The sequence below is a fragment of the Paenibacillus sp. Y916 genome, assembly GCF_056786435.1.
The window spans coordinates 1-102754 of record NZ_JBXCJA010000016.1; the positions used below are offsets into that span (position 1 = coordinate 1).

Genomic DNA, 102754 nt, shown 5'->3' on the forward strand with positions numbered 1-102754 from the left:
TCATACGAAGGAAGTATTTGGCTATCGCCAACCGAAATTCATCTCCCACCTACTCATTGAGCTTCGCCCTTCACATTCATTGAGGTGGAAGTCTTCTTTCGGAAAATGATAAATATTAGGAGGGATTTCCGTGCATACGATCTGGAAAGGTGCGATCAGTATATTCGGCTACTGAAGAAAAGGTCGTGAACGAAAACGAGGCCGAGTTCCCCTTTATCCTGTTCCCCGTTTTCGTCAAGGCATTAAGCCTTGACTGGCTGGATAGGCGCAGCGGCCTGAATTACGAGCAATTCTGTACTTGCACCTTCACTTTATAGGAAAAAGGTGAAGATGCTACTAATTACGGTATCCTGCATATATCAATGATTGTTGCGGATTATTTCTGTTTTCATAGATTATAGAGCTTTAATGCTTCCAGCCTTGTTGCTCGCTCAAACGCTTTATGTAAAAATTCTTTAGCCGATAAATCCTCATAATCCCAATTCATGGCCTCTATTGCAGTCGCGCCTGAATAATCCGTTTCCACAATTTTTTTCATGGTTGTAGACCAATCAATCGTACCGTCAAAGGGTAACCCGTGTTCGCCATGACTTCCGTTATTATCATGTAAATGTACTGCCATCAACCGAGAACCGTACTTGGATAATAAATCATTGCCTGGATAGTGGCGGTAGTGATGTCCACAGTCATAACAGAATCCGATACGCTGGGAATCCACTTGCTCCAGCACATATGCCAAATTGGTAAGGTTCCATAAATTCTCCAGTGCAACATTGACACCAAGCTGTTCAGCTTTTTCAGTGATTCTCTTGATTCTATCCAGTCCCAATGTGTTATATGGATTGTTTTCGTTGGGCAAGTGCACCACCATTGTCGGGATCTCAAATTCGGCGCAATCTGCAACACATTGCAAATAGCAATCAGTTACGGTTTCACCGTCCAGATTGTCAAGCCAAAGGTCGTTTTCGTTTTGGACTGGTGTGTGGATATTTTCTATAAAAAGACCCGCTTCTCGCGCAATTTGCGGCCCGTTGCGGTAATCGTTCCGACCCAAGCAGTCACGACCAAAGCCATCACTCCACCATAATAAAACGCCATCAAATCCAGCTTCTTTTATTAACTGATAACGTTCTTTAATCGGCAATTCATAGCCAAACCAATCATAAATAGTAAGCATAAGCCTCTTCCTTTCTGAATTTTCCCGTTATAGCTTTTGTATAATTCATAGACTTCACCCTAGAAAAGTCTACTAATAACATTTTATACTTATATTGCGGATAAAATCAATTAGATTTCTTAAGCAATCATGCTTACAGGCCGAGGAGCTTCCCCCTCACTACAACCGGCTCTACTTTCTACGTATATTACATAGGCGGTAACATTCTAGCTAGCATAATACCATGCTGAAGTTTTATTTACCGATTTGATAGGTATCAAAGTCTCATCGCTTTGTCCCCCTTACATGTTTATACAGTACACTATTTTAAAAGGTCACAATCACTTTTCCCTGGGAGTGACCCGTCGAGACCTTAACTAACGCCTTATTAATGTCATCCCATGTATACGTTGAATCTATAGAGGGCTTAATATTTTCCTTTTCAATAAGTTTAGTGATTTCCTGTAATTGACTTCCATTGGCTTGCACGAATAAAAAACGATATTCATTTAGATTCTTACGTGCTAATGAATCTAAGCGAGCACCCACTAAACCAAACAATGCTTTTTTCCACATCGGAAAATGATTGTCAACCGCAAAGCGATAATTAGGTCCAGCTTTCAATGACACCAATTTCCCTTGTGGTGTTAAAATACCCAGTTCAGCTTTAATCTCTTTGGTACCTAAGGTGTCGATCACATAATCGATATCGGATAGTATGTCGGCATAGTTCTCTGTCTTATAATTAATGAATTGATCAGCCCCGATGGACAGTGTACGTGATCTGCCTCTTTCACTGCCACTTGTAATTACATATAACCCCATTGATTTGGCAATGGGGATTGCCATAGCACCGAAACCGCCGGTTCCTCCGGGAATGAATAGTTTTTTATTCGGCTGGGCATCGAGTACGACGTGTAACGCTTGATAAGCAGTCAAGGCAGTAAGGGGCACCGCAGCAGCTTCAATGAAAGTTAAATTTTCAGGAATGATAGATAAGGCATCTTCATTCACGGCCGCATATTCAGCAAAAGCACCGATTTTAGCAAGTGGTAACCTCGTATATACAGGGTCACCAACCTTAAAATTCAAAACATCATCACCAACAGCTTCAATAACACCACATAGTTCATTTCCTAAAGTTAATGGCAACTCATAGTCGGCAATCAATCGAACGCTGCCATTCAAATTAAGTATATCGAGTGGATTTACACCGGCAGCTTTTACTTTTACAAGGACTTCGTGGCTATTAATCTCTGGTATTTTAACATCATTCAGTTCCACTTGGATTTTTTTTGAATACTTCTGTATTTGTGCTGCTCTCATGTTTCATCCTCTTTCTTTGTTAATTTTGGGGCTTTTAAAACATTGAGTATTTGTAGATAAAGCATGGCGCACAACTTTTCCGTTGTACGCCATGATTTAGTGTCTCTATTACTACCTTATTGGGATTCTAATTCTACCATTGTGGGATAATCCGTATAACCTTTACTTCCCAGATCATAGATTGTTGTGGGATCTGCTTCATTCAATGGCGCACCTTTTTGAAGTCGTTCCACTAAATCTGGATTAGCTAATGACCATACACCAACAGGCACCAGATCAGCAAGGCCATTATCAATATCCACGCTGAGATCCTCCAGAGATCGCCCAGCACGATTGACTAACAAAGGATTCGTCCAGATTGAGCGAATGTCTTGGAGCAGTTCTTCGTTTCCAAGATGCATGATATGGAGGTAAGCTAAATCCAATTTAGCTAATTCTTTTACAAGATAACGATAAAGTTCAGGACCTTGTTCACCATCTTGTATCCCACCAAGTGGTGTCCCTGGCGAGATCCGGAAACCTGTTCTTTCTGCTCCAATTTCTTCGACGATGGCTTTCGTTACTTCAATCGCGAAGCGAGTACGATTTTCTATAGATCCCCCATATTCGTCCGTCCGTGTATTCGAATTTTCTCCGATAAATTGATTAATCAGATAACCATTTGCTCCGTGAATTTCAACGCCATCCGCACCTGCTTTAATAGCCGCAGCTGCTGCTTTTCGGAAGTCGGCAATGGTCGTCTGAATATCCTCTTTACTTAACTCACGCGGAACGGGGATGGCCTGCTTACCTTTAGCGGTAAACATTTCTTCACCTGGCGCGATTGCAGATGGTGCAACAGGTTGACGATGATGTGGTGTATTGTCTGGGTGCGACATGCGACCGGCATGCATTAATTGGATATACATATATCCACCTGCTTCATGCACTGCATTGGTAACCTTTTTCCATTCTTCAATATGCTTATCCGTATATATTCCAGGTGACAATAAGTACCCTTGACCATCATCAGAAGGTTGTGTACCTTCTGTAATAATGAGTCCCATTGACGCTCGTTGAGCATAGTAAAGGGCTGTTAATTCTCCCGGTGTACCATCTTCATTCGATCTACTACGTGTCATTGGTGCCATTGCTAAACGATGAGGTAATTCCAAATTCCCAATTTTTGTTTTGCTCCATAATTTATCCATTTTTAACACTCCTCTTTAAAATTCGTTAACATTTTGTATTAGGACATATGTGGATATATCGCAGATACTCCACCGGCAAGAATACTTTGGATATGTCTACTCGTGTCATCCGCAACAATTTCAAAGCTGTCGGATTCTATACCGTCAATAGCAATTTTTGCGATGTCCGCAGGGTTGGACTTGGGAACTTCTAAGCCAGACATCATGTCTGTTTCCATAAAGCCCACGTGTAATCCAGACACTCGCACATTTTGAGGATACAGATTTATTCGCAGGTCGTTCGTCAATGCCCACTCCGCTGCCTTTGCAGCCGTATAAGCGCCGGCAGTTCCTGAACTAACCCAAGATAATGCAGAAAGAATATTCAGAATCGTGCCACCGTTGTTATTTGCTAGAATCGGTGCAAAAGTTCGAACCATTAAAAGTGTGCCAAAGAAATGCGTATTAAACTCCAACTGTATTTGGTCAAGATCACCGTCAAGCAAAGAAGCGCCTGTAGACGATCCTGCATTGTTGATTAAAAGTGTAATATCCTTAGCAACCTTAGAGGCTGCAGCTACCTCTTGAGGGTTCGTAATATCAAGCTTTACAGGTATTACACCGGGAATATCAATGGACTCTGGATTTCTTGCTCCGGCATAAACCTTAGCCCCTCTGGATAGAAGTTCAAGCGTCAGAGCTCGGCCAAAGCCTCTGTTCGCACCGGTGACAAATGCGATTTGTTTAGAAATTTCCATTTTTAGGTATCTCCTTTTGTTATTTGGTATGGGTACAACAAATTCCTTAAAGTATTGGGCGGAGGGAAATCCAAGCATATGGGAATGATCATTCTAGAATGGTCATAAGAATGATCCCTTCATGAAGAGGAATTTGTTGTCTCACTATTCTAGAACGATCGTTCTAGAAACCACACAAGGAATATTATCCTTTTAGGAGTAGGCTTCACATCAGAGCTTATACTTACACCTATAAGAACAATCATTCTAAAGATATTCAACTATTTAGTTAAAAGTTTGATGGATATGTTGGCTGTACGGTGTAGTTTTTCTTTGGCAATGGAGGTTCTTGTCATTACCCTCAATCCAACACATACGGCATGCATATGCTCTGCCAGCTCTGCGGCATCGTAAGCTGAGGTGAATTCTCCATTCCGCTGCCCCCACAGAATAATATCCATAAACATTTGCTCTGATAGTGTAAACGATTCAGTGGATCTGGAATCTACTTCGGCATCGCGCATTGCCAATTCCACCGCCGAATTCACCATTAAACAACCAGAAGGTGAGTCTTCTTCACCATATATCATGGAATTAATAATCAACTGAAGAGCTTCCTCGGCAGTCTCGGAGCTTTTAATTACTCCTGTAAGTTCCGTATTGATTTTAGCACGAAAACGATCCATTGCTTTAAGAAAGAGCATATGTTTGTCGCCAAACGTGTCATACAAGCTTCTACGATGGATCCCCATATGCTCCACCAGATCAGTCAAGGATGTCTTCTCATAACCTTGTTCCCAAAAGAGCTTCATCGCCTTATCCAGTACGATGCTCTCATCGAATTCTTTGCTTCTTGCCATTCCAATTCCCTCCTGCCATTGTCAATATAACATATTGAGAACGATCAGTAAAGAATAAATAAATCATAATGCTCATTCAAATATTCTCCCGGTAAATATACATTGTTTGAATCCATGATAAGCTAGATTCAAGGTAGACTTCTGACTCTTCCCTCGTGAAACAACTTTTTTTATACAAAAGTTTACTTGGAGTTCTCCCCCAAGCTGTGAAAATCTTCTATATACTCAACCTCTGTTGAAGTATAACTGCTAGATCTTCAGCCGTTTCCCAAACAATTGAACGGATATCTTTTATTTGTACAAAAAGCTTATCGGCATCTCTACTGTTCACAGTCCATATCACCGGGATGTTCATTCCGAGAGCATATCCCGCTGTAAAATATACTTCAGGGGATTGTCCAGTTAAATCTGCGATAATCAGTTTACTGTCGGCAATAAGCTCTAAGGAATACTTTTCGCGATTATGAGTATTACTATGTGTAAGTAAGCGCGGTTGATAACCGCATTGCTCGATTTTAGGCAATAGCTTGTCCAGCCAGACTGTGCGCAAATCCTCCTCATCTGAGATGAGAACGAAGCATGGCTTCAATTTTTTTCTTCCGGTGCTTGCGGCGGCTTCACGCCATCCCTTTTCCGTTAGTTTAAAGGTCATACCTTCCCTGATGAGCAGTTGCTCGTTACTCAGTTTATCAATGATATATACCAGCTCTTGCAGATTGAGAGAATACGTCAGGTTATAACTTCTGGAGAGTGGTTTAATAACAACCGGTTCCCCAGAGCCTTCGGAATGTCTGTACAAATATTGCAGTAGACGATTTCCCTTATCTTCAATGGTCATAGGAATGTTCGGAGAATTTGTAATAGATTCCAAATCGTCAGCCGATATGGTGACCTTTTCATCACAATCTGTCAGCTCCCGAATATAAGCCGATACTAAATGAAACATGTTACGTTTCTTTTGGTGCGGGAACGAATGAATAGGTTCGTAGCTGTCTCTCAGTAGGCAATAGAACCCTTCGGGTGAACAGGAACAGCCTATATATCTATCGTAATCGCCTTCCGATTGAATGGAGACAATCTCATCGCAGAACAAACAAGCTTTCTTAATCATGACAACTCATCACCTCTTAATCAATTGATATCCACTACCTTAACAATATTTTTTTGAAAAGTAGACAAGAAGATATTTCCTTAAGTAAGGAACATATGTCATTCCAGACGAGGGAATTGATTTTTTCGTTACCTAACGACCATCATAAAATTTATGCAGATAACATATAGAATTTGCAATACCGTTGATTAGTTAAACGGAATATTTTGCGATGCTGTTACATTTCGTTTGCTTAGAGACCATATAACGATTGGAATAAGTAACAGTGCAAGTCCACCCCCAGCAAGTGAAAGGGTTGCATAACTTGAATATGATACAACCATACCGGACAGTGCTCCACCTGAGGCCCCCGCAAGTGCAATTAACACATCGATGGTACCTTGAGTTTTTGCACGAGTTGTTGGATCAGTTGCATCTACAATGATTGCGGTACCGCTGATTAAGCCGAAATTCCAACCGATTCCCAGTAAAGAAAGAGCGACGATGAGTACCAGCATCGAATCTGGAGGAGCAATTGCCGCCACAATACCTGCAAGTAATAGAACTACCCCAGAAGTAATTGACATGGCAGTACGACCAAACTTATCTACTAAAACACCAGTTATAAGTGAGGGTAAATACATCGAACCTATATGGATGCCGATAACTAGTCCGATGTCTCCTAGGCTGTGACCATGATGTTTCATATGTATCGGCGTCATTGTCATAATCGCGACCATGACGATTTGAGTCAATACCATTACTGCTGCCCCTACAACCAGTCCACTGTTGTTATTAATAGGCGTTTTCTTATTGTCGACTGTCGGTGTACGATGTACGTTATCTTTGGCTAGCTCTCTGGCGACAAGCAATGGATCGGGACGGAGAAAGAATAATAAAACTAACCCCGCCAAGATGAAAGCTAAGGCAGCTAAAAGAAACGGGCCAGTAAGTGCTGGAAAACCAATTGATGTGGCAAATCGGCCAGTAACTTCAACTGTATTTGGACCCGCAACGGCGCCGAATGTAGTCGAAACCATCGCAATACTAATTGCTTTGGCGCGTTGGTTCGGCATTGCCAAGTCTGTTCCTGCATATCGCGATTGCAAGTTCGCTGCCGTCCCTGCTCCATAGATAAGCAACGATACGAACAAAAGCGCTACACTATTCACTTGTGCGGCCGCTATGACGCCGATCGCTCCAAGTCCTCCGGTTATGAAACCTCCGGCAAGTCCCAACCGGCGCCCATGTCGTTGTGACAGTCGTCCTATCAGCAAAGAAGCTACAGCAGAACCAAGAGTAAGCAATGCGGTAGGAATACCTGCATAGCTTTCTGAGCCTAACATATCCTGCGCAAGCAGCGCTCCTACCGTAACCCCGGCTGCAAGTCCTGCACCTCCAAACATTTGTGAAAGGACAATGATGAGTAAGGATCTTTTATATAGCTTCCGTTGCATATCTGTAGAATCGACGTAAGTACGATTACTATTGTTTGTTGTACTTTGGGGTTCATGCGTCATCACTTAGAACCACCTTTCTAGTTATTGTTAATATCTTACTATGTACGTTATTAGATCATTATAACAGCTTATCTACATGGGGGAAGAATTACAAAAGTGAAATACTTTCCGCTGAAGTTTCGGAGAATGGATCTTAGTTGAATAAAACACAAAGCTGCCTCTTAGATGCTGATGAGGCAGCATTGTTATTAAGCCTTCTGCCATTTTACAGATTCAATCGAATCTTACGGTTATAAGCTACGTTAACCATTTCAGAAGATACCAACATAATACTAAAAAGGATGAGCAGAATAATAGGAACCATAAACATTCCAAATTGGCTTGCAATAATCCCCATACATAATGGAATTAGTGTTGAACCCGTATAAGCGCTTGCCATCTCAAGCCCAATGACACTTGAGGAAGCTTTTTCGCCAAAACGTTCCGGAGTGGAATGAACAATACTTGGATAGATGGGTGCTCCGCCCAAACCCACAATTAATAGGGCTCCCGCAGAAACCCAGTACGGAACTGGCAAAACAAGAATCAAAAGTCCAAAACAGCCAACGATTCCACCGTACCTTATTAGGTTTTTACTAGATACGTTAGTTGAAAGAAATCCTGAGATCATTCGTCCAATGATGATTCCAATAAAGAATAAGGAAGATAAAGCTGCTGCTGTCCCAGGAGAAACCCCTTTATTTCCTATAAAAAAGGAAGCCATCCATAGACCAGCGGCTGTTTCCGAACCATTGTAACAGAGCATGGTCACCATGGACATTTTTACACCTGGGATTTGTAAAGCCTCCCTGTTGCTGATCAGTTTCTTTTCGTCGCTTCCTTCTTGCATTCTCCCCTTCTCGAAGATCTTCCATAAAGACAACGACGCCAATAATATCACTGCTATAGTAAGCATAAGTAAACCTACAGTAACGTATCCTGCACGCCAGTTGTTATCTTGGTTCAGCCTAAATGACATTACCATTGGCCCTGTAACTGCTCCCACTCCCCAAAAACAATGCAACCAACTCATATGCTTGGCTTTGAAATGCAGAGCTACATAGTTGCTCAATGCAGCATCCACGGAACCTGCACCTACGCCCAAAGGAATAGCTAGCAGAATTAAAAATATGAAATCTTCTGAAATAGAGAATCCAAACAAAGCAATCGTCGTAGAGAGTATACTGAACAATGTTACCTTTCCCGTGCCGTATCTGTGCAATAATCTGCTAGCAAATAAACTCGATATCACCGTACAGAATGAGACGATTAACGATATGTAACCTGCCATTTCTGCTGTGGCACCAATATCATGTTGCATAATGGGCCAAGCGCTTCCTAGCAAAGCGTCTGGCAATCCTAGACCTACAAATGCGAGATAAATAATTAGTAGTAGTAACGTAACCATCTTGCTTCTCTCCTCAATTTATGTAACTTTATTACATTATTTATGTCATCTATTGGAATTTACTTCTGATTCCAACTTAGAATTGAAACACAAATATAATAATATTGATATTTTATTGTAGAATCTTGCTATATTTTGATTGAATACTACACTATTATGATATTCTTGATTAAATAAAGTATGGGGTCTTGGGCGAGGATAGATTGCTACTTTCATTCTTTGATGAAATGGATCGGTACCGGTAAACTTGAGATACGATCATGAGGCTGCAGCGACTAACTAGCTGCAGCCAATGGTTGTCTACTCACGAGAATATGTTCCAATATCTCGTTCCTCATATTCAAAGGGTTCTTCACATGAGTAAATTTCATGAAAAAATCCCATATACGGAATATCGTCTTCAAAACATTTTATGCGATATGACAGCTCCTCATCGCACTCTAGCGCTTCATCATTGTTCCGCATAACCTCGAATGCGTCTACTATATTTTCTAGGAGAGTTACTTGGATAAATAATGGTAATTTATCCAACATTGAATTTTCGATCCTGGTCTCGGAACTGTATCCCTCGACTACTGTTTTGAAATAATCATCCATAAACTTTTTACGTTTACCGGCGTCTTGTTCAAATTGTATCCAGCCCACTCCATGTGTCCAGAGATTTGCCAGGTCATACATATACCAACAGAAACATGAATTATCGAAATCAAAAACAGTTATTTGTCCTGTATCAAAATCTATCATATAATTCCCATCGCTATAATCAAAATGGACCATACCGAAAGACTCACGATTCCCGCCCAATCCTTCTACAGTTTTAAGGAGCTCTACCATCTTCTCCTTCAGCAGAGATAACGAGTCGGGTATCAATTTGTCGATATATTCGGCATTGTATTTATCAAAAAAACTATACCTACAATGAACAGGAGTATATCCCTTCGATATTTGGTGCATTTTCCCCAGAACTTTACCACAGTTATAATAGTATTCAGTAATAGGAACGCCTTCCCGATACCGATAATGATTATCCACGAGCATTTTTCCCTTGGCCTTTTCAAATAGGCAGACAAAAAAGGTGTGATCATGATGAGTTATTTCTTCCAGCAGATTCCCCTTCTGGGAGTTGACCACATTCGAAACACTGCCGCCATGCTCGAATAAATACCTGATATATTCAACTTCGCCCAGGAAATCTTCCCGGCTCCTGTCTTTTAAGAAGGCAATTCTGATTATTTTTGCACCGATGCCCTCCTTCTCACAGGTATAAGCGACATTCCGCCCTCCATCATGTGCCTTGATAAGCTTGATTTCATAGCCTTCCAACTCGTACAACTCCGATATTAATGGAAGTAAATGTGCCTCACCGATTTTAACAACCTCGTTATAAAACATAGCATCTCTCCTTTAGCTCTACTGTATTTATAATAACATTTGTTCCATACTGGATGGATTTAACCCTTACCCCAAGTGGCTGAGACATCAAGAATGAAAATATATGTATAGTTTACCAGCTTCTACTGATAAAAATCGATGGTGAAAATAATTATAATTGAACTATCCTAATTTTAGAGATGGCCGTTATTGTTTACGTAAGCACAGTCAGCGGTTTATTAACTTGTATTTATTTGATGATAGTCTTTCGTTGGATTTCATTAAAAAAAACGCTGCTAGCAGCGTTCCAAGATGAATCTTGTTGTCTGGTTGTAGAAATTGAATCGGTACTAAAACATTGTTTATCATGGATTACTTTGAACTGTAGATAATGAAACGAGGACCGGACCGGCAAAATCCGAAGCTTCCTCGCCTTTTGGATTGTGCAGACGGAACAGGAAAGCGTCACCCGTTTCTGACTTCCACACGATATAATCGTTAATCCCTTCACCACTTGAGACTTGAAGATAGATCTCGGCAGAACCCAGGGGATGCTCGACAAGCTCACCACTAAAATCGGATACTTCGCCGAACCTTTCCAATTCCTCTTTTCCTGCAGTTTCAAGCTGCGCTAGATCATAATTTGCAGGAAGCGATTCGATTTAGACATCGAATTCCGGATTACCGCTAAGAAACAGACGTCCTTTGTCAGCGTCGAAAGCAAACTTTTCAAATACGTATAACGAGAAGCCTTGACCTTGATGCAATGTAGCCCTATGTGATTGGTTACCCTCACCCGTCATCAAATCAAAACTTTCGACCTGGAGACGCGTCACTTCGGGAGCTTTCTCGTTCTCAGATGCAGGAGCAGTGACCGCTTCATTAACAGGTGTTGAAGTTTCAGGGCTGGTGGAAGGTTCAGTTGCTCCTGAACATGCGGTAAGCGATAGAATCATTACGAAAATTGAGATTTTTATGATAGCAGAATACTTTTGATACACGTTTGAACACGCCTTTCTATTGTTAGTCAATATATAAATATGATTTTTCTAATTTATGATTGTATTTATCAAAAAATTGATTCTTTTGAAGTTAATAAGCAAGGGATTTCGCAAAAAGATTGTTGCCGTTACCTTGTTGAAATAATAGTTATTATTACGCGATGCAAGTTATGGAATCTGCGAGTTAAGCAGAGAAAAATGGGTCAGCACCTTAGTGGGATCGAACCGCTGACCCATGCCGCTTACTTCCATACATTTTAGACACACGGTTATATTAACAATTATCGAGGCGATGAAGCAGGTGTTTCAATTGTTGTATGCCTTCGCATTGGGTAGTTATGATGGCTTCGAGAATAGGTTTTAGCCCTGGACAAATATTGAACTGAAGTGCGTTATTTGACATTCGTACCGCACCCTCATGATGAGGAATCATCTCTCGTACAAAATTAGGATTCACCCCATTAGTTACAGGAGCTGATCCCATTCCAAAAAACATCGTTTGCGCTATTTTCTCGAATCTTCTCATATATTTACATAGCTCGTAATCTTGATTCGTCAGCATTCTGCATTTAGACTGGATGGCTTGCATATTAGAGATACTTTTAGTTTGGGCTGAAATAATATTTGTAGCGATACACTGAACTTCAAGATTTGTTGTGTACTTTAGTATATTCTTAGACATCTCAATGGCTGCTAAATGATGAGGGATCATCTGCTGAATAAAGTTATCTGAGATACTATGCGTAAGCTGTACACTAGTCATCCTTCTAATCATAGTGTTGAGGATGTTGCAGTAGGTATTCAGATAAGCTTGCGTCACATTACTTAGTTTGCAGTTTCTATCCATAAGGTTTTTAGCTCCTTTTTGGATAGTATATGTGAGATGTTATGGGTATGACCCTAAGACTATTTGAGCTTTCGTTCACCTTCTTGCATGTTTAACCACCATCGTATTAAATGAGGTAATATCACTTGTCGCGAAGCAATCCTTTAACACCTTACGTATTTTCGTTTGAAACCAAGTTGCCCTTTATCTACTGCCTTTTGAATATTTTCAGAAGTAAGTAGAAACTTACTTTTTGTCTTGTCCTGTTGGACTTCTACTGGACCTACTGCATTGGCGGTCTCGATAGCCTTATCATGGAGAGGCAAATAGGATACTCCCACGGTGTAAAGAAAATTATTCATAGCGTATTTTGTTCGTTCTGGAGAATCGTGAATCGTATTTTGTACAATCTCAAGCATATTGGCAAGTTTGCTTTCGGAAAATTCACCGTCCGGTCGATTACCCAAAAGCCAGCAGTAACAACTCCAGCCCGCTGACATCTTCAGCTCTTCGCCGCTTGCAATCCATTGATCGGCAACTTCTTGTGCAATATCTGTTTCTGCCAAAGTTACCGCCACGACATAATCGGAAAGCATATAAAAATAAGCTGTATCTATCCATCGCTCAAAATCAGCTTCAGTCATTGCTTTTGGGTCTGCAATTACGCCAGCAAAGTACATGGCGTCATAATTCCCCGTGCTGTAAAGTTGCTCAGCCAGAGATTGGTCTTTTTTAATTTTCTTGGCAATGGGCTTCATTTGACCTGTAGCCACACCAAAAAGCGGTTCGTGCGCGCCATTGGATACGTATATTTTCTTTGTTCGTTCCTTGCTAAGAGCCTCAAGCTCCTGCATAACTATTTCAAAATTCATTGTTAACACTTCCTTATTGGTTGAAGGTTCTCATCCATCTTATCATAACCACATACTGGAGAGCGATCGTATACACGAATCACAATATCCTGATCATGATTACCGAATCCAGCTCCAAAGAGCGTCAATCCACCAACGTTTACGGAATTCTCATTAACCGCGAAACGAAGCGTCCAGAATTTTCCCCTTAGCTTGATATCCTCAAGGGTCACGTCCGACATGTATTCTCCATCCATAAATGTCCCTAAGGCATCAATACGGATCGTTTTCAACAATCCGTATTGATTCACATTTCGATGCCACCATTCCGGCGTATATTTACCTCGTGCCGCTCTTCCGAAGTCTGCTGGGCTTGTCCAGTTTCCAAGCGAAACACCGTTTAATGTGAATTGGATATCTGAAGGCCAATGATCTCTCAATCCTGGCGCTTCAGAAGCAAGTTCCATCGAAATTTCGATCGCCTCTGGAATTTGATCAGGAAACAGATAGTTAGGAGTTTTGTACTCTACATAGCCCTTTCCAAACCACAAAATGGCGGCGTGAACCCGCTCGGGATCGAGAAAATAGCGAGGATCGTCCCAAATCCCGATTTCTTTTTCTCGAGTGCCTAGTCCGCATGTAGGATGGACTTCAAAAGCGGTATAATGACCGACAGAAATCGTCTGCTCTCTTATCCTTGTGGTTAGGCTGTTGGATGGTAATTCGATCTCAATGTTCTTTTGTTTAAGGAAGCACATTTTATGAGTTCCTCCATTTAGACGTACCCTGCGACTCCCAATTAACTCAGCTTGTTCGAGTTTTCGTATGTGCATGGTGACGATGGAGGGGCTAAGTTCTAGCATTGCCGCAATATCCTTCACATTCATTTCGTTATCGGCAATGAGGTTCATAATTCTCCATCTAACATCGCTTGCCAGAGCTTCATATAAAGCCATGAATTTCGGTTCCCCGTTCGCTTTTAACATAAACATAATCTCCTAACTCATAGTTATTGAATTCATATATATATTATTTTAAACCCGTAGCGATTAAAGTATTCAATGGTTGTCTCCGCAAGCACAATCTCATCATCCACAATTAAACAATCATAGTCCATACAAGCTCTCCGGTAGGAAACAGAATGAGAAGCAATTCTCCATTAATCAATGAATACCAATGAATACCGTTTAGTTTATTAACATAATAAATTTCGACACCTTGACCCCATATCCTTCCGTGAGCACTTCAAGAAGTGAAGTTTCATTTAGTTGTGTTGGACCCATATTATAGAAATATATTTGCTAGGCTATATAATAATTACTGTACAATCTATAGTTCTTCTAGTGAAACATTTATTTACTAAACCATATAATTAAACTTGGGAGGAACAATATTCCAATTAAAGTGTAAGCGCTTCAATAGCCTTTAAACATTTAGGGAGGTTCAATGAATGAAAAGAAGGTCAAGACAGATTATAGTTGCTATTCTGGCAACGGCACTGCTCATACCACAAATATGGACAGCACCATCAGCTCAGGCGTCTGTTGGGAATGCAGTAATCACCAACAATTTTGACACAGGTATGGATGATTGGTTTAAGAGGGGCGACGGGTCAACTACTCATACAACCGAAGATGCTCATAGCAGCCCTGGGAGTCTAATCACAACCGGCAGAACTGATTTTTGGCATGGACCGGGCACTTATGTAAACGCTCTCACAAAAGAAGCGACATATGAATTCTCAGTTTTCGTGAAACTGTTAGCAACAGAACCAGCACCGGCTACAATTCAGCTAACGGTAAACCAAGAAGGCTTAGTTGGTGATAATAATCCACTGTCATATGTAAGCGTTGACTCTAAGGAAGTATCAAACACAAGTTGGGTCGAACTTAAAGGGAACTTCACTTTAGACAAGAATGCCACAGGCTACCAGGTGTATGTTCAATCCACTGACAGCAAAACGGTATCTTATTACGTTGATACCTTTACGGCTAAACCGGTTACTGAAGATGTAACTCCTTTTGTACCTACTGAAATCAAATTATTTGATTTCGAGGATGGGACTGTCCAAGATTGGGGGACAAGAGGAGCAGGGAGCCCATCTGTAACTAATATAACTTATGAAGGAACAGGCGCCCTCCTGTACACAGGTCGCACTGATACATGGAATGGACCCGTAAGAAACATGAGCGGGGTTATGGAAAAAGGCGCGAAATACGAAGTGTCTGCCTGGGTGAAATTGGTGTCTGGCGAACTGGAAAGCCAATTGAAAATCTCTGGATTAGAGACAGTTGCAGATAAAGAAGGATACCCGGGCATCTCAGATCCTGTGGCGGTAACTGACTCCACTTGGGTTCAGTTGAAGGGGAACTATATTCCAACTGAAACAGCAACAGCTTACTCAATCTATATCGAAAGCACAGATAGTGTAGATGTTGAATTTATCGTTGATAATGTACGTATCTTCATGCTTGAACCGGCTCCAGAAATTGTAGAAGAACCAAGCAATCTTGACCAAACGGGCGTAGAAGTAGACTTCGAAGACGGTCTTGAAGGCTTTGTTGCTCGAGACGGTAATGGAACAGTCAGTTTATCTACGGCTGATAACCATACTGACGGTGGTTATCAAAGCTTAATAATGACCGCTCCTTCTCAATATAACGGTGCATTATTAGATGTCCTTGGGAAGATGCACAAAAACCATCAATATGAATTATCTGCTTGGGTCAAGATGGCTCCAGGACAAGCTGCAACCACACTACGAATCAGTGTGCAATCAGGTGCTAGTACATTTGCCAACGTCTCGCCTAATGTATCTGTAACTGATGGTGAGTGGTTTGAGCTTAAAGGCACCTACACAGCAACGAACACTCCTACCGTTCTAAACGCATATGTTGAACTTGCTGATGTTAATGGCGAACCAAGAACCTTCTATGTAGATGACTTTAAGTTGTCTCATTTGGGTTCAGTCGCTGGTCCATCACCTGCTGATTTGGACCTAGTTCAGCTTAAAGAGGTTTATAAACGCTACTTTGAAATTGGAGCAGCCGTAGAACCATCACAATTCGAAGGTGAGAACAAGAACCTTTTACTTCACCATTACAATTCCATCGTAGCTGAAAACTCTATGAAGCCAGATTCGATCAGCAAAAATAATGATCCTAGCACATGGACTTTCGAAAGTGCCGATGAGATTGTCAATTTCGCAAGCGAAAATGATCTGACACTTCGTTTCCATACTCTCTTGTGGCATTCACAAGGCGCAGATTGGATATTGAAGGATGCACAAGGTAATTGGTTAGCAGCTAATGAGACGAACAAGGCGCTTGTCTTGCAACGTCTAAAAGATTATCTCGAGATTGTTGTACCTAAGTATGCAGGTGTTGCCAATGCTTATGACGTCGTAAATGAGGTTATCGATGAAGGTCGTCCGGACGGCATGCGTGATAGCCAGTGGTATATTATTACTGGTGATGAATTTATCCGTACCGCATTCACCCACACTCGTCATATCCTAGATAATTTAACAACCTACGATATAGGTGCTACACAAGCTGAAGTTGATAATGCAAAGAATGCAAAACTCTACATTAACGACTACAGCACACACAATCCTAAGAAGCGTGACTTCTTGTTTGAGTTGGTAACTAAACTAAAAGCTGCTGAAGTTCCGATTGACGGTGTTGGTCATCAAACCCACATCAATATTACCGGTCCTTCGATTGAACAAATCTCGGACTCGATCCGTATGTTCGGCGAAGCCGGTTTTGACAACCAGCTCACTGAGCTTGACGTATCCATATACACAAACAACACGGATTCATATGCAAGCAGTGAAGCTATTCCTGCTGAGGTTCTTAACAAACAAGGCTGGCGTTATAACGAACTATTCGAAGCTCTGAAGGCTTTGGATAATGAAGGTCGATCTGATGCGAATCCAGAGGGATGGATTAGTAACGTAACAGTGTGGGGTCTTGCCGATAACCATACATGGTTGGATAATCGTCCGATCACAAGAAAAGACGCGCCGTTCCCGTTTGATAACAAGCTTCAAGCCAAACCAGCATACTGGGGAATGGTAGATTCCACTCAATTGCAGATTTCACCTAAAGAAGGCTCAGCGTATCAAGGTGCTGCATCAGAGTCTGCTTGGAAAATAGTCCCTTCCACAACTGCTGCAATCGGCACATTAAGCGCTGATTTCAAGACATTGTGGGATACTACCAATTTATACGTAAGAGTCGCTATAAAGGATAGCTCCATCGCAATCGATGATAAGGTTGAACTATTCGTAGTTGAAGGTGGCGTAAGTAAAAAATACCAAGTTGTTCGTAATAGTGCTCATAATGTTAAAGAGGTAAGTGACGGCTATATTGTTGACGTTACTATTCCACTTAGTGAAGCTAACAGCTTGGGACGCCAGTTACTGTTCGACCTCCGCGTATCCGATAGCGGAGTGAACGATGGTTCTGAGCAAGGTGCTAACGGAATAATCGCATCTTGGAGTGATCCTAGGAACGCTCAAGAAACAGATGCGCTTGGATACGGCACACTTGAATTTGTTGAGGCTCCTAAATCCGCGACATCACAGTATGGTAAGCCTGTTCTTGACGGTGAATTAGACAATGTCTGGAGCACTGCTACTGAGCTTGAAACGGGTATAGCAACGGAAGGAACAAACGGCTCTTCCGCTAAATTCCGCACCTTGTGGGATGAAGAAAATCTATATATTTATGGAGTTGTCACCGACAGATTGCTGAGTGATCAAAGTCCAGATGCTTATCAACAAGATTCTGTTGAGATCTTCGTTGATCAGAACAATGGAAAAACAGCTACTTATCAGAACGATGATGGCCAATATCGCATCAACTTCAATAACGTTCGTTCTGTCGGAGGACATGCTGATGAGAGTAACTTCACATCCGTAACAAAAACTGTTTATGACAGTGGGAACAACCCTACTGGATATGTTGTAGAAGTAGCAATTGCACTTGATACTATTGATCCAATCAACGGACATCTTCTCGGTTTCGAATTCCAAGTAAACAATGACGAAGATGGTATCGGAGGCCGTGACACTGTTAAGAACTGGGCAGATGCTTCTGGGCAATCCTATCAAAACACTTCTAAGCTTGGAGTGCTTGAGTTGATTGGTAAACCTACAGCTCCATCTAACCCGTCTAACCCACCTAGCAACCCTGGTCCTGGTCCTGCTCCTGGCCCTACTCCTACACCGGAGCAAAAGCCTGTGATCGCGGTAAATGCAGATGGTACAGTTACAATCAATCTTCCAGTTAAAAATGAAAATGGTCGTACAACAGTCACAATTACTAATGCTGCAGCTGTAGAAGCTCTTGGCAAAGCAAAAGCAAACGCAAGCGGCAAAAAAACAATCATAATCGAAATTCCAGCTCAGGTAGGCTCAACTTCATACGATCTGCAGTTACCTACTGAGATCCTACAGAGTAAAGAATCATATGTCATTGTAATGAAGACAGGTAATGCAACAATTCAGATTCCAAGCAACATGTTGTCCAATATGAAGGGGAATGCTGAGCAAGTATCTATCCGTGTAGCCAAGGCTTCTACAGATAACTTGGATACAGCTACTCGCGAACGAATCGGTAACCGTCCGGTACTGGATTTGAACGTGATAGTTGGTGACAAAGTCATCGCTTGGAACAACCCGAATGCACCTGTAACGATCTCTGTTCCTTATACACCGACAGCGGATGAGCTTAGTAATCCGGATTCAATCGTGGTTTGGTACATCGATGGCAATGGCAAAGTGACATCGATCCCGAACGGCCGTTATAATGCAGCAGCCAGATCGGTTGTATTCAAAACGAAACACTTCAGTATGTATGCTGTAGCCTCCGTCGTCAAAACCTTCGGAGACCTGGAGAACGCGCTATGGGCTAAACAAGCAATTGACGCAATGGCAGCACGCGATGTCATCCAAGGAACATCCACTGACAACTACTCTCCTCAAGCTTCCATCAAGAGAGCAGACTTCATCGCTCTCCTTGTAAGAGCGCTTGAATTGCAAGGGACAGACAATAATGACGCCATGTTCAGTGATGTCAGTCAAACCGCTTATTATTATAATGAGCTGGTCATCGCGAAGGAACTGGAAATCGCCTCTGGCTTTAGCGACAACACGTTTAAGCCAGACAGCAACATTTCTCGTCAAGATATGATGGTGCTGACGACACGCGCGCTTGCAGCAGCCGACAAGCAGCTCGAAGCTAGCGGAACTTTAGACGCTTTTCCTGACGCGAAGAGCATTTCCGATTATGCGAAAGACAGCGTTGCTCGTTTGGTAAACTACGGGGTTGTGAATGGCAAGAACGGCAAGATTGCGCCGAACGATTCACTCACCCGCGCTGAAGCGGCAGTCATCCTGTACCAAATCTGGAAGCTGTAATCACAGCTAAGAAATTCTATGTTTAGATAGAACAAAAACTATTCCTAGCAGATTTCAGCTAGGAATAGTTTTTGTTCTTATGTCGTAGACCACATTTAATCTTCCACAGTATCTGAATGACCCAAGCCTACAACTTTTGCCTACTCAATCGTTCTCCCATTTAAGAAATCACTCATTAACTCATTTGAAATTTGTAAGGCTTCCGTCCTATCTGTTGCAGGCGCGGCAATCAAAACTCCTTTTCCTCCTGACCAAGCACTACGCCTTGGGTCATTTGCGCAACCGCAGGAAGGTCAATGGTCAGATGGCAGATATCGATGTGATTCGCCTCCAAAGTAGCGCGTCCGAATCCAATTTGTAGTCGATGGTAAACTCACCCGGTGAGATTGCGAACTCCTGCTCTTTCACCGAATGTGCCGTCAGGCTGTTAAAGCTTGTACCGGTCACAGCCACAGGTCCTTCAGCCGTTCCTTTTAGGGTTGCTGTGATTCTGACCGACCGGGCGGACAGATCCGGATCAAGTCGAATACTGCTCAAATACGATTCGCCGTAAAACTGAAGCTCGATTCGGCCGGTAATACCGTTCCAGTTAGTCTGGGTATCCGGAGAAGTTAAATGACCGCCTTTGGTCGGATAATCGGTATTGTCGACCCGGACGGTGATCGTCTGAATACCTGCCCTTCAAACAGGTATTCATCCGTCAGGGCGCTGACTAGAATATTCTCGTTCTTCGGTCCCTTACGGGCATGCGATGTCGTGCCCGGCAATGTAATGACATCCGAAAAAGGCAACTGCCTTCCCTGTTTCCCCGTTAACTTCTCTCTAAGCATATCAGTTTCCTGCTCAATCTGGTCTTTCTTTTCGGCATTCTATTCACCCCGTCACTTTAACCTTTTAGGATAATAATCGCAAAAAAAGGCGATCTTCTCTTCACAATTCGAAGAATAAGTCGCCTTTTCTACTTACTAATATTTTTGATATTACTGAACGTCTTTGCCTGTGAAGAGCGATACTCTTGCTTTTACTAATTCGGTATATTCACTTTCCATTTTTTCTGCTCCAGCTTTGTTCAACTCATCAATAAAAGCATCATAAATTCCATCAAAATCAGCTGGTTTGGACATTATTGCTTCTGGAATCCGTTTGCGGATAATATCTTGTGTTTTCTGAAAAATAACTTGATAGTCTCCCTCTGTTGGAACCTGCATATTGTATAATGCTCCCCACTCTTTGACAGGAAATTCATCTTCGCTAGGAAACAAGTCTTTCCAGGTTGTCGCATCATAAGCTGCTAAAGTTTCTTTCTCGACATCAGAGTAACTGGCTATAATTTGTTCTGGGAAGTTGGTTGTATAATAGTTATCCGTAGAATCTTTAACGCCATCTCCATAGTGGGCTCCAAAGATGGAGTATAGACCGATACCGGTTTCCTTCGTGAAATTCGATGCATCGTTTACTTTTTGATTAAGAATATCGTCAGGTATTACACGATTCCCATTCTCAACATGATATTGTTTGCCTTCAATTCCCCAGTTGCTCAGCACTTGGCCTTCTTCAGAGGCTAACCAGTCAAGGAACTTGATCGCACGGATTGGATCTTTAGCAGCGGTTGTAATGCTGATGCCATACCCGTCTACGCCGACAGACTGCAAAGAGTGATCTTTATACTGTTCATTTAATGTCACTGGGAAGTGGCCGTAAGTATACTCGTCTTTGCCTTCTGCTTTCAAGGCATTTTCAGCGTCCTGATATTCCCATTCCACAGAGGAGAGACCCAGTACACGTCCACTAGCAATTTTAGATTTATACTGATCTTCTTTTTGGACAAAAGAATCTTTGTCAAGCAGTCCTGTATTAAACATGTGATTTAACCAGCGGAAGTAATCTTTTTCTTCCGGACGTTTTAAGTGAAGCATAGCTTCATAAGTATCCGGGTTTACATAGTACTCTCCGTCATTTGTCCCGCCCGTTGTCACATCAGCCTGATTGGTTACGGTAATCATGATCTTCCAATCATCCGCGTTTATTAAAAATGGAATGGTAGGTAGCCCGTTCGTTGTCGGATGTTTGCTCACATATTCTTTGAGTACGTTTTCAAAATCTTGCACCGTTCTAATTTCTGGATACCCCAACTCTTTTAATACCCGAAGCTGGACCTCAAAACCGTTGGTAACATCAAAGTTCTGTTGATCTACACCAATGTTGGTCGGAATAGAGTAGATTGCTTGATCATCCAAGCTATATTTCATTCGATTCATATTATTACTCATCACTTTTTTAATATTGGGAGCGTGTTGTTCGATAAGATCTGTCAGATCAAGTATCGCTTCGGCATCAACTAGTTTGTTTAGCTCGCCTTTGCCATATACCATATCTGGGTAATCGCCGCTAGCCGCCATCAAAGCGATTTTGGTTTGTCCACCACCGCTGCCTACATCATATTCCGCATTTATAGTAACACCTGTTTTTGCAGTAATTTCTTTACCAACATCATCCTGCATATTGTTCCAGCTAGGACTGGCATCTGCACCAAAAAAAGAAAACGTAATCGGACTTAAATCTTCTGCGCTGCTTTTAGGTACGTTACTCGCAGAATTATTTCCCACATTGCTACAACCTGCCGAAATAAGGAACGCACTCGTTAAAAAGAGCATCCCAATTTTTTTGGATAAGCTTTTCTTCATCTCATCTTTTCCCCCTAATAATAACTAGAATATGACTTGCGTACTAAACAACGAAGAACATCACAATCATTTATCGTTTCCCTGATTCCCTTTCATTTTATCTATTAATTTGGTAGATAACCTTGATTTTCAGGTCATTAAATAGCATGATATAGACATAGTATAACGTTTTGGAAGGTGGGAATCGATTGAGTAATGTATATTTGAACTGGTTTACGAGGGATGAGGATTTCCCCTTTTTCATTCAATATGGAGGGCATGAGGAGGACATTTCTTTTCATACACATGTAGACTTTTCTGAACTGGTCATTGTGCTTAATGGACATGCAACCCATATCGTCAATAACGAAGAATCATTTATTAAAAAAGGGAATGTTTTTGTCATTAATGGCGGAACTCCACATGCTTATAAGTCCCCATATGAATTCAAAATTTGCAATATTATGTACAAACCTGAAATGCTCAATTCTGCTGGTTCAGATCTACGGACGTTGAATGGTTTTCAGGCTCTTTTTATTTTGGAACCGTTTTATCGCAGTATTAACCCTTATAAAAGTAAACTTAACATGTCGATCATAAGCCTAGAGTATGTCTCATCCCTCATTTCATATATGATTAAAGAATACGAAGAGAAAATTCACGGTTATAAAACGATGCTAGCTTCCCGGTTTATGGAGCTTATCGTTTATTTATCAAGACAATATGACTATCAGGAGAAAGGGGCAGATAGCAGTCTGATGCACCTAGCAAATGCGATTTCTTTCATTGAGGATCACTATCTTGATCAAGTAACACTGGATGAAATCGCGGCCAAATCAGATATATCCGTTAGACATTTGAACCGAATATTCCGAGCATACTATCTGACAACGCCGATAGCTTATCTTCAACGTCTTCGTTTAGAACGTGCCTGCACGTTGTTAAATCAAAGTAATCTTTCAATTACGGAAATCTCATATGAGTGCGGATTTAACGACAGCAATTATTTCACTCGCCAATTCAAAAAAACGTATGACATGTCTCCTAAATCATATAGATCTAAAAAGTAAATACGTTAATCTCCTACTCCTCATAAAAAAAGCAGCTGGCTCTAATGAGCCGCTGCAGCAATCGCTTTAAATATGTTGTTATTTCTCCATTAATTCTAGTGGCTCATAATCGAACCAATCAAAACAAGCAGGGGTGGATTGTCCCGTTTCAGTGGTTGCATACATGGCGACAAATACCCCTGTAAAACCTCCTGCCATTTCTGTACTAAGAAAATGAGTTTCTCCCCACCCCATTTCGATCGGTTCGATTTCTGGAGTGCGGATAGAAGCTATAATCTTATCGGGGAGAGCTTGAATTTGAAGTACAATAGGTCCCTCCGGACAATCACGGATTTCTTCTACTTTTAGAGAACCAACAGTTCGCCGAAAGACTATCATTTTACGTCCTTGTATAGACCTAACCGCAAGGTCATAATGGTGTTTTTGGTTCATAAATACGGTTAATCCTGCTTCTTCCCCATCATTCAGCGGTTCAAATTCCATCTTTGCTTCCATTTTGCATGTGAAGTGACTAAGACGTCTGCCCACAAAAGCGGGAGAACCGGTTTCATTTAAAGACGTTTGTTGTCCATGAAGTACTAGGTATCCTGGTCGTTCCTGCAATGACCAGCTGCTCTGAACCGGGTTTCTTAAAAAAGTCCAATCCAAGCCTAGCTTTGAATCGTCAAAGTTGTCTCTTATCGGCTTCACAGGCCACTGCACTTCGGGTAGATTCGGTGCCTCCATGACTGTATTGATATGCGTATTATTGCCGATTACCGGCCAACCATCAGATGTCCAGCTTACAGGAGCAAGATATACCTCTCTACCCAAATGATGAGCCATAGGATATGAGACCGGTCTAATTCCCAAGCAAACAGCCCACCAGCTCCCGTCCTGAGTCTCGATCAAATCTGCATGACCTGTTGCATGTATGCTACTTTCCATGCTTCTGTTCGAGAGAATAGGATTATTTGCATAAGATTCATAGGGTCCAAATGGATGTTTGCTTCTTGCGATGGTTTCCATATGTCCATATTCTGTGCCACCTTCAGCGATCATCAAATAGTAGTAACCGTTTGTTTTGTACACGTGAGGGGCTTCAGGATAAGCGCCGCCACTTCCTTTCCATAACAGACGGCTCTCCGTCAACATGGTGCCGGTTTCAATATCGATTTCACACTGATAAATACCATGACCCTGATCGCCGTTGCTTGAAGACTGAAAGTATACGCGTCCGTCATCATCAAATGTAAGCGATGGATCTATTCCGTCCTGTGCAACAAGGATCGGATTTGACCATGTTTCTGCTGGATTTTTCGTTTTAACAAAGAAATTCCCGACTCCGCTTACGTTCGTTGTCGCCATATAAAACCAGCCGTTATGATAACGGATTGTCGGTGCGAAAATCCCTCCTGAGCTCCATGAGTTAGCTAATGGTAACTGCTCCTCTGTTGTAAGACAATGACCGATCTGACGCCAGTTGACAAGATCTTTGCTATGGAAAATGGGAACTCCCGGAAAATATTCAAATGAACTTGTGACCAAATAATAATCGTCCCCAGCTCGGCAAATACTTGGGTCCGGATGAAAGCCCGATATTACGGGATTAGTATACTGCATTTAACTGCACTCCTGTCTATTTTAGCGTTCGACTACAAAAACATTAAATACACTCATGTTTAAAACCACATTCATTGTAATTCAAACCAAAATAGTAAACCTTCATTTTCAAGTCTCAAAAGTAGCATTATTTAGACATAGGATATCTTGAGGCGGTTGTCTGTTAAGAGTGCTTTGTGTCGGTTATGATTTATTCCTTAATGTATACACGAATTTTAATATCCTGATCATGATTACCGAATCCAGCTCCATAGAGCGTCAATGCGAATTGTCTTCAATAATCCGTATTGATTCACATTTCGATGCCACCATTCCGGCGTATATTTGCCGCGCGCCGCTCTTCCGAAGTCTGCTGGGCTTGTCCAGGTTCCAAGCGAAACACCGTTAAACGTGAAACTAATATCTGAAGGCCAGTAATCTCGGAGGCCTGGCGGTTGGGAGCTCGATTTCGACAGTTTTATGTTTAAGGAAACACATTTTGTGCGTCCCTCCATTTTTGCGTACCCTGCGGCTTCCTTATCATAGAATTATCTCCTGCCCCATATATATTGAATTCACATATATATTAATTTAATAAATATAAAGAAAACCTTCAACCCTGTTTCATTGAAAGTTTCTGCTCAATAGTGTTTAATTTTCTTAGGATGTAATCACAATGAATTCTTATTTATATAAATTTAAAGAAGAGGTGGACAAATGAACTACAATAACCCAGTCATTAAAGGCTTTTACCCCGACCCAAGCGTTTGCAAAGTGGACGACACCTATTATCTGGTCTGCAGTTCCTTTCAGTATTTCCCCGGCGTTCCGATTTTTGAAAGCAAAGATCTGATAAATTGGACTCAAATCGGTCATTGTCTAACCCGAAAGAGCCAGATTCAGTTGGAAACCGTGAACAGTTCAGGTGGTGTATTTGCTCCCACCTTGCGTCATAACAATGGCCGGTTTTACATGACTACCACAAATGACACTACTCACCAAAACTTCTATGTCTGGACTGACGATATTTACGGCGAATGGTCTGAACCGATCTACGTCGATCAAGGCGGAATCGATCCAGATTTATATTTTGAAGATGGAATAACATATTTCATGAGCAATGGGACTGACGATTACGGAGTTGGCGGTATCATCCAATGCGAAATTGAAATTGAATCTGGCCGCAAGTTAACGCCAAGTCGTTCTGTCTGGCAAGGCTCAGGGGGACGTTATTTGGAAAGTCCTCATCTTTACAAAATGAATGGGCGCTATTATCTGATGGTATCTGAAGGCGGAACGGAATATGGCCATATGGTCACTTATGCGCGTGGAAACTCACCTTCCGGTCCGTTCGAAGCCTATAACAACAATCCTGTATTGACCAATCGTAATTTAGGTGGTTACGAGCTGCAAGGAGTCGGCCACGGTGATCTGGTTCAAGACCAGGAAGGGAATTGGTGGATCTTCCATCTCGGATTCCGGCAGACCGGTCAGTATCTTACGTTTCATCACTTAGGACGCGAAGTTTTTCTAACTCCGATTACTTTTGATGAAGACGGCTGGTTTACGGCAGGTCATAAAGGCACCACTCTTATGAGTTTCGAGACTGACCGTATCTCTAGCACAATCATTCAACAAGAGAAAAAGGCCTTCACGTTCGAGAACACGGATTGGAATCTAGACTGGTGTTATCTTCGACATCCGGTTACAGAAAATTATATGTTAGAATCCGATAAGGTAAAGCTTAAAGGAACGGAAGTGACGCTAGATGTTCCAGCATCACCAACCTTTATAGGTATTCGTCAAAAAGACTTTAACGCGGTCATTACTTGCGAGATCAGCCTAACCAATGGCGAAGCCGGCATTACACTCTACATGGACGAAAACCACCATTATGATTTAGCCTTGCGTAACCATCAACATGGATACGAGGTCATCGAACGACTTAATATTGGAGATATCAAATCAACTGAAAAAGCTATAGATTTGGGCCATTGCAATCATGCTACATTGGTTATTAAGGCCACTCCTACTCTTTATCACTTCTATGTTCAGATTGGAGATGCTGAGACGTTACTTGGATCCGCGCAAACGAAATATCTCTCTTCAGAAGTAGCGGGAGGATTTACAGGTGTACTTATAGGTTTATATGCCACTGGAGAAAGTCCTGACTACAATGCAGTATTTTCACATTTTAGCTGCGAGTACTCATAATGCATTTATCGTTTACTCTAGATAAATTGTAATCAGAGTTGCAATACGGTTATCGGCTCTTTGTGGCAGATTTCACCATTTCTTATCAGGTTTTTACTAGATACGTAAGTCGCAAGAAATCCTGATATCATTCGTCCAATGATGATTTCAATAAACAATATACTAGCAAATAAACTCGATGTTTGATTTTGAGAATCATACGATTGATACTCTTTTGGATTATAGATGGAGCATCCCATTCATTCCGTAGTTGGAATGCTCCTTTTGTGTCGAGGAAACATTATTTTTTATAAATAGCTTGAACCGCAGGCAATAACGTAACTACCTGTATCGTTAATCCTAAAGTAATGTACAACATATGCAAAAGTTCAACCGCATTAATCACATACACTTGTACCGTAATCCAGATAATAAGTGCAAACCCACTATACAACGAGAATGTCCAACTCCAATGTCGATCTTTAATAATATTTATTTTATCCGCTATCCTCCAATCCCATCTTGTCATGAGCGCAATGGATAAGAATAATGGGAATACACCTAAGACAATGAACAAAATAATACCTGGGATCAAGAAATCACTAAATGGTGACCTTTCTAAAATCGTCGAGGGTAGTCCCACTAAATTCCCTGTAGGATCAATCATTAATACCACACCACCGAATACAGCACCCACGCCTAAAAATAACTGTAAAATAAACAATACCCATGATCGTTCATGTTTAGACTTCACGATCTAACTCAACCTCCTCACGCATAATTGACCTTGCCTCATCCAATTTTACTGTTCAATTTGGTCCTATTATAGTTCATCAAGATTTCGGGTGAATGTTATAATTGTTACACTCATCATGATGGGGACACGTAATCCACTGCAGAGTCGACTTCTTGAACGCACCCGGGTTGCAGTAAGGAAGTCCAGCATACCCCGTTGACGTTATTGAACAAGAGAACGCGCATTAGTCATGAAGGTACATTAAATACATCTAAATTCAACCAAATCCCTCTGAAGCTAACTTTAGTTGCATGGAGTACATCTAGATTACTGGAATCCTCACTTTTCAGCGTTAGCGCCATTTTTAACTGCAGTTTTGACAACTAATTCTCCCCCCTTCTCTCTCACAACACACATAATATCAACGATAAAAATTCTATAACATTAGAAAAATTCAAATCAAAAAGCCCTGATGCATCAAGATTTCTTGATGATCAGGACTAAGATGTCTGCCTTGTTAACCGTCCTACCCTTTTCTAACAAGCGTGCGGTACATTAGAAACAGGAAATATGGAGCTCCAATCAGCATAATAATCAGACCTGATGGAATCTCTTTCGGTGCCATTATAGTTCTTCCGATCGTATCAGCAATGACGAGTAGCAATCCACCAAGAAGTCCCGACAAAATAATGGAGCGTCTTGTGTGATGCCCGATCATCATCCGTACGACATGCGGTGCCATGAGTCCGAGAAAGCCAATCGTTCCGACACTTGCAACAGCTCCTGATGCAAGCAAAACCCCGATAATCATGGCCCAGAGCCGCGTTCCCCGGACTGGCAAGCCAAAACCTGTTGAACTCTCATCGCCAAACGCCAGCAAATCGAATTTTCGTCCCAAATAATAAGCAACCGGTACAAGTACAAGTAGAAATATAAACAGGCTATAAAACTGACCCCAGCCTCGTCCATAGGTCGAACCCGTCAGCCAAATAAAGGAACTGCTACTATAGAAGCTTCCCTTGACAATCATGACCTGAATGCCTGCAGAGAAGATTGCTGATACGGCGATTCCAAGCAGGATGAGAACGGATGGATTTAATGCTTTCCGCCATGCTAGAAAAAACACAATGGCTGCTGCGACAACTCCACCCGTAATGGCCGCAAAGGGAAGTGCAACTATCGTCAATCCGGGCCATGCGACCAGCACGATCATCGCGCCAAGCCCAGCACCCGAAGTCACTCCGATAATGGAGGCGTCTGCTAATGGATTTCGGACAGCACTTTGGATTAAGACACCACTAATGGCAAGCGCGATACCGCCTGCAGCCGCAACGAGTGTACGCGGAAGTCGTAAATTTAGGAGGACGGAATATGATTGATCTCCCCCGCCAACAAGACTGCTCAGCAAATCGCTAATCGGTATTCTTGTTCCCCCAAGCGACAAGCTCACGAGGATGATAAAGATCAGTAGTATCGTCATGAATGTCGCTGTCGGAGCAAAGCGCATACGCTTTGCTGCCCCTCCTATACTCATGGATGACTGTACAGAGCCTGAACCGGATATGTTTTTCATCTTGGTGAGTACCAGCCAAATGAGCCATGGTGCTCCAATTATCGCCATGACCGCACCAACTGGCATTTCTCCGAAACTTCCTCGTACCATACGTGCAATCGTATCCGCTGCTGTAATGAGCAGTGCTCCCCACAACGCACTCGCGGGAATCAACAGACGATGCTTGCTTATTCCGCTAAGCCGAACAAGATGAGGTGCGACCAGACCGACAAAGCCGATAGGTCCGACCACACTGACTACGATCGCAGCCAGCAATACCGATAGCCCGAGGCCTACCGCCTTAATTAACCCTACACGCTGCCCAAGTGAGCGGGCGGTAGACTCATCAAGCTCGAGCGCATCGAATTGCCGTCCTGCGAACACCGCTACCCCAAGCAGTGCGATAACGAAAGGCCAGGCATATTGAACACCGTCCCAGTCAAGCTGGATTAAAGAACCCGCGCCCCATAAGAATAAATTTTGCGTTTCTGTTGTTTTGAAAATATGAATGGCCGATGTAAACGCTCCAAGTACCATGGATACAATCATACCTGATAAAGCAAGTCGAACAGGCGTGGCCGTTCGACCTCCGCTCAGGAAATAAGCAGCCAATGCCGCCAGCAGTCCACCCGCAACTGCCAACAAAAATGGAAACTGTTGTTGCATAACAGGGAATGCAACTACGCCAAGCACAACCATAAAATAAGCACCAGCATTGATTCCTAGCGTATCAGAAGAAGCTAGCGGATTTTTCGTTATCGTTTGCAATAAAGCGCCAGCCGCAGCAAGGGCAGCCCCGCCCAGAATCCCTATAACAGTGCGCGGCATTCGGATATCCCAAAGCAGATTATGCTCCATTATATCTCGACGGTTCAGTAATCCCTCGAATATGGTGGCGATCGGGATTTCGGCCTCTCCGAAACAGAGGCTCAGCACGAATAGAACAAAAAGGACGGCAATGCCGCCCCCAAATATTCCTATAAGCCGCCAGGTCATTCCGATAGGGACTTCTTTCTTATTCGTTTTGGTCATTAAGGCGCTCATTTTGTTAATGTATTTACAACTTCATCCACGATAACTTTGGAGGAGATGGGACCGCCGAACACCCATGTCGCGCTGTCCAATCCGAAGATGCGTTCTTCTTTAACGAAAGTAAGGCCGTTCCAAACAGAATTATCTTTTAGTTCATTCGAGAAAATATTATCATTCTCTTGCACGATATAGATTAGATTTGTGTCCTGGACCGCAGGTAATGATTCAACCGTTGATGTGCTGAAACCCCACATCTCGAATTGTTGAGATTCCCAGTCGTTCTTTAGGCCAATCCGGTTCAACGTTTGTACGGCAAGTGAGTTATCCGTAAAAAGACGTAACTGTGCTGCATTCTGATAGCTGTATGCCTGCGTCAGCACATAATTCAAGCCTTCCTTGCCTGCTGCAGCAAGCTTCGCCTTAGCATCTGCATAATGTGCATCTAGATCAGCAAGAACCTTGTCGCCTTCAGCTGTTTTTCCGACAGCCGCTGCAATTGTTTTGAAGATATCTTCCATTTGTGTATAATGATTTCCTTGCCCTTCAGGCGGGTAGAGACTGAAAATCAACGTTGGCGCAATACCTTTCAATTGATCATATATCGCGTCATGGCTATCAGTGATGGCAATAATCAAATCCGGCTGTAAAGAAGCAATTGTCTCTAGATTCGGTTCACCACGGGTACCGACATCCGTCACGCCTGCATCTAATGAAGCTTCAGAAGTTACATAAAGCTTATAGTTTTCATTATCGGCACTTCCTACTGGCTGCATTCCGAGCGCAATAATATCTTCTGTAAATGTCCACTCCAATACGACAACCTTTTGCGCAGGCTTATCCAACTTAAGCTCGCCTTTAGCATCTTTCAGTACAATCGGCTCGCTCACAGCTTCATTGCCTACATTTGTAGCGACTCCATTGCCAGTTGCCCCTTCGTCAGTTGCCGAACTATTCGGTTGGTTAGATCCGCAGCCCGCTACAACCAGTGTGAAAACGATAACCATAATTAAACTCAATAACTTTTTGTGCATTTTTATTTCCCCCTAGGTATGTATATAATAATTTTACATGATAATGATTATCATTACTAATGACATTCATTATTTTATATTCGTTTTCCCGGAAAGTCAACTTAAATTAATTATAAAAAGCGACCCTAGGGGCCGCTTTCTCTTATCTTGTATTATTCTTGAGTATACTTATCTTTATCTGATTCCGTAATTTCTCGGATGACTCTACAGGGATTACCTGCTGCAATAACACCAGAAGGAATATTTTTGGTAACGACACTTCCTGCACCAATAACTGTATCATTTCCAATCGTAATACCTGGAAGGATCGATACACCCCCTCCAATCCACACATTGTTTCCTATAGTGATGGGGTAAGCAATTTCCAATCCTTTATTCCTTTGCTCCCTATCAAGTGGGTGGCCGGCAGTATAAAATCCACAATTAGGTGCAATGAAGACATTATCTCCAAACGTTATTTTTGCAGCATCAAGCATGACACTATTATGGTTGCAGTAAAAGTTCTCTCCAATTTCAATATTATATCCTTGATCACATACAAACGGCTGTTCAATAAGAAAGTTACTCTTGGTTTTACCAAGTAGCTCTTTTATGATCTTGTTCCGTTCAACAATTTGCCTAGGACGAAGATGGTTATAATCGAAACATAATTCTTTCGCTCGCATTCGTTCTGCTAAAAGTTCTTTGTCATGATTATTATCATAAAGAAACCCTTTTTTAGCTTTTTCTTTTTCAGTCAATTTCATGAACTCAAATCTCCTTGAATAGTTATCATTTTACAAACTCTGGCTTTTGTCCTCAATCAATTGCATCGTTGTAATGCAAGTATTATCGTCTTTGAAGGTGGAAATCTCAGACTCTGCTGTCTTCCCATCGTGCTTGATCGTTATGCGGTACGTTGTATCACGAGGTAACCAAAAATCGATAAATCCGTTAGTTTGGGATGTCATTGTTTGATCTAATATCACGTTGCCTTCCATATCTGCGATGTGAACGTCAAACTCTTTCTCTATCATTTCCCCTTGACAGCCCGTCAAGCTATGAATTGCACAGGGATGAGTTTCCTTGACAAACGGTGCGATGGAAATAAAAAACTCATTTTCAGGTAAAGCATAGGTTAATTTCTTCTTGTTGCTCGCAGTTACGATGAGTTGCTCCGATGTGATTGAAGCGGACTGATCTTGTATGTTGTGAGCGCTGTACTCATATACCAATTGTTTAATGTCTTGCGTATCACTTTCATTAAGCGATTTTTTTTCAACGCCTCCAGCGAGTATATATGCCCCTAGCGCAACCACTACTAATCCAGTAGCCACCAATATCTTTTTTCTCAACTTCTACTCATCCCCCTACATCTACCACTTTCTTTAGTATAACTATTATAACTGATCTATCACAAGTCCAGTTAACTCTCTCGACTAATCATATAATTCAACAAATGTTTCAGAAACGCAGTATTTCGGGGTATTTCTTGCAATACTTCCATCGCAAGGCAGTAGTGCTCCCACATTTCTTTCTTGGCACCCTCCTGTCCAAGGACGGACACAAAAGTCGAGCTGTTGTTCTCTACGTCTTTGCCAGCAGGCTTACCCAGTGTAAGCAGGTCGCCTTCCATATCAAGCAAATCATCTTTAATCTGAAAAGCAATACCTGCATGATAGGCGAATTTCTTCAAATCTATGATTTCTGATTCCTTAACCTCAGCGAGAATAGCAGGCATAATGAGAGAAGCTTCAAATGCAATGCCCGTTTTGTAAAAGCACATCATATTCAATTGCTCTAGTGTCAGTATTTTCCCTTTCGATTGCAAATCCATCTCTTGTCCCATACACATCTCTGCTGTCTTGTCGGCTGAATACTGCATTAACGCAAGCACGCTTGAGGCATTGAAATGCTCAAGTGACGCTTGTTCTTTAATTGCCTTCTGCATAAGGAACAACCCGGTTAATTCTGCAGTAGCAATATTATGAACCTGATGCAAAGTTGGACGACCTCTACGGGTAGAAGCGTTATCCTGGGAAGGGAGATCGTCGAAGATTAGGGAGGCCGTATGCATATATTCCAAAGATCTCAGAAGCGGAGCAATTTCCGAAGCCTGTAATCCATATTCATTCACACCCATGACCCAAGTCAATATAGGTCGGATACGCTTGCCATCCCCTTCGAGACTGTAATTTGCAGCATCAATAAGCGGCTCCTTCATGGGTGAGATCCCATTAGGTTTGGGTATGTGCAACATGTTGTTGATCTGCTGACGAACCACTTTGATCATATCGGAAAAGTCTTCTTTTTCCTTACGGTTGTTTTGTAGAGCCGTAACCATCTGATCCCGAAGCAGCTTATCGAAGAAATCCACATCATCCACTTTTCGAACGATATGTTGGATAAGTCGATTGAATTCTGGATGGCCAGAAGCAAAAATCTTCATTATTTCATTATACTTTTCAGTACCCAGGCGGCTTTTACAACGTTTAAGTCCATTGATTGCACGATCTAGAATGACCTCACGGGTCTTGGCATCCGAATGATGCACGTTATGGATCAAATGAGAGATAACCGTCCAGTATAATTCAAAAGGGTTTATTAGATCAGGACGCTGATCATGGTGTTGCAAATAGTAGGTATAGGGGGTTACTGCGCCATCTTTCATATCATCAAACATATCCGCGAAATCATCAGCCAACTGATTGTAGATGCCATAATAGAAAGTTCGCTGATCAAAGTCTTCATCTACTGGAGCACTAATGACGGAACGGACGATTAAGCGGGAAGATGACGATTTTAAAATAATGGGGATATATAACTCTTCATTAGAGTAATCCGCATGAGACAGATCCTTATTCCGGTCCATTTCCTGAGAATGAAAGAACACATAGGACTGCTCGAAGAATGCACTCTGTGTATCAGATCGTTGATAGTTATGAATATATTCAAAAGCTTCCCCTAACTCGGCATGTATATATTGAATCAGTTCCATATTACTTCCATCCCACTTACTTAAATCCGGCACAGCCCCCATGAGAAGTGCGGTACGTATCATATGGGAATATTGTTCTTTCTCTTGAGTGGTTAAAACTTGCGAATCGAGAAGATCGTCAACGAAAGGATAAGACAGACCATAGGAATAACCAAGTCTAATGGCTTCACCAAGTCTTTGAGAACGCTCGGCAGGCGTGATGTTAGCCTCCATCTCTTCAACGACATGCAACATAACCCCAATAATGATCTTGATCAGCTTACGCTGGGAGTGCTCTGCATTCATTTCCTTCGGTATGTTGGAAGATACAGTTCTGAGTTTGTTAATCACCCAGATCATATCGGTTTCTATGCCTTCCTTCTGAGCCATCCGATACAACGTAGCCAAACTCATAACATCCGGTTTATTCCCCTCATTGGTTGTCGAATGTATCAAGTGACTTTTGATATCGGCAACTACACGTTGAATCCTGCTCTGTGTATCAGGCGAATCCAATGCTTTACCCAGATCCCTCATATACATATAAGAAACACTTCGATCTAAGTAATCATCCAATTTTCCTGTATCATTCAACCACCCTATATATCTATGGTAATCCGTAGAATCCGGCTTGCTCTTTCCCTTCGAAAAAAAGGATAGCCATGAATGTTGGTGAATATGGCTCTTTTTCCACAATTGGATATCTTCAGTCAGAATAGGCACATAAGTCTTTGCTCTGACTTGCTCATACAGTGTTGCAAAATACTGAGCTGCTTTCTGCTCAGCTAGCCGATACACTCTATCGGCATGGTCTATCATTTCCTCATTCATACGATACATTACCTCAACTTCTTTTTTTAGTTATTCCTCGTATCATGTTCATATCTTATACGGGAAAGAATGAGTTTGGTTACGAAATCGTTATGAGGGTTTTAATTCAAAATAAATAGGATAATGTATGGCACATTTCTCATTAAAGATAGCTTGGCAATGTGGGCAGCTAGCTGTATGCATATACTGTTGAATCGTCAACTCCTTGTGACAGCTACCGCACAGGATTGCCAATTCGTCAAACTGCTCCTGCGGCCAGCGCTCGATGTTGTGATCTGCATGCTCTTCATGGCATTTGTAGCAAGGATAGTAGCGGTTGCAGCATTTAAACTTCATAGCGATAATATCCTTTTCTGTATGATAATGAACACAACGTGTTTCATTGTCCACCACTACCCCGTAAATGTTCACCTAAACTCCCCCCATTTTTAATAGTAGCAGAGTCACCGTCATTAGAACGGCGATTCCCGCTACTAGAGCATCGAGTTGCTGAAATTTCAATTGTTTATAGGCAGTTCTCCCTTTACCATTACCATAAGCACGCGCTTCAATCGCGTAAGTCAACTGCTCGGCGCGTTGAATGATCGTGAAGAGTAAAGGGATGAGAACCGGAATATAAGCGAGAATACGTTTGGGTAACGTCAAAGCCGAAATATCATAACCTCTAGCCTTTTGTGCCAGAAGAATACGATCAAGTTCCTGTAAGATGGTCGGTATGAACCGTATCGCAATGACGATCATTAATGAAAACTGCTCCACAGGCACATGTATTTTGGATAACGGTGCTAATAACTTTTCTAGACCATGGGCTAAGGTTAGCGGTTTTGTGGTTAACGTTAATATGGAAGCGAGTAAGATGAGTAAAATAATTCGCCAGACGTAACGTATCCCGTTCTGCAATCCATCTAGTGTCACCTCAATGAATGACCAGGACCAAATGACATTTCCTGTCGTGAATAAGACATGGTATACAAAGGTGAACATCAAAATAAACAAAACAGGCTTTAACCCTTTCCCAAATACGTGAAATGGGATTCGGGATAGCAACAAAATGCCTAAAACGAAGAGGGTTGCAACTGCATAGCTCATGAACGATTCTAACATTAGGAAGCTCAATATGATGATAATAATGCTTACAATCTTTGTCCGTGGATCTAGACGGTGAAATAAGGAATGGGTCTCCAAATATTGTCCTATTAATACGGTATTAGACATTTAGCAACTCCTAGTGTGCCATATTGGCCACACTTTCTCGATAATATCCTGCTCTCTACAGCTTGCGACTTCAATTTTCTGACCAGATAATTCCTCCACTAAATGTAAGAGTTGCACCGGTTCTGGCAGTGACAATCCGAATTTCGCAAGCAATTGCGCCTGTTCCAGAAATAAAGTCCTGGTATCTAAATGCCCCATTAGCTGTCCTGCGTGAAGTACCATGACCTCATCCGAGTATTCAGCAACATCGTTCATTTGGTGTGATACGAAGAGAATAGTGCGTTTTTCTTGTTGTTGCCATTCTTGTAGTAATCGTAATAAAGCGACACGGCTTACGGGGTCGAGACCTGCTGTTGGTTCGTCTAATATAAGTAGCTTCGGATCCATCATCAATACCGAGGCGATCGCTACACGGCGTTTCTGCCCCCCGCTTAATTGAAACGGAACCAAAGGAAGAATCTCTTCCGACAAACCCACTTGCGGTAAAATAGTTTCTATTGCCTTCGTTATCTGCTGAGGTGAATAACCGCGCAGCTTCGGGGCAAAGGCAAGCTCCTTGTACACGCTCGTTTCAAATAATTGATGCTCCGGATATTGAAATACGTAGCCTATGTCAGAAACGACCTTTAGTCGACCTTTGCCATCCCTATGAATGGGCTGCTGATCAATCCAATACTCACCATCGACGCTAGGAATTAGACCCTTCAACACTTTGATGAGTGTAGACTTGCCAGCTCCCGTGTGTCCAATGATGGAAATCCATTTTCCTTCTTGGATAGTGCAACTGATATTCTGCAAAGCCACTATATCAGCATAGTTGACGCTCACATTGTTTAGTTGATAGACCATTGTAAGGTAATCATCTCCTTCCAATCTGCCGTTAAAGGGGTTGATTGATGGAACAGTTTATTTAATCGTACCGCAAAGGGCGGTTCTAATTGATAGTCCACGACAGGCACGGTTTCAAAAAAGCTTGAAGGATCGCCATCAAATTCCAATCGGCCATTATGTATGAGTAAAATACGATCTACAGAAAGCACTTCCTCCATATGATGTGTGATATGAATGATGGTCATGCCTTGGCGGTGAAGCTCATGCATAATGGAAAGTACTTGCTCCCTTCCCTGTGGATCAAGCATGGAGGTAGCCTCATCAAAAATAATGATCTGAGGGCGCATCGCCACGATAGCCGCAATCGCTACGCGTTGCTTTTGACCGCCGGATAACTGATGTGGCATCGACTCCAAGTAATCCTCCATCTGAACAGCTCGTAGTGCATGATCCAAGCGACTGCGTATTTCCTCCCTTGGCACACGAATATTTTCCAATCCGAATACGATCTCATCCATAACCGTTGTGGTGATGAATTGGTCTTCTGGATTCTGGAATACAAAGCCTATGTGTTCATGGATCTTATCAAGATCTGCTGGCCTTGACGTATCCAGACTCTTAAATGTGACACGGCCTTCCTTTGGAAGCAGCAATCCATCCATTAGCTTGGCAATCGTAGACTTACCGCATCCATTAGCTCCGACAATCGCCACAAACTCACCTGTTTCAATTGTAAAGCTCATATTGTCTATGACAGATTGTCCCTTTTTATAATAAAAATGAACATGATCGAATGTAAGCATGTAGATACTTCCCTTCTGATGCTACCATTATGAGTTATTCACTTTTTCTTCAATCGGACTGACTGCTTTTAATTGTATTACGATCATCGCTGCGATAACGGCTTTAATGCAATCTCCAGGTAAAAATGCGGTAGCACCCACAAGTCCTGCCCATACAGATGTATGTGTAATGAGGGCCATGACTGGTGCACCGATTAAACTTACAAGTATAACACCACCAACCAAATTAATGATGATAACTTTCCATAATTTTAACTTGGACCATATCTTTTCTGTCATATAACCGATACAGAATACGGCTATTGGCCAGCTTAGAAAGTATCCAGCAGTCGGTGCTATGAATGCAGAGAGCCCTCCACGTCCTCCAGACAATAAAGGTAAACCTAGAGCGACTAATACGATAAACAAAATCAAGCTAAGCGTACCCGTTTTCTTTCCTAAAAAACAACCGGTTAGCATGACGCCAAGTGTCTGTACTGTGATGGGTACGGGGATAAAACCTAGTGGAATCGGTGGAATCATACCTAATACTCCTATTAATGCAGCGAATAATGCAGCAAATACCATCTCTTTTGTCTTCATCTTACGACCTCCGTTGTTATCATTGAAATTGAAATTGAAATTTCTACTAGAGTCGACATCTATGTATTAGCTAAATCATAACTTGATAATTCCTTGTTGTAAACCTAAAAATTATTATAGGTTAACAATCAATGACGCTATTTGAGCACTAGTAACAAAAGAACCGGCAACCACTCAAAAAGTTGGTTGCCGTTGCATTGGCAGGGATCGAACAATGATAGGTTACTTCGTCCTCTTCAATGGTATAGCTGACTGCCCTATCTACGAATAAGCCTTGTTCATCACGGTAGTCTACCGATTGAACAAGGCTTATTCGTTATTATTTACTCCTGTTGGAGTTGCTCGGGCAGCATCCGTTTATTGGATGAACTGATGAAGCTCTGCCGTACTTGCTTTATACTGTGGTTTGAATTCCTCAGATGTCATATAACTAGTTAGGCTGGACAGGAACTGTCTTCCTTCCGGTGTTTCCCCTACTTTGCTCGCGTCCAATGCACATATCATCAGGTTGCCAGAACCTACTTGACACTCAAAGAGTAAACCTAGTTTATGATTGCGCTCAAAGTTGTCAATCGTCTGCACGATGGGACTCCATTCTCGATTCGTTCCATCCAAAATGATCGACTTCGAGTGTTGAACGATATTCCACCATGGATAGGTAGAGAATTCTTCACTTGGGAAGTCATGGAATACAGGGTGGCTGTTGTCGATCAGCAGCCCCATAGTGCCGATAGGTACTGGGCGGTTCATGCTCTCGGAGATAGAGCGGAACATTGGGTAGCACCAGAAATCAGTACAATAGGTGCCTTCGACGGCGTTGTGGAGAGACTCCGGTCTCGGCATAAGCAACACATTTTCACCTTGCTCCAGCAGTGCAAGCGCCTCTTCGGAAAGTTCCTCGAATAAGTGGATGCCCTCAAGCACGCTACCGCTCTTCTGCGGATAGATCCACAGGTCGTAGGTCTTGCGGATATCCGTTCCCTCTATCCACAAGGAGAATACGACTTTATTCATCCGCTCGACGACGGGAAGATCGATAGCCACCTGGCAGATATCTATGTAATTCGCCTCTGCTGGGACTACTGCTGTGGCGCTGCCTTCCGCCAGCGTTCCTCCGTCTGTGCTCAGCTCCCAGTGAAGTGCAAGCGTATCAGGTGTCCCACTCCGGTACCAGCATAGCTCGACGTCGGCGCTGAACCGTTCACCGGAGATATAGTTGTACTTCGGAAATCTCGCCATGAGAACCGCATCACTGCAGAATGTGCGCCATTCCTCCGCCGTTATCATTCCCTTGGAATCCATAAAGGCGTCGAGGATGCCAACTAACGCCGTTCCTTGTCCGCTGAAATCCTGCAGATCCAGCAGTTGGAAGCCGGCAAGTTTCCGGGAGCGGAATGCGGCCTCTAGTTCCTCTTTGTAGCAGGCTACAGCCAGCTGACCTGAGCATTCGAAGTATTTGTCAGCGAGGTGGCCTAGCCCTTTACTTTCCAGTCGTTCTCGGAAAATCTTGAAATTCTCGGCTTTGAGTGGCCCATTGTATTTCTCGATTTCCTTATAATCTGGATAGGTCGCATATTGTCCAATCTCATGAGAGATAACCGGAATCTGCGGAATCCATTCCCCTGTCGCATCACCAAGCTCTACCGTCTTGGCTTCAGTGCCGTACTGGATCTGGATCGTACCTCCAGCTTCTGCGGCATCCCCATTCTGTAGATCGGGAGGAACAATCTGATCGTCATAGTCCTTCATCGTTCCTGGCAGATCCGTCTGGATATGTCCTTGGGGTGCGTCGCACATCGCATAGGAGCCCCTGAATAAGCGATCCTTGGAAAAGCGTACTCCACTAAAGAAATCGTCATGCTCCAGAATTTCCGGTACAAATTGATGGTTATTGGATCCCTGTGTGTACAGATGTCTGTTATCGAATGCTTTATAGTCTTTCAGAATAGAATCTATCTTAGTTCTGCTACCCCATAGCTCGTTACCGAGTGACATCATAACGAAGGATGGATGATTACCGAACGCTTGCAGAATAGCATATCCCTCACTGATCAGATAATCCTGCTCCGCCTGATTATGACCCTCATCGGTTTCTTCCGTAATCGTTCCCCAGAACGGCAGCTCCGGTTGCATGTAAATGCCGAGCATATCCGCTGCAGTAAACGCTGCTTCAGGTGGGCAGCAAGTGTGGAAACGGTAATGATTGATGCCGTAGGTCTTCGCAATCCCAAGGATTCTCAGCCATTCCTCTACGTCAGTCGGCGCATACCCGGTCAACGGGAAAATCAAGCCATCATGTTTGCCGCGGAGAAAAGTCTTCTCTCCGTTGATTGTAAACTTGTCACCTTCCGTTCTGAACGCGCTTAGCCCAAAGATCAAGTCGTGTCGGTCGATGGCTACCCCTTCTCTGTCTTTCAGAACGATGCTTATGTTGTAGAGATTGGGTGCGGCTTCGCTCCAGAGCAGCGCGTCCGTTCCCAACTCATAGACGATAGAGAACTCGCCCGATGATATTGCAAACTCCTGCTCGGACACGGAGTGTGTCGATAGACTGTTAAAGCTTGCAGCTGTTACAGCAACCGGGCCTTCAACCATGCCTTTCAGGGATGCTGTGATTTTGATCGACCGTGTGGATATATCTGGATCGAGCCGGATTTCGCCCAAATATGACTCACCGTAAAATTGAAGTTCGATCCGGCCGGTGATTCCATTCCAGTTAGTCTGCGTATCTGGCGAAGTTAAATGTCCTCCTTTGGTCGGATAACCAGTATTGTCGACCCGGATGGTAATTGTCTGACTGCCTGCCCGTAGCTGGTCGGTCAATTCGTAAATATGAGGGGTGTTCAGACTATCACGGCTGCCAATCTCTTGATCGTCCAGCCAGAGCGTCGTCAGCCGTGTTCGTTCCAGATATAGAAAACATGCCTTTCCGGCGAGTTCATCCGGAATGACTACCTCCTTCGAATACCAGGCCTGTCCCTCAAAGAGGTATTCATCCGTCAGAGCTCCGACTGAAATATCCTTGTTCTTCGGTCCCTTACGGGCGTACGATGTCGTGCCTGGCAATGTTATGACATCCGCAAAAGGAAGCAATCTTCCTTGTCTCTTCTCATCTAATTGCAACTTCCATTCACCTTCAAGGTTGATCATTGTCTGCATAAATATCACTCCTAATCGCTGTTTGAATATCATAATCACTTATATGGATGTCCAGAGCAATACCTAAAGCCAGCTTAGCAAGCTCACTTCCAATAAAAGGGCCCATTGTCAACCCTGACGCTCCTAATCCGTTAGCGGCAATAAGACCTTCCCAGCCGGGAACAGCACCCATCACGGGGAGAAACCCCGGGGTAAATGGGCGGAATCCAACACGCACCTCTTGAAAGGTGCTATTTGCTAAGTCAGGTGCCAGAGCTAATCCTTTATTCACAATTTCTTGTATTCCACCTGCGGTTACTCTTGTATCATAGCCTTCAATGTCATTCTCATGAGTCGCACCTATTACGATTTTCTGATTATCAAAAGCGAGCAAGTATTGATCCGTAGGTGGTATGATGACAGGCCATATGCCTGTATCTTGTTGATTTGGAACTTGTAAATGCATAATTTGCGCTTTCTGATAGCTAACTTTAAAGTCAATGCCTAAGGGCAGTAGCAATTGATTTGCCCATGCACCTGCACATACAATGACTTCGTTAGCAGAGTAACTTTCATTCCCAACCGTTACGCCTGTTACACGATTGGATTGATAATTAATCGTCGCATCCCCGTTGATTAGGACAGCCCCATTTCTTTGTGCTGATCGAACCAATGCATCGCGAAGTGCCCGACCATCTATTCGGGCGGCACCGCTAATATGTACAGAATGATAACCTTCCGCTAACAAGGGAAACAACGCATGTGTTTCTTGTTCATTATACCTTGTAATTTCCCCGACTTCTGGTGCATCCTCTCTTCGTAGATATGCGCGCTCCTCCATCTTTCTGATTTTCTCCAAATCATCATGAATACATAGCGCACCAACTTGAGCATAGCCTGTGTCTGTTTCACCCTCTTTTTCGAGTTCCTTAATCAACTCTGGATAGAAGCGCGCACCTGCTTTTGCCAACTGGTACCAAGCTTGATTACGTCTTTGTGATAGCCAAGGGCAGATAATTCCTGCGGCGGCATCCGTCGCCTGTCCTTGATCTTTGCGGTCAACAATAATGACCTCTGCCCCCATCTGGGCTAAATGGTATGCTGTCGATGCCCCAAGAATTCCTGCTCCAATGACGATGACTTTCCGCATGTTTACATCCCTTTCCTAGATCAACTGTTTCTAGTATAACAAATAAAAGACGATCACTCCCCATCATTCTACAGGGGTGATCGCCTTTTGTATTATACCTTCAGGGAATGCTGTGCACGTGCAATCTGTGTTGCTTCAACCATGTTGCGTAAGGAATCCACTGTTTCGTCGAATCCACGAGTCTTAAGTCCGCAGTCTGGATTGATCCAGAACAATTCCGGATCCAACACTCGCAAAGCGCGATCGATCATACTCGTCATTTCCTCTACTCTTGGAATACGCGGACTATGGATATCATATACGCCTAAACCAATACCTAGTTTGTACGTATTCAACTCGAAGCTATGAATCAACTCACCATGACTACGTGAAGTTTCGATTGAGATCACATCCGCATCCATCGCTTCAATTGAATATATCATGTCATGGAACTCACAATAACACATATGCGTGTGAATTTGAGTTGTATCTTGAACGGTACATGTCGTCATGCGGAATGCCTTCACAGCCCATGCTAAGTAATTCGCTTGCTCTTCTTCCTTCAATGGCAACCCTTCACGAACGGCAGGCTCATCCACTTGAATCATTCCGATACCAGCATTCTCTAACGCTTCTACTTCTTGTCTAAGTGCATAAGCCAATTGGTAGGCGATTTGTTCACGGCTAATATCATCGCGAACGAAGGACCAGTTCATGATCGTAATAGGGCCCGTAAGCATTCCCTTAACAGGACGATCTGTCTTCGACTGTGCATACTTCGTTTCTTCCACAGTCATTGCCTTCTCAAACGCTACATCTCCAAAGATAATAGGTGGTTTCACACAACGAGAACCGTAAGACTGAACCCATCCGAACTGCGTGAACGCGAAGCCAGCAAGCTTCTCACCGAAGAATTCAACCATATCTGTACGTTCAAATTCACCATGAACAAGAACATCCAATCCGATCTCTTCCTGCAGCTTAATCCAGATATCGATCTGATCTTGGATGAAACTAACGTACTTCTCGTTATTCCATTCACCCTTACGCCACGATTGACGAGCTTTACGTACTTCAGCTGATTGCGGGAAGCTTCCGATCGTCGTTGTTGGGAACAATGGTAATTGCCATTTCTTCTGCTGCGCAACATGACGCTCTGCAAAAGGAAGATGACGTTCAGGATGCTTCGAACTAATCGTAGCAACTGCGCTCTGAATATCGTTACGATTACGCTCACCGGATTGTTTAAGTACCTGTAGGTCAAGTTCACATTGTGCCAATTCGTCTGCAATGACCCCTTGACCTGAAGTCACTGCTTTTACTAGAAGAACAAGTTCATCTAACTTCTCATCCGCGAATGCAAGAGCACCCTTAAGCTCAGCGGATAGCTTCTTCTCATTAGCCACTGTAACAGGAACATGAAGTAGACTACATGATGACTGTACGATAAGTTGCTCAGCTGTTACAATTCCAGATAGTTGTTCCAATAGTCCCAACTTCTCTTGAAGTGACGCCTTCCAGATACTACGACCATCGATCACACCCGCTCCTAGAACCTTATCTGCTGGGAAACCAAATTCCTTAATGGATGACAAGTTGCCCGACAATCCATGTACGAAATCAAGACCTAATCCTTTGACTGGCAACTGGATGATATCTTGATAGTTCTCTACTGATTCGAAATACGTTTGCAATATGATGTTCAAGTTAGGCACAGACTTAGCAATCGTTCCGTAGATAGTCTTCAATCTTTGGATGTCGTCTGCGCTTAATTTCTGAACAAGAATCGGTTCATCTATTTGTACCCATTGCACCCCTTCATTCGCAAGCTCCTGAAGGATTTGCACATACAGTGGTAGTAAACGATCTAGCCATGCATCTGTTTCTGCAACATTATATCCTTTGGATAGTTTCAAGAATGTTAATGGTCCGACGATAACTGGCTTCCCTTCGATTCCAAGCTTTTCCTTAGCTTCACGATAAGCTATAAGAGGTTTATTCTCCGTAAGTACTGGTGTAGCATCATCCAACTCAGGAACGATATAGTGATAATTCGTATTAAACCATTTGGTCATTTCACTTGCTGTTGCATCCTTCGTCCCACGGGCGATAGCATAATATACAGACAATGGTACAACTCCGCCATCATAAGGAAAACGCTTCGGAACAATCCCGAACATAGTAGCTGTATCCAGAATATGGTCATAATAACTGAAATCATTCACTGCGATCAAATCGATACCCTTTGCCTGCTGTTTACGTAAATGATTCAAAGTGATCTCTTGTAATTTACTATGAAACTCTGCTTCCTCAATCTTGCCTGACCAGAACGCTTCTAACGCCTTCTTCCATTCGCGATCCGCACCAATACGTGGATATCCCAATACACTACTCTTTATCATTCTATATCTCTCCTATGCACATTACTTGTTAATAGAAAGATATCATGTATTAGCTGGTATAGTGTAACCGTATTAAACTATATCTAGTTATATCCTAGAGCTATATCAGGGATTTTGTTGCAATATCACAACGATATCTAATCAGAGAAAAAGCTGCTCGGATTATTCGAAGCCACTGAAAAAGTCCACACATTGGTGTAGGATACCGCTGCGATGACGGATTGTCCTTACGATCGCTGTTGCCCTCTGATTTCTTAATTATATACCGCTTAGCGGTTGAAATCAGAGGGCAAAGGCGAACGCTATCGCTTCTTCAGGACAATTCCGTCAACTGCGCTGCTTCGAGCATATGGTCTGTTTTTTTTTGTAAATATCAGTTTTATTTAGGGCATCTTTTATGCAATTTATTCGCGAAGAATGCACCGCTGACAATGCCAATGACAAGCGTTGGAAGTATCTATAAAAAAAGAACACCAGTAATATTGAGCAAGCTCAAAATAACCGTGTTCTTTCTTTAAACTAGCCATTGTTAGAATGACACTACTTCTCCAACGTAATTCCGAATGAAGAACCAGCCTTGGCAGCAAATACAATCGTTCCGTTCTCAGGGAGCACAACTTCATTAATACCGCTGATTACGGTGTAGTTCACGCATGTTCCATTTCCGTCGTATACCGCATAAGCTCCTTGTTCAGGCATCGATACTATCATCTTCTTACCAGCAACTTCTTGGGATATGCTATACCATCTGGCGTTACCATCCGTTTGCACAGTAACCGTAGAGTGTTTCCCTTTATAGATAGGTATTACTTTATCCTCACTGACATACAAACTTCCAGCCGACTCAAAATATTCGATACCATCTTTCGTATAAAAACGGAATTCAGCCGTATCCCGGCTTCCCGTGCCAGGAACTTGATGTTGGCTCACTGCAGTATTCGGTCCAGTAATTTTCTTATCCCCTAAATAATCCTTTAATTCTGCGGTACGGGAAATCTTGAGGGTTGAATTAAGCATGTAAACAAGAGAACTATACTTCTCACTCACAGGGTAATATGATTTGCCTTCTCTCTTTGCCCATACATCTTCCGTCTCTTTAGATAGGGCCTGAGTTTCCAGCTTCTCGGCTACGTACTGAGATATTGCCAATTGTCCCAACCCCGGAACGGTTGCATATTCTCTATTCCACAGGTAGGTGCGTCCATTTTTTTCGGTTACAATATTGATCTTCGAACTCCCAACTTCGTTAACAAAAGATCCTTCCGATGTATATATATATTTCTGCTCTGGATACTCGGGGACACTCGGCACTGATAAGGATAGCTCTCCATCCTTTATAGCAACTTCAACTTGTTGACCGGTAGCACCATAATAGCCCGAGTACTTTGTGATGTCGCTTGGCATGTCAGCCTTAACAGGTGTACCGAATGATTTCTCCGGTTTAATGTCTGTGATTGCGCCCTTCTCTTTCAACGCCTGAAGAAGAAGTTCGTGCGCCAAAAGCTGGTTCGTCGAACTACTTCCGCCTGATGATAGAACTGCAGCAGCCATGTTCTGCTCTGGAAGCACTACGAGAGAAGCATGATACAAAATTGTGTCTCCCCCCTTGCTGAGACCCTTTATTTTATAATCGCTGAACGGATATAATCTTACACTATCCCAACCAAGCCCGTAGTCAATTAAATTATCCGCTTCTTTGGGCCATATTCCCTTGTTGTATTCCTCTTGCTCCATTGCTAATACCGCGCTATCCGAGAGAATTTCCTTTTCACGTCCCATAAATATTTGCGAGAATTTCACCAAATCCTCTGCTGTAGAATAGATTCCGCCCGCTCCAATCGCGTTTAATGTTTCATTTGGAAGCTGCTTTTGAATCGTTGGATAATAAAGACCAGGAAGTTTGCTTGAATCTAATACGTCTTGCGGTGTCTTTGTATGCTTCAATTCTAATGGTTCGATAAAATATTGATGAATGAATGCAGTAAATTTCATACCACTGACTTTTTCTACAAGAATCTCAGCTAGCGAAAATCCGTCGTTGCAATAAACAGAGAATGCTCCTGGATCAGCTTTCAAACTCTGTGTAGACAATTGCTCAAGCAGGTTGTCATGCGCATATGTGTCATTATCGTTGAACAGAACTGTACTACCTAGGCTCGAACCTTGAAGTCCAGAAGAATGGTTCAGCAGCATACGTGGCGTAATTTGCTTATAACGTTCATCTATCATCTTGAAATCAGTTATGTACTGCACCAAGGGGGTATCCAGATTGATTTTTCCCTCATCTACCAATTTCATGACGGCAACTGTCGCAAACATTTTGCTCGTTGATCCGATACCATACATGGTTTCTGTGGTCAAAGGGATTTTCCCTTCTATATCGTTTAATCCCTTCTGTCCTGATACTGTAATCTTGCCGTTGTCGATTAGTGCATACTGTACGCTAGTCGTACCGTATTGTTCGGTAAGCAGTGCCGCTTTCTCAGAAGCGATCGTCGCCTGTGTCTGATTAGAAGTTGCAACATTCTCGTTAGACGCTAGTGCTGCAGTCGGAACAAGCGGTGTTAGTGCAATAGCAGCACTCAGAATCCATATCAACCTTTTTTTCATTAAAAAACCTCCTTAGTTTTCAATCTATGATATATTACGGTTCAATAGATAAAAGGGTTCAAATTTCCAGATAAAATATATCAGATACTATTTAAATAAGCCCGCGAGTTGCGCGGACTTATTGATAAGCTTATATATTTACTCAAATCTTACAGACCTAACTTATGACCTTTCTCCAGACGTAGTATCTGCTTCTCACCGCTATCAGCCAATTCGCGGAACTGATTGATCGTATCACGCATTTTAGGCAGAGCTACCTGCTTGTAGGTGCTGATCGAATCTAGAGCAGACAACACATCAGTAAATGCTTCCTTCATGGTGTCTACCGAGATACTAGCTTCAAGCGATTGCTTCTGGATCTCAACACCTTGATTCTTCAACATTCTGGATGTGCCAGCAATCAGATCATTCGTCGTTTGGTTTAAGAGTTCAATCTTTTTCAAGACAATCTTCTGATTGTAGAGAGCACTTGCTACAGTTACGGAAATCTTCAACGCCGAAATCGTAACATTCTTAGCTCTATCTACCCCACGAATCAGTTCTTTGTTGTTCCTGATCACGACTTCGATCGCCATAATTCCCTGTTGGTTAACAACTAACATTTGCTGCAAGTCCATCACCCGCTGACGTAGCGGGAACAGCACTTCTTCCGTGATGAAACGAATTTTGTCAGGATCTTCATTACGAAGTTTGGCAGCTTCGATTTGCGACTCGATGGATTCGTCCATCAACATGCCAAGCTGAATTTCCTTTTGAAGCTTTTTGGTCAATTCTCGGAGCATCTGTTGTTCAATCTCTAGTGTCGTATTGTCGTTCTTGAGGGTCGATTTCCCCTTATCTAAAGAGATCACTATATCCGCAATGACAACATCGGCTTTTTGATACTTGAGAAAGTATCCACGCAGCGGATTGAACAGTTTACCGAGGAACCCAGTCTTAGCAAAGTCTATTACGCTCGGGTCCAAGTCCTTTAGTTGAGTATGCAGTTCAGATAGACCTTTAGCTACTTGACCACCCTCATCTCCCGTTTTCGAGAGGTTTCCAACGGATACTTGCAGTAGAGAATTTTTATCAGAGGAACTTTTCATTGTATTGATACCGAAAGAATCAATGGATTGCAGTATTTCTTTCCTCTTCTCAAGCGACTCGAAATCTAGTGCCATGATCGTTGCGACGTTAGCCTCGGCTACTTCTTTAAGCTTTGCCACTTCCTCGGGAACGGGTTTAACCTGCTCTTCGATAGCAACTTGAATCTCTTCCTGACTTGGTATTTCCATTGTAAAAGACATCATAACCCTCCCTATAGTTGACCGTTACATTTGAACGTTGAATAAATTTCCAATCTTGTAGACAACATCATCTGTATCTGCATTAATGCTCGCTGCTTCATTAATTTTCGAAATACTTTGTAAGGCCTCTATATTGGCATTAAATCCGATCGTGTAAATTGGAATCTTATAGGTCTCAATTAACCCACTAATGTCCTTGAGCGAATGACCCTCAGTTGTCTCGCCATCACTTAAGAGAAAGATGATCGGCTTTACATTGGGATTAAGTGCTAATTCATCTTGAAGCAATTTCAAAGCTACAATGATACCGTCAAAAGTAGCCGTACCTCCACTAGCTTGAAGACTGTTCACCGTACCCACAAACATAGACTGTTGGTTCGTGTCGTACTTCCCAATAGGGAGATTAATGGTTACACCACTTGAATAGGATACAAGACCGATACTGTTATCTTTTCCTAGATATTTCTGACCTTTCAACAGGGACTCTTTCAAGCGATTCAGAGGCTCACCTGCCATACTACCGGAAACATCGGTTACGAACACTGCCGCAATCGGTTTACTTCCGTCCTTCTTTTCTTTCCATAACTTCTGCGCAGATGATAGTAGACTACCGTCGACTACTGCAAGTTCTGACTTGTATTCCTCAAGATTATTGAAGCCATTCTTCTTTGCTGAATTCTGATACTTCTCTTGTTCAACAAACTCAGCGAACTTCTGAATGATGTTTAATTTATCTTCAGGTACATCACCTAATGCGTATAACGGACTGTCATGTCTTACGCCAAAGGGAGTGAACACATAACTATCCTTAAGGTCAGCAGCATTCAGATAGGTCTGATACTCCAGAACAAATCCATCCAGCATACCGGACTTCGCCGCATCACGCATTTGTATCGTTGTAGATGCAATGAAAGGCACATTGACTTGGAATTTTTCAAAACCCTGCACAGCTTTATCTCCTAAAATATTAGAACTATCGAATGTATTAAGTGCGGTAATAAGAAAGTTCAATCCTGTAGAACTGGCGAACGGGTCAGTGTATCCCATAGAGAATTCATTATTAGATATAGCCTCGGTAACTGTTTTGACATTCACTGATCCATACGTATCTATTAGGGCATCGTATTTCGCCTTGACAATGACAATGCCAGGAACGTTTCCGACGAGGCGCTCAGAGACAAGTTCAGTCTTAACACCACTCGCCTTGACCATTTCACCCCAGAATTCGTTAGAAGGTGTGAAAGCGTCGGGTACATATTTACCAGATTTGATGTAATCCGTAGCTGTACCGGAAGCGATATTCCGTACTTTAACTGAAGCAGATTTCCCATGTATGATGACATTAGCTTTGTTGAATTCTGTCGCTACCTCAGTCAACCATCCATCGACACCCGTACCTGATTTCTCAGGAGAAGAGAAGATTTCTACAAAAAAGTCACTCGTGTTGTCTACGGTTATGGGGAACTTCGAAATATCCGGTAACGACTCCGCAACATCAGCAGGATTAAGATCAATCTGCCCCTTTACTGGCGCCTCCGTAGTTACTGAGATATTGGAGTAAAGCTTACTTAATCGCTTACCTGCATCCTCGGAAGATACTTCTGTTTTTGTTTTTCCCAAATTAGAGGTCAGATTTACCCCTACATATACAATGCCGAATACTAATATCACTAGAATACCCGATAATAGAAAGAATTTACTTTTCTTTGTCATTCTTTACACCTCTCACTGTTTATAATATTTGGTTTGCTTAATTAACATGTCTATTTCTTGCATGCAAGGCATATTTTCAATATCCCCTGGCTCAAAACTATCTAAGCGGGATATTTCTAACAGTAACTTATCTAGTTTCAGCAAGATTTCCTCGTTCGTACCTAGAGAGCTTTTCATGAAAGACAGATACTCCTTATATACGATTGTCTTTTCTTGAAGAAGTTCCTGAGAAAAGGCAGTAGATTTCTGATTCATGACCCTCTCGAATTCCGACTCGTCAAATACATTGAGCCTATTCAGGATACTTCTGACATTAAGGTAAAATAGCTTTTCTACCTCCTGAGTTACGGAAGCAAACTTCTTGTAACTTAACTCCGTTGGTTCGAACCTCTGATGTAGAACATTTAATAAGGTATCCTTCTTCTTCGTCATTCGTTCCAACTGTTCTAAGGCAAGCGCAATATCATGCGCTAATGTTTTTACATGACGGTAGTGTGTCAAAGCCTCCACGTAATCTTCATGCGTTTTAATCTGTTTGACAGGTAAAGCAACGGGCTGCTTAAACAATAAGTTATAACTCCAGTAAAGCACCACTAGCGCACTTACGAACAGCAATGTTACTCCAAAGGCTGTTGCGAAAGCACTTCCTCCGATCTCTAGCCCCAAAAATCCGGGCGAGAGCACTAGGATGTTCAATATCACCACAGCCACAATAATTCCTATAAGTTTTATGTATTTTGTATTAGTCAATTGTTGTACCTCCTCTACTGACACAGTGACAGGAAAATTGTACCACAAGTTACGAATTCGTGACAATAATCTATTAAAACATCACCTTTGAGAATTCGTAAAGCAAATGAAATGTACCATCATCGACATAACACTTACCACTAATTCATACTTTTGGAATCGAAAATGTTACACTTGTTATACAAACATTATTTATTTTCAATAAGATCAATTTTCCACAAACGGGCCAGATTGTGTAGTAAGCCTTATTGAACTAACGGTCAGTTTAGTTGAACAAGGAAGTTTTTTAAAATTGTGATATATGTATGGAGGATTAAATGTCAATGTCGAAACATCTGGTTTACAGGGAAAGGGGAAACAAATACATGTCGATTTACCATAAAGTAATTGGAGAAGGGTATCCCATCGTTATGTTGCATGGTTGGACACTCGACCATCAAATGATGTTCCATGCAATGGAACCGTTATTCGAGAAACGAAGCGGTTGGAAGAGAATATACATAGACTTACCAGGTATGGGGCATTCCGAGTCACAACCATCTATTCAGAACTCTGATGATATTTTAGAAGCGATATTACGTCTTTTGGACAAACTTATCCCTGATCAACCGTTTATTATTTGTGGTAATTCATATGGCGGGTACATTGCCAGAGGTATAGTCCGTTCACGGCAGGACACAGTTCGTGGATTACTACTGATGGCACCATTGACTATACCTGAATTCGATGAAAGAGTAGTACCACAACAGACCGTTCTAAAAAGAGACAGCAATTTGATATCACATTTGTCTTCAGAGGATGCTGATGAATTTTGCTCCATGGGGGTAGTGCAAGGTCCAACTGAATGGGAGAGGTTTCGAAATGAAATTTTACTTCCTTCTAAACAAACAAATTATGAATTCTTAAACCTTATTCGTCAAAATGGATATGGCTTTACCTTCGATATTTCATCTAAACTTGAGTATCCCACGCTAATTATCACAGGGCGTCAGGACAATGTAGTTGGATACCACGATGCGTGGCGACTAATTGAAGATTACCCAAGGGCAACTTTTGCAGTGCTTGATATGGCTGGTCACAACCTACAAATCGAACAAACCGATGTATTTAACGCATTAGTTCATAACTGGTTAAACAGACTTGAGTCTGAAAATTTTCGACTTGCATAACTTTTCATGAATTTGAGTTTCCTGTTGCACTAACAGATTCCTAATTTAACAAGATAGTTAAATTAGGAATCTGTTAGTCTTCGGTGAATGATAGGGTCTTCTGTTCCTGCAACTGAAGGCATTCTAGGTTTATCTTTTCGAACACCTCTTACTTCTCTATGCAGAATGGCTTATCCAAACAATAAATCTAGAATTTTCTCATCAGCTTTACGGTTTTCCCCTTTATAAGGATAGCAGTGAATGTGAATGGCTGGATTAAAATTGATTTCAATAATGCTGTAATTGGTATGCGTTGCCTCTAGACTAATATCATCAATCATCATGTCAACACCACAGATCGTTGCTCCTGCAGCTTTAGCAGATTGAATGGCTAATCCTTTATAGCTATCTGGAATGTCATCCGTAAAGTCAATACTGTCTCCACCTGTACTAATATTCGAATTTTCCCGCAGATAGACGATCTCATCTAGTTGGGGTATATCACCCCAGCTTTTCGATTGATTTCTCAAGAACATCTCTTCTGCATCACCGATCTGAATTCTTTCAAGGGGTGTCTTATATCCCTTACCTCTGAGCGGATCTTTGTTCTTCTCATGAACTAGTTGCTCAATCGTATGGACACCATCTCCAACTACATTCGCCGGAACGCGATGCAATATGCCGACAACTTCGTCCCCCATAACAAGGAAACGATATTCTTTACCAGTAATGAACTCTTCGAGCAGGACCGTCTGATCATGTTCAAATGCCATTTCGAACGCTTGTTGATAATCTTCTTTCGTGAAATCACCATGAAAGATCGTAATGCCCAAACCAAAGTTTGTTGATTTGGGTTTAATCACAATGGCGTTGTCACGATATATTTCATATACGACCATAGCTTCTTCAAGATTCCGAAATGCTTCGCCAGTTGGAACTTGAATTCCGTGTTGCTTGAGAACTCTTTTCGTAACTACTTTATTTTCCATAATTAATACGGTGCTATAGGAATCTAATGATGTTTTCGTAGCTTGCTTAACATATTCTTGGTGATCGCCTTGTGTAAGTAACACGAAGTTATCATCTCGATCAATCAATTGAAATTTAATGCCGCGTTTAACTGCTGCCTTCAGAAGTAACTGTGTGGATAGCTCAAGGTCCTCATATCCTACGAATCGGTATCCATTATGAAGACTCTCCTCAGTAAATTGTTTCGCTTTATCCAAGTGATACGTCAGATAAGATGATTGTTGAATTTCTGACTTTACAATAGATGCAAAACTTTTATCTGGATGAATAATCTTTTGCTTCTCACCATTCAATATGTGTGAGAACTCCTTATCATCAGGCATCAAGAGCTGGACCATTTCTTGCATCTCATGGATACAAGTTAAGGCCATCTCCTCCATCGTCACACAACCCTCTTCATGATCGTGTAAGTATCCCTTTATACCTTCCATGATAAGTTGATCATGATTCATGTCTGCCCTCTTTTGATCCTCTACACCGAAGGTTTCATCCTTCTTCAACAGCATGTAAACAATAAACAAATGAATAAATTGCATCGTTTCTTTACTGATTCCAATTTTATGAAGTGGATTCAAATCCAGGAAACGAAGCTCCAAATAAGCGATTCCATCTTGCATTAGTTCCTGTAATGGATCTACACCTTTTGCTGTTTTCACTCTAACGGGGCTGTAGAATTCTTTTACACTTAATAATTCCTCGGATCGAATCAACTCATTCAGATCACGAACGTAGTCATTCATCGAATGATAGGACACATATAAAGGTTGTTCATTGCGATAACCGCATTCGCTATTACGAAGTGAATTCATGTTCGGGAAATAATAGCTTTTCTCGTCATCGGATTGCCCTCGGGCAACGCATTTCTCAATATATGTCTTATCAAAGACAGGACTTGCACCTGTTAAATAGATGAGCAGCCATCGATACCTCAATAGATTACGTGTTATTTTAAAATAAGTGGCATCTTTGAAATCTTTGAAGTCTTCATGGTGAGCTATTAATTCATGTAGCCTTCGTAGAAATCTATCATTGAAAGAAAAGTTATAATGGATACCGCTCAGTAATTGTCTTTTGCGACCATACTTATCTGCTAATTGATTCCTATAGTTGTCTTCTATCGGATCGTTCATCTTCGCAATTGGAATATCTTTATCATTGGGTAAAACAGGCGGATTGCTACTCGGCCATAAATATTCCCCATTCAATTCTAGCGAAACTATATCTTGCAGTGCTTCCATGAAACGATACGTTTCATCAATCGAGTTGAAAGTTGGAGTAATCATTTCGATTTGACTCTCTGAGAAATCCGTTTGAATATATGGGTTTCCCATTTTATTACCAAAGGATTCCGGATGCGGTGTCATCGCAAGTTTCCCATCTTGATCGACCCTAATATTTTCTTTTTCCAGACCAAATTGACCTAGTAGAATATCTGCATTTAACTTTTTATCGACCAGAAGCTGTATGAGTTCACGATTTAACAAAGCCATTATAACGACCACCCTTTATTTGAATGTTCCACTTGCGGACCCATCATTCTGCGCAAAGATCCCCTAAACCAGAAGACCAGAATAACTCCCTTGAAGACACTACTCAGAGCAATCGCCATCCACACACCGTTTAGACCAAATGGTTCGGATAATATCAAGGCCAGTGGTATCCTGAGCGCGGTAAATGTAATGCTGAATATCGGTGGGATATGTGTCTTACCCATTCCATTGAAAGCACCAACGGTCATTAGTTCCAGACACATGAACATTTGTGAAAAACCGAGGATACGCATATAATCAGTACCTAACTCTACAATGGACACATCAGACAGAAACAGTGAAAAGAGTTGCTGTGGGAATAAGATGAATACAAGTGATATGATAATGCCAAAAATGGAAGTTAGCAACAGAGCATGATGATAGCCCTGTTTAATGCGATCTAATCGGCGTGCTCCATAATTTTGCCCAAAGAAGGCAGCAATCGCTCCTTGGAGTCCTCCGATTGTCATGTATGAAATGGATTCAATTTGAATCCCAACTTTTTGGACTGCAATAGCATCAGCTCCAAAACGGATAATAATCTTGGCAATGATGATCGATATGATCGTAAATGTGACACGCTGGATCGTAATCGGAAGCCCCATGGTGATCACTTCTTTCATTTGACGACTATCCCATCGGGACGATCTAGAGATCAATTCTGAATTTCTTGTCTTCATAATAAATATACTTGTCACTAATATATTGGCGGCTAATGTTGCAATCGCTGCCCCTGCAACTCCCCAACCTTCAAATTTGCCCACACCAAAGATTAAGAGTGGATCGAGGACGATATTAAAAATAAGACCGATCGAGAAGATTTGAAACGGCTGCTTACTATTACCCATGGCGTTCAAAATGGTAACAAAAAACGTATTTGTTATAGAAAATATCGTTCCAATAATTGAAATCATCAAAAATTGTTTCGCCATCAGCTCAACTTCTTCACTTCCAAGATCAAAGAACGCAATGAGTTGATTCTTGGTCAACATGACAAAACCCATATAGAGAAGCCCCAATAAGATAGACATCATAAATCCGTTCTTAATATACGTTCTAGCCTTATCTTTCTGACCAGATCCCATACAATGTGAAACTTTAATCCCAGTACCGATCGTTATCATAGTGGATAAAGCAATAGCTAAATTAATGAAGAAGCTGGCCGTGCCAATTGCTGCTACAGGACCACTTCCTAGCCTTCCAACCCAAAGCATATCGACAAGCCCATATGTAGTTGATATGAAATTGGTTGCAATAATTGGAATCGTTAATTTCATTAATGTAGGCATAATTGGGCCTTGGGTCAAATCATTTGTGCCCTTCATATCTAGTAACACCCTCTTGATCTAATAAAATACCTTACATTTCTAAAATAATTATATACCACTCCCTTATATAAGCAAGTGATTATATGCTTGACACAATCTATTTATTTTGATAGTTGGCTAATTTACCCCCGCATATCGCGTCCACTTCTAGGGTGACTATCGTCAATCTACAGACAAAAAAAAGCCACTAGAGTTTTCTCTAATGAGCTTATATTCATATCCAATTAACATTACATTGCTTGATGGTCATTGAATTAAGCTTTTATAGCCCATCTCAATTTTGCTGAACGAGCACGACTATTCAGATTACATTCTTCTGTTGATGGCCGGATTACCTCGGTTGAAATCTCACTGTAAACTCCTTCACGCAACAAATTTTTAAAAGATTTTTTGACAAGTCTATCTTCTCCGGAATGGAAAGACAGTATGGCAACACGCCCACCTTTTGTAAGGACGTTAGGAAGTTTGTCTAAGAATTCATATAACACTTCAAATTCACTATTCACATCAATACGCAATGCTTGAAAGGATCTTTGACATGATTTCTTAATCGCTTCTACCCGTTTATCTGCAGGAATAAATTTGAGGGCAGCTTCAATAATTTGTCGAAGCTGAGTAGTCGTAGAAATAACAGTGCCCTTTCTACGTTCAGCAATAATAGCACTAGCGATTTGTGCAGCATACGGTTCATCTGCATTTTCAATTAGCATACCTTCTATTTCTTCTAGAGTCATACTTCTTAAGCGCTGAGCACCAGATATCCCTTTTTCAGGATTCAATCGCAAATCCAATGGCCCCTCTTTTTTATAAGTAAATCCTCTGTCAGGATTATCTATTTGCATTGAAGATAGGCCTAAATCTGCTAACACAAAATCAAACGGACCTGCCTCAGCAGCAACTTGATCGATATTGGCAAAGTTCAGTTGCCTGGTAGTCAATAGATTTGAGCCATACCCTAAATCCTGTAAACGTTCTCTAGTTTTGGATAATTCAATAGGATCTGCATCAAGTGCATATATATGACCCTTTGATTCTAAACATTTTAGCATTTCTAATGTGTGACCACCATATCCTAGGGTTGCATCTAAACCAGTTTGTCCTGGTTTTATTTGCAAAAACTCTAATATTTCTTTGACGAATATGGATATATGCATACCGGCTGGGGTATTGCCCTTTTCAATTACTCTCGCTACAGTATCTACATACTTCTCCGGTTGAAGCTCCTTGTATTTTTCTTTAAAGTTTCTTGGATGAGTTCCTTTATATCGAGCACGTCGTTGGTGCTTCTGTTCTGGATAATCCATTGATTGGTACCTCCCTACCTTTTCCTATGTTATCTTTATCTAAATTGCGGATTGTTTGTTTGAGCTTCTACCGCTGCTTGTTTCAATTTATCACAAATCAAAACATCCAACTGCATCTTTTCATACGCTTCAATGCTCATAACAACCATATCACCATATCCATTCTTTGTCAGAAATACAGGTTCGGCTGTTTCATGCACTACTTTGGAAATATCAGCAAAGTTGTTCCTTAAATCCGACACGGGCCTTATATGTGGCATGTTCTTTCCCCCTGAATTTATTTATCATAATTTTATCATAATTATGATAAGCGTTCAATGAGGTGTAAGCCCTATACTCATTCCCTTATTTCATTAAAAATCATATTCCGCATCTTTCGCTTGACGAATCTTGGAGTACGCATCAACTAGTTGCACGGTGTCTTCTACTAAACGCTCCATACGGAAAAGAACATCGTCGTTGATTATTTCTTTTCTGAGGAAATCTTTCTCTTCGATAAATACGTATGTTGGCACGATATGCGCTTTCATATAGGATAGAATTGGTTTCAACTGCTGCTCCGCCATTAAATAATGCTTCGCTGTTCCAGCTGTAACAACTATACTCACCACTCTATCTCGGAATGCATTGACAGGTAATAAATCGAAAATATTTTTTAACGTCGCTGGAATAGAGGCTTGGAATGTCGGTGTACCGATAATAATGGCATCTGCCTCCATGATCGCCTCCGTTACCACTTTGGTGTCCCCTTGGTATTCCCAATAGTTCCGTCCATCACTAAACACCATTTCATACTCTGCTAGGTCTAGTAACGTAACTTCGGCATCAGGATATTTTTCACGTGTCATTTTGAGTGTGTAATCCATCGCTGTTCTTGTTTTAGACCCTACTTTTGAGCCTGCAATCCCTACAATTTTCATCCTAATCACCCCTTATTTCTTAAAATATAAGAAAGTATAAGTTTCACTTAATACTCTTTCCCTTATATTTCCGCTGAAACGGGTGCCGTCCTTGAAATAAGACGCCGAAGCCGTTTCTACTTGGCTGTATGTTTCTTAATCGCAGGCATAATTTCCGTTGCAATCAGTTCAATGTTTTTCGCAATCTTATCGAAAGGTACACCGCCGAAATCAATTTGCGCCATAAAGCGTTGTTGACCATACAATTCATATTGATAGAGCATTTTCTCGATCATTTGTTGTGGACTACCGATCATTAATGCATCGCGATAATCTGTCGATTGCGCAAATTGTTGTTTAGGATAACCACCACCACGTAATGCCTGCATACCTGAATTAATATGTGGATAATACTCACGAAGTGCATCTTGAGAATTTTCTGCTGTATAGAATAAGCTTGTTGTAGCAATGGGAAGCGTTGCTGGATCAAACCCACGCTCGGCTGCTGTTTCACGGTATGCATCAACGGAAGGCTTGAAATTGATTGCAGGCCCACCAAGCGTAGTTAGCATCATCGGTATACCTGCATATCCAGCCTTAATTGCACTAGAAGGAGGTCCACCTACTGCACGCCAAATGGGCATATGACCATTGAGAGGTTGTGGCAAGATAGAAGCATTATTCAACGGTGCACGGAATTGCCCCTCCCAAGTTACCTTTTCCTCGTTATTTAACTTCATTAGAAGCTCGATTTTCTCTTCAAATAATTCCTCATAATCATGCACGTCATAACCAAGTAAGCTATATGCCCCTACACGTGATCCTCTCCCAGCGACAATTTCAGCTCGCCCTTGTGAGATCAAATCTAATGTTGCGAAATCTTCATATACACGGACAGGATCGGATGTACTTAACACCGTTGCCGAGCTAGCAATTTTAATGTTGTTGGTAGCCTGTGCAATTGCCCCCAAAATGACTGTATGTGCTTGTGTTGTAAAATGTGCTTGATGACTTTCTCCTACAGCAAATACATCAAGTCCAGCTTGATCAGCAAGCTTACTTGCCTCAATTAATTCGCGAATACGTTGTTCAGGGCTAATCATCGAGCCTGTATGTGGGTTCGCCAAATGATCACCTATCGAATATAAACCAAATTCAAGTCCTTTATTTGTATCAATACGATATTTTTCCATGTGAATTACTCCTTTGAAGTCAAATTTTAGTCAAGTGGTACGAGCTTTGCTTCTATTGCTGCACGTTGCCCTTCTAGAAATGGTGGCAAATCTAATTCCTTACCAAGCGCTTCGATCGTTGAATCTGCGATGAATCCAGGACCATCTGTTGCAATTTCAAATAAAATACCGTTGGATTCACGGAAATATAAGCTTTGGAAGTAGAAACGATCCACAATTCCTGATGAGTGAAAGCCACGTTCTTTAACGACCTGATCCCAATAGCGTAACTCCTCTTCGTTCTTAACACGGATGGCTACATGATGAATGCTTCCTCTGCCGGGCTTCTCACTAGGTCCTTCCTCCTGTTTGACGACAATCTCACCTAATGACTGTCCAGCAACAGACTGATAAATCCCTTCATGATCGGAGCGGGATGCCTCTACATAACCGAATATGCCCGTTAATGTTTTGGCTAGACGATCCAAGTGACGCACCGTTATTTCGACTGTACCCATTCCCAGAATACGATGCTGTTCCTCGATAATGGAATCTTCCCACATGGACCAATTTTCAGGAACCTTTTCGTCGTTATTATTTAATAGAATCATTCGTAATCCTTCGGCATCTTCAAAATGTAAAGCATCTCGGCCGGCATAACTTGTAATTTCACCATGCTTTACATCCAATACTTCAAAACGATTTTTCCAAAATACTAGACTTTCAAATGATGGAACAAGTAAGCCGATTTGTGTAATGGCATTGGTGCCACGAACCGTTCTTCCTACCATGGGCATTTCGAAAAACGAAAGCTCCGTTCCCGCACTACCCGTTAAATCCCCATAAAATAAATGATACATACTAGGGTCATCCTGATTAACAGTCTTTTTCACTCTCCGTAGCCCTAATATATTTCTATAAAATTCATTGTTCATTTTAGCGTTTTTTGTAATCATCGAAATATGATGATGTCCAGAAATAGTATACATAGTAGTTCCTCCTCTATTTTAACTTGATTAGTCAAATGATATTACAAAAAAATTACTCAGGCGGCAATTCTTTCTTTTGGCTATGTTTGTGTACACGTGTCATTAATGTATATAGTGTTTTTTGTTCTTCTTCGTTTAATGCATCATCAAAAAATGATGTTTGAAATGCCAGTTGTTCCGGCATCGCTTGGTCTAGAATAGATTCAGCTTTCTCTGTGAGACTGATCGTTTTCGTTTTCCAATCTTGCTTACGTACAATGTAACGTTCTTTCTCAAGACGTACGAGCATACGCGAAATACCACCTTGTGTAACCGTCACTTTCTCGGCTAACTCCATTTGCGTGAGTGGCTGATAAATACGAATTTGCATGAGTACATCAAACTGAGCAGTCGTTAGATCAAATCGTTTCAGAAAGTCATTCGACATCTGGTTACTTTGGTTCGTAAAACGCATTAAACGTAACCAGATTAATGAGCCTATCGTATTATTACGCATGTCGTTTCCCTCCCCATCGCTAACCTCAACATCACTTTACTACGCAATTGACAAAGAAGCAAGTTAATTCATTTTTTTTTCAACTTTTTAGAAATTGGTTCGTTCCATTACTTTACCAGTTTTTCTAATCTTATTGAAGAATTGAACTCACCACTCCATACTACGTCACATAAGAACAAAAACCCACCTTCTGCTTCTAATCTTTGGGTGGGTTTTTATTTTCAATTGTTGCTATTAATGTATGTTAAAAGAGCAAGAATGAACATTTCAAATAGGAACATTATTGTCAAAGCATCTTTTACCTCCATGGCTTCACCTCCATTCGAAGGGAAACCATACCCACCCATGGCCATACAATCGATCAGTATTTCTTAGTAAAATGTCAAATTAAATCCAGCGTTCCTCAATAATTAATTTGAAAATATAAGCCATTCTATTCACCATAAATTTGTTTTAGGTTTCCATGTCTCTTTCGGAAAGTTGATTATTAGGATTGGCATGCATATCCTCAACCGGACCATTCCTAAAAGCAAAATGAGTATCTGCCTTTGAAATTTTTGTTGTATTCTCGCCTACTAATAATTCAATTTTCACTTTATCATTCATTTCTTTTACAAATTCAGATTTTACTAGTAGAAACTTATCAAGTATTGAGTATCTAATCGTAATACCATATTTCTTCCCAAATCTCAGTAATTACATGATTTCCATCTTGAGGATAAAAAAGAATAGTAATAAATAGAGTTATTAATATGATTAGTATCATGGAATATGTATAAACTTGTTGGCCCTTTTCTTCAATTAATTTTATGCCAACTATGATAATCGTAAGATTCATGACCAGTATCATTGGAATAGCAATAATTCTACCCAGTCCTGTATTAGGGTAATTACCTAATAATAGTAACAGGATTAGTAAGGACGGTAAAAATGCTGATACCATTACGAATAGTTTCTGCGAGTTAATAATATCCCCTCCCATATCCAGTTTATTATTCATAAATAGTTATAAAATATGAGTCTTCACGTGTGCATCTGTACTTATGGATAATGTATATGCCCTTTCTTCTTACGCTTATCATCGAAATAAGAATAGATCAAATACATCAAAATACTTACATATTTAATCCTTGTAAAAATAATTTCATTTTCCTATCACGTTCTGGTATTCATAATACCTTACTAGCCTTAAAGGATCATAGCGACTGACCGCAACACAGTTGGGTGTGTTTCACATTGAACTTACCTACAAAATCTCTCTTTAGTATTGAATAAAGCCTTTGGTCCATGAATGTTCCCTTGATCTTTAATTGTTCTCGTAATATTCCTTCTAGTTTCATACCAAGCTTCTCCATCACCCGAGCAGAACCCGCATTATTGTAATTACATCTGCCTTCTATTCGGTTTAATTCGAGTTTCTCGAATCCATAATTAACTACTACCTTAGTTGCTTCCGATATAATGCCTATGTTCCAGTACTGACTAGCTAGAGCAAAACCAATTTCCGCTCTGCTATGTATCACATCCCAATTAACGAAGCCGGTTCTTCCAATCAATGTATTACTTGGTTTATATATAATCCCCCAACGAAATGCCTGCCTTGATTCGTATTTATCCATCACTTTTTGTAAATAATCTTTCGTATCTTCAATTGTCTCATGTTTATTCCAAAGAGTGCTAACAGACACAATCGGATCCGAAGCAAATTCAAAATAATCGTTGAGGTCATTCATACTTAATTTTCTCAGTATTAATCGTTCCGTTTCAAAAACTGGCGACTCAGAGAATAATATATCTATTTTCATGACTTGCATCCTTCCTCAATCATCTTTAATCATTGCTCCGTCCTTACCATTTTGACCTTATAGTTCTGGATAGAAGGCAATCCAACCTGATGAAGGAAAGGGTTGCCTTTTATGAATAAGTAGAGGGCATGCAGGAAATCCTAAATCCGGTAACTTCATTAATTAACGGACCGAGGAGGTTGGCTTATGGTAAAAATCATCGTATTAGCAGTCATATTATTGGTGACCGGCTGTTCGGCCGGAAACAATATGACACAAAAGCAAGTGACTCCTGAGCAAACACGAATTTCAACCCATGCTCACACTGCTACGCCAACTCCTGCCCTAACACAGGCATCATCAACAGCTACGCCTGCGACAGAGAGATCATCTATTACAACAAAAGGAGCACAGAATGGAAATATCTCAGATTGGTTGAATCTGATTCAAACACCGGATCGAAATCCAGCAAACCAAGCACAGACCGGAAATCCTGAAAAAAAGGAACCGACAGGTTCAACAGAACAAGCACAGAATGGTACAAAGAATACAAATATTAGTACGGAGTCATCCCAATTTGGACAGCAGGTTCTGGAGCTAGTAAATCAAGAAAGGTCCAAAGCAGGATTAAGTTCCCTAAGTATGAATGAAGAATTGTCAAATATGGCTATGGTCAAGGCACAGGACATGTACAATAACAATTACTTTGATCATAATTCACCAACACATGGATCCCCTTTCGATATGATGAAGGAGTTCGGGATCACATACAATTCCGCTGGAGAAAACATCGCAAAAGGGCAAACTACCCCTACCCAAGTTATGCAGGATTGGATGAATAGCCCTGGACACAAAGCAAATATACTGAGTAATAGTTATACTCAAATTGGAATTGCTTATTATAACAATGCATGGGTCCAGGAATTTAAAGGATAACGCCATTCATCCCCGACAATAAGGCATCAAAAAAACGGCATTCATGCGATTTTTTTGATGCTTATTTAGCCGTTCTGTCATACACCAATTGCTTTGATCTAATGCTGCTGGAAAGTCTTTAATCAGTACTTAATATTTCATTCACTTTTTCTATCCAAGCACCATTCTTATCTGCTAGAATTGTTCTCCATAATAAATTTTGTGCAGGTTTAAAGTTTTTCTCCTGATCATCTACAAACAAAACTTGTTGTGTAACTTCTAGTTTTGTTTGTACTATCTCATATATTTGAGGATCGGGTTTACACACTCCAACGGAACTTGAGATTGTTATGCTCTTCGTATATTTTTTTATTGGGTCTAACAGAGGATCTAACCACTCTCTACGATGATTACTTAGTAGGTGAATATCAGCTGCTTTACTCCAGATAGGTATATAATAAATTGCAGGAAGGTACCTAAGATGTTTCAACATGATTGATTGTGCAGTGTGTAATTCTATTGATGGGCATAGTTTATTTAGCCAATGCCAGAATTCATTTTCACTTATCTTGCCTGTCCAGAGTTTTTCACGCAATTCCTGTTTGAATTGTGGTCTTAAATTTTCATAAGAAACAGATGCTAATTCTGCGATCTCAAGCCAAAATTCTGGGGAAATATTTGTTACTACTACTCCCGCAACATCAAGAATTAATTGATGTTTAACCATGGAAGATCTCCCCCTGTTCTTTAATTTTCATAGGCACTTTCATCTAATGTTACGATGTTCACTCCGTCCTACAACTTAAGCTTACATAGTGACCGGCCGCTAAGCAGTTTGTCGGTAGCGTGTCTTCCTACCAATTTTTATTCGGCAAATCAACCGACCCTTTTTTGTGGCAAGTTAAACGATGGAACTTTGGAATACTCGCATTGTGTGCTAATTATTAGTATTCATAAATCTAAAAATTAACTTGTTCCCATCATTTTTTGTTTCAGCAATCTCCTCCTGGTAATTTTCATCAGTATAATCACTAATTGTTCTTCTCCAAAAAGTTTGTGCTCTTTTATTGACTTCTATCGGGTTTGTCTGCAATTCCCAAGAACCTAGATGATTATTAATTACTTTTACTGCTGCTGTTTCTGCCACGCCCGTACCACGGTATGAGCGCAATATAAAAAACTCATTTATGTAAAAATCACTACCATGAGGTGTATTGGCCCCTTAAGCTACCCACATGATTTAAGTCTTCCTCAATATTCACGATTCTCTTAATAAGTTTGTCCCCTTAATTTGGTTTAATGAATTCCACTCGATTTCCAAATGGATCTCTAAATTCAAATCTTTCATAACCCGGTATTGCTATAGATTCTAATCTTTCGATCCCACAATCATTTAATAGTTTTTCCATTTCACATAAGTCGCTTACTTCGTATGCGATATGTGCTTTGGTATTATTTCGATCAATATGTTCTTCCGCCCCTATATGAAGTTCCTTATCTCCAACCTGAATCCAGAACCCACCTCTTCCCTTCAAAGAATTCGGTTTTTCAATCTCTTTTAATTTAAGTACTTCGCAGTAAAACTTCTTAGCTTCATCTTCTTTGCCTTTAGGTATTGTTATTTGGGCATGATGGATTCCTTTAATCATTAGTAACACTCCTTTGGTATTGATACATTATATTGGGCTCGTTCTTTCATCTAACAATCAAGCAGCTTAAGTGACAATAGAGAACGATTCGTCAAACTTTGCTAGTTGGATGTGTCATCTGAATTAGCTTCTGCGAAACTTCCTCTTGGTGACCAGGCGAGCGTAGCGACCGATGTGTTAATAGATTGTTATCAGATGTCGGCTGCTTATTAGAAATATTTAATGTCCACAATACGTTTTCAAAAACTCATCTTCGATTTCATAATCAAACTTTGGGAAATCTTTAGGATGTAGTTTTTCAGGGGGGTTATTAAGTTCCCATGTGATTGTTCTTTCTAGTCCATCCACTAATGTAATTGGTTCATTGTAATCCAATTCTTGTCTAATCTTTGATGTCTCCAACGCCCAGTCTTGATGAAGATTTAAAGTTTCATAAATAAGTTCTCTGGGAAGCTCTTCCCTGGGAATTGACAATATCTTTCCGTGCCAATTCATTGTTCTGGTTATATTATTCAGCCATTCATACTCTGTTTGTGTATTTTCTTCACCAACATTATAGATACCACACGTTGCTCTTTTATCAGTTGCAGCTACAGTTATGGCATGTGCAACATTCTCAACATACCCATGTGATCCTCTCCAGTTTGCAAAGAGTTCATCTAGAATGATGGCATTACGATTATCAGATACACGTTTTATATATTTATAAAGTCTATGAGAGGGATCTCCAGGACCATAGACCATAGGTAATCTTAAAATGGTGCCTGCTAAACGAGGACTACTCATAATAATTTCCTCTACTAGTATCTTCTCATAGTCACCGCCGTACGGATGTAACTTCGATCGTAGAAGTGCGGTCTCCTTTAGAGGAGTTGTTGTAAATCCTTCTTCTAATCCAATTATGATGCCATAGGCATAATATACATCCATACTACTAAGGACGATAATACGTTCTGCAATCCCTTCAAATGTATTCATTGCCATTTCAGCATCTTGTTTTGTGTAAGCTCCCATATCTATAACAACTTCCGGTGCAAATTTAATGAATTCTTGTCTGTAATTACTAAGAAGTTGTCTGTCACCTGTAATAGAGGTTGCTGTATCCTCTGAAATAAGCCTATTGTTATTACCTCTATTAAAAATAGCTACTTCATGGCCCAATTCAATAAGTTCCTTTACAACATATGGCCCTATAAATCCAGTTCCACCGATTATCAAAATCTTCATTGAATTCACCCCCTTTATTGTTAAGATGGTCTGCCCCTATTTCTTATATCGTGTGAGATTCGTGACGTCTAATTGTATCAAATAAGACTTCATAATATTTATTTGAATTTGGTGTTAAATCTTTTCCTTGTATCCTTCTTCTTTCAGGTTGCACTTGTTGATTTACTTCATCTATTACGACTCCCTCAATCCAGAAGGCCTCAACATCTCCAGACAGCAATCTTTTGAAATCTTTAATATTCACGAAGAACAATCCAGATATTTCATCTATCTGAAAGTTATATTCTTCTAATGTTTTATTACTCTCATATATATAAATATAATTAAATTCTCTATCAATCAAGTCATTCGATATGACATTCTCCTGTGCTACCATCCCGCAAAAGATTAGTTCATTAATGGATGCTGAAATGCCTAGTTCTTCTTCCAACTCACGAACTCCATCTTCAATTGTTTCACCGAACTGAAGATGCCCGGCACATGATATATCCAGTAATCCAGGATATGTATCCTTGTCTTTATGACGCAATTGTAAAAGTAAACTCCCTCCTTCACTTGCTGATTTATTGATAACCCAACAATGAAATGTTTGATGCCAGAGTCCTCTGGAATGTACTTCCTCTCGGGTTTCTACTCCAATCTTAATCATCTTATCATTAAAGATATCGAACTTTTCAATCTGTGTCATTAATTCTTCCTCCACTAAGAGTTATTAAATGATTTAACTTCGAGTTAGCAATATCAAACATCAGTAACATGTAATCATTCTTTATGTAACAAACGATTATACCGAAAACTCTAATTGAAAATCCCTTGGGTCGTTTTCATATAATTTCTTATTTATTTCTACCGCCTCTTTACAACCAATCGCATAATAAAATGCAATGGTCTCTTCAGCAGAACCTGCACAAATATATATTTTATCTGCGTGCCACTCTTTCGCTTTTTTTGCGATTATCAAAAACAACTTTTTACCTATTCCTTTATTTCTATGTTCTAATGTAATAAATAATTGGTCTAATAAAACATAATTATACTTTTCACCAAAGAACTCTCGATTTATTGTTGCAAAACCTATTAACTTGTTATCGCTATCAAAAGCACCTATCGCTTCACCTGCACTTACAATAGTTTCTTTCAAACTATTAAAATGGTGTTCGTAACCATTAGCCCAATCAGAATCTTGATAATTAATTTCGACTAGCTGGCGTTTTCTGTTGACTTCTCTCCACGCCTTTTTAATATATTGTGATGGATTCATATCATTTATCAGTTCACAATCTTCTACTGCCAATTTCCTATACTTCACATTCAACATTACTTTCCTCCGTTTGCTCATAGTATAAAAGATCAATTAAGTAAGTCTAACAACGAAATTGAAGAACATCTTGCGGTTTTCTTGTGATCAAAGATATTCACTTCCTCCTTAATTCCAGAGTTCACTATACTGAATAACCCTCTCCTTCATCAATTTCTACAGGTTCGATCACCTGAAACAGAAATGAATGACCACTTAAATACTCTTTTATATAAGCCTGAGCATATTTTTGTTCATTTATTAAACTAGAGGTTTCTCTAGGATCAGACGAGTGATGGCAATAATTCTCAATCATGCACATAATAAAAAAACATTCTAAGTCGCGGATGTGATCATTATCCAAACTTTTTACGCTTTCGTAACCTTGAATAAAAAACGATCGATGCTTAGGATAAAGCTCTAACAATGCACCTGCCATATCATATAAATAGTAACCATAGCCGCATCTTCCGAAATCAATTGGAAATGGTTGATCATTACAGAAAACAACGTTGCCAGAATGTAAATCAGCATGAATAAGTCCATAATTCTGATCATCTCGGTGCATACCATCACCTTGGAGTTTTATCTTATTTATCGCAGTTTGATATAGACTCCATGCCCTATTCGATAAAAATCGAGAATAATAACGTTCCAGTTTCATGATTTCTTTACTAAAACTATTAATACCCCAATGCGGTCGAACAAAAGCAGAGGGTGGGACATAACGTGCAGAAGTAGCATGAAGTCTCCCCATCATAACACCCATACTAAATACACGACTATCGGTGAATTCTCCACTTGAATGCTCCCCCTCGATCCAACTCATCATTGTGACATAAGGTTTCCGATAACCCTCTTCAGTTTCAACCTCCAATACGTATGAACCATTACGACTTGTAATTCCCTTAGGAACAATTAATCCATCTAAGTTCCACAATTCATTAAGAAAAATAATTTCGGACTGAATTTCTTCTTTGTTCAACCGTTCCGAATGAATACGAAGTAAATATCCTTCTGTTGTGTTGGTTTCAATTTTATATGTAATGGTATCGGATAATTGAATAAATCGGATAGCATTCCATTCAAGGTCATACTGTTGTAAAGCCGATAGAGCAACGTTCCTTGCTCGCGACAGTAAAGATTGTCTGTTTTCCTCTGTATCATATTGAAAAAAGCTTTTCATCAACGATCACCTTCTCAATCATTTCTAATGATTTCATCGTATACCCATATATATTGAAATGTAATATTTTATAAGAAGTTCCCCGCATGCTTCGATAATCTATACAAGAGCTCTTGCAATAAATTCATATTCCTTTGTTTTTAAGTTAATTATCCTTGTTCTTAAATCATTCTTAGCAATGAAAACAGGCTCTCCGACTCTATCAATACAGTAAGCTATTGGTATTGATATACCACAGTTTCTATATGAACCATCTGCATGACTTGTACCTAGTATCATCGTATTATATTTAACCGCGATTCTCTTAGCCTCAGAAATCCACTCATCAAACTGTTCCTCACTGAACATTCCAACACCTATCGGATGTGCAATATAAGTTAAACTTGTACCATAATCTTCTAATCCAAGCAATCCTTGCAATAATTCTACACATAACAAATAGCCAATCTTAGAACCGTTTACCTCAACTGCAGAAGGAGTATATAAACGAACATTCATAGGTGACTTTGCACGTTCTAAAACAATCTCGCCATACTGATTAATTATTAATGCTCTATCTTTATTGTTAGCTCTATAGCCTGTAATGATCATTTTCTTATATTTCTTTGCTAACTTACATGCTCTAGCTACATTATCTTTATCTGTGATGTAACCCTCAGGAAATAACACAGCATCAAAATCATAATCTAAAGCTAGTTCAGTTTGGAGTTGTTCAAGATTTCCTTCATGGATTGGCTGAGAGATAAGTATCTTCATACATTGTTTCCTCTTTTCAATAATTTCGCGGGGATTCCTTATAAAGTTCGCACATTTCTGACGTTCAAACGACGATGCAGATATATAATATTTTCGGATGTCAGCGCGCTACTATTTCAGGCTATTTCTTCGACTTGAACAATCTTTTCAACCTGTTCGTAAAACCTTCCTGTTCTTTTATTACTTCAGTTTCCCAGCCATCATAATCTCCATGAAATTCTTGTGCCGCACTTACTAAATAATCGGTTACATCACCGATGGTGAGAAGTTGAACAAAGTCACTTCTAGATATTCTCAACGAGTACTTATTATCTTGAGTAACCTGATCCTCGATATGAAAACCGTCTTTTTGAACTTTATCTTTGAACAGATTACGTGAATCTGCTGAGTTGAAATATATCCAGTGATTCACTGTTCGCAATTTTTCTGAATTGTCTCCAAGCTCAATAAGTTTTTCTACCAACTGCCTGTTAACCATTCGATGCCAATCGGATTTGTTCGGATATAGAAACTCATGATAGAAGTCCCTTGGATTCTGTTCTTCAACGTGGTTAACGCTGTACTTAAAATTTTTAAGAAACTTTTCGGCAAGACACTCCAATTTGCTTCCATCCACTGAATCCGTATAGTAAAAGAAATCTCTCTTACCATCCGTGGTGTTCCTTCCGACAAACATATAATCACTATCTAAGGATTCGTGGATTGAATCCTCAATAGCATACAAAACTGTTGCTTCTTTATCGCAGGTAAGTCCATTTTCATTCGGTTCATTTAATGTGACCCTGAGCCGATACAAACGGATTAACATCTCATTTTCACCATGTTTCCAAGGTTCTAAATCCAACAAGATTGAAGCTGGTTTATTGTCGATGAAAGTAAAGTAAGTATTCCAATTGTCTGACATTTCTACACCGCCTTAATATTCATGTTGATCTGATTCTACCATTGTCCTCCATCAAATAATCTTTTAGTTTCAACCCTCACAATTAATCATTCGACAAATATCCCTTATTCTCTTTCGAATACTTGTCTTTTTAATTGGTGATCTTCTACTAATTCTATATTTTTCTTATTTTCTACAAATGATTTGATCTCTTTCTTGATGTTAGGAAATAACAAAATTGAATCTAAATCTTGTATAGGCATCCACTTTACTGCGGATTGATGAGGATCGGGTTTCAAAGGTAATTGTGGTATTGAATTCACTTTTAATTTGCATTCAAATATAAGATGTAATCCATGTGGTTCTTGATTACTATATTCTCCTGATTGTTTGTGTGGAGCCATTTCATAAATTAAAGCAAGTGATCCGACTGTTACTTCAGCTGTTGTTTCTTCAAATACTTCTCTGACAACGCCCTCTTTAATCGTTTCACCAGGCTCTAATCCTCCACCAGGAAGGTTATAATGAATTCCATTGTCATTATATTCAACGAGAAGAATGCAATCTTTCTGTATGATTAAGCCTGTACATCTTATTCTAACATGTGCCAAAAGTCAGTCCTTCTTTCTTAAGTTATTTATCTGTTGTTTTTCTCAACACCTCTAATTTATCCACCCATCCCAAAATCCTCCAAAACACACAAAAATAAACCGCAATATTTGAAGACACTACACATGAGCGTCAGCAATTCTCTCTGCAAGTGCAGGGAGAGGAATACAAAGATTTTGTTCACAAGGGAGACATCCAATGATTTCATCCTCAACCTCAGCAAATGCTTGAAGTCGATCTTGTACAAGTCATGGAATCCGAAATTCATGAAAAAATAGCGCAACAAGAACAGGATAATAAAGACGATCAAAAGTAGAACATATACGAGGGTATGTTCTAAGATGCTAGCAAGTACGAATCGTCCCTGCAATTCGAAATCGAATATCGTACAACAGAACTATTACATCAGATTATACCAGAATATTTTATAGTTAAAATAAAGGGACATTCCAACACCCTTCGCCAACCGAATTGAGCCCGTGTTATCAGGAGAACAATCCCAGTAAGGGTTTATTCCTTTGAGTTTACATTCTTCTACAAATGCCCTAGCTACTGATGCACCATAATTTCTTCCTCTATACCCTTCTAACGTTTCTATATCAATGGCATGGGTTTGATCAGCAACAAATGCAGAAAAGCACAAACTCACGACGTCATTGTTATCCTCAGCAATATACCCAAAACCATGTTGTGTGAAATCATCTATGCTATCCCAGAAATGAGAAATCTTATCCTCTAAAAAGGATTGGTTTCCAAATCTTCTCGACTTCAATAGTTCCCTATCTAGTCTTCGAATAGTTATATTCTCATCTTTGATCTCACTTGATTCCATATCCCCTGTAAGTTTAAACACATGTTGTATATCATTCGAAATATTACGCTTATTAAATATCGCTTGGATCGTTTCAGCCCAACTTTCATTTTCTCCGCTAATTTCAACCCAATTTATATTTAGTTTCTTTAGTTTGGGTTCAATATAAGTTGTCATATATGCGTCCAATCCATTTAGAAAATGACTACTTTTAGAATTTCCAACAACTTGAAACCCTGCCTGACCACGAGTCCAGATTAAAGCTGCTGTAATCTCTGTTGGATGATCTACATAGACCCAACCAGGGTTAATCCCATTAACTACCGCTCTTACCTCAATATTATTGCAACGATCAGTGATATGCCTTACCTTATAAAATTCTTGTTTATTTAACTCTGTTATCATATTTCCACCTCCAAATTGACTATAACGTTGATTACTTAGCAAATAACCTATTGCTTTCATTCATGATATATTTCATATAATTTACTGCATCGAATTTTCGTTTAAATCTTGATTGATAGAGGGATTTAGTTATTCTTCTTCTCTTGAAAAGTATAATATAGTCTTGTAATGCCTAAAACGCCCCATTCAATATCACTTCTTCTGAAATAAAGAGCTAATGATGTAAGAGATAACAAGCTAGACGATCTTTTAATCCAGTTATTCCAGTAACTATTTAAATTATTTTGCATTTTTGATATTAAGAGTTCAAAATCTACTTCAATATCTAGTTCAGATACTTCTGGTCCGATGATTCTAATGCCACTGTTCTTAAGCTCATACCAAGTCACTAAATTCAACTCAAAGTAACCTGATTTGTACATATTTCCTTCGAAATAATAAGGGAATGGCTGAATGTCACTTTGTAATTTACCTAAGTCTTCCCAGGTAATATATATGCCATTTAAATTGGGTTTCTTATATTTTAATTCCACATTACGATGAACTTCGTGTAACATTGTTATTTCCGTTTCTAACAGTCTTTCTTTAGTGATTGCCACAAAATCAATATCACTTAGTTTCAACGAGAAATCTCCCAATGCGATTGAACATACAAATAAAACCCTTCAATGAAATTAGTTTTCCAACTGTTCACACTCTTGATATAGAGATTAATAATTTCATCTATTTGGGTTGGGCACTTGGATTACATGATTAACTCCTTTAAAGGTTTGCTGGTATTTCAATGGAGGTGGATACGACCAGTGAGTATGAAGACATTCACCATTAATCCACTTGGTGACCAAGAGTAATCGTGACGATGTGACCTTCGTAATCTTGATTACAACTCTTTAGAATTGTACCGTATTAGTTGTCCATGCTGTAGAGTAACTACCTCATCTGACGCTTCCGCAACCTGCTGGCTGTGCGTCACTACGATAACGCATTTATTTTGTTCATGGGCAAGATCACGGAACATATTCACAATACTACTAGCTGTCTCTTGATCTAAATTACCTGTAGGCTCATCGGCTAGAATGAGATTGACATCACATGCTAAGGCTCTAGCAATCGCCACACGCTGCTGCTGCCCGCCCGAAAGTTTCAACACATTACGTTGCGCCTCTACCTGAGTAAGCCCAACATTTTGTAGAATCTCAAGCGCCTTCTTCTTTTTTTCTTTTCCCAAGTTACCACGAATATCCATACCTACCAGCACATTTTGAAGAGCAGACAAGTAAGGAATTAGATTATATGATTGGAATACAACCGCTCGATGCATTTTTCGGTAGTTAGATAAACCAATACGAGTAATATCTTGACCTTCATAGAGAATTCTGCCTCCATTAGGGACATCCAGTCCACCAGCCAGAGCTAGAGCTGTCGTTTTACCTGAACCTGACGGTCCCAGAATGGCATACATTTTCCCACTGCAAAAATTATAGCTTGCCTCATTTAGTATATTTACCTTCTGTTGATTAACCTTATAATAATATTCAATTTGTTCAAAGGCTAACAGAACACCCATAACTAACACCCCTTTAACCTGACTTGGTAAGTATTTCTTTTGGCTTTAATCTCAGTATGCTCACGATGGGTAGGGTAGTAGCGACTATGACTATTAGTAAACCTACCAGACCCAAATCCTTCAACGTCTCCATGGTAATCTCTATATCAAATGTATCAACGATCTCTATCTCATCATATGATGCATTAAATACCGCGTCCTGAATAAAAGCTTCCTGCTCTCTCTGACTAACAGCCACCTCACTGGCTAATAGCTCGTTACCTAGTTTTGTCGACACCATATCACCGATTAACGGGGATATAGAGAAGGCAAGCAATGCCAGTAATAGCATTTCCAACATGAATTGGCCTATAATCTTGGTTCTACCCTCTCCTAATGACAATAGAATGCCGATTTCCGATATTCTACCACGGACAGAGAGCAATATGATTAAAGTTAAAATTAGTGCTCCAGAAACGGTAATAAGGATAACCATCATTTGAGATGAGTAGGAAACACTATCTATGGCTGCAGTCATTTTCTTATACGCTGCCTCATTAGCATTCAGTTTAAATATATCGAAATTAACAGTATTACCTGCTTGAGCCAACTTCACAAACTTTGAAATGTTAGCAGGATCGTCTAGATAATAAAATGCGCGCCCTACCAGCACATTGGGATCATCCTCATTCTTTCCAGCCAGAGAAAATAAAGAACTGTAGATTTTGTTGTAAGGCATATCGACAGCAGAGATATCAAAAGTATTCAAGTCAGCAGGCGTCCTCGATGTACGATATATGCCTACTATACTGTATGTTGATACCTCTCCTTCTCTAGACCTTAATTTTATTGGGTCTCCAACTTTCAAACTATTCTGTTCGGCCAAGTTACTTTCAATTAATACAACTTGTTGATCCTTATCATCAGGATTAATATGCCTTCCATCTATCAAAGTATGAACGCCATCTTTAAACTCTTTTAACAATGATGTATTCCATATTTCTTCAAAAGAAATGTCATTCTTAAAAGGGTTGCCTGCTTTGGTCGTCTCCCCCTTGTTCTGTTGCGTTGGACTAGGTATAGCGTTGAAATCTTCTGCAGCAAATAGATAATAATTTATATAATTATAGCCGATGACATGCTCTAGCTTTGTTAGAGAATAGGCCTTGTCCATAGTTACAGGTGTTACTTCTGAAGATGCTATATCTTTTACTCCCACCTTCGCCTGATTATTGCGAAGTGCTTTGTCATAGTCAAATTCCAGCACAACCTCACTGCCAAGCTTTTCTCTTGCCGACTTATTTGCTCGCTGACTAGAGGATTGAATAGCCAATGCAGAAAGCACAAAAGTAAAAATGGTAAGAAGTACGAGAAAAGTAACGAGAGACCTACCAGGCCTCCTATAAATGCTCCACAACGCTCTCTTAGTGAAATTCATGAGGACCTCCCCAAAAATAAAATTACAGAAATTTAATCGGTCAATATTTCTTTCGGATGAAGACGTAAAATTAAGAGAGCAGGAAATATAGTAGCAATCATAGTTAAAATAACACCTACTGCACATAATCCCAACAGCACGGGTAAAGTCAATTGAACATCCAACTTCTTAATAGGCTCTGCCCCATCGTTTGGATTAACAATAATTTTAGCTCCCTCAGTATAGGTCTTTTGCTTGAGTTCTAAATTATCCACTTGTTTAGAGAGTAACTGATCACCCGTCTTATCACTAATTAAATCCCCACCCATTAGAGATAGAACCAGTGAAATTAACAGTACAATAAGTGTTTCTGTAAGCAACTGAGCAATAATTTTCCCCCGACTTTCACCTAATGATAATAAAATTCCCATTTCCGTTTTCCGCGAGCGTATAAATAGGAATAGCAATAGACTCAAGATAATCGCCCCAGCAGCAAACACCAATACCAGCATAATCTTTGAAAAAGAACTTACCTTATCGATAGCAAAAGTCATCGTTTGTAGGGCTCTCTCATTCGTATTGAGATAATACGTCTCATAATCTACAGTGTCTAATTGATGTGCCGCTTCAACAAATGGAGCAATATGTTCAGGATCATCAATGTAGTACATAGCTTTTGCAATGGTTAAATTTTGCTCATCTGGTGTAATCTCACCTGCACTTAACTCGAAAAAGGAACTATACATAATGTTATGCTGGATTTCTGCCGTTCTAATAAAATTGGTAGTTATATCCCCAATGGTCCATTCCGTTTTGTAAATTCCAACGATTTCAAATTGCTCTTCATGATTTGTAATTTCAGCCTTTACTTCAATGATATCCCCAACGCTCAAATTATTCTTGTCTGCTAGTTTGCTTTCGATCATGACCAATCGTTTCCCAATATCTTCTCTCGTAATATGCCTACCACTTATTAATGTATTGGTTCCATCGTTAAATTCCTTCATCATTTCAGTTCCTAACACTTCATGAACAGAAACATTAGCTAATTCAAAAGCAGGTCCACTAAACGTAATCTCAACATCTTCTGTCATTGTTTCATTATCTACAGCACTAAAGTTCCCTGCCACAAATGGAAGCGGTCTTAGATAATTATAGCCCGTAACATGATCCAAACCACTCAAAGATTGTGCCATCGCTATCGTTGGCCACGTGTAATTACCATTGACACTGGGCTGAGTGTTCTTCAATGATTTCTGATAATCATATTCAAGTCTTACCTCACTACCCAATGTGTTACGAGCGTGAGTCTTAGCTTGAACTGATGCATAGTATAGGGATAAGCTAGTAAAAACTAAGGTAGCGATGATTGTTAGAGTCAACAACAGTAGTAGTGTTCTCCGTTTGTTGTTCCAGACACTCCAAAGTGCTCTCCGCAAATAACTCATTTGACACCTCCATGTACTACAGACTGAGCATCCTCATCCATGTACCATTTTGCTTGAGTTCTAAACATTTTTGCATATTCCCCGCCTAAATGAATTAATTCATCATGGTTTCCGATTTCAATTACAGTTCCTTGCTTCATAACCAGTATCCTGTCTGCCCTATGCAGAAGAATCCTCTTTCCTCGCGCTAATAGATGGACTCTATGAACCCGATGGGGTCGTCTATTGCAATAAGCCTTTCAAGAATTGGATGCCTGATCTGGGAGGGGGGAGTTATGTATTTATCCGTAGATGAACACGCGGACCTTTAGAAGTTTGAAAGTGAAGTCTCTTATATTGTGCTACATTAAGAGAAGGAAGTAAATAACAAAATCCATAGGCTAGCAAATATTCGCGGCATCGTCCAACATGGAATGCTACTTCGTGATCGATCCATACTGGAGTTCCACAATAAGGCTCTACCGTTGCAGGCTTGGTATATGGCATACCGTCCTTGCACCTGAATATATTTCAATGATCAGAATTAAGTTTTTCGGGTAGCCGCTTTATTCTTTTCCTTAAATTCTTTCCAGGATACCTAGAAAAATCCCGGCGGGGAAGATCCCGCCGGGATTTTGTTTGAAAAAACGATCATCATTCAAATCAAAAACTCACAAGCATCATTTACCGCTTCGAGTTACTGAATCTCCAAATAATCAATGTAAGCATCCCATGTTCCGTCATCAGATGTTACAACGAGTTCAATCTCCTGATTTCCGGTTCCATGGCTGATATTGTTTAGGGTATAAACTGCAGGATTACTTCCGCCGTAGTAAAAGGTCCCCTTCGTCTGTCCACCTATTTTCAAGTCAACTCTGGCCATGTTGGAGTTATCCGAAGCACCACGGAGTGAAAAACTATGGGTGCCGCTTGCAAAATTCTGCGTGTATTTCACTGAATCATTGTTAGCGTATAAAGCGACTCCAGAGAACGGTGAGCTAATATTCCCGGTGTACTGACCGCTTTTGGTCATACTCTCAGCTTCTTTTTTCGTAGCTGTGGTTGGAGGAGGAGTTGTACCTCCTCCTCCGGAGCTGCCGCCTATACTAAGTGTATTACTATACACATCCGCACTTCCACTACTTTGATAACCCTCTACCGTAAGCGCGACTTCATACATCTTACCCATCGGCATTCCTCTGCTCTCCCACGCTTTAAAGTGTTCACTAACAGATATGGTTCCGCTCGTACGTTTCGACGTCCGGACACTCCAATACTGCTTAAAAGTTGCAGTACCTTTTATGGATGGCTGGTTAACTCGGGTAGTCTCATATATATCATAAGTACCCCCGTCTACATTAATGGTGCCCTTTGACGATCCACCTGGCGGACGCCAGCTGCCCCAGCTATCTACGATGTAATATTCTACGAGTGGGTCAACCGCCCATCCATACACAGTTAAATACGAATTGCCGTTTGGCTGGTAGTTGGCACCGTAGTTTATTGATATGTTTCCAATTTGCTGATGTGTCTGCGTCTCGTTAAATTTCTTACCTTTACGGAATAAAATATTATTAATATTACTCCAATCGGCACTGAATGTACCACCACTATTGAGCGTCATGCTTCCATTACCGCTATCTTTCCAGAATTCATAGTCATAGCCTTCATGAGTGCCAATTGAATTGTTGGTGATCGTTGTTGCCGCCTGTACGCTTACTGCAGGGAATATAAGCGCAAAACAGGTAGAAATTGCGACAAATAACCTCAAGCTTTTGGGTTTCATTACACATTCCTCCTTATTGGTTAAATTACATTTAGCCTTACTATGATGCGGAGCAGCCCGTAGTGGGCCGCCGTTCTCATATCACCACTTCCTTCCATAACTATAATTGAAAGCGCTTGCATTAACTAATTTATCATAAATTTAAATAGTATCCCACTTGTAAACTATAGATTATACTGTAAAAAGTATAGTTTTCTAAGGCATCTACTAGATTTATCCATCAACCTTATTTTCTCTCATCCATCAAATAATAAATAAAAATCATATTTGTTAGATGTTGGAGATCAGTGGAAATTTGCTAACACATCAAAACCACATTTTCCTGTCAATCAAGCGATTTCGGCCTAAGCGACCTAAGGGTACGGATCGTCAGACTTAGCTGTTCTTACTAATAACATCTATTTATAATTGATTTATAATTGATTTACAATTGTTTTTAATTCAATCAAGTCATCAATTACAATGTCAGCCTGTGAAAGTTCTTCATCACGAGCAAAGTCAAAATTACATCCTATAGCCACTAAACCATTTTCTTTTGCGGCATTTATATCAGATAGACGATCTCCGATAACTGCTCCCTTTTGAATATTATATTTTTTTATAATATCCTTAACTAAATCTGCTTTATCTAATGATTGTATTTGTTCAATACTAAATGTTTCAACAACCCAGTTATCTAAATGATAGAACTTGACAATAGCCATTAAATATTCCGTTAAACCGTTACTTGCTATATATATTGGGCAATTCATCTGTTTTAAATAAATAAAAACCTCCTCTACATGGGGATATAAAGCACCTTTACCATTTCTAATGTTCTCTACCAAACTTTTTAAAAAATAAGAATTTGCTAGTTCTCGTATCTCTTTCGAATGATCTGGTAACAACGTTTCCCACACCTTCGGTAAAGGCACACCCATTATTTCGCGATATATCTCTATCGGAATTTCATTATCCCATTGATTCAGTAAAGTTAAATGATTAAAAGTATCTTCTAGTGATATTTCTAAAATCTTATCTGTTTGAAAAAGTGTTCCATCCATATCGAAGATAAGTGATTGTTGTACGAAATCTCGTTCACAATAAAAATTTTCAACCATTATACCCCATCCCATCTATCTTTATGCCGACTTCCGATAGCGCTGTTGTATTCACAATGTCTCACCATCTTAAGCCTGCATTCCAGCATCTTCATTGAGTCACTTAAATTAGTAGTCTAATTCTTTAGATTAATCACTTTATTAATTTTTCAATTTCTTTCAGCATATAATTCATGTAGTTTGAAAGTTTTTTCTGTTCGAGGTTTATGTTCTCTGTTTCATTTTCATACTTTGCAAGACACTGAGAAATTGTATTTTTATATTCATTGGGCACCTGGTTTAATGCCCATTCTCCTGCTTCTTTTTTTGAAGAAATAAATGATTCTCTTAAATACATAAGAACTCTTGCTAAATTTAATACATAATAAGGTGGATTATCAACAATTCCTTCTATAGCTCCATCAACATCCGACTTTATTGAGTCAATATAATATTGTTTATCTATTGGCTTGAATACTTCCTTTATTGGACTTCCGTAAAGTACAATTCCACGATTATATATCACTACAAAATGAGCTGCTAAATCAGGGTCTTCATACCCACCACAGAAATAGTTCTCTTCTGTTTGATACTTATCTTTGTGAAATAGAGAGTAATGAAACTCAAACGGAGTTGGGTATACAAAATCGACAGCGTAGGCTTCCAATACGATACTTAATTCAAATCCTTTAATGATCTCCAGTTCTTCTTCAAGCTTAATAAGTTCCTTAGCAATTTTCTTATAAGCGTCTATAGATTGTTTTTCTTTAATTAGTACTAATACATCAATATCACTTTGATTGGAATTAAAGCATCCCATGGCCATGGAACCATGTAAATAAATACCTGTAAGTGATTCCGATAACTCATCTTTCAAAAGACAAGTTAATCTGTCTAATATAAGTTTTTGATTCAATGTGTTTCCGCCTTTTCGTTTATTTTCCACTTGTGCTGATTTCCTATGTTGCTCACTTTATTGGGTTATCAAATTGATTATTATTATAGTAATCATCCCTTTTTATATAGCTTCTTACTTAGCCAGTACCAATGTGTCCAGCAGTCGCTCACAATTCATCTTAAAATCAAGTCCAATACTCCATTTTCCTGAAGTAATCTAGTTCTTCTTTAAAATATTTCTCCTCTGCATCAATAGAACCAATAATATCTTGATCTCTAAAATATTGAAGTGACAATTTCATAAGCCATAATTGTCTAATACCACAAAATATCGGTATTGCATCTATATCACTTTGATTTAGATTTCGAACTGATTGATATCCTGCCAAAAATGCGTTCCAAATGTTGTTGAATTCTATTATTTTTTCTCTTTCATTTCTAATTTCAAATTCCCTAGTAAATTTAAAGACTGCTAAATCATAAGCTCTCCACCCATATCCGCAAATATCAAAATCAAAATGAGTAAATGTATCCTCTTTGAAATGAGCATTAGCGCCATGTAAATCTCCGTGACAAATACCCCAATCTAATCCTTTCATTTGTAATTCGCTAAGTTTTTCAGACATCAATTTGCCTATATTGCTAAGGTAATCATAATCCGCTGGACGATGACTTAAGTAATGTTTGATAATTTCTAATGGCTCTTCAATTAGATAATTAATATCCAAATGTGGGCGTTCATAGTTCGTGATGAATCCTTCACTCTTCAAATGAATATTCGCTACGGACTTGCCGTAATTAAAACTAATAACTTCAGAATCCATAGATAGTGTATCACCTTCAGCAAAGGTAAATAGAGCCCCAAATCTCATGCCTTCAGGTGCTTCAAATCTTTGAATATAATCTTGATTAACTGTTCTAAGGGGATACGATACAGGGACGCCATTATCTTTAAGATAATTCAAAAGATCCATTTCAAATGCTACCTCTGAATAATTAGTACGCCAAGGTCTGCGATATACTCTGAACACATATCTATTGTTTTCTGTCACAATGTAGTATGTATCATTCATTCCTCTCAATAATAACCGACAATCTATAATCTCTTCGAGATCATAATTAATACTAATATAATCACTCAATGCTTTATCACTTAAAGTAGAATACATTACCGGAAAACCCATAAATTTCACTTCTTCCTGAGTTATTTTCAAATAGGTCTCTTCTCTTCTAGTCTTTCTATTAATTCATTTACCTGTCTTCTTGTATTCACAATTATTACTTGTTGATGTTCTTTTGTCTGATCGAGTTTCTTTTTTGTGTTCATTCGACTTCTTGTTCTATAATTCCAAACCCATTTAATAAATTCCCAATCTAATTTTTCTGGGCATTCTTCATTCATATCAGGTCTAGTTTTCTTATGATACATAATACGCCGTTTAATAATTCTATACATACACAGAAGTCTTGGCATATCCAAAAAAATGATTAAATTCGCTTTCTCAATCCTGATATCCATTGTCCTTGAATAGTTACCATCAATGATCCAATGATCTTCGTTAGTAAATTGTTCAACAATCTTATCCCACTCTTCATTTGGTTTAGGGACCCAATTGGGATTCCAAAAATAAGTATCCAAATGTATGACTGGAATATCTAGTATGTTACTAAGCCTTCGTGATAAGGTAGATTTGCCTGATCCACCTGACCCAATAACTAATATTCGCTTCATATTCTTCTCCTTCTACTATATTAAATTGATATCATCACTTTAAGTTTTCTGGGTTTAAGCAATGTAAGGGTTAAGGCCTATTCCAAATTCACCAAAATAACTCGCACCTTGGTCCGTGTTCAGTAATTTATTAATTCGTTCTGAATCATTTCCAGTGGCATGAGTAATTTTTCCATCTTTAATTTCAAAACGAATGTTCTCGTAAGTAAAGCCCTCTTTTAATGAAGGTGTATTATAAGAAATAACTCCGTTGACGGAGTCTTTAACTGGCATTGTGTATACTTCTCCATCTGGAATATTCATGATTCCAGCGTCTTTAATTGTTGGCATGCCTTTAATAGAGAACGTTAGATCTGTTCCTATTCCAGTAATTCTAACTTTATCTGTTTGGTCCATTAGTTCAACTAAATGATCCATAGCTTTATCCATTTTTGAATAGTCCAAATTACAAACATTGAAATACAAATCCTCAAATTCCTCCGTTGACATGTTCGCCTGTTGTGCCATGGCATGGTTAGGATAACGAAGAATACACCATTTCGTATGATTATAACGTCTGCCGTTGATCTTTTGCGAATAATGCTTTCTATACCATCCCATCTTTTCAGAAGAAATGCCACTTAATTCGCTCATATTCTCTCCAGCTCTAATAAGTATGTAGGCTTGCATATCCTTCACTCTATTTAAGTCGTAGGATGCCATTGCTATCAATTGTTCTTCCGTACAGCCAATTAATATCTCTCTCAATAATTCATGATTATTAATTACTAGAAAGGGAACTCCACCCATACTATAAGCTTGTCTCACCAATTCTTTCGCCAAAGGAACTTCCAGACCATCAACCTCAATTAATATTTTTTCCCCTCGTTGTAGCTTCACCGAATATTGAATAAGATTTTTAGCAAGTTGTTCAATTCTTGGATCTTTCATGGTCAGTCTCCTTCAGTAATTACCTTCAAATTATGTTGTACATGTTTTAATATTAAATAACCCCGAATGTTTTTAATGCGTACAAAATACCATCTTCACTTGCTCTTCTTGTAACAAAGTTTGCCTTCTGTTTCAATCGATCCTCAGCATTTCCCATTGCAATTCCCAAGCCAACATACTCCAACATATCTAGGTCATTTCCTCCGTCACCGAAAGCAATAGCTTCAGATTTGTCAATTTCCAAATAATCAAGAACCTTTTTAATCGCTGTTGACTTAGAAACTTCCGTTTCTTCAAGCACATTCATGACATAGCCGTGAAACCTTATGAACCTGAGCTTAGGGAAGTTAACAATATATTTCTGAGCTTCACAGCTATCTGCATATAGGCACATGCAGTAAACTTCCTCTGCCATTGAACTTATTTTTAGGGGATATTGAGTAATACTTAACGTCTCTTTCAGTGCCTCCATGACTCGTTTATTATCTGAGCCAATTCCGTTCATGACGAATGCCTCCGTAAAGTAAGAAACGCTTTGTCCGTTCAATGCAGCAAATTCCGTGATGTCTCGAACGGTTTCTGTCGAAAGTACTGATTTATAAACGACGTCTCCATCACATGTTATAAGTGCACCGTTTGCAGAAATTATGGTGTCAATTCCCATGGATACAAACTCTTCACACAAACTGTATGGTCTCCCTGTCGCAACCACAACTTTTATTCCTTTGTTAATCAACTGACTAATTGCTTCTTTCGTACTTTGCGGTATGGTCCCATCAATCTCACTTACTAGAGTTCCATCAACATCGAAAAATACAACCTTATACATAATATCTTGATCCTCTCTCTAACTGTAATATTTGAATGTTAACTGTTCACACAACTAAACGTAATTACTTAGTTCGTACAGGTGTGTCTGCTGAATATATGTTCGAAATCTATCTAGCAAACCAAGATCAGCGCAGCGATCCGCTGTGGGAACATGTTGTAATGAGATTTCCCCTCCTATTTAGAGTTACCCAGATATTGCTGAAATTTCTTTTAAATATTTATTAGTTTCTAACATGTTATTGATTATTCTCACTGTATTATAATTCTTAGGCAATGTTACCATTCTATTAAGTAGAATCCATCTCAGACAAGCGATAGCTTCAAATAATTTCAGCTGCTCTTCTGGAAATCCGTTCATTTCCATATATGTCTTAATAAAAGAATGATATGATTCTTCGTTTGTATATATCAGTATCAAAAAACCAGACCATGCCACATCATATCTGACATCTCCTAATTGTGCATTAGTCCAGTCAATGATGGTATATCTTCCTTGCTCTTCTACAATGTTCCCCAGATTATAGTCACCGTGTATAATGCAATCTTGTTGCATATTTGATTGTTCTACAAGTCTTCTAAGTGTATTGTAAATGTCTGTATGTTCCATTATTCTCGGAAAAAAATAATCAATAAAATCAAATCTTCGATGCATCGATGCATCCAATTGATTTATTGATGTTCTGTGTATTTCAACTAACAGTCTCGAGATCATTCTTATTGTTTGATCATCTATTGTAGAGACCGAATTTCCGTCAAAACTTGTAACTAATACTTTATTTGAATCCTCGTCATAGCCCCAACCGTATGGCTTTGATACAGATATTCCGTTATCATAAAGAACTTCGAGTAATTTATACTGATAACCAACATCTGCACTTGATCCTTGATTCCAAATCTTGACTACCGCGGTTCCACACTTAGAATTTACTCTAACTACTTCGGCTTCTAGTCCTGGTGGTAGATGACTCACTGTTATTTTAGTTGATTCATTTAGAATATCATTCAAAATCGCGGTTCGTTCTATCCATTTAAACTGTTTAAAGTTTTTCATGTTCAGCATCCTTTCACAGGGATTTCTTATAAAGTTGATATATTCACAAATCGTTCCATCGGGTTAAAGGATTTATGTTTTATATCTACCAAAAGAACTATGAAAGGATCAAAAAATTACTTTCCTGAAATACTCCATCTTACTGTCAATAAATCCATCATCGAAGTCAGCGCACCCTATTAGCTCTGATTCACTAAAACATAAGCCAAAGAGCCATAGTTGTCTAAGCACAACAAATATAGAAACCACTTCAACATCATTTTCATTGAGATCTCTTACTTCCCTGTACCCATTTAGGAATGCTTCCCAAAGCCTTTCAACTTCGTCCTCGTTATGACCACTGTGAATTTCTCTCGCCAATCTAAACTCTGCGATATCATAAGATCTCCACCCATAACCAGAAATATCGAAATCATAATGTGTCAATTTCCCGTTGTCCGTAAATGCTACATTTGTGTTACCATGCAAGTCCCCATGACAAACGCCCCAATCTAAGCCTTCTTCTATCTTCATCAATAACTGTTCCTTTAATCCTAAGATTAGTTCACAAATAAAATTGTAATCCTCTTGACGATGTTCCATATGTAATTTGATTATAATAAGCGGTTTCTCAATTAGGTAATCCAAATTAAGATTACCTCTTACGTGTTCACTTCTAAAACTTTCAGTAACTTTATGAATTTGAGCAACGGATTTCCCATATAAATAACTATCTTCTACGGCATGAATAGGCTTTTCATTACCTTCTGCAAAACTAAACATAACTCCATACTTTACACCTTCAGTGACAAAAAACTCATTTATGAGGGTGCCATCTTTTTTTGCAATAGGTATTGATACGCTTACATTATTCTCATTTAGATAATTCAATAAGTCTAATTCAAAAGAAATCTCTGATTTATTTCTTCTATCAGCACGATAAACTCTAAAGATATATTTACCTGATCTAGTCTCTAAAATATAAGTATCGTTCATGCCTCTAAGGAAGTATTCCAAATTAATTGGTTCATGAACTTCATAATTGTCTTTAATATGTAATGTTAATGCTTGCTTTGACAAGAGTGAGTATGCAACAGGAAATAAACTCAAATCTACACCATCCCTTTTTATTTTATTTATTTTTCGAATGCATGTTTGTAATTCCAATGATTTCTTTGATTGATCTTACATTTCTTAGTTCCTTAATATTTCTGTATTTCCTTCCTTTAAATCTTTAAATACAGGTTTTTGGACGCTATTCATTCTCTCTATTTGTATGTCTTCAATGTACATAAATTTCAATTGTAATGATTCATTATTCTTGTCATTGTAGATTAGCGTTCCCTCATCATCTACGAGTCCATTACTTAAATCAGCCGTAACATTAAACAAGAACATAACAAAAACAACATTATTTCCGTCTGGATACTGATATTCCATTCGGGGACCTGTATATACTGAAGACAGTTCATATTTTTTAATATCTAAACCAGTTTCTTCTTTAACTTCCCTAATCATTGTTTCTTCTATCGTCTCTCCAGCTTCCATACCACCTCCAGGTAATCCCCAATCTCCATAATCCGATCGTTTCTGTAATAGTATTCTTCCTCTATCATCTTTAATAATTGCTCCACCCGTAACAATAATATTTTTTGTCATATTTTAGTCCTTTTACGATTTTTTTATTTGTCTTATTCCCACCATTTCTTCTGGCAATCATATCATACCAATCTACTCCCATGAAAATACTTTGGGTAATTTCAATTGCTAAACAATCACTGTGAGAAGATCTTGTTTGACTTGTGATGTGAAATGTTTACCATTCAGTTCAATAGCATTTCGGTGCTGACATAACACCAATCATGTAAGAACCGATTGGGTAAAAGGCAGGAATGGATAAAAAGCTTGGAAGAGAGAAAACAGTCATTTTTTCTCCAAGTGCCCCATTAATAGTTCCGGGAACAAATATCAAACCATATTCTGCTAGATCTGGTTTGATCTTGTTAACTTTAATTGTTAATCCTAATTCATCGGATATTTCTTCTGAAAGATCACAGATATCCCAGGTTGTTCCCTTGGTTTCTTCAGATGAATACCCTCCCGTATTTAATCTCATTTCTTCGAAGACCCTACGGATGACCGAGGAGCGACAGCGACGATGCTGAAAAACATTGTTATGCGATGTTACTATCTCTTCAAAATACTTTCGAATGTTATTCTTCAAATTTCTTTACAAATCTATATCCATTAATATCGAATCCCATTTTCTTGTAAAACTCGTGTGCTTCCATTCGCTCTGGTTTAATACCGCTTGTTAGGAAGAGACTTTTTGATCCCTTCTCCTTTGACCAACTTTCAATAAATCTTATTAATTCCTTCCCAATTCCCTGACCTTGATAACTTTTCCTAGTAACTAATGCTGAAACCTGTGTTGTAACTCCATCTCCTTCGTAGTAATACACTAAACGAGCACCTATCATCCCTACTACTTGATCTTCTAGAGTTGCTACAAATGTAAAGTACAATGAATTTGTTTCTATCGATTTCATTCTATTCCTCATACTATTAATATCAGTTGGATACCCTAAATCAGTCATTAATTCTGTTAAAGCTTCTAAGTCACTTGAATTGTATTTGCGTATAGAAGCCAATTTTCTCTCTCCTCTTCTGGAAGATGAAATTCTTAATTCGAATCTCCATTCAACAAACGCTGCATTACGTACTTCACCGACATTATAGATATCATACTTAGTTCTTTTATCAGTTGCAGCTACAGTTATAGCATGTGCAACATTCTCAACATACCCATGACCTTATCAGCTTCCAGAGATTTCACTAATTTGATATCCCTTGCTCATCGGATTGTGGGATAAGTACGCAAAAATTGGTTGTTACTCGTCGTTCCAAGGTTTCTCCCCCCCTATTGCCTGCTCCAGAGAGCTAGCGCTGTCTTACACTTTTGACGCAGGCCACAGCATCCTTCCGAACAAAATTCCCAGCAGGCCGATCACAGTAATCACAATGCCGAGATTCAGGAAGGTACGCTCGGCACCAGCAACTTGTACCAGAAGTCCTCCAAGCAGTGGCGCTCCAATCATTACAATCCCTAGAACTGTGCTCTGTATTCCGAACACACGACCGGTCATATGCGGAGGCGTTTCTTTTTGCAGACAATAGTTGAATGTAACCATGAACATACCGTTGCCAATGCCCAACACGAACCCAAGTACCAGTACGAGAAATACAGAAACCCCGACAGGGAGCAAACCCAGTCCTCCAACGGATGCGCCGATCAGTGCGTAACCACTTCCAAACTTCCAACCATAACGCGTTGCTCGGTTCATCTTGTTCATCTTGTTCATCACTACAATGATCAGTATGGCACCTGCACCTGATGCCGCCACCATCCAGCCGAGCAACGATTCCTGATCCGGTGCAACCTCCCGGAAAAGGCTGGTGAACTGAAAGTCGATCATCTGGATTGCAAGTGTCCCCATTAACCCGTACAACATGGTGTTCAACAGCAGTCGGTTGCGCAGGATGAAACTCCATCCTTCTATCCACTGGGTACGCAGCTGAACCCCCTGCTCCGCGCCAGGCACGCATGGATTCTCATCTTCAACAGTTCTTCTGCCACCTCCCGCCTCTGCATTCTTGACGGTGAGCAACAGTAGATAAGAACCTACCCTAAAGAAGGCATTCAGTAAAATGCACCACTGCGGCGACAGGAGCGTCAAGGCGAATCCACCTAATAAAGGACCGGCGATTTTGGAGCCCTGGTTCACGATTCCATTGAGTGAGGTAGCCTGAAGCAGTTGATCCTCCCTTACTAACCTGCGTGTCAATGACTGTTGTGCGGGCACATTTAAGGTAGAGATAGCCGCACGTAGCATAAGCAGAGGTAGTAGCCATAACATATTGGGAGCCAATAACACTAGTAAGGTTAGGACTGCCATAAGCAGATCGCAAATACGCATTAGCTTCAGCTTGTTCAGCCGATCGGCAAGGACTCCCGCAACCGAACCGAGTAAGATACTGGGCAGAGCATTGGCGACCGGTATCAGAGCCAGCATTAGTGGACCGGCCTGCCAGCGATACCCCACAAGCACCTGAATGGCCAACGTATCGAACCAATCGCCAAAAGTAGCTGTAGCAAAGGCGCTATATACGCGCATGTATACTTTGTTACGAAGTAGGCTTGCTCCTGCTTGTTGTGTAGCTGTCATTATTAATTCCTCCAAATCACAGTAATATCGAATAGAGCATGATATTACTGTAGCGGAGAAATGTCAGAGAATGATCAGAGACGATTTAGCTCGTTCAGAATGATATCTTCCAGCAACCTTAATAGCTTTTTGAGGCCAATCCGCTCCTGTTCTTCTTCAAAAATATCTATGTATTTCTGTTGCAATTTTTTGTTCGGAGGAAACATGCCGCAGTATTGATTAATCCGGTACAGGGCATACAGCCGCATTGGCACAAAGCCAGACCTGTCCAGCACATGGAGCCCCTCGTCCAGCAAATTCTCTGCTTCACGCCATGCCTGACGCCGCAACACCCACAGTCCCTTGACTACCTTGTAACTGCCAATCTCCCGCAGAAAAGGCTTGGTGGACAATATCTCGGCTTCAATAGCTTCCGCCATCTTCTCCAGCTCGTGATCTTCTGCTCCTGCAACCAGATGGACAAACATCTCCGTAATGGCCGTTTGCGGGATGAAATTCTCATAATCCAGTTCGGCGATCACGGTATGACTCATCTTCAAGCGTTCTAGCGCTTTATCAGGCTTTCCCGCCAGTGCATACAAATCAAGAATGTTGAGGATCTCCATTTCTCTGTGTTGCATCGGAGACAATAGTTTCTTCTCAAGCACTTGCTCACAGAGTAGCAGTTTCTGCTCCGGGTTCCCCGTGAAAATATAGAACAACAGCAACGAATATATGCGTTCGCTCAGCGGAGCCTCCTCCGTATTCATTAACCACTCCAGATCTCCTTGCACAAAACGGACATAGACGGAATAGAAGGGATCCAACTCATATCCAAGCACATCTTGTTGACGTGCAAGGGTCAGCATTGAGTGGCCCTGGCCGTATTGCTGGTATTTTCCGAATACATCCCGTATCGTCTCATGCAGCTCCCGGTCCCGAGTGCTCGGGTTCGATTCACCTACGTTCTTTGAATTCTGCACAGTCAGACTATAGCCGAATCCCCGGACCGTCTTAATTCCCAGACCTGCAAATGGGACTAGCTTCTTACGCAGCCTGTATACATGGTCATCCACCGTCCGCTCAACCGGATATTCCAGCATCCACACTTTATCGAGCAGTTGTTCACGGCTGAACGTACGACCTCTGTTGTAGTAGAGAAATTGTAAAAGAGCGAACTCCTTAGGTAGCAATTCTACCGTTATGCCTTCGGCAGTCACCTTATATTCACTTGCATGTAATTCAAGTTGCATACAAATAACCCTTCTTCCCATGGACCAACTTCATGACCTCAGTACCATCCAACCTTCGCGTGCTTTAGAAATAATGCGCATGAGTATCTATCGTCTAATCTATGAATCTGCTTCTCGCTATCCCTCCTGGCGCCCAAGCTGCGAATGCGAAGATGCAGAAATGTTATGTTTATAGGATGTCAGCACCTTCTTACATTCGTATATCGCAACCGTCAAAAGGTAGACCGGCTTGAACAAGCTCAACTGCATCGACAATTGATTTTTGCTGAAATTCCGTCAGACGACTTTCATCTCCGTCCCAGTTGTTGAGCCACCAAAAGAATGAACATATATTTCGATATTCCATAAACATTGGGATCTGTTGAACCCAATATCCGTCAAGATGATTATGTTTAAAATATCCTAGTAAAAATTCACTCAAGAATTGTTTGGCAAACTCATTTTTTGCTTCTCTATCATCCTTTGGTGCTCCCCACCAAACAGCATGAGTCGCTGCTATTGCAATGTCTAAGGCAAACCATCCATATATACAATCATCAAAGTCAAAAACTGTAATGTCTCCCTCATTAATATGAAAATTATAGGGGTGAAAATCATTATGAATCAATCCATATGAGTGTAAATCTTTAGGGAGAGCAGTAATACTGCTTTCAAGCGATTTTAATTTCTCCAGTAAAATCAGATAATTTCCTTTATGTAGATAGCGATTCTCAATGTTCCATATGCTCCAGTTATCTCTTTTTACAACAACATCATTAGCGTCATACTTTTTAGTAATAAAGTGCATTCTCCCCATGGTTTCACCCCACTTGCTAAATATCTCTGGTCCCCACAATTCGGGATTGGCTTTATTAAAAAACTGCCCTGATGCAAAATGGAATACTGTTGCAATAAAACACTTATCCTGTTCCCTGTAGACGGCGGTTAATTGATGGTCTTTTGTTTTAATTGGTAACGAAACACGTACTCCCTGTTGTGCCAAATAGTACACCCAGTCCACTTCCGCCTTTATCTTCTCCGCATATTCGAAAGGTTTCTCAGATAACCTTAAAATATAAGATTGGTTATTTTTGGTGAACCGGTAAACTTCATTACATGAATTACTGAGGAACACTAACGTTTCTACATTAAACTGAAATGATGCTGCCGCCCATTTTAATAGCTCCTGACTTGCCACTCAATCGCCACCTTTCTTGTAATGTGGTTTGAGCACATTCCGCTAATCTATCGGAATAGCTTTTCTTCCATTTTATCACAACTTCCTAACGGAGATTCATTATTCCTCAAAAAGACCGAGCCCCCAAAAAGGGGAACTCGGTCTTTCACATGATCTTCTATGATTGGTTGACGCTAATTACACAAATTGAACCGTGCTCAGCGAGACTTTGCCGTTGAGAACAATGAACACGTCCTGACGACCACTTACTCCGCTCACTTCAGCGGTATAGTCGCGCCATTCTTGGGCGCCACCTGCCAACAGTTCAACTCGGCCCACAATCGGACCTTCCGGACTCTTCAGACGAACCTCGACTGATGCTGCTGTCTGGGAAGCTGCACGAAGCCGCACTGTATTCACTCCCACACCAAACTCAGCATCTTCAAAAGCTATCCAGCCGGATTGATCCTTAACTTGGGTAGCACTGCCGCCTTCACAACATTCACCGATCAGCACGCCTTCGTAATCGTCATAGTTAATCGCCTTCACAGACTGCTTCAAATCACGCGGCGGAATAATTTCGCCTTGTACATCGAGCGCAGCACTCAGCGGCAAGTTTGCTGATGAAGGACCAGCCATGAAGACGAACGTGCCGTTCTCAATTGCAAAACGCTCACGAGTAACATCCCACATCGCTAGCTCCGACATTGGCAGCTTGAAGCTCACGTCTACTGATTCACCTGGCTGCAACAGTACCCGACGGAACGCAAGTAGCTGTTTCAACGGACGTTTTACACGTGACTTCTCTGCATGGCCATACAGCTGCACTACTTCTTCTCCTGTACTGTCACTAGTATTAGTCACACGAACAGTAAGGCCTACTTCACGATCTTGATCCACAGAAACCTGCTTACGATCAAGGATCAATTCATCATAACGGAATGTGCTATAGGACAATCCATGTCCAAACGGATAGAGTGCATCTCCTTGGAAATAGCGATAGGTTCTGTCACCCTTAATAATGTCATAATCCATAAACTCTGGTAGCTGATCAACCGATTTATACCAAGTCATGTTCAGACGTCCTGCCGGGTTCACGTCACCGAAGAGTACATCAGCTACAGCATTACCCAGCTCTTGACCTGCATGCGTAGTATAAAGAATAGCTGGAACGTTTTCATCCACCCAATTCAGAGCAAATGGATAACTACCCACCACGACCACAATCGTGTTCGGGTTCACTGACAGAACTTCTCTAATCAGTTGCTCCTGAGATTCAGCAAGTGTGATGTCCGGGCGGTCGACCGTCTCTTTACCATTGATGAGCGGATGATTACCGACAAATACGACAGCGATATCCGCATCGCTAGCCACTTCTTTTGCCGCCTGGAATTTGTCTGTGACTGTCTCCACTTCAAAAACATCGGCTGTAATTTTATCTTCTTCGCCAGTTGCCACAGATGCCGCACCCGCCACATTGATCTCATTAGCGGTTTCTTCAGCACTACCGCTGCCTACGAGCAATTCTCCGCTATCAGAATTGACCGTAACCGGCGTATCATTCCATGTTGAGAAGGTTACTTGATCACTTCCATCTTCCGAAGGACGAACAAGGAATACTTCTTTGGTGAACCACTCCCAGATTTTATCAGCTGAGGCTTTTACGATCCGGTCATCCGTCGTTAGGTAAAGTCCGTTATTCTCAGCGATAATCGTATGGCTGTCCCAGCCCCAATCCGTTAATTCAAATACAGAAGCTTGTTCGCCAGCATCGCCAGTTGCAGCTAGAGCCGCTTGTTCGCCAGCCTGTACTTGAACATAACGTCCATTGCGCTTCGCTTTCAGCTTGACTCGATCTGTACCACCGGAGAATGTCGTTTGTCCTCCATGTGCGTTCAATTTTTCTTGAATACCTTGCAGCGGCGTGATCGCGTAAGGCAGTGAACCGCTGTACCAATCTCGATATACGGTACCACCAAGTGGACCAATAACAGCGACCTTTTTCACATTATCTGCTTGTAGCGGTAATATGCCACCTTCATTTTTCAGAAGAACAACAGCCTTTTCTGTAGCTTCACGTGACAGCTTCGCATGCTCTGGATGTAAAATAATTGACTCATCAATAGCAGCGTACGGATTGTCTTCCTCAGGATCGAACTCACCCAAACGAAAACGAACGCGGAACGTGTTACGCAAGGCCACATCTAAGTCGCCCTCCGCGAGCAGTCCTTCAGCCAACGCTTCGCGTAGCGATTGCTTAATCAACTCTCCATCGTCAGTGATACTATCGATGCCGCCTTCCTTCACGGAACGGGCAACGGCTTCCTTATGCGTCTCCAAATAACCATGATCGCGCACCGTACCAGACACGTCGTAAGCATCGCTGACGACAAAACCGTCCATTCCCCACTCTTGCTTGACGATTTCATTCACTTCTGGCATCAGATTCGCAGGCACTCCATTAACGGCATTATAGGCCGTCATCATGGACTGTGCGCCGCCTTCCTTAAACGGAATTTCAAATGCTTTCAAATAATATTCGCGCATATTACGCGGATCAATACTAACCGATTGGTCAGCGCGACCTACTTCATTATTATTGGCAATAAAATGCTTTAGCGTGGCAATCGCTTTCAAATACTTCGGATGATCGCCTTGCATCCCTTGAACAAGTGCCGACGCTAACTTACCTGCAAGTATCGGATCTTCACCGTACGCTTCCTCAGTCCGGCCCCAACGTGGGTCGCGCTCCATATCGACGGTAGGCGCCCAAAGCGTCAATCCGTTAATCTCAGGATTCTGTTTATAAAAGCCTCTTGCCTCATCACCGATAGCGCTACCAATTCGCTGCATAAGCTCGGTATCCCAAGTACATCCTAGACCGATCGGTTGCGGATATCCTGTGGCTTCGCCAAGCCAAGCCATACCATGGGCAGCTTCCGTACCATGTTTATACGCTTTCACACCAAGCCGCTCAACGGCTGTTTGATATTGGATCATAAGTCCCACTTTTTCTTCCAACGTGAAGCGAGAAACGAGGTCGTTTACGCGTTCCTCCAGCGGAAGAGAAGTGTTCTGGAATAGATATTCGAATGTTTCAGTCATGTTGATCCTCCCTTTGTCAATTGCCTCTTGCGTAATTTTAACTAAGATTGCCTCCTCTTTGCTACCCTAATAATTAGAGACGTTTTCATAGATTATTAGGGATATATACAATAACAAGTGAAAAAAGAAAATATAGCTTCATTGAATACGATCAAATGCAGACATTCTATTGTAAATCCAATATTTCAATACTGCTATTTGACCCTCGCGCTTCCTTCATCAATATATTTGATTCCAATATTATTCTTTATAATTGAACTTAATCCTTCCTTGTAAGAGGGTAGGGGCATTAATAATTCTGCTTGGTCTATAGCTATCCATGCAATTTCACTAATTTCATCTGGTCTAATAATCTCTTCTTGTCCTCCAATAATCTCTGCTCGAAAAGTAATGAATATAACGTGTTCATTTCTCATCTCCATCACACATTCATTTACAGCAACAATTTCAAAAACCTTTATATCTAATCCGGTTTCTTCTTTTGCTTCTCTAACAGCTGCTAGATGCAGTGTTTCATTTTCTTCCACTGCTCCACCCGGAAGAGACCAACGCCCGTTATCTTTATTCTTTACCATAATAATTTTTGATTGATTTAAATTTGTTATTAAAGAGTAAACAACATCTGTTCTTTTCATCTTCAACCTTCTCTTCTGGCTTATATATTTTTAACTCAACTTTCGTAGCTTAAATTAGGGAGGTAACCTCTAATAGTAGTTTGGGGTTTTGGGTATTTGCAAATTCAACTATATACCTATCAATTGGCATAGTTTCATTCAACCGAATTTCACCACCACCGATGGCGACTATTTTCCCCATAATACATACCCCCAAGTAAGTTAATTCATTATTCTTTCATTTTTTTGTTGATTTCCGATAACATTTGGCAGTCCTGGGGTTCTAGTAGCTTACGTGACCAAGGGAACGGATCGTCGGACTTATAATGTGATCTTATAAGATGTCCCCGTCTTCGAAAACTTCCTAGGTCAGTGGCTCCTCTCCAAATCTTTCCCATAGTAAAGGGTACCTTTCTTCTAAGTCCTCTTCCTCCCAATCAAATTCAATATCTGTTGGTTCAAATTTATATCCTTGAGCTTCTATTTCATTAAAAAAATCTGTACATGTATCATCATCATACTCGAACGATCCTGTTTTTTGATAAGTAAATGCATCTGAAGCCACTGATAATATCTCTTCCAACTGGGGTGCAAATTCATCTTCTTGCAAATTATCTTCCGTCAGGTATTCAGCTAGAAATTCAGGACTATTTACTGCCTGATTGAATACTTCTTCTCCTCTGGAGATTAGCCAGCCCCGGAAGTAATCAAATCCATCATCTGAACATCCTCCCATTATTACAAAAGCTGCACCCCATAATAAAGATGTATATGATTGTTCCAACTTAGTCCTAAATTCAATTTCAAATTCAATAATCTCTTCAGTTTTTTTCTTCGCTAATTCTTTGGTTAGCCATACTACTTGTTCTTCACCGTTCTTTTTTGAATTGTCTATCAATTCCCAGAAATTTTTAGTCGTCATAGGAATAGACCTCCTTGGCTTATTATATTTTCATTACGAGAATTTCTTATAACATTTGGCATTCCTGACGTTCAAGCAACTTAAGGACCACAGGTCCGTGCCGTCAATCTTAGCAGGTTGAATGTATCGACCGAATCCTCTTCTACGAATATTCTCTTGGTGACCAAGGGCGCGTCGACCACTTTGGTAATGCAATGTTAGGCGATGTATGTTCCTTCGTTAAACTTACTGATCCACTGTAACCTTCTCTCTCGAAGAACTGATGTGCTCTCTCACGCTTTGAGTTACTAAGAAGCATAATCCTATGACAATTTCTTGAAATACAATATTCTTCAACATAGACAAGTAAAAAATTATTAGGATCCATTCTAATATTCTCTATTTGTTCAGCAAGAACATTCATTTTTCTGCTATTTGGAACTAACATTTGATAGAGTATGAATAATTGATCTCTATCTCTTTTTTCCGCTTCACGAATCAATAGTATGCTCACCTTTAATTTTTATGGTAACGTTGCGTATTTCTGACGTCCAAGCGGCTTAGGGACTATAGTTCCGGGTGGCTTCGCTACTTGGCCGGTTGGATGTGTCCGGTGACCTAGGGAGCATAGCAACCGCTGTGGTAATGCAAAGTTATCAGATGTCATTGCCTTCTTCGAGATATTTGAAAAACACTATTATTCTTACCCCCAGAATATCCTTAGATCATCCTTATCAACAGTTTTTAATTGTTTTTCAAAGTCTTCCTCCGGTGTGATATCTTCAACGAAATGCCATTTATTCTTACTGTCTCTCCAGTATACTTTCCATTTATTTTGTTCTTTTCGAAATTGAGCAATGTGCGATTCTACCCACTGATCGCTTTTATATCCAATTCTTTCTTCAATTAATGTGACGCTATCAGCTCTGAACTTATAATTAAGTTTCACTTGGTTTCTAATGTGTTTTGGCACTTTCTCTTCAATGTAATCTGACAATATCTTATTAATTCTCTTTCTAGTGAATTCATCTAACATATGTATACCTCGCTGCTTTTATCATTTTTTTATATTTTTCAATTTTAACATACTGCAATGATTTCTGATAACGTTTTGTGTTCCCGACGTCCAACTCCCTTAAAGTCCGTAGGAGCGGCTGCGACATGATTAGGGAGTTGGATGTGTCTGCTGATTCACTTCCTTGAAATCATTCTGGCAGACCTAGGTAGCGTTAGCGACCGCAGTGGTATGTAATGTTTATACGATGTGCTCTGTTCCCTCGAATCATTTAATATCGCTCTTTAAATCTATTTATCCACCAATCTTTCTTCATTAAGTAATCACTTTTTATTGGCATAATCACGTATTCTTCATTCACTTCAATTGGCTCACTACCGCCCATATAGATTAAATCAATATTTAAATTAAAGGTTTTTATTTCTCTTCCAACCTCATCTTCAAATTCTTTCACATAACTTACAATATCAGGTTTGTCTTCCCAATAATTCATTGCGTTATTACCACCCGCAGGCATATACCACCAACTTATAAATGATGGCCACACTTTAATAAATGATTCTCTTAGTTCTTGTTGATCAACTGTCTCAAAATTTGGTAATCCTAAAACAAAGGATGCTTGTTTATTATTTTTATGTACCTTTTTTTGAATGCTTTGATCCCAGAAAAGCTTCCATTGTGACTCAAGTTTTTGAGTAATATGATCTGATTCAATAAATTGCTTAGAAGGCCAAGCATTATTTCCATCGATCTCTTCTTTAATAAGACCATAAGCATTCGCTACATATATCAAAAAGTTCAATTCAAAATCACTTGAAATACAAACAGACCAAGATTGATTATTTCGAATCATTGATTTTTTCCTTTCTTTTAGCCTTTAGAGCATGTCGTATAACGTTTGGCATTCCTGACGTTCAAGCAGCTTAAGGACCGTAGGTCCGGGTCGTCAGACTTAGCTGGTTTAATGTGTCGCCTGACTACGCTTCTTTGTGATTCTTCTTAGCGATCAAGGGCGAATCCCCGCAGTAGGAATGCAGTGTTTATTGGATGTCAGCGTCTTCTTCGATTAAACTAAAAAAATCATAATGAAACAACTCTGTGGATACAATTGAATGTATACTTTGATTATTTCTTTAAATTTCATAAGAGCTACCTAAAGATTTAATTATTTCACCAATGATTCCTTTATTCTGATGTACACCTAAATCAGAATTTGTCATAATAACTCCACCATCTCCGGAATATGGATGTACAATTATCATACTTTGGTATCCGACGCCCCAACCAAGTGAGGTAACTTCTAGCTCACTATCTGACTTGTCAAGAAAGACCCCTAATCCAGTCCAGGTTGAGCAACACTGCGGGGTAATCATTTCTTTGATTATTCTTTGAGAAATACCCAGTTTTCCACTTCCGTTCATAGAATTAATCATTTCAATTGCCAGAAAAGCTAAATCTCTGGGAGTTGACCAAAGTCCAGCTGCTGCTGGATAAGGATATATTGGATACTTGCTATTAACTAAATTTCCATCTTTATTATGACCACAAGCATAACTAGTATCTTCTTCTAGGATTGTATCTTCATATGTACTGTTATTCATCGATAATGGTTCAAATATCATCTCTTTCATAAGTATTTTAAAAGATTTCCCAGATACATCTTCAATCAGTTGCTGGATTACACAATAACCAGCGTCCGAATATTGAAATTCACTATCCGGTTCGTTCATAATACTTAAGGGCTTTGGGGAATATGATTTTCTGCCTTCGAGAATCTCCACCATTGTAGGAGTCCCATCATTTGGATTGTATTCACTAAAGCTCCCCTCGGAATCAATTATTCCTGAATGATGACTGAGTAGATTTCGTAAGGTGATTTTTTATTTTGTGTAAATTTATTATCAAGAACCTTCCATGAAATTAGTTTCTGATTTATATCCTGATCTAAATCAAGGATTCCTTGCTCGATTAATTTCATGACCAACATTGCTGTGGCAAACTTACTTATTGAACACGCATTAAATATAGTGCTATTACTTATTATATTATTGGTATTCACCTCTGTTAGGCCAAATCCCTCTGCTAAACTCAGATTGTCATTATTAAACAAAGCAATGCTTAAACCTGTTACATTATAATGGTTCATACGTTCTTGTATTTCATTCTTCGTGAGCACCAAAAGAACATCTCCTTGCTTTTTGGATTTGGTTTGTAATTATTTGCGCTGATTTCTTATAACGTTGGTGCATTTCTGACATTGATATCCCTTAGATAGCTCTTATCTTAGAGATATCAATGTGTCACCTGAATTCACATCTCCGAGAATACTCTTAGCGACCAAGGAGCGTCAGCGACGCAGCCGAAATGCATTGTTATGAGTTGTCTCTAGCTTCCTTGAGCTTGCTATATTCGTGGTCTAATATTGCTAAAATGATTAGTGATTCATAACGATGATCTACCTTTATACATTCTCTTAAATAACCTTCTTGCTTAAAGCCTAAAGATTCATATATGTGTTTTGCACGTTCATTATGTACCTTCACATCTAGCCACATCCTATGAGCCTTTAGATCTTCAAATACGAACTTCTGTATTGCTCTTAACGTTTCTTTTCCAAATCCCTTTTCTTTTTCAGCTACTATGATTCTAACTAGCTCAATATTGTTATGGACATTATTAATTTCGGATAAAATGAAATATCCAATCGGTCTTCCTTCCCCGTCATCCATCATTACATGTCTTTTATCTGTATCAGTCATGGTATCAATGTGTTTTTCTCTTGACCAAGGAATAATATACCTCTTATTGTCAACATGATTCTCCATAGATAGAACCACATCAAGATCATATATATTTGTATTTATATACGTTAGTCTTTCTGAACTGAAAAGTATTTCTGGCTTCATTTAGAATACCTCCCAGTCATTTATTACAGATATTTCTCATAACGTTTGGGTATCTACGAACCCTCACCACCTTAAAGGAGCAAAGCGACTGTCCGCGATGCGGTTAGGTGATGCAGGGTTATCTGCTGAAAAGCACTCCGAAATCCCTCTTGCAAACCAAGGGGCGTGTGACCCGCAGCGTAGATACGATGTAGACGAAGGTGCCTTGAGTTACTCTAGAATATTTATTTCTCTTAAAAATTCTTCTGTATCTTTAAGTATCTTCTTATATGGTTTATTGTCCATATTTCCATAATTAAAAAATCCATGCCCTAATCCCTCAAATGATATTAGTTTTGAGATATTACCAGCAGTTTGCATTCTGTCTGTAAAATTGATTACATTTTCTATTGGAATGCTCTTATCATCTGTTCCATGAAAAAACAAACTGGGTGGTAAGCCTTCCTTCACTACTTCAACAGGAGAGGCTACTAATAATGCTTCTTTCAATTCAGGAAAAAGGTCAATCAGTAAATTAGAGTTAACACCACCATTTAATATAATCATTGCATTCGGTTTAGAGCTAACCATTACATTATCCATTGGGTCATTAAATTGCTCAATCATCGCAGAGCATAAGCATAAATATCCTCCAGCGGAGGCTCCTACAGCGATAATCTTGTTTGGATTAATACCAAGTTTTTTTGAATTCTCCCTTGTCCAGCGGATTACGGACCTCGCGTTTTTGAGGCTCTCAATTGGGGAAAATAGTCCTTCGATTTCCAACGGTCTATATTCGGCAAGTATTGTAGTAATGCCCAGTGATGAAAAATGTGAAGCATGATGTTTAAACTGACTTGTATTTACTTTGTTATTTGAAAACCCTGCTCCATGAAAAAAAATCATGGCAGGACCACTATCATTGGGCTTTATATTCTTGTCTACATACACTCTAAGATTGTTATACGGTTCTGATTTCTTGTATTCAATTATAATTGCATCTTCCATTTTTTTCAGTCCTTATTAATAATCTCTTCGCACTTTCGTCTAACGTTGCTGTATCTACGAACCCGAAAACCCTCGGGCAGACCAAGGAGCGTTAGCGACGCTGCGTAGATACATTTGTTATCTGATGCAACATGACATCTTCGAATCAGCTTTCAGAGAGCACTTGGTTAACTATACCCTTAATTTTTTCCGTTACCTCAGAAGGAGAAATTGAACTTGTATTAATTAAAGGCATACTAGGATTGAAAGCCGTTTCTGCATTATTCAATATCCAGTCGTTAAATTCTTTATGGTCATTTATGAGCTCGTCAGACCACCCTCTTGCTTGCAACCTTAATTCTCTCGTTCTATCATCACAATATAGACCATTGAACTACTCACCACTTAACCGACCTTACGGTCTGTTTGAAGTGGGAGATTCCTAAGAACACCAACCTACCGGTTCGTTTTTGATTAGGCGATCCCCGTCATTCCAACGGTTAGAAGTCTTATGGCTTCATTTTTAAGATTGATTCCTGCGTTAATATCTCTTTGATGATGGGTATGGCACTCTGGGCAGTCCCATTCACGTAGTCTGAATTTTTTTACGTCTATGTTTTTGTAGCCACAACTTGAGCAGAGCTGGCTGGAAGGAAAGTTTCTAGCAACGGTAACGACTTGTTTTCCCGACCATTTCGCTTTGTATTCAATCAT

At 40.3% G+C, this 102754-nt stretch carries 96 protein-coding genes and 1 pseudogene; 5 read left to right on the top strand and 92 right to left on the bottom strand.

From position 1 onward, the window contains the following. Positions 1 to 388: 388 nt before the first annotated feature. The 14 genes from AC1TO9_RS22485 to AC1TO9_RS22550 all read right to left on the bottom strand — a co-directional run bounded on the left by AC1TO9_RS22485 (position 389) and on the right by AC1TO9_RS22550 (position 14280). Positions 389 to 1177, bottom strand: a complete 789-nt coding sequence (locus AC1TO9_RS22485) for a sugar phosphate isomerase/epimerase family protein (RefSeq protein ID WP_482057438.1) — start codon at positions 1175 to 1177, stop codon at positions 389 to 391. 306 nt (positions 1178 to 1483) lie between these two features. Then, positions 1484 to 2482 (bottom strand): NADP-dependent oxidoreductase, encoded by a 999-nt coding sequence (locus AC1TO9_RS22490; RefSeq protein WP_482060563.1) that lies wholly within the window; start codon positions 2480 to 2482, stop codon positions 1484 to 1486. Between the two features lie 116 nt (positions 2483 to 2598). Further along, entirely contained in the window at positions 2599 to 3672 is a 1074-nt protein-coding gene (locus AC1TO9_RS22495) for an alkene reductase (RefSeq protein WP_482060564.1), read from the bottom strand. Positions 3673 to 3710: 38 nt separating this feature from the next. Further along, a complete protein-coding gene (locus AC1TO9_RS22500; protein WP_482057441.1) occupies positions 3711 to 4409 on the bottom strand; it encodes an SDR family oxidoreductase in 699 nt (232 codons plus the stop codon). Between the two features lie 260 nt (positions 4410 to 4669). Then, positions 4670 to 5248 carry a TetR/AcrR family transcriptional regulator gene (locus AC1TO9_RS22505; RefSeq protein WP_482057442.1) on the bottom strand — a complete coding sequence of 193 codons (579 nt, stop codon included), beginning with the start codon at positions 5246 to 5248 and terminating at the stop codon, positions 4670 to 4672. Positions 5249 to 5465: 217 nt separating this feature from the next. Then, positions 5466 to 6359, bottom strand: coding sequence for a hypothetical protein (locus tag AC1TO9_RS22510; RefSeq protein ID WP_482060565.1), 894 nt, complete (start codon positions 6357 to 6359; stop codon positions 5466 to 5468). A 188-nt stretch (positions 6360 to 6547) separates the two neighbouring features. After that, positions 6548 to 7858: an MFS transporter gene (locus AC1TO9_RS22515; RefSeq protein ID WP_482060566.1), complete on the bottom strand. Its 1311-nt coding sequence runs from the start codon at positions 7856 to 7858 to the stop codon at positions 6548 to 6550. Positions 7859 to 8063: 205 nt separating this feature from the next. Further along, positions 8064 to 9245: an MFS transporter gene (locus AC1TO9_RS22520; RefSeq protein WP_482060567.1), complete on the bottom strand. Its 1182-nt coding sequence runs from the start codon at positions 9243 to 9245 to the stop codon at positions 8064 to 8066. Between the two features lie 300 nt (positions 9246 to 9545). Then, on the bottom strand, positions 9546 to 10637 hold the full coding sequence (locus AC1TO9_RS22525; protein WP_482057446.1) for a phosphotransferase enzyme family protein: 1092 nt from the start codon (positions 10635 to 10637) through the stop codon (positions 9546 to 9548). 344 nt (positions 10638 to 10981) lie between these two features. Further along, on the bottom strand, positions 10982 to 11218 hold the full coding sequence (locus tag AC1TO9_RS22530; RefSeq protein ID WP_482060568.1) for a hypothetical protein: 237 nt from the start codon (positions 11216 to 11218) through the stop codon (positions 10982 to 10984). Positions 11219 to 11278: 60 nt separating this feature from the next. Then, complete coding sequence (locus AC1TO9_RS22535; RefSeq protein ID WP_482060569.1) at positions 11279 to 11572, bottom strand: hypothetical protein; 294 nt, start codon at positions 11570 to 11572, stop codon at positions 11279 to 11281. 319 nt (positions 11573 to 11891) lie between these two features. After that, the gene (locus AC1TO9_RS22540) at positions 11892 to 12464 is read right to left on the bottom strand and encodes a DUF305 domain-containing protein (RefSeq protein ID WP_482060570.1); all 573 of its coding nucleotides are present in this window, start codon (positions 12462 to 12464) and stop codon (positions 11892 to 11894) included. A gap of 143 nt (positions 12465 to 12607) precedes the next feature. Then, positions 12608 to 13315: a DNA alkylation repair protein gene (locus tag AC1TO9_RS22545; RefSeq protein WP_482060571.1), complete on the bottom strand. Its 708-nt coding sequence runs from the start codon at positions 13313 to 13315 to the stop codon at positions 12608 to 12610. 2 nt (positions 13316 to 13317) lie between these two features. Next, positions 13318 to 14280 carry an ArsR/SmtB family transcription factor gene (locus AC1TO9_RS22550; RefSeq protein ID WP_482060572.1) on the bottom strand — a complete coding sequence of 321 codons (963 nt, stop codon included), beginning with the start codon at positions 14278 to 14280 and terminating at the stop codon, positions 13318 to 13320. 464 nt (positions 14281 to 14744) lie between these two features. Between AC1TO9_RS22550 and AC1TO9_RS22555 the strand changes: the two genes are divergently transcribed. Beyond that, positions 14745 to 19721: an endo-1,4-beta-xylanase gene (locus AC1TO9_RS22555; RefSeq protein WP_482060573.1), complete on the top strand. Its 4977-nt coding sequence runs from the start codon at positions 14745 to 14747 to the stop codon at positions 19719 to 19721. A gap of 611 nt (positions 19722 to 20332) precedes the next feature. Here AC1TO9_RS22555 and AC1TO9_RS22560 read toward each other — a convergent pair. Then, a complete protein-coding gene (locus AC1TO9_RS22560) occupies positions 20333 to 20551 on the bottom strand; it encodes a hypothetical protein (RefSeq protein ID WP_482057452.1) in 219 nt (72 codons plus the stop codon). 150 nt (positions 20552 to 20701) lie between these two features. Continuing rightward, the gene (locus AC1TO9_RS22565) at positions 20702 to 22405 is read right to left on the bottom strand and encodes an ABC transporter substrate-binding protein (protein WP_482057453.1); all 1704 of its coding nucleotides are present in this window, start codon (positions 22403 to 22405) and stop codon (positions 20702 to 20704) included. Between the two features lie 188 nt (positions 22406 to 22593). Between AC1TO9_RS22565 and AC1TO9_RS22570 the strand changes: the two genes are divergently transcribed. After that, positions 22594 to 23454: a helix-turn-helix domain-containing protein gene (locus tag AC1TO9_RS22570; protein WP_482057454.1), complete on the top strand. Its 861-nt coding sequence runs from the start codon at positions 22594 to 22596 to the stop codon at positions 23452 to 23454. 78 nt (positions 23455 to 23532) lie between these two features. Here AC1TO9_RS22570 and AC1TO9_RS22575 read toward each other — a convergent pair whose 3' ends face one another. Together AC1TO9_RS22575 and AC1TO9_RS22580 are read right to left on the bottom strand one after the other, a co-directional pair. Then, entirely contained in the window at positions 23533 to 25056 is a 1524-nt protein-coding gene (locus tag AC1TO9_RS22575) for a glycoside hydrolase family 43 protein (RefSeq protein WP_482057455.1), read from the bottom strand. Between the two features lie 233 nt (positions 25057 to 25289). After that, positions 25290 to 25550: a hypothetical protein gene (locus tag AC1TO9_RS22580; RefSeq protein ID WP_482060574.1), complete on the bottom strand. Its 261-nt coding sequence runs from the start codon at positions 25548 to 25550 to the stop codon at positions 25290 to 25292. 202 nt (positions 25551 to 25752) lie between these two features. Between AC1TO9_RS22580 and AC1TO9_RS22585 the strand changes: the two genes are divergently transcribed. After that, on the top strand, positions 25753 to 27249 hold the full coding sequence (locus AC1TO9_RS22585; RefSeq protein ID WP_482057456.1) for a glycoside hydrolase family 43 protein: 1497 nt from the start codon (positions 25753 to 25755) through the stop codon (positions 27247 to 27249). A 280-nt stretch (positions 27250 to 27529) separates the two neighbouring features. On the opposite strand, the gene AC1TO9_RS22590 is transcribed toward AC1TO9_RS22585, so the two are convergent. The 19 genes from AC1TO9_RS22590 to AC1TO9_RS22680 form a co-directional block, all read right to left on the bottom strand. Next, complete coding sequence (locus tag AC1TO9_RS22590) at positions 27530 to 27982, bottom strand: hypothetical protein (protein ID WP_482057457.1); 453 nt, start codon at positions 27980 to 27982, stop codon at positions 27530 to 27532. A gap of 230 nt (positions 27983 to 28212) precedes the next feature. Further along, a complete protein-coding gene (locus tag AC1TO9_RS22595; protein ID WP_482057458.1) occupies positions 28213 to 28347 on the bottom strand; it encodes a hypothetical protein in 135 nt (44 codons plus the stop codon). A 143-nt stretch (positions 28348 to 28490) separates the two neighbouring features. After that, positions 28491 to 30548: an iron ABC transporter permease gene (locus AC1TO9_RS22600; RefSeq protein WP_482057459.1), complete on the bottom strand. Its 2058-nt coding sequence runs from the start codon at positions 30546 to 30548 to the stop codon at positions 28491 to 28493. Between the two features lie 8 nt (positions 30549 to 30556). Beyond that, positions 30557 to 31579 (bottom strand): ABC transporter substrate-binding protein, encoded by a 1023-nt coding sequence (locus AC1TO9_RS22605; protein ID WP_482057460.1) that lies wholly within the window; start codon positions 31577 to 31579, stop codon positions 30557 to 30559. Between the two features lie 152 nt (positions 31580 to 31731). Continuing rightward, positions 31732 to 32319, bottom strand: coding sequence for a sugar O-acetyltransferase (locus AC1TO9_RS22610; protein WP_482057539.1), 588 nt, complete (start codon positions 32317 to 32319; stop codon positions 31732 to 31734). Between the two features lie 36 nt (positions 32320 to 32355). Further along, the gene (locus AC1TO9_RS22615; protein WP_482057461.1) at positions 32356 to 32913 is read right to left on the bottom strand and encodes a CueP family metal-binding protein; all 558 of its coding nucleotides are present in this window, start codon (positions 32911 to 32913) and stop codon (positions 32356 to 32358) included. Between the two features lie 71 nt (positions 32914 to 32984). Further along, the gene (locus AC1TO9_RS22620) at positions 32985 to 35375 is read right to left on the bottom strand and encodes a polyprenyl synthetase family protein (protein WP_482057462.1); all 2391 of its coding nucleotides are present in this window, start codon (positions 35373 to 35375) and stop codon (positions 32985 to 32987) included. A gap of 81 nt (positions 35376 to 35456) precedes the next feature. Then, complete coding sequence (locus AC1TO9_RS22625) at positions 35457 to 35777, bottom strand: CHY zinc finger protein (protein WP_482057463.1); 321 nt, start codon at positions 35775 to 35777, stop codon at positions 35457 to 35459. Continuing rightward, positions 35778 to 36581, bottom strand: coding sequence for an energy-coupling factor transporter transmembrane component T family protein (locus tag AC1TO9_RS22630; protein ID WP_482057464.1), 804 nt, complete (start codon positions 36579 to 36581; stop codon positions 35778 to 35780). Then, on the bottom strand, positions 36582 to 37430 hold the full coding sequence (locus tag AC1TO9_RS22635) for an ATP-binding cassette domain-containing protein (RefSeq protein WP_482057465.1): 849 nt from the start codon (positions 37428 to 37430) through the stop codon (positions 36582 to 36584). After that, a complete protein-coding gene (locus tag AC1TO9_RS22640; protein ID WP_482057466.1) occupies positions 37415 to 38215 on the bottom strand; it encodes an energy-coupling factor transporter ATPase in 801 nt (266 codons plus the stop codon). The genes AC1TO9_RS22635 and AC1TO9_RS22640 overlap by 16 nt, the downstream gene beginning before the upstream one ends. 27 nt (positions 38216 to 38242) lie before the next feature. After that, positions 38243 to 38797 carry a biotin transporter BioY gene (locus AC1TO9_RS22645; RefSeq protein ID WP_482057467.1) on the bottom strand — a complete coding sequence of 185 codons (555 nt, stop codon included), beginning with the start codon at positions 38795 to 38797 and terminating at the stop codon, positions 38243 to 38245. A 357-nt stretch (positions 38798 to 39154) separates the two neighbouring features. After that, complete coding sequence (locus AC1TO9_RS22650) at positions 39155 to 41956, bottom strand: glycoside hydrolase family 2 TIM barrel-domain containing protein (protein WP_482057468.1); 2802 nt, start codon at positions 41954 to 41956, stop codon at positions 39155 to 39157. Then, positions 41934 to 43085: an NAD(P)/FAD-dependent oxidoreductase gene (locus AC1TO9_RS22655; RefSeq protein WP_482060575.1), complete on the bottom strand. Its 1152-nt coding sequence runs from the start codon at positions 43083 to 43085 to the stop codon at positions 41934 to 41936. The genes AC1TO9_RS22650 and AC1TO9_RS22655 overlap by 23 nt, the downstream gene beginning before the upstream one ends. Before the next feature lie 92 nt (positions 43086 to 43177). After that, entirely contained in the window at positions 43178 to 45466 is a 2289-nt protein-coding gene (gene metE / locus AC1TO9_RS22660; RefSeq protein ID WP_482060576.1) for a 5-methyltetrahydropteroyltriglutamate--homocysteine S-methyltransferase, read from the bottom strand. Between the two features lie 540 nt (positions 45467 to 46006). Next, a complete protein-coding gene (locus AC1TO9_RS22665) occupies positions 46007 to 48076 on the bottom strand; it encodes a serine hydrolase domain-containing protein (RefSeq protein WP_482060577.1) in 2070 nt (689 codons plus the stop codon). A gap of 149 nt (positions 48077 to 48225) precedes the next feature. After that, positions 48226 to 49365, bottom strand: a complete 1140-nt coding sequence (locus tag AC1TO9_RS22670) for a toxic anion resistance protein (RefSeq protein ID WP_482060578.1) — start codon at positions 49363 to 49365, stop codon at positions 48226 to 48228. Positions 49366 to 49389: 24 nt separating this feature from the next. Continuing rightward, positions 49390 to 51078 carry a vWA domain-containing protein gene (locus tag AC1TO9_RS22675; RefSeq protein WP_482060579.1) on the bottom strand — a complete coding sequence of 563 codons (1689 nt, stop codon included), beginning with the start codon at positions 51076 to 51078 and terminating at the stop codon, positions 49390 to 49392. A 12-nt stretch (positions 51079 to 51090) separates the two neighbouring features. Then, the gene (locus AC1TO9_RS22680) at positions 51091 to 51828 is read right to left on the bottom strand and encodes a hypothetical protein (RefSeq protein WP_482060580.1); all 738 of its coding nucleotides are present in this window, start codon (positions 51826 to 51828) and stop codon (positions 51091 to 51093) included. 365 nt (positions 51829 to 52193) lie between these two features. On the opposite strand from AC1TO9_RS22680, the gene AC1TO9_RS22685 reads away from it, so the two are divergent. After that, positions 52194 to 52997 carry an alpha/beta fold hydrolase gene (locus AC1TO9_RS22685; protein ID WP_482060581.1) on the top strand — a complete coding sequence of 268 codons (804 nt, stop codon included), beginning with the start codon at positions 52194 to 52196 and terminating at the stop codon, positions 52995 to 52997. Between the two features lie 170 nt (positions 52998 to 53167). Here the strand turns inward: AC1TO9_RS22685 and gshAB are convergent, their stop codons facing one another. From gshAB to AC1TO9_RS22740, 11 genes are all read right to left on the bottom strand, one after another. Continuing rightward, positions 53168 to 55495 (bottom strand): bifunctional glutamate--cysteine ligase GshA/glutathione synthetase GshB, encoded by a 2328-nt coding sequence (gene gshAB, locus AC1TO9_RS22690; protein WP_482060582.1) that lies wholly within the window; start codon positions 55493 to 55495, stop codon positions 53168 to 53170. Beyond that, complete coding sequence (locus AC1TO9_RS22695; RefSeq protein ID WP_482060583.1) at positions 55495 to 56859, bottom strand: MATE family efflux transporter; 1365 nt, start codon at positions 56857 to 56859, stop codon at positions 55495 to 55497. The genes gshAB and AC1TO9_RS22695 overlap by 1 nt, the downstream gene beginning before the upstream one ends. 257 nt (positions 56860 to 57116) lie before the next feature. Further along, entirely contained in the window at positions 57117 to 58166 is a 1050-nt protein-coding gene (gene rsmH / locus AC1TO9_RS22700; RefSeq protein WP_482057478.1) for a 16S rRNA (cytosine(1402)-N(4))-methyltransferase RsmH, read from the bottom strand. A gap of 35 nt (positions 58167 to 58201) precedes the next feature. After that, on the bottom strand, positions 58202 to 58426 hold the full coding sequence (locus AC1TO9_RS22705) for a type II toxin-antitoxin system Phd/YefM family antitoxin (protein ID WP_482057479.1): 225 nt from the start codon (positions 58424 to 58426) through the stop codon (positions 58202 to 58204). Positions 58427 to 58519: 93 nt separating this feature from the next. Beyond that, entirely contained in the window at positions 58520 to 59086 is a 567-nt protein-coding gene (locus tag AC1TO9_RS22710) for an NADPH-dependent FMN reductase (protein ID WP_482060584.1), read from the bottom strand. Positions 59087 to 59202: 116 nt separating this feature from the next. Further along, positions 59203 to 60258 (bottom strand): LLM class flavin-dependent oxidoreductase, encoded by a 1056-nt coding sequence (locus tag AC1TO9_RS22715; RefSeq protein ID WP_482060585.1) that lies wholly within the window; start codon positions 60256 to 60258, stop codon positions 59203 to 59205. Positions 60259 to 60284: 26 nt separating this feature from the next. Next, positions 60285 to 61226 carry a ring-cleaving dioxygenase gene (locus tag AC1TO9_RS22720; protein ID WP_482057482.1) on the bottom strand — a complete coding sequence of 314 codons (942 nt, stop codon included), beginning with the start codon at positions 61224 to 61226 and terminating at the stop codon, positions 60285 to 60287. A 52-nt stretch (positions 61227 to 61278) separates the two neighbouring features. Beyond that, entirely contained in the window at positions 61279 to 61722 is a 444-nt protein-coding gene (locus AC1TO9_RS22725) for a MarR family winged helix-turn-helix transcriptional regulator (RefSeq protein WP_482057483.1), read from the bottom strand. Positions 61723 to 61943: 221 nt separating this feature from the next. Further along, entirely contained in the window at positions 61944 to 62075 is a 132-nt protein-coding gene (locus tag AC1TO9_RS22730; protein WP_482060586.1) for a putative holin-like toxin, read from the bottom strand. A gap of 100 nt (positions 62076 to 62175) precedes the next feature. Beyond that, complete coding sequence (locus AC1TO9_RS22735; RefSeq protein WP_482060587.1) at positions 62176 to 62328, bottom strand: hypothetical protein; 153 nt, start codon at positions 62326 to 62328, stop codon at positions 62176 to 62178. A 590-nt stretch (positions 62329 to 62918) separates the two neighbouring features. Continuing rightward, positions 62919 to 63527, bottom strand: coding sequence for a GNAT family N-acetyltransferase (locus AC1TO9_RS22740; protein ID WP_482060588.1), 609 nt, complete (start codon positions 63525 to 63527; stop codon positions 62919 to 62921). 186 nt (positions 63528 to 63713) lie between these two features. Here AC1TO9_RS22740 and AC1TO9_RS22745 point away from each other — a divergent pair, with 186 nt between their 5' ends. Next, positions 63714 to 64442 carry a CAP domain-containing protein gene (locus AC1TO9_RS22745; protein ID WP_482057494.1) on the top strand — a complete coding sequence of 243 codons (729 nt, stop codon included), beginning with the start codon at positions 63714 to 63716 and terminating at the stop codon, positions 64440 to 64442. 118 nt (positions 64443 to 64560) lie between these two features. On the opposite strand, the gene AC1TO9_RS22750 is transcribed toward AC1TO9_RS22745, so the two are convergent. The 44 genes and pseudogenes from AC1TO9_RS22750 to AC1TO9_RS22965 all read right to left on the bottom strand — a co-directional run. Further along, complete coding sequence (locus AC1TO9_RS22750) at positions 64561 to 65148, bottom strand: HAD-IA family hydrolase (RefSeq protein ID WP_482060589.1); 588 nt, start codon at positions 65146 to 65148, stop codon at positions 64561 to 64563. 210 nt (positions 65149 to 65358) lie between these two features. Then, positions 65359 to 65568, bottom strand: a complete 210-nt coding sequence (locus AC1TO9_RS22755) for a hypothetical protein (protein WP_482060590.1) — start codon at positions 65566 to 65568, stop codon at positions 65359 to 65361. A 139-nt stretch (positions 65569 to 65707) separates the two neighbouring features. Then, on the bottom strand, positions 65708 to 66070 hold the full coding sequence (locus tag AC1TO9_RS22760; RefSeq protein ID WP_482057496.1) for a VOC family protein: 363 nt from the start codon (positions 66068 to 66070) through the stop codon (positions 65708 to 65710). Between the two features lie 219 nt (positions 66071 to 66289). After that, a complete protein-coding gene (locus tag AC1TO9_RS22765) occupies positions 66290 to 67297 on the bottom strand; it encodes an NAD-dependent epimerase/dehydratase family protein (protein ID WP_482060591.1) in 1008 nt (335 codons plus the stop codon). A gap of 43 nt (positions 67298 to 67340) precedes the next feature. Then, entirely contained in the window at positions 67341 to 67985 is a 645-nt protein-coding gene (locus tag AC1TO9_RS22770; protein WP_482060592.1) for an NUDIX hydrolase, read from the bottom strand. A 96-nt stretch (positions 67986 to 68081) separates the two neighbouring features. Next, positions 68082 to 68615 carry a GNAT family N-acetyltransferase gene (locus AC1TO9_RS22775; RefSeq protein ID WP_482060593.1) on the bottom strand — a complete coding sequence of 178 codons (534 nt, stop codon included), beginning with the start codon at positions 68613 to 68615 and terminating at the stop codon, positions 68082 to 68084. A 124-nt stretch (positions 68616 to 68739) separates the two neighbouring features. Continuing rightward, positions 68740 to 69780 (bottom strand): phosphotransferase enzyme family protein, encoded by a 1041-nt coding sequence (locus AC1TO9_RS22780; RefSeq protein ID WP_482060594.1) that lies wholly within the window; start codon positions 69778 to 69780, stop codon positions 68740 to 68742. Between the two features lie 99 nt (positions 69781 to 69879). After that, complete coding sequence (locus AC1TO9_RS22785; RefSeq protein ID WP_482060595.1) at positions 69880 to 70536, bottom strand: hypothetical protein; 657 nt, start codon at positions 70534 to 70536, stop codon at positions 69880 to 69882. Positions 70537 to 70657: 121 nt separating this feature from the next. Beyond that, positions 70658 to 71440, bottom strand: a complete 783-nt coding sequence (locus AC1TO9_RS22790; RefSeq protein WP_482060596.1) for a DUF695 domain-containing protein — start codon at positions 71438 to 71440, stop codon at positions 70658 to 70660. A 104-nt stretch (positions 71441 to 71544) separates the two neighbouring features. Then, positions 71545 to 72030, bottom strand: coding sequence for an NUDIX domain-containing protein (locus tag AC1TO9_RS22795; protein WP_482060597.1), 486 nt, complete (start codon positions 72028 to 72030; stop codon positions 71545 to 71547). Between the two features lie 398 nt (positions 72031 to 72428). Further along, positions 72429 to 73244 carry a GNAT family N-acetyltransferase gene (locus tag AC1TO9_RS22800; RefSeq protein ID WP_482060598.1) on the bottom strand — a complete coding sequence of 272 codons (816 nt, stop codon included), beginning with the start codon at positions 73242 to 73244 and terminating at the stop codon, positions 72429 to 72431. Positions 73245 to 73369: 125 nt separating this feature from the next. Continuing rightward, entirely contained in the window at positions 73370 to 73867 is a 498-nt protein-coding gene (locus AC1TO9_RS22805) for a hypothetical protein (RefSeq protein WP_482060599.1), read from the bottom strand. Between the two features lie 257 nt (positions 73868 to 74124). After that, positions 74125 to 74811 (bottom strand): ABC transporter ATP-binding protein, encoded by a 687-nt coding sequence (locus tag AC1TO9_RS22810; protein ID WP_482060600.1) that lies wholly within the window; start codon positions 74809 to 74811, stop codon positions 74125 to 74127. A 13-nt stretch (positions 74812 to 74824) separates the two neighbouring features. Beyond that, a complete protein-coding gene (locus AC1TO9_RS22815; protein ID WP_482060601.1) occupies positions 74825 to 76228 on the bottom strand; it encodes an FtsX-like permease family protein in 1404 nt (467 codons plus the stop codon). Positions 76229 to 76260: 32 nt separating this feature from the next. Then, complete coding sequence (locus AC1TO9_RS22820) at positions 76261 to 77655, bottom strand: FtsX-like permease family protein (protein ID WP_482060602.1); 1395 nt, start codon at positions 77653 to 77655, stop codon at positions 76261 to 76263. Beyond that, the gene (locus AC1TO9_RS22825; RefSeq protein WP_482060603.1) at positions 77652 to 77795 is read right to left on the bottom strand and encodes a hypothetical protein; all 144 of its coding nucleotides are present in this window, start codon (positions 77793 to 77795) and stop codon (positions 77652 to 77654) included. Before AC1TO9_RS22825 ends, AC1TO9_RS22820 begins: the two co-directional genes overlap by 4 nt. A gap of 133 nt (positions 77796 to 77928) precedes the next feature. Then, positions 77929 to 78141, bottom strand: coding sequence for a hypothetical protein (locus AC1TO9_RS22830; RefSeq protein ID WP_482060604.1), 213 nt, complete (start codon positions 78139 to 78141; stop codon positions 77929 to 77931). Positions 78142 to 78331: 190 nt separating this feature from the next. Beyond that, entirely contained in the window at positions 78332 to 79420 is a 1089-nt protein-coding gene (locus AC1TO9_RS22835) for a glycoside hydrolase family 11 protein (protein WP_482060605.1), read from the bottom strand. A gap of 413 nt (positions 79421 to 79833) precedes the next feature. Further along, the gene (locus AC1TO9_RS22840; RefSeq protein WP_482060606.1) at positions 79834 to 80520 is read right to left on the bottom strand and encodes an HAD family hydrolase; all 687 of its coding nucleotides are present in this window, start codon (positions 80518 to 80520) and stop codon (positions 79834 to 79836) included. A gap of 133 nt (positions 80521 to 80653) precedes the next feature. Next, positions 80654 to 81445 (bottom strand): aminoglycoside adenylyltransferase domain-containing protein, encoded by a 792-nt coding sequence (locus AC1TO9_RS22845; protein WP_482060607.1) that lies wholly within the window; start codon positions 81443 to 81445, stop codon positions 80654 to 80656. A gap of 136 nt (positions 81446 to 81581) precedes the next feature. Further along, on the bottom strand, positions 81582 to 82610 hold the full coding sequence (locus tag AC1TO9_RS22850) for a homoserine kinase (protein ID WP_482060608.1): 1029 nt from the start codon (positions 82608 to 82610) through the stop codon (positions 81582 to 81584). After that, the gene (locus tag AC1TO9_RS22855) at positions 82607 to 83128 is read right to left on the bottom strand and encodes a DNA topology modulation protein (protein ID WP_482060609.1); all 522 of its coding nucleotides are present in this window, start codon (positions 83126 to 83128) and stop codon (positions 82607 to 82609) included. Before AC1TO9_RS22855 ends, AC1TO9_RS22850 begins: the two co-directional genes overlap by 4 nt. A 54-nt stretch (positions 83129 to 83182) precedes the next feature. Further along, on the bottom strand, positions 83183 to 84058 hold the full coding sequence (locus tag AC1TO9_RS22860; protein WP_482060610.1) for an aminopeptidase: 876 nt from the start codon (positions 84056 to 84058) through the stop codon (positions 83183 to 83185). Between the two features lie 52 nt (positions 84059 to 84110). Then, positions 84111 to 84887, bottom strand: coding sequence for a Cof-type HAD-IIB family hydrolase (locus AC1TO9_RS22865; RefSeq protein WP_482060611.1), 777 nt, complete (start codon positions 84885 to 84887; stop codon positions 84111 to 84113). 186 nt (positions 84888 to 85073) lie between these two features. Beyond that, positions 85074 to 85940: an aminoglycoside phosphotransferase family protein gene (locus AC1TO9_RS22870; protein ID WP_482060612.1), complete on the bottom strand. Its 867-nt coding sequence runs from the start codon at positions 85938 to 85940 to the stop codon at positions 85074 to 85076. Between the two features lie 108 nt (positions 85941 to 86048). After that, positions 86049 to 87086, bottom strand: coding sequence for a phosphotransferase (locus AC1TO9_RS22875; protein ID WP_482057522.1), 1038 nt, complete (start codon positions 87084 to 87086; stop codon positions 86049 to 86051). A gap of 27 nt (positions 87087 to 87113) precedes the next feature. After that, complete coding sequence (locus AC1TO9_RS22880) at positions 87114 to 87578, bottom strand: NUDIX domain-containing protein (protein WP_482057523.1); 465 nt, start codon at positions 87576 to 87578, stop codon at positions 87114 to 87116. Between the two features lie 169 nt (positions 87579 to 87747). Then, a complete protein-coding gene (locus AC1TO9_RS22885) occupies positions 87748 to 88143 on the bottom strand; it encodes a hypothetical protein (RefSeq protein ID WP_482060613.1) in 396 nt (131 codons plus the stop codon). Next, complete coding sequence (locus AC1TO9_RS22890; RefSeq protein WP_482057525.1) at positions 88133 to 88570, bottom strand: GNAT family N-acetyltransferase; 438 nt, start codon at positions 88568 to 88570, stop codon at positions 88133 to 88135. Before AC1TO9_RS22890 ends, AC1TO9_RS22885 begins: the two co-directional genes overlap by 11 nt. A gap of 300 nt (positions 88571 to 88870) precedes the next feature. Then, entirely contained in the window at positions 88871 to 90145 is a 1275-nt protein-coding gene (locus tag AC1TO9_RS22895) for an MFS transporter (RefSeq protein ID WP_482057526.1), read from the bottom strand. 74 nt (positions 90146 to 90219) lie between these two features. Further along, positions 90220 to 91377 (bottom strand): winged helix-turn-helix domain-containing protein, encoded by a 1158-nt coding sequence (locus AC1TO9_RS22900; protein ID WP_482057527.1) that lies wholly within the window; start codon positions 91375 to 91377, stop codon positions 90220 to 90222. A gap of 190 nt (positions 91378 to 91567) precedes the next feature. Further along, positions 91568 to 92554, bottom strand: coding sequence for a phosphotransferase enzyme family protein (locus tag AC1TO9_RS22905; RefSeq protein ID WP_482060614.1), 987 nt, complete (start codon positions 92552 to 92554; stop codon positions 91568 to 91570). Positions 92555 to 92731: 177 nt separating this feature from the next. Further along, positions 92732 to 95638, bottom strand: coding sequence for a glycoside hydrolase family 3 C-terminal domain-containing protein (locus tag AC1TO9_RS22910; protein WP_482060615.1), 2907 nt, complete (start codon positions 95636 to 95638; stop codon positions 92732 to 92734). Between the two features lie 194 nt (positions 95639 to 95832). Next, positions 95833 to 96273 (bottom strand): NUDIX hydrolase, encoded by a 441-nt coding sequence (locus tag AC1TO9_RS22915; protein WP_482060616.1) that lies wholly within the window; start codon positions 96271 to 96273, stop codon positions 95833 to 95835. A gap of 49 nt (positions 96274 to 96322) precedes the next feature. Next, positions 96323 to 96454, bottom strand: coding sequence for a hypothetical protein (locus AC1TO9_RS22920; protein ID WP_482060617.1), 132 nt, complete (start codon positions 96452 to 96454; stop codon positions 96323 to 96325). Between the two features lie 162 nt (positions 96455 to 96616). Beyond that, the gene (locus AC1TO9_RS22925; protein WP_482060618.1) at positions 96617 to 97174 is read right to left on the bottom strand and encodes a DUF4240 domain-containing protein; all 558 of its coding nucleotides are present in this window, start codon (positions 97172 to 97174) and stop codon (positions 96617 to 96619) included. Between the two features lie 142 nt (positions 97175 to 97316). After that, a complete protein-coding gene (locus AC1TO9_RS22930; protein ID WP_482060619.1) occupies positions 97317 to 97655 on the bottom strand; it encodes an N-acetyltransferase in 339 nt (112 codons plus the stop codon). Positions 97656 to 97676: 21 nt separating this feature from the next. Beyond that, positions 97677 to 97820 carry a hypothetical protein gene (locus AC1TO9_RS22935; RefSeq protein ID WP_482060620.1) on the bottom strand — a complete coding sequence of 48 codons (144 nt, stop codon included), beginning with the start codon at positions 97818 to 97820 and terminating at the stop codon, positions 97677 to 97679. Between the two features lie 36 nt (positions 97821 to 97856). Further along, on the bottom strand, positions 97857 to 98189 hold the full coding sequence (locus AC1TO9_RS22940) for a DUF3024 domain-containing protein (RefSeq protein ID WP_482060621.1): 333 nt from the start codon (positions 98187 to 98189) through the stop codon (positions 97857 to 97859). A gap of 250 nt (positions 98190 to 98439) precedes the next feature. After that, on the bottom strand, positions 98440 to 99021 hold the full coding sequence (locus AC1TO9_RS22945) for a hypothetical protein (RefSeq protein ID WP_482060622.1): 582 nt from the start codon (positions 99019 to 99021) through the stop codon (positions 98440 to 98442). A 280-nt stretch (positions 99022 to 99301) separates the two neighbouring features. Continuing rightward, positions 99302 to 100314, bottom strand: a pseudogene (locus AC1TO9_RS22950) (serine hydrolase domain-containing protein). A gap of 226 nt (positions 100315 to 100540) precedes the next feature. After that, positions 100541 to 101074 carry a GNAT family N-acetyltransferase gene (locus AC1TO9_RS22955; RefSeq protein WP_482060623.1) on the bottom strand — a complete coding sequence of 178 codons (534 nt, stop codon included), beginning with the start codon at positions 101072 to 101074 and terminating at the stop codon, positions 100541 to 100543. A 210-nt stretch (positions 101075 to 101284) separates the two neighbouring features. Further along, positions 101285 to 102061 carry an alpha/beta hydrolase gene (locus AC1TO9_RS22960; RefSeq protein ID WP_482060624.1) on the bottom strand — a complete coding sequence of 259 codons (777 nt, stop codon included), beginning with the start codon at positions 102059 to 102061 and terminating at the stop codon, positions 101285 to 101287. A 453-nt stretch (positions 102062 to 102514) separates the two neighbouring features. Beyond that, the coding region (locus AC1TO9_RS22965) for a zinc ribbon domain-containing protein (RefSeq protein WP_482060625.1) at positions 102515 to 102754 on the bottom strand (240 nt) is incomplete at its 5' end.

Excerpts from the sequence above, each read along its gene's own strand:
- AC1TO9_RS22760 (WP_482057496.1), bottom strand. The coding sequence starts at position 66,070 with ATGATTAAAGGAATCCATCATGCCCAAATAACAATACCTAAAGGCAAA.
- AC1TO9_RS22550 (WP_482060572.1), bottom strand. The coding sequence starts at position 14,280 with ATGTTAAAAGCGAACGGGGAACCGAAATTCATGGCTTTATATGAAGCT.
- AC1TO9_RS22745 (WP_482057494.1), top strand. The coding sequence starts at position 63,714 with ATGGTAAAAATCATCGTATTAGCAGTCATATTATTGGTGACCGGCTGT.
- AC1TO9_RS22855 (WP_482060609.1), bottom strand. The coding sequence starts at position 83,128 with ATGAAGCGAATATTAGTTATTGGGTCAGGTGGATCAGGCAAATCTACC.
- AC1TO9_RS22945 (WP_482060622.1), bottom strand. The coding sequence starts at position 99,021 with ATGATTCGAAATAATCAATCTTGGTCTGTTTGTATTTCAAGTGATTTT.
- AC1TO9_RS22715 (WP_482060585.1), bottom strand. The coding sequence starts at position 60,258 with ATGGAAAAATATCGTATTGATACAAATAAAGGACTTGAATTTGGTTTA.
- AC1TO9_RS22780 (WP_482060594.1), bottom strand. The coding sequence starts at position 69,780 with ATGAAAAGCTTTTTTCAATATGATACAGAGGAAAACAGACAATCTTTA.
- AC1TO9_RS22920 (WP_482060617.1), bottom strand. The coding sequence starts at position 96,454 with ATGGGGAAAATAGTCGCCATCGGTGGTGGTGAAATTCGGTTGAATGAA.
- AC1TO9_RS22515 (WP_482060566.1), bottom strand. The coding sequence starts at position 7,858 with ATGACGCATGAACCCCAAAGTACAACAAACAATAGTAATCGTACTTAC.
- AC1TO9_RS22605 (WP_482057460.1), bottom strand. The coding sequence starts at position 31,579 with ATGCACAAAAAGTTATTGAGTTTAATTATGGTTATCGTTTTCACACTG.
- AC1TO9_RS22490 (WP_482060563.1), bottom strand. The coding sequence starts at position 2,482 with ATGAGAGCAGCACAAATACAGAAGTATTCAAAAAAAATCCAAGTGGAA.
- AC1TO9_RS22640 (WP_482057466.1), bottom strand. The coding sequence starts at position 38,215 with ATGCTTACATTCGATCATGTTCATTTTTATTATAAAAAGGGACAATCT.
- rsmH (WP_482057478.1), bottom strand. The coding sequence starts at position 58,166 with ATGGATTATCCAGAACAGAAGCACCAACGACGTGCTCGATATAAAGGA.
- AC1TO9_RS22825 (WP_482060603.1), bottom strand. The coding sequence starts at position 77,795 with ATGAAGCAAGGAACTGTAATTGAAATCGGAAACCATGATGAATTAATT.
- AC1TO9_RS22650 (WP_482057468.1), bottom strand. The coding sequence starts at position 41,956 with ATGCAGACAATGATCAACCTTGAAGGTGAATGGAAGTTGCAATTAGAT.
- AC1TO9_RS22800 (WP_482060598.1), bottom strand. The coding sequence starts at position 73,244 with ATGATAACAGAGTTAAATAAACAAGAATTTTATAAGGTAAGGCATATC.
- AC1TO9_RS22710 (WP_482060584.1), bottom strand. The coding sequence starts at position 59,086 with ATGAAAATTGTAGGGATTGCAGGCTCAAAAGTAGGGTCTAAAACAAGA.
- AC1TO9_RS22865 (WP_482060611.1), bottom strand. The coding sequence starts at position 84,887 with ATGTATAAGGTTGTATTTTTCGATGTTGATGGAACTCTAGTAAGTGAG.
- AC1TO9_RS22655 (WP_482060575.1), bottom strand. The coding sequence starts at position 43,085 with ATGCGGAAAGTCATCGTCATTGGAGCAGGAATTCTTGGGGCATCGACA.
- AC1TO9_RS22810 (WP_482060600.1), bottom strand. The coding sequence starts at position 74,811 with ATGGGTGTTCTGTTAGCCTTTGAACAAATTGAATATTATTATAAGGTT.
- AC1TO9_RS22835 (WP_482060605.1), bottom strand. The coding sequence starts at position 79,420 with ATGAAACCCAAAAGCTTGAGGTTATTTGTCGCAATTTCTACCTGTTTT.
- AC1TO9_RS22765 (WP_482060591.1), bottom strand. The coding sequence starts at position 67,297 with ATGAAGATTTTGATAATCGGTGGAACTGGATTTATAGGGCCATATGTT.
- AC1TO9_RS22895 (WP_482057526.1), bottom strand. The coding sequence starts at position 90,145 with ATGACAGCTACACAACAAGCAGGAGCAAGCCTACTTCGTAACAAAGTA.
- AC1TO9_RS22900 (WP_482057527.1), bottom strand. The coding sequence starts at position 91,377 with ATGCAACTTGAATTACATGCAAGTGAATATAAGGTGACTGCCGAAGGC.
- AC1TO9_RS22585 (WP_482057456.1), top strand. The coding sequence starts at position 25,753 with ATGAACTACAATAACCCAGTCATTAAAGGCTTTTACCCCGACCCAAGC.
- AC1TO9_RS22535 (WP_482060569.1), bottom strand. The coding sequence starts at position 11,572 with ATGATTCTATCGCTTACCGCATGTTCAGGAGCAACTGAACCTTCCACC.
- AC1TO9_RS22545 (WP_482060571.1), bottom strand. The coding sequence starts at position 13,315 with ATGAATTTTGAAATAGTTATGCAGGAGCTTGAGGCTCTTAGCAAGGAA.
- AC1TO9_RS22955 (WP_482060623.1), bottom strand. The coding sequence starts at position 101,074 with ATGAAGCCAGAAATACTTTTCAGTTCAGAAAGACTAACGTATATAAAT.
- AC1TO9_RS22730 (WP_482060586.1), bottom strand. The coding sequence starts at position 62,075 with ATGGCCATGGGTGGGTATGGTTTCCCTTCGAATGGAGGTGAAGCCATG.
- AC1TO9_RS22525 (WP_482057446.1), bottom strand. The coding sequence starts at position 10,637 with ATGTTTTATAACGAGGTTGTTAAAATCGGTGAGGCACATTTACTTCCA.
- AC1TO9_RS22860 (WP_482060610.1), bottom strand. The coding sequence starts at position 84,058 with ATGAAAGATCCAAGAATTGAACAACTTGCTAAAAATCTTATTCAATAT.
- AC1TO9_RS22620 (WP_482057462.1), bottom strand. The coding sequence starts at position 35,375 with ATGTATCGTATGAATGAGGAAATGATAGACCATGCCGATAGAGTGTAT.
- AC1TO9_RS22540 (WP_482060570.1), bottom strand. The coding sequence starts at position 12,464 with ATGGATAGAAACTGCAAACTAAGTAATGTGACGCAAGCTTATCTGAAT.
- AC1TO9_RS22940 (WP_482060621.1), bottom strand. The coding sequence starts at position 98,189 with ATGTTAGATGAATTCACTAGAAAGAGAATTAATAAGATATTGTCAGAT.
- AC1TO9_RS22580 (WP_482060574.1), bottom strand. The coding sequence starts at position 25,550 with ATGGAGGGACGCACAAAATGTGTTTCCTTAAACATAAAACTGTCGAAA.
- AC1TO9_RS22495 (WP_482060564.1), bottom strand. The coding sequence starts at position 3,672 with ATGGATAAATTATGGAGCAAAACAAAAATTGGGAATTTGGAATTACCT.
- AC1TO9_RS22775 (WP_482060593.1), bottom strand. The coding sequence starts at position 68,615 with ATGTTGAATGTGAAGTATAGGAAATTGGCAGTAGAAGATTGTGAACTG.
- AC1TO9_RS22635 (WP_482057465.1), bottom strand. The coding sequence starts at position 37,430 with ATGGTCTATCAACTAAACAATGTGAGCGTCAACTATGCTGATATAGTG.
- AC1TO9_RS22790 (WP_482060596.1), bottom strand. The coding sequence starts at position 71,440 with ATGTCAGACAATTGGAATACTTACTTTACTTTCATCGACAATAAACCA.
- gshAB (WP_482060582.1), bottom strand. The coding sequence starts at position 55,495 with ATGGCTTTGTTAAATCGTGAACTCATACAGCTTCTGGTCGATAAAAAG.
- AC1TO9_RS22915 (WP_482060616.1), bottom strand. The coding sequence starts at position 96,273 with ATGAAAAGAACAGATGTTGTTTACTCTTTAATAACAAATTTAAATCAA.
- AC1TO9_RS22870 (WP_482060612.1), bottom strand. The coding sequence starts at position 85,940 with ATGAAAAACTTTAAACAGTTTAAATGGATAGAACGAACCGCGATTTTG.
- AC1TO9_RS22925 (WP_482060618.1), bottom strand. The coding sequence starts at position 97,174 with ATGACGACTAAAAATTTCTGGGAATTGATAGACAATTCAAAAAAGAAC.
- metE (WP_482060576.1), bottom strand. The coding sequence starts at position 45,466 with ATGATAAAGAGTAGTGTATTGGGATATCCACGTATTGGTGCGGATCGC.
- AC1TO9_RS22695 (WP_482060583.1), bottom strand. The coding sequence starts at position 56,859 with ATGAAGGGCACAAATGATTTGACCCAAGGCCCAATTATGCCTACATTA.
- AC1TO9_RS22505 (WP_482057442.1), bottom strand. The coding sequence starts at position 5,248 with ATGGCAAGAAGCAAAGAATTCGATGAGAGCATCGTACTGGATAAGGCG.
- AC1TO9_RS22720 (WP_482057482.1), bottom strand. The coding sequence starts at position 61,226 with ATGTATACTATTTCTGGACATCATCATATTTCGATGATTACAAAAAAC.
- AC1TO9_RS22575 (WP_482057455.1), bottom strand. The coding sequence starts at position 25,056 with ATGCAGTATACTAATCCCGTAATATCGGGCTTTCATCCGGACCCAAGT.
- AC1TO9_RS22485 (WP_482057438.1), bottom strand. The coding sequence starts at position 1,177 with ATGCTTACTATTTATGATTGGTTTGGCTATGAATTGCCGATTAAAGAA.
- AC1TO9_RS22830 (WP_482060604.1), bottom strand. The coding sequence starts at position 78,141 with ATGCCATATACCAAGCCTGCAACGGTAGAGCCTTATTGTGGAACTCCA.
- AC1TO9_RS22740 (WP_482060588.1), bottom strand. The coding sequence starts at position 63,527 with ATGAAAATAGATATATTATTCTCTGAGTCGCCAGTTTTTGAAACGGAA.
- AC1TO9_RS22565 (WP_482057453.1), bottom strand. The coding sequence starts at position 22,405 with ATGAAGAAAAGCTTATCCAAAAAAATTGGGATGCTCTTTTTAACGAGT.
- AC1TO9_RS22750 (WP_482060589.1), bottom strand. The coding sequence starts at position 65,148 with ATGGTTAAACATCAATTAATTCTTGATGTTGCGGGAGTAGTAGTAACA.
- AC1TO9_RS22815 (WP_482060601.1), bottom strand. The coding sequence starts at position 76,228 with ATGAATTTCACTAAGAGAGCGTTGTGGAGCATTTATAGGAGGCCTGGT.
- AC1TO9_RS22960 (WP_482060624.1), bottom strand. The coding sequence starts at position 102,061 with ATGGAAGATGCAATTATAATTGAATACAAGAAATCAGAACCGTATAAC.
- AC1TO9_RS22770 (WP_482060592.1), bottom strand. The coding sequence starts at position 67,985 with ATGACACAGATTGAAAAGTTCGATATCTTTAATGATAAGATGATTAAG.
- AC1TO9_RS22820 (WP_482060602.1), bottom strand. The coding sequence starts at position 77,655 with ATGAGTTATTTGCGGAGAGCACTTTGGAGTGTCTGGAACAACAAACGG.
- AC1TO9_RS22670 (WP_482060578.1), bottom strand. The coding sequence starts at position 49,365 with ATGTCTTTTACAATGGAAATACCAAGTCAGGAAGAGATTCAAGTTGCT.
- AC1TO9_RS22840 (WP_482060606.1), bottom strand. The coding sequence starts at position 80,520 with ATGGTTGAAAATTTTTATTGTGAACGAGATTTCGTACAACAATCACTT.
- AC1TO9_RS22910 (WP_482060615.1), bottom strand. The coding sequence starts at position 95,638 with ATGACTGAAACATTCGAATATCTATTCCAGAACACTTCTCTTCCGCTG.
- AC1TO9_RS22560 (WP_482057452.1), bottom strand. The coding sequence starts at position 20,551 with ATGCTTAGAGAGAAGTTAACGGGGAAACAGGGAAGGCAGTTGCCTTTT.
- AC1TO9_RS22675 (WP_482060579.1), bottom strand. The coding sequence starts at position 51,078 with ATGACAAAGAAAAGTAAATTCTTTCTATTATCGGGTATTCTAGTGATA.
- AC1TO9_RS22630 (WP_482057464.1), bottom strand. The coding sequence starts at position 36,581 with ATGTCTAATACCGTATTAATAGGACAATATTTGGAGACCCATTCCTTA.
- AC1TO9_RS22735 (WP_482060587.1), bottom strand. The coding sequence starts at position 62,328 with ATGAATGATAAAGTGAAAATTGAATTATTAGTAGGCGAGAATACAACA.
- AC1TO9_RS22555 (WP_482060573.1), top strand. The coding sequence starts at position 14,745 with ATGAAAAGAAGGTCAAGACAGATTATAGTTGCTATTCTGGCAACGGCA.
- AC1TO9_RS22665 (WP_482060577.1), bottom strand. The coding sequence starts at position 48,076 with ATGAAAAAAAGGTTGATATGGATTCTGAGTGCTGCTATTGCACTAACA.
- AC1TO9_RS22785 (WP_482060595.1), bottom strand. The coding sequence starts at position 70,536 with ATGAAGATACTTATCTCTCAGCCAATCCATGAAGGAAATCTTGAACAA.
- AC1TO9_RS22600 (WP_482057459.1), bottom strand. The coding sequence starts at position 30,548 with ATGACCAAAACGAATAAGAAAGAAGTCCCTATCGGAATGACCTGGCGG.
- AC1TO9_RS22880 (WP_482057523.1), bottom strand. The coding sequence starts at position 87,578 with ATGACAAAAAATATTATTGTTACGGGTGGAGCAATTATTAAAGATGAT.
- AC1TO9_RS22725 (WP_482057483.1), bottom strand. The coding sequence starts at position 61,722 with ATGCGTAATAATACGATAGGCTCATTAATCTGGTTACGTTTAATGCGT.
- AC1TO9_RS22705 (WP_482057479.1), bottom strand. The coding sequence starts at position 58,426 with ATGCCACATATAAGGCCCGTGTCGGATTTAAGGAACAACTTTGCTGAT.
- AC1TO9_RS22500 (WP_482057441.1), bottom strand. The coding sequence starts at position 4,409 with ATGGAAATTTCTAAACAAATCGCATTTGTCACCGGTGCGAACAGAGGC.
- AC1TO9_RS22520 (WP_482060567.1), bottom strand. The coding sequence starts at position 9,245 with ATGGTTACGTTACTACTACTAATTATTTATCTCGCATTTGTAGGTCTA.
- AC1TO9_RS22645 (WP_482057467.1), bottom strand. The coding sequence starts at position 38,797 with ATGAAGACAAAAGAGATGGTATTTGCTGCATTATTCGCTGCATTAATA.
- AC1TO9_RS22510 (WP_482060565.1), bottom strand. The coding sequence starts at position 6,359 with ATGATTAAGAAAGCTTGTTTGTTCTGCGATGAGATTGTCTCCATTCAA.
- AC1TO9_RS22685 (WP_482060581.1), top strand. The coding sequence starts at position 52,194 with ATGTCGATTTACCATAAAGTAATTGGAGAAGGGTATCCCATCGTTATG.
- AC1TO9_RS22935 (WP_482060620.1), bottom strand. The coding sequence starts at position 97,820 with ATGACATCTGATAACTTTGCATTACCACAGCGGTTGCTATGCTCCCTA.